71 protein-coding genes and 3 pseudogenes are annotated in these 80,939 nt (G+C 63.5%); 43 read left to right on the top strand and 31 right to left on the bottom strand.

Annotated features, from left to right (window positions below):
- Window positions 1–344 (bottom strand): anti-sigma factor family protein (locus tag H3V53_RS20395; protein WP_419539523.1); only part of this gene is annotated, 344 nt, incomplete at its 3' end.
- The gene (locus tag H3V53_RS20390) at window positions 341–889 is read right to left on the bottom strand and encodes an RNA polymerase sigma factor (RefSeq protein WP_336599497.1); all 549 of its coding nucleotides are present in this window, start codon (window positions 887–889) and stop codon (window positions 341–343) included. The genes H3V53_RS20395 and H3V53_RS20390, both read right to left, overlap by 4 nt.
- Window positions 890–1,203: 314 nt before the next feature.
- Between H3V53_RS20390 and H3V53_RS20385 the strand changes: the two genes are divergently transcribed.
- The gene (locus H3V53_RS20385; protein WP_336599496.1) at window positions 1,204–1,536 is read left to right on the top strand and encodes a DUF2322 family protein; all 333 of its coding nucleotides are present in this window, start codon (window positions 1,204–1,206) and stop codon (window positions 1,534–1,536) included.
- A gap of 61 nt (window positions 1,537–1,597) precedes the next feature.
- Here the strand turns inward: H3V53_RS20385 and H3V53_RS20380 are convergent, their stop codons facing one another.
- Window positions 1,598–3,079 (bottom strand): HD domain-containing phosphohydrolase, encoded by a 1,482-nt coding sequence (locus H3V53_RS20380; RefSeq protein WP_336599503.1) that lies wholly within the window; start codon window positions 3,077–3,079, stop codon window positions 1,598–1,600.
- Between the two features lie 231 nt (window positions 3,080–3,310).
- Here H3V53_RS20380 and H3V53_RS20375 point away from each other — a divergent pair.
- From H3V53_RS20375 to H3V53_RS20355, 5 genes and pseudogenes are all read left to right on the top strand, one after another.
- Window positions 3,311–4,090 (top strand): annotated as a pseudogene (locus H3V53_RS20375) (alpha/beta fold hydrolase).
- A 311-nt stretch (window positions 4,091–4,401) separates the two neighbouring features.
- Window positions 4,402–5,397 (top strand): 2-keto-3-deoxygluconate permease, encoded by a 996-nt coding sequence (locus H3V53_RS20370; protein WP_336599495.1) that lies wholly within the window; start codon window positions 4,402–4,404, stop codon window positions 5,395–5,397.
- Window positions 5,397–6,656: a four-carbon acid sugar kinase family protein gene (locus H3V53_RS20365; RefSeq protein ID WP_336599502.1), complete on the top strand. Its 1,260-nt coding sequence runs from the start codon at window positions 5,397–5,399 to the stop codon at window positions 6,654–6,656. Before H3V53_RS20370 ends, H3V53_RS20365 begins: the two co-directional genes overlap by 1 nt.
- A gap of 57 nt (window positions 6,657–6,713) precedes the next feature.
- Window positions 6,714–7,712, top strand: a complete 999-nt coding sequence (gene pdxA / locus H3V53_RS20360) for a 4-hydroxythreonine-4-phosphate dehydrogenase PdxA (protein ID WP_054921458.1) — start codon at window positions 6,714–6,716, stop codon at window positions 7,710–7,712.
- Window positions 7,713–7,791: 79 nt separating this feature from the next.
- On the top strand, window positions 7,792–8,562 hold the full coding sequence (locus tag H3V53_RS20355) for a DeoR/GlpR family DNA-binding transcription regulator (protein WP_336599494.1): 771 nt from the start codon (window positions 7,792–7,794) through the stop codon (window positions 8,560–8,562).
- Window positions 8,563–8,592: 30 nt separating this feature from the next.
- Here H3V53_RS20355 and H3V53_RS20350 read toward each other — a convergent pair whose 3' ends face one another.
- Together H3V53_RS20350 and H3V53_RS20345 are read right to left on the bottom strand one after the other, a co-directional pair.
- Window positions 8,593–9,378: an aldolase gene (locus H3V53_RS20350; RefSeq protein ID WP_336599493.1), complete on the bottom strand. Its 786-nt coding sequence runs from the start codon at window positions 9,376–9,378 to the stop codon at window positions 8,593–8,595.
- A gap of 19 nt (window positions 9,379–9,397) precedes the next feature.
- Entirely contained in the window at window positions 9,398–10,102 is a 705-nt protein-coding gene (locus H3V53_RS20345; protein ID WP_336599492.1) for a haloacid dehalogenase type II, read from the bottom strand.
- 116 nt (window positions 10,103–10,218) lie between these two features.
- Here H3V53_RS20345 and H3V53_RS20340 point away from each other — a divergent pair, with 116 nt between their 5' ends.
- Window positions 10,219–11,067 (top strand): LysR substrate-binding domain-containing protein, encoded by an 849-nt coding sequence (locus tag H3V53_RS20340; protein ID WP_054921541.1) that lies wholly within the window; start codon window positions 10,219–10,221, stop codon window positions 11,065–11,067.
- A 36-nt stretch (window positions 11,068–11,103) separates the two neighbouring features.
- Here the strand turns inward: H3V53_RS20340 and H3V53_RS20335 are convergent, their stop codons facing one another.
- Entirely contained in the window at window positions 11,104–12,441 is a 1,338-nt protein-coding gene (locus H3V53_RS20335) for an NtaA/DmoA family FMN-dependent monooxygenase (protein ID WP_054921464.1), read from the bottom strand.
- Between the two features lie 261 nt (window positions 12,442–12,702).
- Here H3V53_RS20335 and H3V53_RS20330 point away from each other — a divergent pair, with 261 nt between their 5' ends.
- On the top strand, window positions 12,703–13,713 hold the full coding sequence (locus H3V53_RS20330; RefSeq protein WP_336599491.1) for a LysR family transcriptional regulator: 1,011 nt from the start codon (window positions 12,703–12,705) through the stop codon (window positions 13,711–13,713).
- 29 nt (window positions 13,714–13,742) lie between these two features.
- Window positions 13,743–14,654: a LysR family transcriptional regulator gene (locus tag H3V53_RS20325; protein WP_336599490.1), complete on the top strand. Its 912-nt coding sequence runs from the start codon at window positions 13,743–13,745 to the stop codon at window positions 14,652–14,654.
- 25 nt (window positions 14,655–14,679) lie between these two features.
- Here H3V53_RS20325 and H3V53_RS20320 read toward each other — a convergent pair whose 3' ends face one another.
- From H3V53_RS20320 to H3V53_RS20280, 9 genes and pseudogenes are all read right to left on the bottom strand, one after another.
- Window positions 14,680–16,065, bottom strand: coding sequence for an MFS transporter (locus H3V53_RS20320; protein WP_336599501.1), 1,386 nt, complete (start codon window positions 16,063–16,065; stop codon window positions 14,680–14,682).
- A 160-nt stretch (window positions 16,066–16,225) separates the two neighbouring features.
- The gene (locus tag H3V53_RS20315) at window positions 16,226–17,950 is read right to left on the bottom strand and encodes a GMC family oxidoreductase (RefSeq protein ID WP_336599489.1); all 1,725 of its coding nucleotides are present in this window, start codon (window positions 17,948–17,950) and stop codon (window positions 16,226–16,228) included.
- A gap of 33 nt (window positions 17,951–17,983) precedes the next feature.
- Window positions 17,984–18,790 (bottom strand): enoyl-CoA hydratase/isomerase family protein, encoded by an 807-nt coding sequence (locus H3V53_RS20310; RefSeq protein WP_336599488.1) that lies wholly within the window; start codon window positions 18,788–18,790, stop codon window positions 17,984–17,986.
- Between the two features lie 5 nt (window positions 18,791–18,795).
- A complete protein-coding gene (locus tag H3V53_RS20305) occupies window positions 18,796–20,385 on the bottom strand; it encodes an AMP-binding protein (protein ID WP_336599487.1) in 1,590 nt (529 codons plus the stop codon).
- Window positions 20,378–20,914: a (2Fe-2S)-binding protein gene (locus tag H3V53_RS20300; protein WP_336599486.1), complete on the bottom strand. Its 537-nt coding sequence runs from the start codon at window positions 20,912–20,914 to the stop codon at window positions 20,378–20,380. Before H3V53_RS20300 ends, H3V53_RS20305 begins: the two co-directional genes overlap by 8 nt.
- A complete protein-coding gene (locus H3V53_RS20295) occupies window positions 20,911–21,732 on the bottom strand; it encodes an FAD binding domain-containing protein (RefSeq protein WP_336599485.1) in 822 nt (273 codons plus the stop codon). Before H3V53_RS20295 ends, H3V53_RS20300 begins: the two co-directional genes overlap by 4 nt.
- Window positions 21,729–24,787 (bottom strand): annotated as a pseudogene (locus H3V53_RS20290) (xanthine dehydrogenase family protein molybdopterin-binding subunit). Before H3V53_RS20290 ends, H3V53_RS20295 begins: the two are co-directional and overlap by 4 nt.
- Window positions 24,784–25,416, bottom strand: coding sequence for a UbiX family flavin prenyltransferase (locus H3V53_RS20285; RefSeq protein ID WP_336599484.1), 633 nt, complete (start codon window positions 25,414–25,416; stop codon window positions 24,784–24,786). Before H3V53_RS20285 ends, H3V53_RS20290 begins: the two are co-directional and overlap by 4 nt.
- Window positions 25,409–26,914, bottom strand: a complete 1,506-nt coding sequence (locus H3V53_RS20280; protein ID WP_336599483.1) for a UbiD family decarboxylase — start codon at window positions 26,912–26,914, stop codon at window positions 25,409–25,411. The genes H3V53_RS20285 and H3V53_RS20280 overlap by 8 nt, the downstream gene beginning before the upstream one ends.
- Before the next feature lie 312 nt (window positions 26,915–27,226).
- Between H3V53_RS20280 and H3V53_RS20275 the strand changes: the two genes are divergently transcribed.
- The 9 genes from H3V53_RS20275 to tkt all read left to right on the top strand — a co-directional run bounded on the left by H3V53_RS20275 (window position 27,227) and on the right by tkt (window position 36,640).
- Window positions 27,227–28,168 (top strand): LysR family transcriptional regulator, encoded by a 942-nt coding sequence (locus H3V53_RS20275; RefSeq protein ID WP_336599482.1) that lies wholly within the window; start codon window positions 27,227–27,229, stop codon window positions 28,166–28,168.
- Window positions 28,169–28,234: 66 nt separating this feature from the next.
- A complete protein-coding gene (locus H3V53_RS20270) occupies window positions 28,235–29,140 on the top strand; it encodes a LysR family transcriptional regulator (RefSeq protein WP_336599481.1) in 906 nt (301 codons plus the stop codon).
- 164 nt (window positions 29,141–29,304) lie between these two features.
- Window positions 29,305–30,627, top strand: coding sequence for an MFS transporter (locus H3V53_RS20265; RefSeq protein ID WP_336599480.1), 1,323 nt, complete (start codon window positions 29,305–29,307; stop codon window positions 30,625–30,627).
- A 36-nt stretch (window positions 30,628–30,663) separates the two neighbouring features.
- Complete coding sequence (locus H3V53_RS20260) at window positions 30,664–31,704, top strand: amidohydrolase family protein (RefSeq protein ID WP_336599479.1); 1,041 nt, start codon at window positions 30,664–30,666, stop codon at window positions 31,702–31,704.
- Window positions 31,701–32,369 (top strand): RraA family protein, encoded by a 669-nt coding sequence (locus tag H3V53_RS20255; RefSeq protein ID WP_336599478.1) that lies wholly within the window; start codon window positions 31,701–31,703, stop codon window positions 32,367–32,369. Before H3V53_RS20260 ends, H3V53_RS20255 begins: the two co-directional genes overlap by 4 nt.
- Window positions 32,370–32,462: 93 nt before the next feature.
- On the top strand, window positions 32,463–32,870 hold the full coding sequence (locus tag H3V53_RS20250; protein ID WP_336599477.1) for a hypothetical protein: 408 nt from the start codon (window positions 32,463–32,465) through the stop codon (window positions 32,868–32,870).
- Between the two features lie 148 nt (window positions 32,871–33,018).
- Complete coding sequence (locus H3V53_RS20245; protein ID WP_336599476.1) at window positions 33,019–33,621, top strand: DUF1326 domain-containing protein; 603 nt, start codon at window positions 33,019–33,021, stop codon at window positions 33,619–33,621.
- Between the two features lie 2 nt (window positions 33,622–33,623).
- Window positions 33,624–34,415: a DUF2182 domain-containing protein gene (locus H3V53_RS20240; protein ID WP_336599500.1), complete on the top strand. Its 792-nt coding sequence runs from the start codon at window positions 33,624–33,626 to the stop codon at window positions 34,413–34,415.
- A gap of 170 nt (window positions 34,416–34,585) precedes the next feature.
- Window positions 34,586–36,640 carry a transketolase gene (gene tkt, locus H3V53_RS20235; protein WP_336599475.1) on the top strand — a complete coding sequence of 685 codons (2,055 nt, stop codon included), beginning with the start codon at window positions 34,586–34,588 and terminating at the stop codon, window positions 36,638–36,640.
- Window positions 36,641–36,903: 263 nt separating this feature from the next.
- Here the strand turns inward: tkt and H3V53_RS20230 are convergent, their stop codons facing one another.
- From H3V53_RS20230 to H3V53_RS20210, 5 genes are all read right to left on the bottom strand, one after another.
- On the bottom strand, window positions 36,904–37,203 hold the full coding sequence (locus H3V53_RS20230; protein ID WP_336599474.1) for a hypothetical protein: 300 nt from the start codon (window positions 37,201–37,203) through the stop codon (window positions 36,904–36,906).
- A 37-nt stretch (window positions 37,204–37,240) separates the two neighbouring features.
- Window positions 37,241–37,489, bottom strand: coding sequence for a hypothetical protein (locus tag H3V53_RS20225; RefSeq protein WP_082426768.1), 249 nt, complete (start codon window positions 37,487–37,489; stop codon window positions 37,241–37,243).
- Between the two features lie 521 nt (window positions 37,490–38,010).
- Window positions 38,011–38,298, bottom strand: coding sequence for a hypothetical protein (locus H3V53_RS20220; protein ID WP_336599473.1), 288 nt, complete (start codon window positions 38,296–38,298; stop codon window positions 38,011–38,013).
- Window positions 38,299–38,763: 465 nt separating this feature from the next.
- Window positions 38,764–38,967, bottom strand: a complete 204-nt coding sequence (locus H3V53_RS20215) for a DUF2970 domain-containing protein (protein ID WP_054921495.1) — start codon at window positions 38,965–38,967, stop codon at window positions 38,764–38,766.
- A gap of 142 nt (window positions 38,968–39,109) precedes the next feature.
- Entirely contained in the window at window positions 39,110–41,845 is a 2,736-nt protein-coding gene (locus H3V53_RS20210; protein ID WP_336599472.1) for a UPF0182 family membrane protein, read from the bottom strand.
- Between the two features lie 312 nt (window positions 41,846–42,157).
- Between H3V53_RS20210 and pdhA the strand changes: the two genes are divergently transcribed.
- The 6 genes from pdhA to H3V53_RS20180 all read left to right on the top strand — a co-directional run bounded on the left by pdhA (window position 42,158) and on the right by H3V53_RS20180 (window position 50,163).
- Complete coding sequence (gene pdhA, locus H3V53_RS20205) at window positions 42,158–43,246, top strand: pyruvate dehydrogenase (acetyl-transferring) E1 component subunit alpha (protein WP_336599471.1); 1,089 nt, start codon at window positions 42,158–42,160, stop codon at window positions 43,244–43,246.
- Entirely contained in the window at window positions 43,239–44,219 is a 981-nt protein-coding gene (locus H3V53_RS20200) for an alpha-ketoacid dehydrogenase subunit beta (protein ID WP_336599470.1), read from the top strand. Before pdhA ends, H3V53_RS20200 begins: the two co-directional genes overlap by 8 nt.
- Before the next feature lie 4 nt (window positions 44,220–44,223).
- Entirely contained in the window at window positions 44,224–45,339 is a 1,116-nt protein-coding gene (locus H3V53_RS20195) for a dihydrolipoamide acetyltransferase family protein (protein ID WP_336599469.1), read from the top strand.
- 207 nt (window positions 45,340–45,546) lie between these two features.
- On the top strand, window positions 45,547–46,989 hold the full coding sequence (locus H3V53_RS20190; protein WP_336599468.1) for an ATP-binding protein: 1,443 nt from the start codon (window positions 45,547–45,549) through the stop codon (window positions 46,987–46,989).
- A 112-nt stretch (window positions 46,990–47,101) separates the two neighbouring features.
- Window positions 47,102–48,763 (top strand): FAD-dependent oxidoreductase, encoded by a 1,662-nt coding sequence (locus H3V53_RS20185; protein ID WP_336599467.1) that lies wholly within the window; start codon window positions 47,102–47,104, stop codon window positions 48,761–48,763.
- Entirely contained in the window at window positions 48,760–50,163 is a 1,404-nt protein-coding gene (locus H3V53_RS20180; RefSeq protein ID WP_336599466.1) for an ATP-binding protein, read from the top strand. Before H3V53_RS20185 ends, H3V53_RS20180 begins: the two co-directional genes overlap by 4 nt.
- A gap of 172 nt (window positions 50,164–50,335) precedes the next feature.
- On the opposite strand, the gene H3V53_RS20175 is transcribed toward H3V53_RS20180, so the two are convergent.
- From H3V53_RS20175 to H3V53_RS20155, 5 genes are all read right to left on the bottom strand, one after another.
- The gene (locus H3V53_RS20175; protein ID WP_336599465.1) at window positions 50,336–51,232 is read right to left on the bottom strand and encodes a hypothetical protein; all 897 of its coding nucleotides are present in this window, start codon (window positions 51,230–51,232) and stop codon (window positions 50,336–50,338) included.
- A gap of 522 nt (window positions 51,233–51,754) precedes the next feature.
- Window positions 51,755–51,958 carry a cold-shock protein gene (locus H3V53_RS20170; RefSeq protein WP_035988139.1) on the bottom strand — a complete coding sequence of 68 codons (204 nt, stop codon included), beginning with the start codon at window positions 51,956–51,958 and terminating at the stop codon, window positions 51,755–51,757.
- Window positions 51,959–52,257: 299 nt separating this feature from the next.
- Window positions 52,258–53,694: an aminotransferase-like domain-containing protein gene (locus tag H3V53_RS20165; protein WP_336599464.1), complete on the bottom strand. Its 1,437-nt coding sequence runs from the start codon at window positions 53,692–53,694 to the stop codon at window positions 52,258–52,260.
- 151 nt (window positions 53,695–53,845) lie between these two features.
- Window positions 53,846–55,453 (bottom strand): PAS domain-containing hybrid sensor histidine kinase/response regulator, encoded by a 1,608-nt coding sequence (locus H3V53_RS20160; RefSeq protein ID WP_336599463.1) that lies wholly within the window; start codon window positions 55,451–55,453, stop codon window positions 53,846–53,848.
- A 158-nt stretch (window positions 55,454–55,611) separates the two neighbouring features.
- The gene (locus H3V53_RS20155; RefSeq protein ID WP_336599462.1) at window positions 55,612–56,829 is read right to left on the bottom strand and encodes an NAD(P)/FAD-dependent oxidoreductase; all 1,218 of its coding nucleotides are present in this window, start codon (window positions 56,827–56,829) and stop codon (window positions 55,612–55,614) included.
- Between the two features lie 403 nt (window positions 56,830–57,232).
- On the opposite strand from H3V53_RS20155, the gene H3V53_RS20150 reads away from it, so the two are divergent.
- From H3V53_RS20150 to H3V53_RS20125, 6 genes are all read left to right on the top strand, one after another.
- Window positions 57,233–57,622: a VOC family protein gene (locus tag H3V53_RS20150; RefSeq protein ID WP_336599461.1), complete on the top strand. Its 390-nt coding sequence runs from the start codon at window positions 57,233–57,235 to the stop codon at window positions 57,620–57,622.
- 160 nt (window positions 57,623–57,782) lie between these two features.
- Entirely contained in the window at window positions 57,783–58,754 is a 972-nt protein-coding gene (locus H3V53_RS20145) for a PDR/VanB family oxidoreductase (RefSeq protein ID WP_336599460.1), read from the top strand.
- 179 nt (window positions 58,755–58,933) lie between these two features.
- Entirely contained in the window at window positions 58,934–59,989 is a 1,056-nt protein-coding gene (locus H3V53_RS20140; protein WP_336599459.1) for an aromatic ring-hydroxylating dioxygenase subunit alpha, read from the top strand.
- 215 nt (window positions 59,990–60,204) lie between these two features.
- Entirely contained in the window at window positions 60,205–61,284 is a 1,080-nt protein-coding gene (locus tag H3V53_RS20135) for an aromatic ring-hydroxylating dioxygenase subunit alpha (RefSeq protein WP_336599458.1), read from the top strand.
- A gap of 21 nt (window positions 61,285–61,305) precedes the next feature.
- Window positions 61,306–61,515 (top strand): 4Fe-4S domain-containing protein, encoded by a 210-nt coding sequence (locus H3V53_RS20130; protein WP_054921520.1) that lies wholly within the window; start codon window positions 61,306–61,308, stop codon window positions 61,513–61,515.
- Window positions 61,454–62,800: an NAD(P)/FAD-dependent oxidoreductase gene (locus tag H3V53_RS20125; protein WP_336599457.1), complete on the top strand. Its 1,347-nt coding sequence runs from the start codon at window positions 61,454–61,456 to the stop codon at window positions 62,798–62,800. Before H3V53_RS20130 ends, H3V53_RS20125 begins: the two co-directional genes overlap by 62 nt.
- Window positions 62,801–62,965: 165 nt before the next feature.
- On the opposite strand, the gene H3V53_RS20120 is transcribed toward H3V53_RS20125, so the two are convergent.
- From H3V53_RS20120 to H3V53_RS20095, 6 genes are all read right to left on the bottom strand, one after another.
- Window positions 62,966–63,943, bottom strand: a complete 978-nt coding sequence (locus H3V53_RS20120; protein ID WP_336599456.1) for a BMP family ABC transporter substrate-binding protein — start codon at window positions 63,941–63,943, stop codon at window positions 62,966–62,968.
- Between the two features lie 276 nt (window positions 63,944–64,219).
- Entirely contained in the window at window positions 64,220–65,146 is a 927-nt protein-coding gene (locus H3V53_RS20115) for an ABC transporter permease (protein WP_336599455.1), read from the bottom strand.
- Window positions 65,143–66,333, bottom strand: a complete 1,191-nt coding sequence (locus H3V53_RS20110; RefSeq protein WP_336599454.1) for an ABC transporter permease — start codon at window positions 66,331–66,333, stop codon at window positions 65,143–65,145. Before H3V53_RS20110 ends, H3V53_RS20115 begins: the two co-directional genes overlap by 4 nt.
- Window positions 66,334–66,356: 23 nt before the next feature.
- A complete protein-coding gene (locus tag H3V53_RS20105; RefSeq protein WP_336599453.1) occupies window positions 66,357–67,898 on the bottom strand; it encodes an ABC transporter ATP-binding protein in 1,542 nt (513 codons plus the stop codon).
- A 328-nt stretch (window positions 67,899–68,226) separates the two neighbouring features.
- Entirely contained in the window at window positions 68,227–68,565 is a 339-nt protein-coding gene (locus H3V53_RS20100; RefSeq protein ID WP_336599452.1) for a TetR family transcriptional regulator C-terminal domain-containing protein, read from the bottom strand.
- Window positions 68,492–69,994: an aminotransferase-like domain-containing protein gene (locus tag H3V53_RS20095; protein WP_336599451.1), complete on the bottom strand. Its 1,503-nt coding sequence runs from the start codon at window positions 69,992–69,994 to the stop codon at window positions 68,492–68,494. Before H3V53_RS20095 ends, H3V53_RS20100 begins: the two co-directional genes overlap by 74 nt.
- A gap of 402 nt (window positions 69,995–70,396) precedes the next feature.
- On the opposite strand from H3V53_RS20095, the gene ald reads away from it, so the two are divergent.
- The 13 genes and pseudogenes from ald to H3V53_RS20030 all read left to right on the top strand — a co-directional run.
- A complete protein-coding gene (gene ald, locus H3V53_RS20090; RefSeq protein WP_336599499.1) occupies window positions 70,397–71,512 on the top strand; it encodes an alanine dehydrogenase in 1,116 nt (371 codons plus the stop codon).
- 158 nt (window positions 71,513–71,670) lie between these two features.
- Window positions 71,671–72,393: a 7,8-didemethyl-8-hydroxy-5-deazariboflavin synthase CofG gene (cofG, locus tag H3V53_RS20085; protein ID WP_336599450.1), complete on the top strand. Its 723-nt coding sequence runs from the start codon at window positions 71,671–71,673 to the stop codon at window positions 72,391–72,393.
- A 60-nt stretch (window positions 72,394–72,453) separates the two neighbouring features.
- Window positions 72,454–72,834, top strand: coding sequence for a hypothetical protein (locus H3V53_RS20080; RefSeq protein WP_336599449.1), 381 nt, complete (start codon window positions 72,454–72,456; stop codon window positions 72,832–72,834).
- Window positions 72,834–73,559 (top strand): annotated as a pseudogene (locus H3V53_RS43670) (radical SAM protein); the annotation flags it as partial. The gene H3V53_RS20080 and the pseudogene H3V53_RS43670, both read left to right, overlap by 1 nt.
- A 118-nt stretch (window positions 73,560–73,677) precedes the next feature.
- The gene (locus tag H3V53_RS20070) at window positions 73,678–74,154 is read left to right on the top strand and encodes a hypothetical protein (protein WP_336599447.1); all 477 of its coding nucleotides are present in this window, start codon (window positions 73,678–73,680) and stop codon (window positions 74,152–74,154) included.
- The gene (gene cofD, locus H3V53_RS20065) at window positions 74,147–75,148 is read left to right on the top strand and encodes a 2-phospho-L-lactate transferase (protein WP_336599446.1); all 1,002 of its coding nucleotides are present in this window, start codon (window positions 74,147–74,149) and stop codon (window positions 75,146–75,148) included. Before H3V53_RS20070 ends, cofD begins: the two co-directional genes overlap by 8 nt.
- Entirely contained in the window at window positions 75,145–75,783 is a 639-nt protein-coding gene (gene cofC, locus H3V53_RS20060; RefSeq protein WP_054921536.1) for a 2-phospho-L-lactate guanylyltransferase, read from the top strand. The genes cofD and cofC overlap by 4 nt, the downstream gene beginning before the upstream one ends.
- Complete coding sequence (gene cofE, locus H3V53_RS20055) at window positions 75,776–76,555, top strand: coenzyme F420-0:L-glutamate ligase (RefSeq protein WP_336599445.1); 780 nt, start codon at window positions 75,776–75,778, stop codon at window positions 76,553–76,555. Before cofC ends, cofE begins: the two co-directional genes overlap by 8 nt.
- Window positions 76,552–77,232, top strand: coding sequence for an NADPH-dependent F420 reductase (gene npdG, locus H3V53_RS20050; RefSeq protein ID WP_336599444.1), 681 nt, complete (start codon window positions 76,552–76,554; stop codon window positions 77,230–77,232). Before cofE ends, npdG begins: the two co-directional genes overlap by 4 nt.
- Window positions 77,233–77,263: 31 nt before the next feature.
- Window positions 77,264–78,265 carry a TIGR03842 family LLM class F420-dependent oxidoreductase gene (locus tag H3V53_RS20045; RefSeq protein WP_336599443.1) on the top strand — a complete coding sequence of 334 codons (1,002 nt, stop codon included), beginning with the start codon at window positions 77,264–77,266 and terminating at the stop codon, window positions 78,263–78,265.
- Window positions 78,266–78,337: 72 nt separating this feature from the next.
- A complete protein-coding gene (locus tag H3V53_RS20040) occupies window positions 78,338–79,570 on the top strand; it encodes a Zn-dependent hydrolase (RefSeq protein WP_336599442.1) in 1,233 nt (410 codons plus the stop codon).
- A 107-nt stretch (window positions 79,571–79,677) separates the two neighbouring features.
- Window positions 79,678–80,808 carry a Re/Si-specific NAD(P)(+) transhydrogenase subunit alpha gene (locus H3V53_RS20035; RefSeq protein WP_336599441.1) on the top strand — a complete coding sequence of 377 codons (1,131 nt, stop codon included), beginning with the start codon at window positions 79,678–79,680 and terminating at the stop codon, window positions 80,806–80,808.
- 11 nt (window positions 80,809–80,819) lie between these two features.
- Window positions 80,820–80,939 (top strand): proton-translocating transhydrogenase family protein (locus H3V53_RS20030; protein ID WP_336599498.1); only part of this gene is annotated, 120 nt, incomplete at its 3' end.

Here is an 80,939-nt window from a genome sequence, read left to right as displayed (position 1 = left end):
GCACCGGCGCCGATGGCGGGAGCGCCGCGCCGGATGGCGCGCGGGCGTCGTTGGCGGCGGGATCGTGCAGAACGGGCGGGCCGGACTGAATGGGGGGGAACGGCAGTCGCGCTGCCCGCATGCGTGCGCGACAGGCCGGCAATCGCGCGCGTGAGCGCTTCGGGCACGGGCGGCAGCTTCTGCTGCGAGAAGGCGGCGTGATAGGGCAGGCTGGACGCGCGAAAGAGGGCGATGCGCTCCGCAAGTTCCGGCGAATCGTCGAGTTCGCGCTCGATTTCGCGGCGCTCGTCGATATCGAGTTCGCCGTCCACGTAGGCCATCAGCATGAGGTCGTCGACTTTCATGATGCCGAGTCCTTGCCGCCCGCGGCGACCTGCACCGGTTGCGTGGCCTTGCCCGCGAACAGGGCGCCGATTGCCTGACGCGCGCGCGACAGGCGGCTCATCACCGTGCCGATGGGCACGTTCAGCGCTTGCGCCGTTTCGCTGTAGCTGAGACCCTCGACGGCGACGAGCAGCATCACGACACGCTGCGCTTCGGGCAGGCGCTGCACGGCTTCGATGATCTGCGCGTTCATCGTGATCTGTTCGGGCGTGCGCGCATGCGGGTCTTCGATCGTCTCCAGGAAATCGTCGTCCCAATCGAGGCTAGAGCGGCTGCGCACGGACCGCGCGCGCAGCTCGTTGATCCACGTGGAATGAACGATCGAGAACATCCAGCTAAGAGGCGCGGTGTCGGCCTGCAACTGATGCGCGCGTTCCAGCCCGCGCACGCAGGCGCGCTGCACGAGATCCTCGGCGTCGTGCTGATCGCCGGAAATGCGCAATGCGAACGCCCATAACCGTGGAAGCATGGCGGGCAACATGCCGGACAAGTCTGCGCCTGTCATTGAAGTCTTTCCTTCCTGTTGACTCGTTGGTCTGCCTCCGATGAAGGCATGAGGCGGCGCGCAACGGTCCTCGGGCGCAGCCAAAACCACGGACGGAACTCAAGCTTGCAATCTTAGCGTCGATCCCGGAATGCTGCTCGCGAGCGGCTGAAGGCGCGTGCGCCCGAGCGAAGGCGAAAGGCCCGTGAAAGACACGCAGCGCTTGCGGCGGGTGAGAACGGTCGGAGCCGATGAGCTAATGATCGGATAACCATCAGATAACGATCAGATAAGATACGGCCCGCGATAAATTTTCCGACCGATGGAGTGTTTCAGTGATTCAGCCGAGCAACGTATTCAAGGACAACCTCGCGCAGCTGCCGGGCATCGAAGGCATCGAGCGTATCGATCTCGTCGACGGCCAGGGCGCCGTGGTCGCGACGATCGAGAACAAGCCAGGCAAGCAGGGGTCGCTTGCCGTGTACCACTATTTGCGCACGGCCTTCGGCACGCTCGACGCGAAAGCCGCGGAGCATGGCCTTGCCGTGTTCGCCGAGCACACTGCCGACGCGCGCAACCGTCCCGGCGCGCATCCGAACGTCGACCGTCTGCTGGCCATTGCCGCAGGCGGCGAGGCGCTGCGCATCGACGTGACCGCGGCGGCCTGAGCGTTTCAGGTAAAAGTCGACGTGCGGCTGATGTCGTAACAGCACGCGGCGGCAGCCGGCGTCACAGCAACCCCAGCGACAGCGCCTTGAGCGTCGCGGCCGCGCGCGTCGAACAGTCCAGTTTGCGGAACACGCTCTCGACATGCGTGCGCACCGTGCTCGGACTCAACGCGAGATCGCGGGCCACTTCCTTGTTGCTCGCGCCGCGCGAAATACCGCGCAGCACGTCGATCTCGCGCGCGGACAAACGCGCTGTCTGCGCACGCGGATTGACGACGCGCCGCTGCGCCGGTCCTGCATCGATCAACGCACCGACCACGTCGGCATCGAAGCGTCCTTGCGCGGCTTCTTCGTGCAACTGCCGTGCGGCGTGGTCGTCCGTCAGCGCCGCGCGCCACGGACGCGCCGCGCGCAGCGCGACCCACGCCGCGCTCGCCGCCAGAATGCGCGCGTCGAGCGACAGCGCGGCGCCCGCAGCGCCGCGAAAATAGCCGGAGCCGTCGAGGCGCTCGTACGCGTACGAGCCGAGTTCGGCGGCATCGGCGAGCGTGCCCGTCTGCCTGCCTGCGCGCGACGTCCAGTACGGCACGAGCCGCGCTTTTTCCCAGGCTGCCTGTGAGAGCCGCGCGGGCGTGTTCCAGACGGGATTGGGCACGGCCGCGCGCCCCATGCCGTGCACGAGGCCTGCGCAATAGAGACGTTGCTGCGCGCTCGCGTCGAGCGCGAAGTGCGCGGCGCACCCGGCGGCCGTGGCGGCGACGTTGCGCGAGTAGCCCGTCATCCACGGCAGCTTGAGATCGATGATGTCGGCGATCAACTCGACGGGGGCGGCCTCCGTCATCTGCGGCGTCAGCAGCGCGGCATCGACGGATGCGGCGTCCGCGCCTTCGAGTTCGGCGAGCCAGCTCGCCGCGTGGCCCGTCACGAGGCGCGCGAGCGTATCCGGATAGCGCGAACCCGCGCGCTGGCCGATCAGCGCATGCGCCCGTTCAAGGCCGTACGTGCGTGAGAAGATTTCCAGTTCGCCCGCCAGCGTGACGGCGAATACGGTGGCGGGCACGGCGCTTCCCGCCAGATGATCCGGCGTGCCGCTGCCGTCCCAGGCTTCGAATACATGCCGCAACGTCGCTTCCGTGTCCCCGCCGAGGCCGAGCATGCGCGCCGCTTCGCCCGACACCTCGCAGTGAATGCGCGCGAGCGGCGTGAGGACGGCGCCCACGTCGCCGTGCGGATCGATGGCATTCGCCCAGTCCGGCTTGAGCGCGAGCATCGCTTCGCGGCTGGCAACGTCGTCGCCGAGCGCTTCGGCGAATCCGGCCGCATTCGCCGTGCAGCCGGACCAGCGCAGCAGCGACGCCTCGGACACGGCGACCACGGCCGCCTCGCCGAGCCCGGCCGCGCGCGCGAGCTGGATGGCGAGCCACGCGGTGCGGATCGAATGATCGGTTGGCTGGCCCATGCTCAGATCGCCGATGAAGGCGAGCGCCTTGACGGCATCGAACACGCGAACGGCGGAGCCGGATGTGCCTGACGAAGTCTGCATGTACGGGAGGAGCGGGTGCGGGTGAGGAGTGTCGAAAACGGGTGTCGAAAAACGGGCACCGATGTCGAGCGTCACTATACCCCGCGCGGCTGCGCGCGCCAGGTCGGTCATTTGACCGATACCGGCGGACCGGGGCGTCTGCGAAGCTGTCGTCCCGTTCGACTCCTCCACCGACATAGAAAGGGCAAACCGCTCATGAATTCGCTTATCAGGAAGTGCCTCGCCTCCGTCATGGTGGCCGGGGCCGTGCTGTCGCTGCAATCCGCGCAGGCCGCACAGGCCGCACAGGCCGCACAGGCCGCGCAGGCCGCACAGCCGCAGGATCTGAAGGGCAAGAACGTCGTGCTGGTGCACGGCGCATTCGCCGACGGCTCCAGCTGGGAGAAGGTGATTCCCCTGCTCGAAGCGCGCGGCCTGCACGTGGTCGCCGTGCAGAATCCGCTGAGCTCGCTCGCCGACGATGCCGCCGCGACAAAGCGCGCGATCGACGCGCAGCAGGGGCCCGTCGTGCTCGTGGGCCATTCGTGAGGCGGCGTCGTCATCAGCCAGGCGGGCAACGACGACAAGGTGAAGGCGCTCGTCTACGTGGCCGCGTTCGCGCCTGACAGCGGCCAGTCGATCAACGACATGCTCAAGGGCAAGCCCGCGCCCGTTTGGGCCGGCGAGTTGCAGAAGGATTCGGGCAACTTCCTGACGCTGTCGCCGAAAGCCGTCACCGACGACTTCGCGCAGGACCTGAACCCGGCGCAAAAGCGCGTCGTGGCGGCGACTCAGGGGCCGTGGTTCGCCGGCTGCATCGACGACAAGGTGACGGACGCCGCGTGGCATTCGAAGCCTGCGTACTTCGTCGTCGCGAATTGCGACCGCATGATCGATCCGCGCCTGCAGGACGCGATGGCGGGCCAGATCAAGGCGAGGGTGACGCACGTCGACGCGAGCCACGTCGCGATGCTCAGCAAGCCCGAAGCGGTGGCGAACGCGATCATCGAGGCGGCTGCCAAGGCGCAGTGACTGTCCAGCTTCTGATGCAAGAACCGCGACGCGTCGCAAGACGCGCCGCGGTTTTTGTCATTGGATGCGCCGCCGCCCGGCGGACACCGAGCGCCGCGACCGCCGTCCCGGCACGACGGATGCACACACACGAGGGCGGCATGCGCGTGAGCCGTCCAATTTTCAGAATTGATCGATTCGCGCAGAATGACTGATCGATTTGCGCAATCACCGCAGAAAAGCTACACTCGGATCTGATCGATTTGATCGAATGGTGATTGTTCCAATCAAAATCGCGCCGGAACGCGATACCAAAAAGCCAGGAGACTCGCATGGTTCAGATTCCCATCAAACGCTCGATCGAGCGCATTCCCGGCGGCATGATGATCGTGCCGCTGCTTCTCGGCTCGCTGGTGGCGACGTTTTTGCCCGGCATGCCGAAGTTCTTCGGGTCGTTCACCAATGCGCTTTTCACGGGCGCGCTGCCGATTCTCGCCGTGTTCTACGTGTGCATGGGCGCGAGCATCGACGTGAAGGCCACGCCGTATCTGATGAAAAAGGGCGGCGCGCTGCTCGTCACGAAAGTGGGCGCGGCGGTGATCGTCGGCGTGATTCTCGGGCATCTGATAGGCGAGCGGCCGATTTCGTCGGGTCTGTTCGCGGGGATTTCGACACTCGCTGTCGTCGCCGCGATGAACGACACGAACGGCGGGCTCTATATGGCGCTGATGGGTCAGTACGGCCGCTCGGAAGACGTGGGCGCATACACGCTGATGTCGCTCGAATCGGGCCCGTTCCTGACCATGGTGACGCTTGGCGTGGCCGGTCTGTCGGCGTTTCCGTGGCAGACGCTGGTGGGCAGCATCCTGCCGCTCGCGCTCGGCATGCTGCTCGGCAATCTCGACCGCGACATGCGCGACTTTCTCTCGAAGGCCGTGCCCGTGATGATTCCGTTCTTCGCACTGGCGCTCGGCGCCGGGCTCGATCTGCATAAGGTGTGGCAGGCCGGGCTGCTGGGCATCGGGCTGGGCATCGCCGTCGTGATCGTGACGGGCATCCCGCTGTATTTCGCCGATCGCGTGACGGGCGGCACGGGCGTCGCCGGCGTCGCTGCGGCAAACACCGCGGGTAACGCGGCCGCCGTGCCTGCGCTGGTCGCGGCGGCGAACCCGGTATACAACGAAGCGGCGCAAAGCGCGACGCTGCTGGTGGCGGCGTGCGTCGTCGTGACGGCCATCGTGTCGCCCATCCTCACTGCGTCGGTGGCCAAGCGCTACCAGCAGCGGCAAGAACGCTCGCGCGCGAAGAGTCACAAAGAGCTTGCATGATGAAGATTCTGATCATCGCGGACGACCTGTCGGGCGCCGCGGACTGCGCGATCGGTTTCGCCAGCGCTGGGCATCGCACGGTCGTCACGCTCGATGCGGCGCGCACGCAGGCGCATGAAGGCGCCGACACGATCGCCGTCGATACCGACACGCGGCGCCTGACGCCGCAGGAAGCCGCGGCGCGCACGGCCGCGGCCTACGCGGAAATGAGCGTGCGCGGCCAGCGGCTTTACAAGAAAATCGATTCGACGTTGCGCGGCAACTGGGCCGCTGAAGTCGCGGGGCTGCAGGCGCTTGCGGGCATGGCGATCGTCGCGCCCGCGTTTCCCGCGACGGGCCGTGCAGTGCGCGGCGGCCGCGTATTCGTGCACGGCGAGCCGCTCGAACAGACGCCGACGTGGAAGCTCGAACACGCCGGCCTGTCCGCCGACATCGCCACGCAACTCGAAGCGGCGGGCCTGCCATCCGAGCGGCTCGACGCCGAGGCGCTGCGCGATGATCCGCAGGCGCTTGCCGCGCGCATCGAAGCGCTGGCGGCCAAGGGCGTGCGGGCGCTGATCGTCGATACGCAAACGGAACACGCGCTGCGCGCGCTCGCCCGCGCGACGCTGCACAGCGACGCAGCGTTTTTCTGGGTCGGCTCGGGCGGTCTCGCCCGCGAAATCGCAGCGCTCGATGTGCGCCGCAGCGACGCACAAGACAGCGAAGCGCGCGCCGTCTATCCGGGCGGCCCGATCCTGATTCTGGTCGGCAGCCTGTCGGCCGTGAGCGAGCGGCAATGCGCGATGCTGCGCGAGCGCGGCGGGGTCGAGGAATTGATCGTGCCGCCCGCGGTGCTGCGCGAAGGCACGCGTCATCGCGACTGGCGCGCGTGGCAGGAGCAGGTCGGCGTGTCGCTGAAGGGGGGAGCCGATCTGCTGCTGCGCATCGGCCGCGACGACGCATTCGATCCCGCCGAGGGCGCGCATCTGTCGGCGGCGCTCGCGGCGCTCGTCGAGCCGCACTTCACGAAAACGGGCGGCGTGATCGCCACGGGCGGCGAGACCGCGCGCGCCATGCTCGTCGCCGCGCGCATCGGCAATCTGCAACTGCTGGCGGAAGTCGAAGCGGGCGTGGCCGTGGGCCGGCCGCTCGACGCGGCGCGCGCGCATTGCCCCGGCGTCGTGACGAAGGCGGGCGCGTTCGGCACCGATCACGCGCTGTACGCCGCGTGGCTGACGCTGCGCAACGAAACCGAACGGGACGCCGCGTCGCGCTGATTGCGCCGGCGTCCCGCGAATGAATAGCGAACCCTGTAGCCAAAGAGATCACACACAATGAGCAACTACCTTCCCGTAATCGGCATCACGATGGGCGATGCGGCCGGCGTCGGCGCGGAAGTCGTCGTCAAGAGCCTCGCGCACGCATCCGTCTACGCGCAATGCCGTCCGCTCGTGATCGGCGACGCCAAGCGTCTTGCGCGGGCGAACGAGATCGTCGGCGGCGAGATGAAGATTCGCCGTATCGACGATGCCGCCGACGCGCGCTACGAGCAGGGCACGATCGACTGCATCGACCTCGGCCTGATACCTGACGATCTGCCGTTCGGCGAGCTGTCGGCTCTCGCGGGCGATGCGGCGTATCAGTACATCAAGCGCGCCGTCGAGCTCGCGCAGGCGGGCAAGATCGACGCGATCTGCACGGCGCCCCTGAACAAGGAAGCGCTGCACGCGGGCGGCCACAAATTTCCGGGCCATACGGAGATGCTTGCGCATCTGACGGGCGTCGACGAAGTGTCGATGATGCTCGTTGCGCCGCAACTGCGCGTGATTCACGTGACGACGCACATCGGCATCATCGACGCGATCCGCAAGATCGAGCCGGGTCTCGTGCAGCGGACCATCGAGCGCGGTCATGCGACGCTCGTGAAGGCGGGCATCGAACGTCCGCGCATCGGCGTGTGCGGGATCAATCCGCATGCGGGCGAAAACGGTCTGTTCGGTTACGGCGAAGAAGAAGAGAAGATCATTCCCGCTGTGAAGCTGCTGCAGGAACGCGGCCTCGACGTGACGGGCCCGCTGCCCGCCGATACGCTGTTTTTCCGCGCGGGCCGCGGCGACTTCGATCTGGTGGTCGCGATGTATCACGATCAGGGGCACGGTCCCGTCAAGGTGCTCGGTCTCGAAGCGGGTGTGAACGTGACGGTGGGGCTGGAGGTGATCCGCACATCCGTCGATCACGGCACGGCATTCGATATCGCGGGCAAGGGCGTGGTCGACGAAGGCAGCATGCTCGAAGCCCTGCGCCAGGGGGCGGAACTCGCGACGCGGCGGTGAGGGTTGCAGGCACGGCGGGCGCACGGAGCGTGGGACTCGCTGGTGTAATATCGAGCCCCCTTCACCCACTCCCGCAGACGTGAAAAAAACCACCGACCGTCATCAGGCGATACTCGACCTGGTCCGCACGCGCGATGCCAACGTCGAGGCATTGTGCGCCGCGCTGGGCGTGTCGGAAGCGACGATCCGCCGCGACCTGAACACGCTTGCGAAGCAGCGGCGTCTGGTGCGCACGTATGGTGGCGCGACGGCGCTCGTCGGCGTGCACGAGCCGGAAGCGTCGCTCGAAGAACGCAAGGCGGCGCAGCGCGAACAGAAGGATGCGATCGCGCTGGCGGCCGCCGGGCATGTGCGCGACGGCGACACGGTGCTGCTGGACGGCGGCACGACGTGCGCCGCGCTCGCATGGCATCTGTCGACGCGCGAATCACTGCACGTGGTCACCAACAATCTGCTCGCGGTGACGGCGCTCGCCAATGCGCCAGGCGTGCGGCTCACGCTGATCGGCGGCGAGTTGCGCGGGTCGAGCATGAGCACGCTCGGGCCGTTGGCCGAGCTGATCCTGAGCCGCCTGACCGTCGATTGCGCGTTTCTCGGCGCGGACGGCGTGGTGGCGGGATTCGGCCTGTGCGAAGCGTCGGCGCAGCAGGCGTATCTGAAGGAATGCATCGTCGCGCGGGCGGCCGAGATCATCGTGCTCGCCGATTCCGACAAGCTGGGCCGCGCGCGTCAGCAGCACTGGACGCCGCTGCAGCGCGACTGGCGGCTCATCACATCGTCTTCCGCAGATGAATCGCGGCTCGCGCCGTTTCGTGCGCTCGATGAAGTGACCGTCGAACTCGCGTCGTAATCCGCGCCGCGCGCGTCGGCCTCTACGTCATCACGTCTCGAAGCGGTTGCCCGCGTCGCGCAGCCGGCGCATGCCACTGTCGAGATGCGCCCGCGCGCTTTCCTTGTCGCCAAGCCGCATCTGCTCATACGCGCGCTGCGCGATCGCATGCGGCACCTGTTTGAGCGGCCGGTTAGCCTGCATCGCCTTGAGCTGCACTTCGGCGGCGCGCTCCAGATAGTACAGATCGTCCCACGCTTCGGCGATGCTCATGCCTGCCACCATCACGCCGTGATTCTTCAGAAACAGGATGTCCGCGTCGCCCATCGCCTGCGCGATGCGGTCACCCTCGGAGGCATCGAGCGCGAGCCCGTTGTAGTCCTCGTCGACAGCCGTGCGGCCGTAGAATTTCAGCGCCGTTTGTCCGAGCCACAAGAGGGGCGGCCCGTCGAGCAGGCACAGCGCCGTCGCGTTCGGCATGTGCGTGTGAAACGCGGCCTTCACGCGCGGCATCGCACGATGCACGCGCGCGTGGATATAGAACGCGGTCGCTTCGGGATGACCGGCGCCCTCGATCACATTGCCGTCGAAATCGCAGATCAGCAGACGCGATGCCGTGATCTCCGAAAACGCAAAGCCATACGGATTGACCAGGAACAGATCGTCATGCCCCGGCACGACAGCGGAGAAATGATTGCACACGCCTTCTTCGAAGCCGTGTTGCGCGGCGAGCTGAAAGCACGCAGCCAGTTCGATGCGGGCGGCGCGCACGGCGTCGGCATCGAGACCGGCGCGCGGCGACATAGACGTGGTCCTGACATTGAGCGTGTGAGCCATCACAGATCCTGTACGCAATTCACCAGCCGTTCGCCGCGAACAGCGGCGGCACCTGGTCGAGTGTCGAAAGCGTGGCGTCGGGCGTGTAGTCGGGCAGCAGCGTGCGCCCCGTGCCCCGATCGATCCACACGCAGCGAAAACCGATATCGCGCGCGGCCGCATGATCCAGATGCGGGCTCGCGCAGATATGCACGACATCGTCGCGCGATACGCGAAGCTGCTGATGAGCATAGTCGAAAAGCCGGCGATCGGGTTTATACGCGCCCGCCTGCTGCGCGGTGATCACGCGGTCGATGTAACCGCCCAGTTGCGCGACGTTGCCGGCAATCACGTCGTCGTCGGTGTTCGACACGATGCACAGCCGATAGCCCGCTTCCTTCAGCGCGCGCAACGTGCCCACCACTTCGGGAAAGGGCGGCATCGCCGAAATGCGGTCCGTGAGCAGGCGAATGTCGCCCGCGTCCGCATCCAGCTTGAATTCATGCAGCGCGATACGCAGCGCCTCGCCAGCGATGTCGCGAAACGAGCGATGCGGCGGCGTCTGTTCGAGGGCGTGCTCGTGCTTGTCATAGACGGCAAGGAACGCGCGCGGATCGATAGCGGCGGCGTGCTTGCTGGCGAGAATCGCCACGACGGCGTCGCGCAGTCCTTCGTCCCACTGAATCAGCGTGCCGTAGCAGTCGAACGTCAGCCATGACGGGCGCGGCGTGTTGTGGAGTGACATAGTCGTTCCTTTTTCGTGAGGCGTCGAGATGCAGCCCAGATTAGACAAGCCGCCGCATATTTGGAAATTAAATTAAAATGGCCTGCTCAGTGAAAATGCAAATATGGAGCGCCACCATGCTCGACCTCGACCTGCTGAAGACGCTCATTTGCGTCGTCGACGAAGGCAGCTTTACGCGAGCCGGCGACCGCGTGCATCGCACGCAGTCCACTGTCAGCCAGCAGGTGCGGCGGCTCGAGGAACTGGTCGGCCGCACGCTGCTCACGCGCGATCGCACGGGCAATCAGGTGACGGCGACCGAATATGGCGAACTGCTCGCGCAATATGCACGCCGGCTGATCGCGCTGTCGCAGGAAGCGCAGGACGCGCTCGCCAGCGACGTCTCGCGCACGCCCATCCGCATCGGCGTGCCGGAAGATTTCGACGCGCGGCGCATGGCCGCGATCCTGTCAGGCTTCGTCAAGGCGCGGCCCGACGCGCGGCTCGAAACGGTCGCGGGCATGAGCGCCGATCTGCATCGCAAGCTCGCGGGCGGCGAGATCGAGATTGCGCTCGTCAAGCGCGAGCCGGGCAGCGGGCCGTGTCTCGCGTCGTGGCCCGAGTCGCTCGTGTGGGTGCGCGGCCGTCAGGTCGAGGTGCCGCCCGAAGGCGGCGAGCCGATTCCCCTCGCGCTGTTTCCACAAGGCTGCGTGTATCGGAAGCGCGCGATCGGGAGCCTCGACCACACGCAGCGCAGCTGGCGTGTCGCGTTCGGCAGCCACAGCCTGACGGGCATCCAGGCGGCTGTCGCGAGCGGGCTCGGCATCACGGTGCTGCCCACGACCGCGGTGCTGCCGGAACACAGCGTGTGCTTCGATCTGCCGCGTCTGCCGCCGACGGAGCTGGCGCTCGTCAGCGGCGGCGGCGCGCTGAATGCGGTGCAAGCGGCGCTGGTGGACTTCCTGCGCGACGCCGTGGCCATCTAGTGCGCCTGTCCGCCTGGTTCGCCGCGCGGCGGCCCGCTACGTCGCGCGGCGCGGGAAGAAGCGGTTCTCCGGGCGCGGCAAGCCGAGATGATCGCGCAGCGTCGTGCCTTCGTACGCACGCCGGAAAATGCCGCGTCGTTGCAGTTCGGGCACGACCTTGTCGGCGAAATCGTCAAGACCGCCGGGCAGGTATGGAAACATCACATTGAAGCCGTCGGAGCCGCGCTCGGTCAGCCATTGCTCCATCTGATCGGCAATCGTCGCGGGCGTGCCGACCATCTCGAGGCCCGAGTAGCCGCCGATGCGCTGCGCGAGCTGGCGGATCGTCAGCTGCTCCGCGCGCGCCCAGTCGACCACGCGTTGCCGCGCGCTCTTGCTCGCGTTGCTTTCGGGAATCTCGGGCAGCGGCGAATCGGGATCGAGCTGCGACACGTCGTGGCCGAGCGCAATCGACAGCGAGGCGATGCCGCTGTCGTAGTGAACGAAGGTATCGAGCAGCGCGCGCTTTTCGCGCGCCTCGTCGAGCGTATCGCCGACCACGACGAACGCGCCCGGCAGAATCTTCAGATGGTCAGGGTCGCGGCCCGCGCGTTCGACTCGCGCTTTCACGTCCTCGTAGAACTGCTTGCCCACGGCGAGCGACGGCGGCGCGGCGAACACGGCGTCGGCCGTCTCCGCGGCGATCTGGCGTCCCGCTTCCGACGAGCCCGCCTGCACCACGACCGGCCAGCCCTGCACCGGGCGCGCGATGTTGAGCGGCCCGCGCACGGACAGGTGCTCGCCCTTGTGGCCGAGCACGTGCATGCGCTCAGGGTCGACGTAAATCCCGCTTTCGACGTCGCGGACAAAGGCGTCGTCGGCCCAGCTATCCCACAGGCCCGTGACGACCTCGTAGAACTCCCGCGCGCGGTGGTAGCGCTCGCCGTGCTCGACATGCTCGTCGAGCCCAAAATTGAGCGCCGCGTCGGGGTTCGACGTGGTCACGAGATTCCAGCCCGCGCGGCCGCCGCTCAGATGATCGAGCGACGCGAAACGCCGCGCGACGTGATAAGGCTCGTCGAATGTCGTCGACGACGTGGCGATCAGGCCGATGCGCTCCGTCACGGCCGACAGCGCGGACAGCAGCGTCAACGGCTCGAACGACGTGACGGTATGGCTGCGCTTGAGCGCGGCGGGCGGCATGTTGAGCACGGCCAGATGATCGGCCATGAAGAACGCGTCGAAGCACGCGCGTTCGAGTGTCTGCGCAAAACGCTTGAGGTGCGCGATGTTGAAGTTGGCATCGGGATAAGCGCCCGGATAGCGCCACGCGCCCGTATGCAAACTCACGGGACGCATGAACGCGCCAAGATGCAGCTGACGGGAACGGGTCATGGGGAAAGCCCTCGTCGAAGCGGTGAGCGAAATGCGGATCGAGCGAAACACGATACGACAAGCGCGTTTTTTCGGCAGGCGCGTTGCCATGCGCGATCGACGCGCCTGCACGGCTGCGCGGCGGGAATAAGCGTCATCTGCGCTGAAATCGATGCGAGACGTACCCAACTGTTCGCCAAATCCGCCTAATGACGGCGTCTGCTTGTTTTTGCACGTCCGCGCGTTTTATCCTGTCATGTTTGAAATTCGCAAGGGGATAGCATGGACCGCGTACAGGCAATGGAGGTGTTCACCCGTGTGGTCGATGCGAACAGCTTCACGCGCGCGGCCGAGCAGCTCGGCATGCCGCGCGCGACGGTGACCACGACCATCCAGAATCTCGAAGCGGTGCTGGGTGTGCGGCTGATGAACCGGACCACGCGGCGTCTGTCGCTCACGCCGGAGGGCGCGGCGTACTACGAGCACTGCATCCGCATCATTACCGACATCGCCGAAACGGACGCGAGTTTCCAGGCGGGCAACCGCAAGCCGAGCGGCGCGCTGCGCGTGCATATGCCGACCTCGCTCGGACGCCATCTGGTGATTCCGGCGTTGCAGAGCTTTCATCAGCGCTATCCCGACATCGCGCTCGATCTCGGCATGTCCGACCGGCCCGTGGACCCCGTCGAAGAGGGCATCGATTGCATGATCCGCGGCGGTCCGCTCGAAGACTCGTCGATGGTCGCGCGCAGGATCGGCATTCTCAAGCGCGTGACGTGCGCATCGCCCGACTATCTGCGGCGCTTTGGCGAACCGTCCAGCATCGACGACCTCGCTGCGCACCATGCGGTGAATTTTCGGGTCATGCATGGCGCGCGGCCAATGCCGTGGATCTTCCTCGTCGACGGCAAGGCGACCGAGGTGCGGATGGACGGCGTCGTCACCGTCAACGATTCGGAGGCGTACCTCACCTGCGGCCTCGAAGGCTTCGGGCTGATCCAGCCGATGCTGTTCATGGTCGCGCAGCAGCTGCGCGACGGCTCGCTGCGCGAAGTGCTGCCCGACTTCAAGCCGAAGCCCAAGCCGATTTCGATCGTCTATCCGAACAACCGGCATCTGTCGGCGAAGGTCCGCGTGTTCGCCGACTGGGTCGCGGAGCTGTTCGAATCGACGCCTTCGCTCGCGGGCGGCGAAGAGCGGCGCGCCGACGTGACGAAGCGCACAATGCAGCCGCAGATGCAACTGGATACCCCGCACGAAGCGCAGCCGAACCGCGGGCCGATCGCCGCGTAGCGTCGCGCGTGCGTCTGTCCTGTCGCCGCATGGACCTCAAGCAAATCCAGTACTTCATCGCGCTGTTCGAGGACGGCTCCGTGACGCGCGCGGCCAAGCGTCTGAACATCGTGCAACCCGCGCTCAGCATGCAGATCGCGAAGCTGGAAGCGGAAGTGGGGCGCCCGCTGTTCGAACGCGGTCCGCACGGCATGACACCCACCGACGCTGCGCGTCTGATGTATCGCCTCTACACGCCGATCATGCGCGACATCGAGCACGCGCGCGTGCAATTGAGCCGTCAGGACATGATCGTCACGGGCCGCGTGTCGCTCGGCATGGTGGCATCGGAGACGGAAAGCGTGCTCGCCGAGTCGCTCGCCCGGTTCAACGCGCTCTTTCCGCAAGTCGAGGTGTCGGTGGCCGACGGCTTCAGCGCGCAATTGATCGACGGCGTGCAGGCAGGGCGTCTCGATGCCGCAATCGTCAACAAGCCGCGCGGCCGGCTGTCGCTCGACATGCAGCCGCTGCTGGTCGAGGAGATGGTGTACACGATAGGCGCGAAATGCAACGTGCAATTGCCGCCGACCATCGACCTGTCGGCGCCGCCCGACGTGGAACTGGTGCTGCCGACGCGCCGCAACGGTCTGCGCGGCGCGCTCGATGCCGCGCTGCTGGCCGCCGACATCGTCATCAAGCCGACCTTCGAGATCGATCTGCTGAGCACCATCGTGCAGTTCGTCGAGCAGAGCTGCGTGGCGACGATCCTGCCGCGCGTCGTCGTGCAGCGCAAGGTCGACGAAGGCACGCTGCGCGCGCACCGCATCGCGAAGCCGCCCATTCTGCGGCACATCGTTCAGGTCTCGCACCCGAAGCGCCCCATTGGGCCCGTCGCGCAGGCGCTGATCGACATCATTGCCGACGAGATCCGGCAGGTCACGAAGAGCGCCGCCGACGCCTAGCGCGCGGCAGCGTTTTTTTCCCGCGTCAACCGTCGTTGCGCGCGGCGGGTTGATCGAGACGCCCGCGCGTCTCGGGCACGATGAACGCGCCGATCAGGAAGATCACGCTGATTGCGCCGACAAAGATCGCGAGCATGACGGGCAACTGGCTCGTTTCCTTCGCGACCAGCGACACGAACGTCGGCATCATGCCGCCGATCGCGAAGCCGATGTTCCATGACAGGCCCGTGCCTGTCGCGCGGATCGCCGTCGGGAAGCGTTCGTTGAGGAAGATCAGGATCGGCGCGTAGCCGGCGCTGCCCAGCGCGCTCAACAATACCGCGTAGATGCCGAGCGTCGTGAGGTTCTGCGCGGTCGGCAGCAGCAGGAACAGTCCCGGCAGCGCGACGAGGCGTATCAGCCCGAGCCACACGAAAGCCGTCTTGCGGCCGATGAATGTGCTCAGATGGCCCGCCGCCACCGACGCGATCACCACTGCGATGCTGCAGATCATCAGGATCGCAGCGGCCGCGCCGTTGGGCGCGTGGCTCACCACTTTCAGGAAGGTGGGCAGATAACCCGACGTCAGGTAATAGCCGCTGCCGCCGCCGATGGTGAGCAGCAGATTGACGAACAGGACCGAGCGGTAATCGCGCGAAAACAGCGTGCGCAGCGGCGAGCGGACGATCTCGACGGGCGCGTTGCGCTGCTCGACAGCGGCCTTGGCGGCTTTGGCGGCCTTCTCGGCAGCCAGCTTGCGCCACAACGGCGACTCTTCGAGGCTGTTGAAGACGAACAGGCCGAGCACCGAACTGATGATTCCCGTGAAGAACATGCAGCGCCAGCCCCACACCTCGAACGCATCGCCGGGAAAGAGCGACGACATCAACAGGAAGGTCAGCGATGCGAGCAGCGCGCCCATTCCCGCGCCGCCGCCGCCGATCAGACCCGACACCGCGCCGCGATATTTCGGCGCGACGGATTCGGTGCCGATGGTATGCGTCGACGCAACCACGCCGCCGACGAACACGCCCTGCACGAGCCGCAGCAGAAGAAACACGACGGGCGCGGCGAGGCCGATCTGATGCACGGTCGGCAGCAGGCCGAAAGTCGCCGTCGATATGCCGACGCCGACCACGGCGAAGATCATCGCGCCCTTGCGTCCGTGGCGGTCGGCATACGAGCCGAACAACGCGGAGCCTAGCGGGCGCATCAGCAGCGTGACCGCGAACGACGCGTAGACAGCCGCAAGCGACAGCATCGCGTGATCGGACGGAAAGAACAGCCGCCCGACGACTGGCGCGACGTACAACAGCACGAACAGGTCGAACAGATCGAGTGCCCAGCCGAGGCATGAAGCGAACACTGCGCCCATCACCTGCCGCTGATCGATAGCGGGCACGGCGGCGCCATTTTGCGCTGCTACGGACATCATTCATCTCCTTGAATGGATGCCGGTCTGCTCTCCCGACCAGTCCGGCAAGATTGGCACCTGTTGCTGGCGTGCTCTGATTGGCGTTAATAAAACGGTTCGTCGATATTCCTGATCTGTGCGCGCCCGCCGGCGGCAGGCGCGTCTTCATGCAGCGTCGCTACGTCGAGACAAGCGGCGCCGCGTGTGCTGCGCCGCTTGCGCGTCGCTGCGTCACCATCGCGTCGGCAATCTTCTCGGCGATCATGATGGTGGGAATGTTGGTGTTGGCCGACGGCAAGCGCGGCATCAGCGATGCGTCGACCACGCGCAGCCCGCGCGCGCCATGCACGCGGCCTTGCGTATCCGTCACGCTGTCGGGCAGGCAGGCGTCGCCCATCCGGCACGTGCCGCTCGCGTGCCACACGCCGAACACGTTCGCGCGGATAAACTCCGCGAGCGCGCGCTCGTCGGCGAGCAGCGCGGACATGCGCTGGCCGCGCGTGAAAAATCGCTGGATCAGCGCGCGCCGCAGCGGCGCGGGCGTATCGAGCAGCACGCCGAGCATCGACGTCAGCCACGCATTGCCGCGTCCGACGCGGCTCAATGCCTTCACGCGCGGTGAAAACGCGGCGGGAAAGAAGTCCCGCGCATCGCTGCCAAGCCCGGTCGAGCCGATCACGCGCGCCAGCATCCGCACGCCTGCCGCGAGCCGTTCGAGGTCGCGCGGATCGTCGAGCAGATTCAGTTCGACGCGCGGCGCAACCGCCGCATCGGGCGATGCGAGCTGCACGCGGCCTCGCGAATGAGGCCGGTTGCACCAGAGAAAGAACAGCCCCAGCCGGTTGCCGAGCGCGTGCCATGCGGCGCGCGTCGCGCTCGACAGATACAGGTCCGACGCTTCGCCGTCCACGCCCGAACTCATGCGCGCCGCGACCATGCTCGCGCGCCGCCGCGACAGCGGCATGCGAAAGCGCGGGGCGAGAAAATGGCAGAACGTGAGCGACGGATGATCCTGCAGATTGCGTCCGACGCCGGGCAGATCGATCCGGCACCCGATGCCGAGCGCTTCGAGTTCCTGCCGCGAACCGATGCCGGCACGCAGCAGCATCGCAGGCGATTGCAGCGCGCCCGCGCTCAGAATGACTTCATCGGCTTCGAACGTGACGCGCTCGCCGCTGGGCGCGATGGCCACGACGCCCTGCGCAGCCGCGCCGTCCATCACGATGCGCTCCACGCGCATGCCGGCGAAGATGCGCAAGTTGCCGCGCTTGCGGGTCGCTTCGTCGAGATAGGCGGCCGCGGTCGACACGCGCCTGTCGTCGAGATTCGAAAACGCGCCGGGAAAAAAGCCGTCGTCGAACTCGGCGTTCTGGTCGTGCAGCATCGCCAGCCCTTGCGCGCGCAAGCCTTGCGCAAACGCGTGGCAAAAGGGCGGCCAGTCTTCCGGCATGATCCGGCGAATCGGCACGAACCCGTCGCGCCCGTGCAGTTCGCTGTCGGGGAAATTCACATCGCGTTCGAGCTTGCGGAACCACGGCAGCACGTCGTTCCAGCTCCAGCCCGCCGCGCCGTTTTGCGCCCATTCGTCGTAGTCGCGCGGCAAGCCGCGATTGGCCGATTGCACGTTGATGCTCGACCCGCCGCCCATCACCTTGCCTTGCTCATAGACGCGCGCGGGCGCGCCGCGCGTCGCCTGCGCCTTCAGCTCGGGCCAGATGTACGCGTCGCCGCAGAACACGGGCATCGGATAGCTGTCGAGAATCTCGCTGGGCACGTCGCCCGGCGGCGTATCGACGCCCGCTTCGATCAACGCGACGCGCAGCGACGGCACGGCCGACAGCCGATGCGCAAGCACGCATCCCGCCGATCCGCCACCGACGATCACGTAATCGAAGCGTTCCATGAACGGTCTCCAGACCTTTGTCGTGTGTTTGTGTTAGCGACCGCGAAAGACGGGCTTGCGCTTGCCGTGAAACGCTTCGACGCCTTCGCGGAAATCGTCGGAGGTGCGCAGGCGGCTGTAGCAGTGGCCTTCGAGTTCGATCGCGATCGACAGCGGTGCATCTTCCGTGTCGTTGAGCAGCTTCTTCGCGGTGCGCTGCGCGAGCGGCGAGAACGCGCGCAACTCGTCGACGAGCGCATCCGTCGTCGCTTCCAGTTCGGCATCGGCGACGCATTCGACAGCGATGCCCCAGTCGTACGCCTGCTTGCCGGGAATGCGGCGCGAGCGCATCACGATATCTTTCGTGCGGCCGATGCCGACCATCTGCTGCAGGCGCGCAGAGCCGCCAGAGCCGGGAATCTGGCCGAGCTTCTGTTCGGGCAGCGCGTAGTACGTGGTCTCCGTGGCGATGCGGAAATCGCACGCGAGCGACAACTCGAAGCCCACGCCGAAGCAGAAGCCGCGGTTGGCGGCAATCACCGGCTTCGAGCAGCGCGCGGGCGCCGCGATGTTCCAGGCGAGCTTCGACACATGTTCCGGCGACGCTTCGAGAAAGCCCTTGATATCGCCGCCGCTCGAAAAGTGCTCGCCCTTGGCGCGCACGACGATCACGCGCACGCGATCGTCTTCGTCGAGCGCTTCGAATGCGGCGCGCAACTGGTCGCGCGCGTGCATCGAAATCACGTTGAACGGCGGGCGGTCCAGCACGATATCGGCGCGTTCGCGCTGCGAGTCGATCTCGACCGAAAAGCCGTCGAGCTTCTCAAGCAGCGTCTGGCCGCGATGGGTCAGGTCAGTCATGGGTGTTACTCCTTGGTGATTTCAATGTGTTGAGCCAACGGTTCGGTGCGTTCGAGCGGGCCGCGTTCGTCGCGCTGATAGTCGCCTGCCTGCAGCTTGCGGCGCAGAATCTTGCCGACGGGCGACTTCGGAATGTCGTCGACGAACACGTAGTCGCGCGGACGCTTGAAGTTGACGAGATCGGAGGCGCGGCACCACGCATCGAGCGTGTTGCCGTCGACGTACTCGCGCCGTTTGACGAACGCGACCACGCGCTGGCCCCAGCGGTCGTCCTTCACACCCGCAACGGCGACTTCGTCGACGCACGGATGCAGCGACAGCACCGACTCGATATCGACGGGTGAGATGTTTTCGCCGCCGCTGATGATCATGTCGTCGACGCGGCCCGATACGTAGAGGTCGCCGTCTTCGTCGAAGAAGCCGGTGTCGCCCGTGAAGTACCAGCCGTCGCGCAGCGATTTCGCGTTCGCATCGGGGCGGTTCCAGTAGCCTTCGAATGCCTCGTCGCCGAGCAGGTCCGCGATGATCTGGCCTTCTTCGTGGACGGCGGCGATGTCGTCGGGCGAACGGGCGTCGAGCTTTACGACGCGCAGCCGCGTGTTGATGCCCGCGCGTCCGGCGCTGCCGGGCTTTTTCGTCGCGTGCTGGTCGATGCTGAACGTGTAGACCTCAGATGAGCCGTAGTGATTGACGAACAACTCCGGCTCGAACGCCGCACTCAGCCGCTTGAGCAGGCCGTCGTTCATCGGCGCGCCCGCAAAGCCGAGCTTCGTGACGGAAGACGTATCCGTGTCGGCGAATGCGCGATCGGCGAGCAGATCGTGATAGAGCGTGGGCACGAGGTACAGGCAGCTCAGCTTGTATTGCGCGATGGCATCGAGTGCGATGCGCGTGCTCCAGCGGCGCACGCAGACGAACAGGCCATCGACGAGCGCCATCGACAGCAACGAGCGCACGCCCATCGTGTGATAGAGCGGCATCACGCCGAGCGTGCGTTCGCCGTGCCGGTAGAGGTTTTGCGCAACATGCGCGAGCGCCGCCGCACGTTCGTGTCGATGCCGGCGCGGCACGCCTTTCGCTTTGCCTGTCGTGCCCGACGTATAGAGGATCAGCGAGTAGTCGTCGGCGGTGGCTTGAGGCTGCGTTTGCACCGCTTGGTTGCCGGCGCGGCCTGTTAGCGCGTCGATGCTCGCGGTGCCCGCGGGCGCGTCGTCCAGCGCGATGCGCGGCACGTGTTGCGCAGCCGGGCTTTGCAGCACGGCCTCGGCGCTCACGGGCTCGTAGACGATCGCCTTCACGTTCGCGTCGCTCACGCAGTAATCGAGTTCGTCGGGCTTCGCGCGCCAGTTCAGCGGCACCATGACGATGCCCGCAAACTGGCAGGCCCAGTGCAGCGTCGCCATTTCCCAGCGGTTTTGCAGCACGACGAGGAGCCGGTCGCCGCGCGCGAGACCGAGTTCGCGCAGGCCGTCGGCCGTTTGCAGGATGAGCGTGTGCCATTGCGCGTAGGTGACGCGAAACTCGCCGTCGACGAGCGCGAGCGCGTGCGGACTGCGCTCGACGCTTTGCAGGAACGTGCGGCCGAGATCAAGCATGTTCGGCCTCCGCGTTCGTAAGCGGCTCGCGGCGCCGCGCGGCGCAGTCGAGCACGGCAGCGACGATGGGCGTATAGCCCGTACAGCGGCAGATGTGCCCCGACAGCATCTCGCGCACCTGTTCTTCCGTTGGGTCGGGCACGCGCTGCAGAAAGTCCGCGCACGACATCAGGATGCCCGCCGTGCAGAAGCCGCATTGCAGCGCGTGGTGACGCGCGAAAGCCTGTTGCAGATCGCCGAGCGTCTGCGCGGGCGCGAGCCCTTCGACGGTATCGACGCGGCGGCCGTCGGCCTGCACCGCGAGCATCAGGCACGAGCGCGCTGCGACGCCGTCGATCTGCACGGTGCAGGCACCGCAGACGCCATGCTCGCAGCCGACATGCGTGCCCGTCGCGCCGAGTTCGTGACGCAGGAAATCCGATAGCAGCTCGCGGGTTTCGCAATGGCCGCTGCGTTCGCGGCCATTGAGCGTCAGCGTGACGGCGTGCTGCTCGCCGTGCTGCATCAGATAGGGTGTGGACTTGCTCACTTCGCCTCCTCGATCACCCGCCATCCGAGTTCTCGCACCAGATGACGGCGGTACTTCGCGCTGATATGCACATCGTCTTGCGCGCCCAGTTTCCAGCTCAAATCGTTCAACGCGCCGCGCAGGTCGTCGCCTTGCAGGCGCGGCCAACTTTCGACCTTCGGCCTGTCCGCCACGCCGCCCACGGCGATGCGTATCGTGTCGTCCGTGACGACGGCCGCGCATGCGACCATCGCGAAGTCACCGTGACGCGCCGAGCATTCCGCGAAGCCGTAACGCTCGCCTTGCTGCTTCAGCGGGAAACGCACGGCTTCGACCAGTTCGTCGGGTGCGCGGGCCGTCATCAGCATTCCCTGAAAGAAGTCGCTGGCGGGCAGCACGCGCCGCTTCTTCTTCGAGCGCAGCAGCACGTCGCCGCCGAGCGCGGTCAGCACGAGCGGAATCTCCGCGCTTGGGTCGGCATGCGCGACCGATCCGCACACCGTGCCGCGATTGCGGATCTGGAAGTGCGAGATATGCGGAAAGGCGAGTGCGAGCAGCGGGACTTCGTCGCGCAGCGTCGCGCGCCATTCGACGCTGCCTTGCGTCGCCGCCGCGCCGACGACGAGACGCTGCGCGTCGCCATCAGTGCGCACCGTGTCCAGTCGTCGGTGCGCGAGATCGTCGACGAGCACGCGCGGCTGCGCGAGCCGCATGTTCAGCACGGCCACGAGCGACTGACCGCCCGCCAATACGCGTGCGTCCTCGCCCGCTTGCGCGAGCATGTCGAGCGCGTCTTGCGTGTGCATCGCGCGCACGTAATCGAATGCGGCGGGCTTCATGCGTGTCTCCTGAAATGCGCGAGCAGACGCTGGGCCAGGCGCGCGAGCCGCGAGCCGCCGCCCGTCGCGACGGATTCGCCCGCCGCCTGGCGTCCCAGCGATTCGAATAGTTGCCGCAGCACGACCTTCGCCGCGCCCTCGAGCATGCGTGCGCCGACGGCGGCAACCTTGCCCGACACCTGCGCTTCGTAGTCGTACGACAGACGCGTGCCTGTGCCCGTCGGCGTGAGTTCGACGAGGCCGTTGCCGCGCGCGCTGCCAAGCGGCGACATGCCCGCGCCGGCAAGACGCAGCCGGTGCGGCGCGTCGATATCCGACAAGCCGATGCGCGCCTCGAAGCGCGCCTTGATCATGCCCACGCCGACGGTCACGTCCGCGCGATACTGGTTCGGCCCCGTCGCTTCGAGCGCGTGGCAGCCGGGAATCACCTTGGCGAGCGCGGTCGGATCGAGCAGCACGGCGAACACGGCTTCGGGCGTCGCGGGCAGATCGACGGTGCCTTGCGCGGTGAGCGCGCGTCCGCCGCCGGGCGCCGCGGGCTTCGAGGCGGCGGCTTCGCGGTACTCGGGCCGCGACGGCTCGGGATCATCGATGCCGATCAGCGCCATCACTTTCGACGGTGTGAGCGGCAAGCGGATATCGTCGACACCGAGCGCATCGGCGACGGCATTTGCGATGCACGGGGGCGTGCTCATGTTGTTGCCTTCGCCGAGTCCCTTCGCGCCGAGCGGCGTGAAAGGCGAGGGCGTTTCCAGATGCACGATGACGGGATCGGGCACTTCGCAGGTGGTCGGCATCAGATAGTCGGCCAGCGTGCCCGACTGGAAGCTGCCGTCCGCGCCATAGCGAAATTCTTCGAGCAGCGCCGCGCCGAGCCCTTGTGCAAACGCGCCGCGAATCTGGCCGTCGGCGAGCGCGGGGTTCAGCAGCGTGCCCGCGTCGTGTGCCGTCACGTAGCGGTCGATCCGCACGTGGCCCGTCGCGCGATCGATTTCAACGCCGCACATGTCGAACGCAAAACCATAGGCCGCCGACGTGTTGATGCGATCCTGCTCGTCGGGCGCATCCATGTGCGGCGGCGACCAGAACACCGTTTCGCGCAAGCCTGGCTCTTCGCCTTCGGGCAACAGCGCGGGCGCCCAATGCGGCGCATTGCTCGCGGCGCGCGCGAATGGCAGCGCGCGTTCTTCTTCGCCTTTGCGGAAGATGCGCGCGCCTTCGAAGCGCACGTCGTCGGGCGCGCATTGCCATTGCGCGCGACGATGCGCGCGAGCTTGTCGCGCACGCGCACCGCGGCCAGATGCACGGTACCCGCGACCGCGCCTGCGAAACGGCTCGAATAGTTGCCTGACGCAACGGACCACGCATCTTTGTGCGTATCGAACTCGACGTTGACGACGATGTCTTTCGGATCGAGGCCGAGCACATCGGCGACCACTTGCGCGCACACGGTCATGTGACCTTGGCCTGCGGGCGTCGACGCGATCGTTACCACCACGCCGCCGAGCAGGTCGACGCTGACGGTCGCGCTGGCGATGGCGCCGTTCTTGGCGCCGGCTTTCTTGCGTGCTTCGGCGGGCATCACGGTGGTGATGTAGCCCATGTTCGACACGGACGGCTCGACGATGGCCGCGAAGCCGATCCCATAGAGCCGGCCCGCGCGGCGCGCGGCGTCGCGGCGCGCGACGAGTTCGTCGTAGCCGCCGTCGGCCAGCGAGCGCCGCAACGCTTCCTGATAGTTGCCCGAGTCAAGCAGCGCGCCGGCTGCCGCGCGATACGGAAACGCGTCGGCGGGGACGAAGTTGCGGCGGTACACGTCGAGCACGTCGAGCTTCAATTCGATGGCGATGCGCTGCACCAGCCGTTCCAGCGCGAAATACACCTGCGGGCCGCCGAAGCCGCGCACGAGTCCCGTCGGCGTCTTGTTGGTCAGCACGACGCGGTTGCGCACGAGCAGGTTGGGAATGGCGTAGGCCCCCGTGAGGCAGCCGTGCATCCGGTAGAACGTCGCGGGTTCCGGCGCGCGCAGATAGCCGCCGCAGTCTTCGAGCTGATCGTACGAAAGCGCGGTGATGCGGCCATCGTCTTCGACGGCGGCCTCGATTGTCGACAGGCGCGCCGTCGCCGACGTCGCCGCGCTCAGATGTTCGAGCCGGTCCTCGACCCATTTCACGGGCGCATTCGCCTTGCGCGACGCGAGGCACATCAGCACGACGTACGGAAACACGGCCTGCTTCACGCCGAAGCTGCCGCCCGAATCGCGCGGCGCCTTGTGACGCAGCCGGTTCGCGGGCACGTTCAGCGCCATGGCCATGACGGCGTGCAGCGAGAACGGGCCCATGAAATTCGACGTCACGTCGTAGCCTTCGTCGCCGGAAAGATATTCGGCGATCACCACGCCGCATTCGATCGGCGCACACGTGTTGCGCGGATAGTGCGCGACCAGCTTCACGCGATGCGGCGCGCGCTCGAATGCCTGCTCGGGCTCGCCGTAGCGGAAGTGCCGGTCGCTGATCACGTTGGTGCCGACGCGCTCGTGCAGCACGGGCGCATCGTCGCGCATCGACGCGTCAATCGACGTGACGGGATCGAGCAGCGTGTAGTCGACCTTGATCAGGTCGAGCGCGTCTTCGGCGAGCGCGCGCGACTCCGCCATTACGACGGCGACGGGTTCGCCGACATAACGCACGCGGTCCATCGCGAGCGCCCATTGCTCCATCGGCGATTTCACGCCGACCACGAATGGCCGCGACCATGGGCGCAGGTCGTCGCGGGTCAGCACGGCGCGCACGCCGGGCAGCTTCAGCGCGGCGCTCGCGTCGATCGAAACGAGTTCGGCGTGCGCGTGCGGCGAGCGCAGCACGGCAGCGTGCAGCGTACCCGGCTTCACGGCGATGTCGTCGCCATAACGGCCGCGCCCGGTGAGGATGGCGGGGTCTTCGAGCCGCTGCATCGGACGGCCGACGTGTTTCGCCGTGCGCGCCTGCGCGTGGTCGCTCGCGTCGGGGATAGCAGGCGCAACGGCCTCGACCAGATTCGTGTCGCGCTGGTTCATCGGCCTGCTCCCTCTTCGTCGCGGCGGCCTGCGAACGAGTCGGCGAGGCCGCTCCAGCGCTTCGCGATCTCGCGATGCTCGATGGCGAATAAATCGAGAATGCGGCCGACCGTGTGATCGACGACGTCTTCGATCGTCTGCGGATGCGCGTAGAACGCGGGCACGGGCGGCATCACGATCGCGCCCATTTCGGTGGCGAGCGTCATGTTGCGCAGATGCGCGAGGTTCAGGGGCGTTTCGCGCGCGACGAGCACGAGGCGGCGGCGTTCCTTCAGCATCACGTCGGCGGCGCGCGTGAGCAGGTTGTCGGCGAAACCGTTGGCGATGCCCGCCAGCGTTTTCATCGAGCACGGCACGACCACCATGCCCGCCGTGAGGAACGAGCCGCTCGCGACGGTCGCGCCGATATCGCGCACGTTGTGCGTCACATCGGCGAGTCCTTCGAGATCGCTGCGCGTGAGGCCGAGTTCCTGCGCGGCCGTGACGGCGCCCGACGCCGACACGATCAGATGGGTTTCGTGCGTGCCGAGCCGGCGCAGCGCAGCGAGCAGCCGCACGCCGATCATCGCGCCGCTTGCACCCGATATGCCGACGACGATGCGCGGCTTGCTGGCGGCGTGTTCAGTCATGGTTGCGTCCCAGCCACGCGTCGAAGGCCGCATTGTCGGCGGCGACGAGGGCGTTCAGATCGACCTTGTCTTCACCCGGAATGCGCACGCGCGTGAACACGTGCGCCGGATAGACGACAGGGCGCGTCGCGTCGAGGCCCATCTTCGTGCTGATACCTTGCAGATGAGGAGGCGCATCGTCGGGCTGGCCCACCGTCGTCGACGGATCGAGGGGCGAGCCTTGCGCGCCGCCGATCACGACGAGATCGCGATCGGCCTGGAAACGCGTGGCGATGGCCCATTCGATTTCGGCGGGATCATGCACGTCCACATCCGTATCGACGACGACCACCTGCTTGATGTCGTAGTGCGCGCCGAACGCGCACAGAATCACGTTTTTCGCTTCGCCTTCGCGCTTTTTGTCGAGTTGCACCCACAGGTGATAGCGGCACACGCCGCCCACGGACAGATGCACGTCCTTCACGCCGGGATGGCTGCGTTGCAGATGCGCGAGCAGCGTCGCTTCGCGGGGAATCGCGCCGAGCAGCAGATGCTCCATTTCGGCGGGAACGATCGTATGGAAGATGGGGTTGTGCCGATGCGTGACGGCCGTCACCTCGATCACTTCGCGTGCTTCCCGCGCGCTGTAGTACTTCGGAAATTCGCCGAACGGACCTTCGGGCTCGCGCACGTCGGGCAGAATGCGTCCTTCGATCACGATCTCCGCGAAGGCGGGCACGTGCACGCCATTCGTCACGCACTGCGCGACGGGCAGCGGCGCGCCGTGCAAGGCGCCCGCGATCTCCAGCTCGTCGTGATCGATGGGCGTGATGGCTTGCGACGCCAGCATCGTCAGCGGATCGACGCCGATCGCGACGGCAACGTCGAGCGCGTCACCAGCGGCTTCGGCCGCCTTCTGGAACGCATGCAGATGGCGCGGCAACAGCAGGATCGCCATGCGGTCGCGGCCGTGCACCTGAATGCGGTTGATCGACACGTTCTGCACGCCCGTTCGCGGGTTGCGCGCAATCACGAGTCCTGCCGTGATGTACGGGCCGTTGTCGTGCTCGCTGTGAGTGGGAATGGGCAGCAGGGCGTGCAGATCGATGCCGCTGGTGTGAACGACCTGCTGACAGGGCGCTTCGCTGCGCGCGACCAGCCGCGACGCGACGGGCGCATCGGCGGCATCGCGAAAGCGCGCGAGCAAGCCGTGTTCCTTGACACCCAGCGCTTCGGCAATCCACGCGCGCTTCGACATGAAGCCGCTGACTACGGGGACGTCGCGCCCGCCCGGTTGCGTGAAAAACGCGGCTTGCGTGCCGTCGAGCCGCTTCGCGACGGCGGCCAGCTCATGCTCCAGTGCGACGGGCTGCTCGATCGTCGCGAGGCGCCCGCTGCGCGCGAGATGCGCGAGCCATCCGCGCAGCGTCAGCGCACCCGAAGGCTCGGCCCATGCACGTTCCTGCGAAGAAAGGGAACGGGGAAAGGCGCCGTGTGTTGCGGCGTCGCGAGTATTCATTTGCGTCTCCATCCATGTGCTCCGGCGCTGCGTTCCCGAGAAACGGAATCGCGACGGTATGGATGCAAGCGTAGCGACAACACGGTATAAGTTCTAATACTGATTTTTGATGCTTTGAATCATCGTTGCTGATATCCGTGTTAGCCCCGATGACGTCCGCCTGACCGGGCGATATCAATACGCACGCAGGACTCGCCCTGTGCGCAAGGCGGTCACCTGCGCCCGTCTGCCCGGTCTGCCGGGCCTTGCCTGATGACGTCGGCAGTTGTCATTAGCCAGCGTGATAACCCCGTTATGCGTAACGTGTCAGTCATGGACCTCAAGCAAATCCAGTATTTCATCGCGTTGTTCGAAGACGGATCGGTGACGCGCGCGGCCAAGCGTCTGAACATCGTGCAGCCTGCGCTCAGCATGCAGATCGCCAAGCTGGAAGAGGAACTACATCAGCAGCTCTTCGAGCGGGGCGCGCATGGCATGGCGCCGACGGCAGCGGGGCGCCTGATGTACCGGCTCTTTCTGCCCATCATGCGCGACCTCGCGCACGCACGGCAGCAGCTGGTGCAGCGCGACGAAGTGGTGACGGGGCACGTCGGCATCGGACTGATCGCATCTGTGACGGAGAGCGTGCTCGCGGATTCGCTGTCGCGCTTTCACGCGCGCTATCCGCACGTCGAAGTGACGGTGGCGGACGGCTACAGCGCGACGTTCATCGACTGGGTGGCGGGCGGCCAGCTCGACGCCGCGCTGATCAACAAGCCGCGCGCGCGGCTTTCGCTCGATTCGCAGCCGCTGCTCGACGAAGAAATGGTGCTCGCGACGAGCGTCGCGCACGGGCCCGACCTGCCGCATTCGATCGAGCTCGCGCAACTGCCCGAACTCGAACTCGTGCTGCCGACCAAGCGTCACGGCCTGCGCGGCGTGCTCGATACGGCGGCGCAGCACGAGGATGTGATGCTCGCACCGCGCTTCGAGATCGATGTGCTGTCCACGATCGTGGCGCTCGTCGAGAAGACGCGCTTTGCGACGATCCTGCCGCGTATCGTCGTGGAGCGCGCGGTGCGCGAGGGCACGCTGCGCGCGTATCCGATCCTCGCGCCGCGCATCGTGCGGCATATCGTGTGCGTGAGCCATCCGCGACGGCCGCTCAGCGCGGCGGCGGAAGCACTGATCGCGATCATCGCCGACGAGTTGCGCCGGGTATCGGGCGCAATGGACATCAGTGCGCCCGTTGACGCGAAGGCGAGCACAGCGTGAACACGCGCGCGCCACTTCAGGCAAACTGATCGGCCCGACATAAGTCCGACGCATCGATAAGAACCGATGAACCTTAGAGCGCTTCAATGCTTCGTGACGCTCGCCGAAGAGCTGAACTTCAGCCGTGCCGCCGAGCGCCTGCATATCGCGCAACCCGCGCTCAGCCAGCAGATTCGCGCGCTGGAGGAGCGTCTCGGCACGCAGTTGATCGACCGCACGCGCCGGCCGCTTCGGCTCACGGAAGCAGGGCAGTACCTGCTCACCGAGGCGCGCCAGATACTCGGCTCGCTCGAACAGATGACGCTCGGCACCGTCGAAATCGGCAAGGGGCGGCGCGGCTGGCTGAGCGTCGGCTTTACGCGCTCGGCGATGTACAGCGTCTTGCCGCCCGCGCTCAAGGCTTTTCATCGCGAGTATCCGCAGGTCGAACTGAAGCTCTACGAAATGCTCACCGACGAACAAACCGACGCGCTGCGCGACATGCGTATTCATGTCGGCATTGGCCGGCAACCGCTCGCGATGGCGGGCTACACCACGCGCGTGCTGCTGCGCGAGCAACTGGTGGTCGTGATGGCACTCGATCATCCGCTCGCGAAGCGCAAGAAGCTGACGATCGCCGAACTGGCGGATACGCCGCTGATCCTCTATCCGAAGCATCAGAACGCGCAATACAAACGCTCGGTGCTGTCGCTGTATCGCGATGCAGGCGTGACGCCCTTCGTCGCGCACGAGGCCTACGAAATCCAGACTGCCATTGCGCTCGTCGCGGCGGGGCTGGGCGTGACCGTGGTCGGCGAATCCGTGGCGCGCCACGGACGCGCGGACGTTGTGTTCCGTCATCTGACGGGCCCCGGTTCCTCGCAGCGCTCGACCCTCGCCGCCACGTTCCGCTCCGACGACACGTCACCGCATCTGCTCGCGTTTCTGCACTGCCTGCCCGCCCCGCTCGCCGACAACAATGGCGCACTATAAGACGCGGCTTATACAAGCATAAGCATCCCGTCTTGGACTTCCTGTTCGCGCGTTCTTAACATCGGTGAATGCTGCGTGGCTTTAGCACACAGCACATATTCAGAGAACGCAGCGACAACCACGTCGCGCACATGCAACCAGGCTTGCATGGAACAGGAGACAGCATGATTCACGTCGACGAAGCAGCAACGATGCGCAAAGTGTATGGGCGGCTGATGCCCTTGCTCTTTGCGATGATGTTCTTCAACTACCTCGACCGCATCAATATCGGCTTCGCGGCCCTCGACATGAACAGCGACATGGGCTTCAGCCCCGCCGTGTTCGGCTTCGCGGGCAGTATTTTCTTCGTCGGGTACATGCTGCTCGAAGTGCCGAGCAATCTGCTGCTGCATCGCGTGGGCGCGCGACGCTGGATCGCGCGCATCCTGCTCACGTGGGGCGCCGTGGCCGCCGCGACGGCCTTCGTGTTCAACGACGCCAGCTTTTATGTGCTGCGCTTTTTGCTCGGCGTGATGGAAGCGGGCTTTTTGCCCGGCGTCGCCGTGTATCTGACCAAATGGTTTCCCGAACGCTACCGGGCGCGCGCCGTCGGCGGCTACATCATTGCAGGCTCGTTTTCGGCCGTGCTGGGCGGTCCCATCTCCACGTCGCTGATGACTTACGCGAACGGCGTGCTCGGTCTGCACGGATGGCAGTGGATGTTCATTCTCGAAGGCGTGCCGGCGATGCTGCTCGGCTTGTTGACGCTGCGCATCATGACCGAGCGTCCCGCCGACGCCGCATGGCTTTCCAACGATGAAAAGCATTGGCTCGAAACGACGCTCGCCGCGGAACGCGAAGCGCTCGGCGGTCACGCGCACGTGTCGTTTCTGCGCGTGGCGGCCGATGTCCGCGTCTGGAGTCTGGCGTGCCTGTTCGGCTGTGCGCTGGTTGGTATCTATGGGCTCTTCCTGTGGCTGCCGCAGATCGTGAAGAGCCTCGGCCATCTGAACAACATCCAAGTCGGATTTCTGTCGGCTGCGCCGCCGCTGCTCGGCGTGCTGGGTACGTTCGTCATCAGCCGCAGCTCGGACCGGTCGGGCGATCGCAAGAAACACCTTGCATTCGTTTACGGCGCGAGCGCGATCGCGATTGCGGGCAGCGCGTATGCGCCGAATCCGCTGCTTGCGTACGCGCTGCTGTGCGTGACGGGGCTTTTCATCTACGCGGGCAATCCGCTGTTCTGGAGCCTGGCGTCCTCGTTCAGGACGGGCGCGGCGGGCGCCGCGACCATCGCGCTGATCAACACGATTGCGCAGTTCGGCGGGCTGGTGGGGCCGTGGAGCATCGGACTCGTGCGCCACGCGACGGGCAATTTCTCGCTGGCGCTGCTGACCATCGCCGCCTTTCTCGTGATCGCGACGATCATCGCGCTCGTCATGCGCGTGACGCCGCCGGAAGACCACGCATCGGCGGCGCTCGCGGGCGGCGACGCGGCGGGCACCTAATCAAGGTTCATCGCACAGACTCAAGGGATTGGCCACATGATCATCGATTGTCACGGACATTACACGACCTCGCCGCGTTCGCACGAAGCATGGCGCGCGCAGCAGATCGCCGCGCTGAAGGATGGCACGCCCGTGCCGCCGCGCCCCGTCATCAGCGACGACGACATCCGCGAAAGCATCGAAAGCGGGCAGCGCCGCATTCAGCGCGAGCGCGGCACCGATCTCACGATTTTTTCGCCGCGTGCGGCAGGCATGGGCCACCACCTCGCGGGCGCCGAAGCGAACGCGATCTGGTCGCGCGAGTGCAACGACCTCGTGCATCGCGTCTGCTCGCTGTTTCCGCGCCATTTCATCGGTGTTTGCCAGTTGCCGCAGGCGCCGGGTGCGTCGCCTGCCGGCAGCGTCGCGGAGCTGCGCCGCTGCGTGCAGGAGCTGGGCTTCATCGGCTGCAATCTGAATCCGGACCCTTCGGGCGGACACTGGTCCGGTCCGCCGCTCACGGATCGCTCGTGGTATCCGCTGTACGAAGCGATGGTCGAACTCGATGTGCCCGCAATGATTCACGTGTCGTCGTCGTGCAATCCGAATTTTCACGCGACGGGCGCGCACTACATCAATGGCGATACGTCGGCGTTCATGCAACTGCTGACAGGCGATCTGTTCGCCGACTTCCCGACGCTGCGTTTCATCATTCCACATGGCGGCGGCGCCGTCCCTTATCACTGGGGACGCTATCGCGGACTGGCGCAGGACATGAAGCGTCCGCTGCTGCGCGATTATCTGCTGAAGAACGTGTTCTTTGACACCTGTGTCTATCATCAGCCGGGCACCGAATTGCTCGCGAAAGTGATTCCTGTCGAGAACATTCTGTTTGCTTCGGAAACGATCGGCGCGGTGCAGGGCATCGATCCTGAAACGGGGCACTACTACGACGACACGCGCCGCTATATCGATGCGATCGAATGGCTCAGCGCGGCGGACCGGCAACGCATCTACGAAGGCAACGCGCGCGCAGTGTATGCACGCCTGAGTGCGCAACTCGACAAACAACTCGCAATGGAAGGGGCGACGATATGAATCCCATCGGCTGGCGCGAATTCGAATCGGCAGCGCAGGCGAGCCCGGCGACGCTCGCTGCGTTGCGCGAGCTTGCCGTCTCGCTGCTCAGCGACAACATGGCGCGCGCGAGCGGAATCATGGGCCTGCAGCCGTATCATCAACCGCGGCCGATGGCGGGCACGGCCGTGACCGTGCGCACGCGAGCCGGCGACAATCTCGCGATCCATCGCGCGTTCGACTTCTGCCGGCCCGGCGACGTGCTCGTGATCGACGGCGGCGGTGAATTGAGCCAGGCGCTCATGGGCGACATCATGGCGAGCTACGCCGAAAGTCTCGGCGTGCAGGGGCTCGTGATCGACGGCGCGATCCGCGATGTCGGCGCGATACGGCAGCGCGATTTCCCCGTCTATGCGCGCGGCGTCACGCATCGCGGGCCGTACAAGAACGGGCCGGGCGAGATCAACGTGCCCGTGACGGTCGGCAGGATGGTGGTGAATCCGGGCGACATCGTGGTCGGCGACGAGGACGGGCTGCTCGCTATCGCACCGGGCGACGTGGACGGCGTGATTGCCGGCGCGCGCAAGCAGGGCGCGAAAGAAGCGGCGGCGCTGCAGTCGATTGCCGAAGGGCGTTTCGACAGGGCGTGGGTGAGGGCGCATCTGGACCGGATGATGAACGGGTGATTGCCGGCGACGGGTGCGGCCCGTCGCGATTGTCGAAACTGCGGTATAAACGACGCTCCCGCCATCGGCGCAACAAGAAGCAGGCACCACAACATGACTCGATATCTCGACGCAGCCGCGCTCGTGGAACTGGCACGACGCGCCGAAAAGAAAGCGGCTGCGCCTTGTTCGTGCACGAAGACGCCGCTCGATGGGTGGCAATCGCAGCCGCTGTCGCTCGATGAAACACAACTGGTCGAAGTGGCGACGCTCACGCGTGACGATGATCCCGAGCCGACGTTTGCGGAATACCGGCCGGACAACGTTCAATACTGGTCGCCGGATGCGCCGATCGCGCCGCGCTATTTTCCGTACAACCGGTGCGGCGTGTGGGAGTGCGCGCAATGCGGGCGCCTTTATTTGCGCTATACGGAAGGTGGCGGTTATTTCGTCGATCGGCGGATAAGGGCTTTGAAGTCGTGTCTGGTCGAGGACGTGAAGGAAGGAAGCGCGCCTGCCTGACTACCCACTGTATAAGCTGCTTCACTCATTTGCTGCTTTAATCATTCGAAGCGCTCGCATGCTTTGATTCCTGCGCGCTTAACGCCTACAACAATGAATGTCCGGCGATATTCTTCCCGGCCGGATTCAACGGGCAGAGGGGGCGCAAATGAGCTATCAACTGACGGGCAGCATCCTCGAAGTGTGCGAATGCAAGATCCTGTGTCCGTGCTGGGTTGGAGAAGATCCCGATAACGGCACGTGCCGCAGCGCGATTGCTTACCACTACGAGAAAGGGGCGATCGACGGCGTCGATGTGTCGGGCTTGACGGTCGCGTTCGCGGCGTTCATTCCGGGCAATGTGCTGCAAGGCGGCTGGCGCGTCGCGATGTTCGTCGACGAGCACGCGTCTGACGCGCAATTCGACGCGCTCGTGAGCGTGCATCGCGGCGAGCGCGGGGGACCGCTCGCGGATATCGTGAAGCTGATTGGCGAAGTGGTGTCGGTAGAACGCGCTTCGATCGAATACACCGTCGTCGACGGCAAGGGCAGGATGAAGGTCGGCGAAACAATCGAGGCCGACCTGGAGCCCTATCGCGGTCCGAGCGGCGAGCCGACCCGGCTGGTTGACAGCATCTTCTCGACGATACCGGGCTCGCCTGCCTTCGTCGGCAAGGCGAACGCGTTCCGGCTGCGGCACGACAAACTCGATCTCGATCTCTCGTTGACGGGACATAACGCCATCCAGGGATCGTTCAGCTTCGTGTCGTGAAGATGCGCGCGCGCTCGCGGCTCTTTGCGCCGCTCTTCGTCGCGTTGACGGCGAGCGCGTGGATCGTGTTATGGATGTGGGACGCAGGGCCGTATGCGCGTTATCTGCGTCACGCGAGCTGGGACGAACTGCCCGTCGTCGGCACGATATGCCGCGCGGTGCCGGGCGCGAGCCTCATGCTCGAGGCGTCGCTGCACAGCGTCGCATGGCTCCTGATGATCGCGGCGATGATGCTGCCGACCGCCTTTCCACTCTTCGACACCTTCAGGCGCATGACGATCGCGCGCGACAACCAGCGCGTGCTGACGGCATTGCTGATCGTCGGTTATGCAACGGCTTGGGCGCTGTTCGGCCTCGTCGCGCACGGCTTCGACGCCGCGCTCCATCGCCTTGCAGATCGATCGCCGACGTTGCTTGCGCACGGCTGGCTGATCGGCGCTGCCATCGTCGCGCTCGCTGGCGTCTATCAGGTCAGCAGCCTCAAACATCGATGTCTCGACAAATGCCGCTCGCCGCTGATGTTCATCACGGAGCATTGGCGCGGCGGCAGCGCGCGCCGCGAGAGCTTCTGGCTCGGCATGAGCCACGGCGCGTTCTGCATCGGCTGCTGCTGGGCGCTGATGTTGCTGATGTTCGCAGTCGGCACGGGCAGTGTCGGCTGGATGCTGGCGCTGGGCGCGATCATGGCCGCCGAGAAGAATCTCCGTTGGGGCAGGTCCATCGGCACGCCGCTCGCCGTCGCGTTGATGGCATGGTCGGCCTGGATTGTCGTGCAGCACGCGGGCATCGTGTGAAAGACGCTGTGGCTTGTCATGTGGGTCGACGCCGCCGCGAATCGTCAGAGGATAGCGCCCGTCGCGGCGTAAGCCGACCGCAGACGGGCGCACTCGGGCGTGCGCGCGTAGTATCGGCGGAATGCATCTTGCGCCGAGATGTCGATTCGAATCCGAAACAAGGAGCCGCGATGACCGACCCAAAGCCTGCCGCCGCCACGCCGCCGAAATCCGTTCCGGCACCCCGCGATCCTCATCTTCGCGAGATGGCGAACTGTATCCGCTTCCTGACGCTCGATGCCGTGCAGAAGGCAAACAGCGGTCACCCGGGCGCGCCGCTGGGGCTCGCCGACGTCGCGACCGTTCTGTACCGGGATTTCATGCAGTTCGATGCCGGCGACCCTCACTGGATCGACCGCGACCGCTTCGTGCTTTCCAACGGGCATGCATCGATGCTGCTGTACAGCCTGCTCTATTTGACGGGTTACGCCGACATGACGCTCGACCAGTTGAAACGCTTTCGTCAGGTAGGCAGCAAAACGCCGGGGCATCCGGAGTACAGGCACGCCGAAGGGATCGAGCTGACGACGGGGCCGCTCGGTCAGGGCATCGCCGAATCGGTGGGCATGGCGCTCGCCGAGCGCATCATGAATGCGCGGTTCGGCGACGATCTCATCAACCACTACACGTATGTGTTTCTCGGCGACGGCTGCCTGATGGAAGGCGTGAGCCAGGAAGCCATCTCGCTCGCCGGGCACCTCAAGCTGGGACGTCTGATCGCGTTCTGGGACAACAATTCGATTTCGATCGACGGCGCAACCAGCCTCGCGGTCTCCGACAACGAGATCGAGCGATTTCACGCGTCGGGCTGGCGTGTGCTGGAAATCGACGGCCACGACACGGATGCGATCCGCGACGCCATCTATAAGGCGCGGGCGACCGTCGACCGGCCAACGCTGATTGCCTGCAAGACGATCATCGGTTTCGGCATGCCGACCAAGGCGGGCACGCAGAAAGCGCACAGCGACGCACCGGGCGAGGAAGAAATCGCGGGCGCGCGCCAGATCCTGAACTGGTCTTCGCCGCCGTTCGAGATTCCCGACCAGCTGCTCAACGAATGGCGCGAAATCGGCGCGCGCGGCCGCGCCGCGCGGCTCGCGTGGGCCGATCGCGTGAAGCAGGCGCCGCAGGCGCTGCGCACCGAGTTCGAACGGCGCAACGAAGGCAAGCTGCCGGAAAACTGGAAGGCAGCCATCGCGGCCGCGCGGCAGGCGTTCGTCGCCGACGGCAAGGAGATCGCGACGCGCAAGGCCAGTGGAGACGTGCTGAACCATCTCTTCGATGCCATTCCGGAATTGCTGGGAGGCTCGGCCGATCTCACGCCATCGAACAACACGAAGACGAAGAATCAGGTCGAGATCAAGCCTGGACAATACAACGGCTCATATGTGCACTACGGCGTGCGCGAGCACGGCATGGCGGCCGCCATGAACGGCATCGCGTTGCATGGCGGGCTGATTCCTTATGGCGGCACGTTCCTGTGCTTCTCGGACTATTGCCGTCCCGCCATCCGGCTCGCCTCGATGATGCAGGTGCGCACGATCTTCGTGATGACACACGATTCGATCGGTCTGGGCGAAGACGGCCCCACGCATCAACCCGTCGAACATCTCGCCGCGCTGCGTGCCATTCCTCACCTCGCCGTGTACCGGCCGGGCGATCCTATCGAAACGGCGGAGTGCTGGGAGATGGTGCTCGAACATCCACGCAGGGCCGCGTTATTGGCGCTGTCGCGCCAGCCGATGCCGCTGCTGCGAAAGGACGCCGATGGCGAAAACAGGTCGGCGCGCGGCGCCTACGTGCTGCTGGACGCAGAGGGCGGCCCGCGTCGGATGACGCTGCTGGCGACGGGTTCGGAGCTTCATCTCGCCGTGCAGGCACGCGACATCCTGCAGAAAGACGGTGTGCCGACGGCCGTCGTGTCGATGCCATGCCGGCTGCTTTTCGAAGAGCAGGACGCGGACTACCGGCGCGCCGTGTTGGGCGAGTCGCCTGCGCGCGTGGCTGTGGAGGCGGCCGTCGAACTCGGCTGGGAGCGCTATATCGGACCTGAGGGGCGATTCGTCGGCATGCATGGCTTCGGCGAATCGGGAAAGATCGGCGACGTCTACGCCAAATTCGATATCACGGCCGATGCGGTCGTGCGTGCCGCGCGCGAAGTGCTCGGAAATATTAAGGGAAGTTGACGGGCGCTTGACCAGCGTTGCGATCCGTCAATAGCGAAGCCAGTTGAGTGGCGCCCGCTCGCCTCGAGCTGGCTCGCGCCCATGACGGCGATCGGTGCCAGCCGATGCTGCTCTTCGAAGCGGGCATGCGCGATTGCTCGCGGCGTGGGCTTCATCACGTGTCCGCGCAGATGCACGCGTCAACGCGAAGATCTGTAATGGCAACGATCGTCGGAACGGCGCGGATTGCGACGGCCCTTGATGCATTATGGGAGCAAGCGAATTTACGTGGGCGAAAAAACGATCGCGCTACGATCTTCGAAATGCGTGAAGCTCCGGACAAAGCGGTATTTCTGCCCGTCGACTTCGATCCGGTTAGGGCCGGAATGGGTCATCTTCAGAATGTCGCCCGCCACGAGCGCCGCTATCGCACCCACGTATTCCCAGTGCCCTTGGTCTTCCGTGGCGTCGCCGATGTACACGGCGCACACACCATCGCATCGTTGCATGATGATGATGCTGCCGCTGCTATCGAGAGAAAGTTCGAGGTATTGCGCGAGCGTGGAGAGCGCGTCGGTGCTCACCGGCTGCGTTCTCCGTGCGCTTCCAATGTCGTGCATGTCATTCCCGCGGATCGCCGGGTAGCCGCTGACGCGCGCCACAGTGCGTTGCGAGCCATTCGGTAGCCCATTCGGCGGCAAACCGGACGGCGTCTTCGCGTGCATCGAAGCCGCGCAAGTCGCCGCTCAGATGGACATCGTATTCAAGCCCGTCAGCGCTGCTGCAACTGATTCGCGCGTGGGCAATGTATTCGCCATCGGCCCGGCGCGGGGTAGGATCGATATGGAAACCTGCAGAATTCGCGTACACGTGTCTCTCCTCACGGCTTGCAACGGAGGTGGCTCTGCACCCAGGACAGTGGGTACGCGGCCGGTGCCGGCTTGCGCTTGTGCTTGTGCTCCCTCTCAACCGGGTGGCGCAGCGGGCGATGGCGAGACGCAGTCGTTCGCGTCTCACCTTGTACTGACGCAGTTGCGCCTCCAGAAACGCGAGCGTGTCGAGACGCGGGATGGCCGACGTACCGGTCGGCTCACTTTCATCGATAGATAATCGGCAAGTGTTCAGTTCCAGTTCACGGAGTGCGATTTCTGTCTCCACATGGCTATGCTGCATCATCAGATCGGCGAGTCGAGACATGACACCTCGTTAGATCAGTCATTCTGAAAGTAGTGGTTCACGAGCCGGCGCATCGCGCAGCGAGCGTGATGTGCATTCGACCGGAAGCGTGCCGCAAGCATCGGCAGATACGGTTCGAAACCGCGGCGCACGACTGCTGCTCGCGGATCATGTCGATAACGCGGGCATAGCCCGCTGGGGACGGACGCGCTGTGTTATTCGCCGTCCCAGATGGTGTCGACCGGCGTGCTTTTGTCGATCAGCAGCTTGCCGTAAGCGGTGCATGCGCGTCTTGCAGCACCCGCGCTCAGAAACGGCGTTTCGACCTGGAGCCGAAATACGCGGCTTCTCGCCTTGATGCCCTCGTCGCCGGGTTCCCTGATCCGAACGGCGGCATCGAAGCCTGCGTCGTAATCGTGGGCGAAGCCTGCGCGTGTGGGCGTGTGCGGGAAAACAAGTGGATGAACTTCCAGCCCCTTGTACAGGTAGATACCGTCTGCCATGGTTACCTCTGTTTCGCCGCGCAAACGCGGCACGATGTCAGGAGGCTAATGGCAATGGGTCGTTGTCATTCGACCATATTGGCGCACAAACCTGGAGCCGCCTTTGTGACGGAATCGGGCCGACCGTACCAGGCAATCCAAGGCGAGGCGACGATCAGTCAACGAGCCCATACTACGCGCAATGCGAACCCGCGTCGCGAATTTTTCTGCGCGAGAAACGATGTCGTGCCACTGCGCGTAAGTCTTGCTGATTCGCGTGCGTCTTCGGGCGGATTGACCGCATCCGGAGCCGGTCAATGCGCTTCGCCGATCAAGCCGCAGCGCGATGCTGCGTAGACAAACGCGCAGTCGTGTTCAGTGATGAGAGAGACTGGGGCGTGCGCCGAACCGGCCGAATCGCGAGCGATAGGGACGTGACGGGTCGATGCGGAGGGTTGCTCAGCACGCCACGATGCGCCGCCCTGATCAAAGGCCCTGCATCGTGCTCGTCGAATGCGCGATCAGATGTACGACGCCAAAAATGCATCCTCCAATACACAGTGCAAGAAAAACAGCCACGAAGGGGAGTGCGACGATGTTGATGTTCGCGAAGTCGGCTTCGTGCGATGCGCGCTTACGCACGCCGAAAAATGCTGACAGGACGATACGGACGAGACGAAGGATTTCCATGATGCTGCTCCGGTGATTGATGGACCCATCATCGGCGCATCCACGAATCGGAAACAGCAGCAGATTCGCGCGAAAACAGGTAAGCAGGGGTGTCAATTCGTCGCACCGGGAAGATCTGGAATCTCCCTGGTCGCTCCTGTCATCACTTGCGATTTTGCGTCCCGCTGCCGCCCATCGATTCAAGCAGTGGCCGCAGCGCATCGAATTCCGAGCCGAAAGCGCTCCAGTCGCCCGCTTTTAGCCGTTCGAGCGCGCGATTATAGTGTGCGAGCGCCTCGCGGGTACGCTCGTCCGCTGTGGCTGGCGAGCTGGGTGAGGCGGGCAGGGTGTCATCGAAGAGCGCTGCAAGGGCGTGCGGTAACGTATCCTGCATCACGACGCGATCGCCATACGCGGCGATAACCCGCTTCAACTCTGGCAATTGGCCGGATGCTGCGCGCAGGTAGAGCGGGGAAACGTAGAGAATCGAATTTTCGATCGGCAGTACCACGAGATGACCGCGGATCACACGCGAACCCATCTGATTCCACAGCGAAATCTGCTGAGAGATTTCGGTGTTTTGCTGGATGCGTGCCTCGATCTGGAACGGCCCATAGACGAGCTTGTCCTTCGGAAACGTGTACACGACCAGCTTGCCATACTCGGGCGGATCGCAACGCGCCGCGAGCCAGGCAATCATGTTTTCGCGCTGGCTGGGCACCATCGGCAGCAGTAGCACGAATTCGGCGCGCTTCTCGCCGGGTAATCGCATGATCATGTAGTACGGCGCCATTTGCGCGCCCGGCGCATTTGCGGCATCGATGCCGGCCAGTTCACGTGGGAACTGCCAGAGGTCCTCGCGGTTGTAGAAGACTTCTGGTGCATCCATATGGTAAGTGCGATAGAGCTGCGCCTGAATCAAAAAGAGATCTTCGGGATAGCGGATATGCTGCCGCAGATCGTGTGGCATTGCATCGAGAGGCTTAAAGAGGCCCGGGAAAATGCGCTGGTAGGTCCTCAGGATGGGTTCGTCAGGATCGGTGATAAAGAAATTGACGGTGCCGTTATACGCATCCACGACTACCTTCACCGAATTGCGGATGTAGTTCGTGTCGCCGCCCGTCACCGGTTGCGAATAGGGAAACCAGCGGCTCGTGGTGTAGGCATCGAGTATCCAGAACAGACCGCCGCCGCTTGCAACCAGATAGGGGTCCCTGTCGAGGACGAGGAACGGCGCGATCGAGCGCACCCTGTCCTCGATATTGCGATGAAGCAGAATCCGGCTCGCTGCCGTGATGTAGCCGGTGAACAGGATGTCGGGTGCGCCGAACTGCAAGGCGAAGAGGATACGTCGTGCTGCATTGCCAATGCCGATACCGTCGTGCCCGTCATAAGCCTTATAGACGTTTTCTTTCCCTTGGGGAAAGTCGAATTCCGGCATGCTTCCTTTCACGATGACGTAGCCTTGCGCCCCTTGGCCAAAATAGAGGCGCGGTTCGCGAATGACCGGCCCGCCATTCGAAACAGGCGGAATATCCTGCAGATAGAACGACGGCAAGCCCTCGGCCGATTTCTCGGTGACGGGCGACATGACGGCACCGTTGCCGTGCGTGAACAGTAGGTGCAGGTTCACCCACGTCTGCGCATTAGCAGGAAGCATTGACGAATCGAGTTCGCGCGCGGAGAGCATGACTTGCCGGTAGCCGGCGTTTAGACGGTAGCGGTCGATGTCCACGGAAAGAAACCGGTAGTACGTCCTGATCTCCTGCAACTGCGCGTAGGTGTCCATGAGCGGCTGCACATCCCACAAGCGGATGTTGTCGATGGTTGCGCGATTGCTTTGCAACTCCGCCAGATTCAGCCCTTGTCCGGCAGCGAATGGTCGGATCGCGATCTGCGAGAGGCCGTAGGCCTGCCGGGTCAGCGCGATGTTGTGCTTGATATACGGTGTCTCCAGCCTTAACTCGCTTGGCTTGACATAGAACCGCTGGTAAAGCGCCGGATAAATGACGGCGAATACCACTGCGCCGCCGAATAGCAGCAGCACAGCTGCAGCGGGAATCCGATAGCCGCGCCAGCGCACATTGGCCCATGACGCAAGGGCTGCCGCGACGGCGAGACCGATGAGCAGCCACAGTACCCGCAACACGACATGGATGTCGGTATAGCCCGCACCGACCACGACGCCGTTGTCGCCATATAACAGAAGAAAGCGATCGAGCCAGTAAGATCCCGCCTTCGTCAACAAGATGAAGCCGAGCAGAACTGACCCGTGAGTGGCAGCGGCTCGCGAGAGTTCGCGCGGCGGCTTCTCGATCTGTATGTCGCCGCGCACGCCGTAAATCACTGCTGCAATGATCGCGCTGCAAATGAGGACGCGTAGCAGCCAGTTCTTGAACGCCACATAGACGGGCAGTGAGAAAAGATAAAAGCCGATGTCGCGGCCGAAGATGGGATCGCGTTCTCCAAACGGAACCTGATGAATGAAGCGAAGGATCATGTCCCAGTTCGAATCTTCGCTGGCTGCGATCAATAGCCCCAGCACGACGGCAACGCCAGCGGTTGTCCAGCGCCACAGAACATGCGGCGCGACTTCGCGGCCTACGTCGACCACGACTTCGAACTTGGCCACAGAGGGAACAACGTGCCTGGCATAACGATGCGCAAGCAGGCCGGACGCCGCGATGACGAGCGCTGAGATCGCGAACACGGCAGTGAACAGCAGCACCCTGGCGTCGAGTATCGTCCAGAAAACGCCCGTATAGCCGATCGAAGAAAACCAGAGCCAGTCGACGAGCACACGCGTCATGCGTTCAATAACAATCAGCCCGACGATGACAGCAACAATCGCGATCGCGGCGCGTCTCCTACGCACACGGGATAACGCTTGCGATGGCATCGTTCCTCCCTTTCCGGTGCTGTAGCGAAACGGCACGGCTACGTCATGTCTGCATTGATTGTAGACCTGCGATCGGAGTGGCGTTCAACGCCGTGCGAATGCGTCTGAGGCGGTGCGCGCACTTCTGCTCATCCCGCCGTTGCGTTGCAACAAGTGCGCGTGTTCGGGGCATGTACTCGCGAAACTTTCCTGTCGACACTTTCATCGTCCAGAATAAGGTTTACACGCACTGCGAGATCGAGCACGCATGCGACGCTCAAGCGTGTGAACTCCCACACTTGTTCGATATCTGAATGAACAGGGAGGGCGGCCATGACTACCGCTGCCAGTTTTCATATCGGCTATACCCAATACCTCGGCCCCGACGGCGAGCCGGTTCAAGCGTTGCCTGCTTTTGCACGCGATCCGATGGCGTTGATTCCCCTCTATCGTGCAATGGTGCTGACACGGGTGTTCGATACGAAGGCCGTCGCGCTGCAGCGTACGGGCAAGCTGGGCACCTTCGCGTCTTCCGTCGGCCAGGAGGCGGTGGGTGTCGGCGTCGCCAGCGCAATGCAACCCGACGACGTGCTGTTTCCTTCGTACCGCGATCACGCTGCGCAATTGCTGCGCGGCGTCACGATGACGGAAAGTCTGCTGTATTGGGGCGGCGACGAGCGAGGCAGCGATTTCAGTGTGGCGCGCCACGATTTTCCGAACTGCGTGCCGATAGGCACACAGGTGTGCCATGCCGCAGGCGCGGCCTACGCGTTTGTGCTGCGTCACGAACCGCGCGTGGCGGTCGCGATGGTCGGAGACGGCGGCACGTCCAAGGGCGATTTCTACGAGGCGATGAACATGGCGGGCGTCTGGCAGGCGCCGCTTGTCCTCGTGGTCAATAACAACCAGTGGGCGATTTCGGTGCCGCGCAGCCAGCAGAGCGCCGCGCAAACGCTCGCGCAAAAGGCTTTGGCTGCGGGAATCGACGGGCTCCAGGTCGACGGCAACGACGTGATTGCCGTGCATCACGTGGTGCACGCGGCGCTCGCGAAGGCTCGTCGCGGCGATGGCCCGACGCTGATCGAAGCGCTCAGCTACCGCCTTGGCGACCATACGACAGCCGATGACGCCACGCGCTACCGCGACGCCGAGGTGCTCAGCAAGCAATGGGACTACGAGCCGCTGCTTCGTTTGCGCACTTACCTGATGCGGATGAATGTCTGGGACAAGTCGCAGGAAGAGGAACTCGGCAAGACCTGCCGTGCGCAGGTCGAAGAGGCCGTCAAGGCATATCTCACGATACCTGCGCCGCCGACTTCGGCGATGTTCGATCACCTGTATGCGGCATTGCCACAAGGGATGCGCGAGCAGTTCGAGATGGCGTTGCGCTTCGCACCGGCTGCGGGGAAAGATCATGGCTGACGTCAACATGGTCGAGGCGATCAATCTGGCGCTTTCCTACGAACTGTCGCACGACCCGGCCGTGGTGATGCTCGGCGAGGATATCGGCGTGAATGGCGGCGTGTTTCGCGCCACTCTCGGCCTGCAGGCCCGATTCGGAGCGCAACGGGTGATCGACACGCCTTTGGCAGAAACGGCGATCGCGGGCGCTGCGATCGGCATGGCTGCGATGGGCTTGAAGCCAGTCGCGGAGATTCAGTTTTCGGGCTTCGTCTATCCGACCATCGACCACGTGCTCAATCATGCGTCGCGCCTGCGGCATCGCACGCGCGGCCGGCTGACATGCCCGCTTGTGATCCGCACGCCGTGCGGCGCGGGCATTCACGCGCCGGAGCATCACTCCGAAAGCCCCGAGGCATTGTTCGCCCACATACCCGGACTGCGCGTCGTCACGCCGTCATCGCCTGCGCGCGCATACGGCCTGCTGCTTGCGGCGATCCGTGACCCCGACCCGGTCATTTTCTTCGAGCCGACGCGACTGTACCGGCTGTTCAGGCAGCCGGTGGAAGATAACGGCGAGGCGCTGCCGCTCGACAGCTGCTTTACGTGGCGTAGCGGCTCGGACGTGACGCTCGTGAGTTGGGGCGGCGCGTTGCAGGACGTGCAAGCCGCAGCCAGTCTGCTCGAGCAGGAGGGCGTGATGGCCGAAGTGATCGACGTAGCGACGCTCAAGCCGCTCGACATGAACACCATCCTCGCGTCGGTGGCGAAGACCGGGCGCTGTGTGATCGTTCATGAAGGGTCGCGCACGGGCGGTGTTGGCGCGGAGATCGCGGCCAACATCGCCGAGCGTGGCGTGTACTCGCTGCTCGCGCCGGTGCAGCGCGTCACGGGCTATGACGTGGTGGTGCCGCTATACAGGCTCGAGAATCAATATATGCCGGACACGCAGCGCATCGTTGCCGCGGTCAGGCAGGCGCTGGAGGCATCGTGAGGCCATGAAGACCTTCAAACTGCCCGATCTTGGCGAAGGCTTGCAGGAAGCGGAAATCGTCGAATGGCATGTCCACGGCGGCGATGACGTTCGTGCGGATCAACCGCTGTTGTCGGTCGAAACGGCGAAAGCGATTGTCGATATTCCGTCGCCTCAATCCGGGCGCATCGCGAAGCTGTTCGGCAAAGCGGGCGACATCGTCCATCTGGGCGCGCCACTCGTCGCGTTCGAAGGATCGGACGACGACGCGGATGCCGGCACAGTGGTTGGTCAAGTCACGGTCGGCCAGCATGTCGTCCAGCAGGCGCCGGCGGAGCCGGGCGGGTCAGCGGGCGCCGGTGCGGGCGTGATCAAGGCGATCCCGGCGGCCCGGGCGCTTGCGCGCAAGCTGGACGTCGATCTCGCGATGGTGACGGCAACGGGGCACGACGGTGTCATCACGGCGGCAGACGTGCAGCGCGACGCAAAGATACTCGCCGAACTCGGGCCGCCCGAAGTGCTGCGCGGCGTGCGGCGCGCGATGGCGCAGAACATGGCGCGCGCGCAGAGCGAAGTGGCGGCGGCGACGGTCATGGACGATGCCGATATTCACGCGTGGCCGCCGCATAGCGACGTCACGATCCGGCTGATCCGCGCGGTGGTGGCAGGGTGCCGTGCCGAACCGGGGCTCAACGCATGGTTCGACGGGCATGCGGGGCGACGCCACGTACACGCGAAGATCGATCTTGGCATCGCCGTGGATCTGCCCGATGGCCTCTTCGTGCCCGTGTTGCGCGACGTCGCGCACCGCGACGCCGCCGATCTGCGCGCCGGGCTCGACCGGATGCGCGCGGACATACGGGCGCGCAAGATTCCGCCCGAAGAACTGCGTGGCAATACGATCACGCTGTCGAACTTCGGCATGATCGCCGGCAAGTATGCGGCGCCTGTCGTGGTGCCGCCCACAGTCGCCATTCTCGGGGCGGGGCGCATTCACGCGCAGGTGGTGGCGGCAGACGACGTCCCCGCCGTGCATCGGATCTTGCCGCTGAGCCTGACATTCGACCATCGGGTGGTAACGGGCGGTGAAGCGGCGAGGTTTTTCGCCGCGGCGATTGCCGATCTGCAGTTGGCGCAATAGCCGGTCTTCGCGCAGAAGACGGAGCCGGAAACGCAGCATCCGCAGAGGCCCCGATTCCTATGACAAAAGACGAATCGCGCGAATTGACTAGACTGAATTGACGCGTTCGAACCAGACAACGAATGGAGCGATGCCTTCAAAGCGAGGCACGAACCCGCGAAGTTCCGTCGCCGGAATGCACTCCCGATATGCCGTTGGGAACGAACCATGATCGAACTCGAAAAGCTGGGCAGGATTCGGGTATTCGCGGACCTTCCGCGAGATCGGCTGGAGTGGCTGAGCGGCCGCGTTAGCGAGTATTCGATCGAAGCAGGCGACGTGCTGCTCCACGAGGGCGACATGGCCACGAGCCTGACGATCCTGTTCGAGGGCGAACTCACCGGGACGCGGCGTGACGACGGACAGCAATATGTCGAACGATTCTCAGCGCCCGAGGCCTTCGGCACGCCTTGCATGCTCGCATCGATCCCCTATCCGATGACGCTGACGGCCACCACCGACTGCAGGCTGGCGAGTTTGCCGGAGGCGGCCTTCAGGGAGTTGTTCGTTTCGTGCGGCCCTTTCAGCCAGGCTGTCGCCCGCGTGATGACCGACTGGCTCACCGCGCTCGAAACGGAATCCCTCAATCGAAGCAGGCTGGCCGCCCTGGGAAAGCTCGCGGCCGGTCTCGCGCATGAGATGAACAATCCCGCCGCAGCCTTGACGCGCGCGCTCGATTACATGCGCCGGGAACTCGTCGGGCTCGAAGCATCGGCGTTGGCGCTCGGCCTGCAAGCCGTGCCAGGCGAGGCACTCGACAAGCTCAGGGCTGTGGTGGCCAGCAAGGCATCGGGACGGGAAACGGAGGCGGCCGATCCGATCCGGCAGAGCGAGCGGGAGGCGCAACTCGTCGACTGGCTGGCCGTGCATGGCGTCATGAAGCCGTGGCTGGTTGCGCCCGTCTTCGCCGCTTGCGACATCGCGCCCGACGACCTCCGGCCCATCGCCGACGACCTGACGCCCGAGCAATTCAATGCAGCCATCGGTTGGATTGCCCGCCTCCTGGACCTTCGTTCCGTGATGGACGACGCGATGCAAGGCGCCAACCGGATCTCGGACATCGTCGCGGCGATGAAATCGTATTCGTTCATGGATCGGGGGCCGCAGCAGGAAATCGACCTTCATGAAGGCATCGACGACACCCTGACGGTGATGACGCACGAGATGAAGCACGGCATCACGGTCACGCGCGACTACGATCGCGGCCTGCCGCGCATTCAGGCGTTTGGCAGCGAGCTGAACCAGGTGTGGACACGGATCATCGAGAACGCGATCGAGGCCATGAACGGGCAGGGCAATATCGCCATTCGTACGCGATGCGACGGCGATTACGCCGTCATCGAGATCGCCGATAACGGGCCGGGCATTCCGCCCGATACGGTGACACACCTGTTCGAGCCGTTCTTCACGACAAAGCATGCTGACAGCGCGCAGGGGCAGAGCCTCGGACTGGGTTTGCATCTCGCGTACCGTATCGTCGTGAACCGGCACGGCGGAACGATCGGCGTCCGCTCCGATGCCGCCGGCACGGTTTTTCGCGTCACGCTGCCGCTCGTTGGCGCTCGCAGCAAAGGCGATGGGAGCGAACGTCGGGATGCCCTTGTTTTGTAGTCTGGAAAGGCCATGAACCTGAATACGGCAGCGTCTAGAATGTCTTGAATGACCGTCGATACCGTGCGTTGCCGGCATCGACGTACAACCCAGGCGTGGAGTCAGATTCGTCATGGAGAAGCCCGTCATCCTGGCAGTCGACGATGACCCGATCGTAGCCGGTGCGGTCGCGCGCGATCTGCAGGTCGCGTACGGCGAGCATTACCAGATCGTGCGCATGGAGTCGGGGACGTCGGCGCTGGAGGCAGCGAAGCAACTGCGTCTGCAAAACCGTTCCATTGCCCTCTTCATTGCGGACCAGCGCATGCCGAAGATGAGCGGCATCGAGTTCCTCGAACAGGCAATCGAACTGTTTCCGGAAGCCAAGCGCGTGCTGCTCACCGCGTACGCCGATACGGATGCCGCGATCCGTGCGATCAACACGGTGCATCTTGACCAGTATCTGCTGAAGCCCTGGCATCCTCCCGAGCAGAATTTCTATCCGGCGCTCGATGACCTGCTCGCCGACTGGCACGCGTCGTTCCGATCCGCATTTCAAGGTATCCGGATACTCGACCATCGCTGGTCGCCGCTTGGACATCAGCTGCGCGACTTCATGACGCGCAATCACATTCCGTTTCGCTGGTTCGACGTCGAGCGCCACGGCGACGCCGATCCGCTCCTGAACGCGCTGGCGTCAGGGCAGCGGCAGTTGCCCGTCGTGGTATTCGAGGACGCCACAGTGCTGAGCCGCCCGACGATCGCGCAAATCGCCGAGAAGGTCGGGCTGCACACACGCTCGACGACGCCGTTCTACGACCTGGTGATCGTGGGCGGCGGGCCCGCCGGATTGGCTGCAGCCGTGTATGGCGCCTCGGAAGGATTGCGCGTGGCGATCATCGAATGCGATGCGCCAGGCGGCCAGGCGGGCACCAGTTCGCATATCGACAACTATCTCGGCTTTCCGTCTGGCGTGAGCGGAGCCGACCTGTCGCGGCGTGCGCTGATGCAGGCGCGACGCTTCGGCGCTGAAATGATCTTGACGCAGCACGCGGTGGGGCTTCGCGTGGAGCCGCCCTACAAGTTCGTCAAACTCTCGGATGGATCGGAAGTCAGCTGTCTCGCGCTGATGGTCGCGAGCGGCGTGTCCTATCGCAAGCTGGAAGCACGCGGCATCCAGGAACTCACGGGAGCCGGCGTTTATTACGGCGCCGCGCTGGTAGAGGCCGTCGCGTGCGCGAACCAGGACGTATATGTCGTGGGCGGGGCCAATTCGGCGGGACAGGGCGCCATGTTCCTCTCCAAATACGCGCGTTCCGTGACGCTCCTGTGCCGGGGCGCATCGCTGAGCGCCAGCATGTCGCACTATCTGATCGAGCAGATTCACGAGACCGAGAACATTCACGTGCGGCCCAACACGGAAGTCGAGAGCGTGAGCGGTCAGGGGCACCTGGCGGAAATCACCTTGCGCGACACGCAGACGGGACGCTCGGACACGGTTGCGGCCAGCGGACTGTTCGTCTTCATCGGCGCGGCACCGTGCACGGAATGGCTGCGCGGTGTGGTCGAGCGCGACGAGCACGGCTTCCTGTTGACGGGCCGCGCGCTCTTCAAGGGAGGACGCGCGAGCGCGGGATGGCAGCCGGAACGCGATCCTTACCTGCTCGAAACCAGTGTGCCCGGCATCTTCGCGGCGGGCGACGTGCGCGCCGATTCTGTCAAGCGCGTGGCGGCGGCCGTCGGCGAAGGTTCGATTGCCGTGCATTTCATTCACCAGTACCTTGCGAATCCATGAGCGACTTGTCCAGGCTGTTCGAAATGCCGCTACTCGCGGGACTTCCGGCGGAGCGCAAACAGTGGCTCAGCGCGAACCTGACCGAGCATCGGCTGAAGAAGGGCGAGATCCTGTTGCGCGAAGGGGAGACCGTCACGCACCAGTTCATTCTGCTCGAAGGCGAACTCGTGACGGAAAAGCGGATCGCGGGCCGGCAAGTGATCGACGACACACGTGCCGCGCCCGTGTCCATTGCAGAGGCATCCCTGCTCTCGGGCATGCCGCTGCCATTGACCTTCGTCGCCAACACGGACTGCTTTCTGGTCGCGCTATCCGAGCAGGTCGTCCGCACACTCCTTAACGAATGTGAATCCTTTAGCCGGCAGATCTTCCGCTCGATGTACGGACGAATCTCCGCTTACGACAGGTTCATTCTCAGCGGAGAGAAGCTCGCCGCACTGGGCCGTCTGTCCGCCGGGCTCGCGCATGAACTGAACAATCCGGCGGCCGCCGTGGCGCGCGCCGCAGAAGGGCTACGCGATTCGCTCGACAGCCTGCATCAGGCAACCCGGGCGCTCGTCTCGAGCGCGATGCGTGCCGACGTCATGGCGACGCTCGACGAATGGGCCAGTCGGACGCCGCCACCGCTGGATGCAACGCCTCAAGGCGCATTGCGGCGAAGCGAAGCCGAAGACGCAGTCGCGCAGTGGCTTTCGGCGCACGGTATAGCGAAATCCTGGCTGATCGCGCCGCGGCTTGTGGCAGCGGGCTTTTCTCCGCAAGAGCTGGCGCCTGTTGCATCGAGCGTCACGCCCGAACAATTCGACGCCGGCATCCGCTGGCTGGCCGCCACATTCGACATGCGCTTTCTGTCCGAGCAGGCATGGATTGGCGCCGGCCGCATCTCCGAGATCGTCAAGGCCATGAAGTCGTACTCGTATATGGACCAGGCGCCGTTGCAGGAGGTGGACATACACACCGGAATCGAAGACACGTTGACGATCATGCAGCACCGGCTCAAGCATGGAATCGTCGTCAAGCGGGACTTCGATCTCGCGTTGCCGCCTGTCCCTGTCTATGGCAGCGAGCTCAACCAGGTGTGGACCAACCTGATCGACAACGCGATCGACGCGATGGATCAGCATGGCGAACTCACGATCCGCTCGCGCCTGGAGGGCAATTGTGCGTTGATCGAGATTGGGGATACGGGGCACGGCATTCCAGCCGATGTGCTTCCACGGCTGTTCGAACCGTTCTTCACGACCAAGCCGCCGGGCAAAGGCAACGGTCTGGGTTTGCACATCGCGTACCGGACCGTGGTGCATCGACACGACGGAAGAATCAATGTGGAGTCGCACGCAGACGGGACCACGTTTCAAGTGCGGCTGCCGCTGGTCCAGGGTCACGCGGCAACCGGGTGAAACTGAAACAAGTGGGACTTCGGCGTGGTATCGGCGCCTGGACCCATGCCGAGATGCCATCCATTCGAGGGCCCGCTACGCGATTTCATTGCCTCGCAATCGCGCCTCGTCGCCAATCACGCCCACAACTGGCAGCGTGATTGAGTGCATCCCTGTTAGACCGGCAGACACACTAAGGCCCAACGGTAATCAGGAGCGTGATGTCCACTACGTAATCCGGCGGCGTGGCTGCCTGCCCGAAGTCTCCCGGCAGATAGTGGAAGCGGCCGCCATAGTGAATCGTGTGCGAACCCGCCGGCAGCGGTTTCAGAAGCAGGTAATAGCCGTCAGCTACGGCCGTGCCGGTTCCGTATATGAATTCCGGCATGCCGAAAACCCAACGCAGCGGTGTTGAAAATGTGAACTGGTTGGTCGCGACGCGATACGCCGTGACGTCGGTGACGGGCACGTTGTCGATAGTGACGAACAGGTCCTCGATTCGATCAGCAAAACGGTTGGCGATCTCCTGTTCGCCTGCCGCCGTGGTTGGCGTGTAGACGCCGGGCGGCAGCAGTGTGGAAGAAAACGTATCGAGCGTCGCCAGCAAGATGGATGTGTTCGCGGGGATCACGTTCGCCGACTGGTCGCAAGTCTGCGGCGCATTGGGGACGTCGAGCGCGTGAAAGTAGGAGCTGGGCGTAGCCCAATACCAGACGTTACCGCTTTGTCCCGCTGAGATAGGACGCGTGCAGTTGATTAGCGGGTTTGGCAGAAAGGGGCCGTTATCTATCGCATTCACCCATTGCCAAAACGACGTCACCCATTGACGGTACGTTTTCCCGTCGAAGCGTGCATGGCGAGGAACGATTGCGCTATTGTCGGTCCCTGGCTGCGCGGCGGGACGTTTGGTGGCGGGATCGGCGGCGCTCATCACGGCAGCGTCGGCGACCGCCGCACCGGCTGGACGGTCGCTGCTGCCGCCACCGCATCCGGCCACGACGACTGCAATTGTTGCGGCCGTAGCCGAAGATCGCAATGCCCTCTTGAATTGAGAAACAAGGGCAGTGGGTTCTTGATCTATATCGTTCATCACGCTCTCCTAACCGGGCTTTGTTTGATTTGCTGCCAGCCGAACGCGTTGTGTGATCTTTTATAGACGGCCATCGAGCGCTTCGTCGGACAAAAGATGGCGGTTATCGCCAGCCGCTCAGATTGGTGGCCTCGACAAGGAGATGGGAGCGGTATTGGCCGCCGGTCTTGCATCGGCTGCTCGGTTCGGCCGATGCCGCAAGAGCGCGGTCGCCAGAAGCCGACGCAGTGAAGAACGATTCAGTAGAAATATAAGCAATGCAGATCAAATTGATCTCATCGCGTGGACTTTCGTCGGGACGGGTAGATCGCGGCGACACAAGTCTTATGACGCGTTAGCGACGATGTGTGAATCGCCGCGCCGCGAGTAGAGGGCGCCAGGACATCGGGCTGCACAAACCTCGACCGACACGCGGCTCGAATTGCGCGTGTGTCGAATGTTCGCGGCGACCAACGACGTCCTGAACTCAACCAGAGTTGATCGGTGCAGAGCGCGTCACGTATCAGGAAGACGCGCGTGCCTTCAGACAGGTTTGATATTCGCCGCTTGTTTGCCCTTCGGGCCCATCTTGACATCGAAGCTTACTTTCTGGTTTTCCTGCAACGACTTGAAGCCTTCAGTCTTGATCTCCGAGAAATGGGCGAACAGATCTTCACCGCCTTCGTCCGGAGTAATGAAACCAAACCCCTTCGCATCGTTGAACCATTTCACTGTACCAGTTGCCATTTTTGAACCTGTAAATGTTGAAAAGTCGCTTTTGCGCCTGCGAGCACATACGATGCAATCGCCTGGGACGCAGGACTTTGTACCACGCTGGATGACACCTGCCAATCTTCAATGGGAGGAAACCAGATGGGGTTTTCGGGGTCGGACCCGTGTGGGCATTTTAACCGGGCGACGCAGCGTGCGATGCGGTAATCATTGCCGCAAACAGAACTCTTCGACCAACGCCGCCTCGAAAACGCTTGATGAACACAGTCGTTATGCGACGGCGCGCGGGCAGCGCCAGCTTTGTTCGCATTTCCCTAAAGCGAGCGCATGCGTTGCGAGACATCGCAAAGGAATGCATGCAGCTGCGGCGAGTTGCAATAGGCGACATTGAACCGAAACCAAACGGATTCCAAAACGGGTTTCAGGCTGAATAGTTCGCCGCGCGCAAGCGCAATCCCTGCTTCGAGACCAGCGGCGCTAATCAGTTCAGTGTTGAAACGGTCCGACGGCTCCGCATTCCAGCCGGCGCTCACAAACAGCCCGCCGCGCGGTGTGGCTAAGGCGGTCATGCCGACATCCGCCAGCACCGTGAGGAATTGCTCTCGTTCGTTCGCGAGTCGCATACGCAAGCGGTCGATATAGCGTCGTAAGCCGGGATCGGACATCACTTCCATGATGTATCGTTCATTGAGTTCGGACGTCGTCAGTCCGCTAGCCATCTTGACGCTTACCAACTCGTGAACCAGGCGCATTGGGCATGCGATGTAACCGGTGCGCAACGACGGAGCAATTGTTTTTGAAAATCCGCCGACGCATATCACTCTGTTCAGTCCATCCAAAGAGGTCATCGACGGGTCGGATGGCGACGCGAGATCCCGAAAGATGTCGTCCTCGATGATCAGTAGATCATACTGTTCGGCCAGAGCAATCACTCGATAGGCATGCGCTGGCGAAAGCGTGGTGGACAACGGGTTCTGCAATACCGTGTTGACAAACATCGCCTTGGGTCGGTGAGTTGCAGCGAGCACGGCCAGCTGGTCGACGTCTAGTCCTTCCTGAGTCCGGGGAACACCCACCATATTCACACCGTGGCTACGCAACAAGGAATGGAGATTGAAATAGCCGGGGTCCTCCACCAACACAGTATCACCGGCTTTGAGGAGACTTCGTACAATCAGATCCAGTCCATGTGACACGCCGTTGGTCAGTATGATCTGGTCAGGCGAGACGGCGCAAAATCGCTCGGTCAGTTCCCGCGCCAGCAATTGGCGCAGGCGAGGAAATCCGAGCGGGTGTCCGTAGCCTACAAGACGCTCAGCAGGCATCTTGATCGCCTGCCTGACGCCCTGAAGTATCATGCTTTCGCTGCACCACTCAGGCGGAAGCACACCCGAACCGACTGGCAGCAGATCGGGGTTTTGATCCCATACGAGCACGGGAAGCCAGGAGTCGGCGGCTGCCTCCATCGCCTTCGGGGGCATGTCGGAGAGCGTCGAGAGTTGCCCCGCGCGAGACGTGACGAAATAGCCGGACCCCGGTCGCGAAATTAGTACTCGCCTCGATACTAAAACTTCATAGGCCTCGGCAACGGTGAAAGTGCTGACCTCGAGCAGTCGCGCGAGTTCTCTGACCGAGGGTGTCTTCGTGCCCGCTCTCAACACGGCGGAGTCGACCAGCTGCTCCAGTTTCGCGACGATCTGATCGACCAGACTCACCCCTCTGTGGCGTTCGACGCGAAGCTCTTCGACCAATGTGGATTCACGACATGGCGAGGCTGCATCCGGCGGTGACGGAGGGCCAGAATGACTGTTTGGCATTTTGTTCCCTCGTAGAGGCGGTTTCGTAAGCCCAGTAAGTTGGTTGGCAAGCGTGAGCACAATGCAGAGTCAAAGCGTCGACTCGTCATGCGTTTTTGGGTGCCGCATTTCGTCTGTGCTCCAGCGCGAAGCTGACTGCCTCCGTCAACTGGCCTGCGTCGATTGGCTTGGGCAGATAGCGGACGAATCCCGCCTTCAGGCCGCGTTGGATATCGTCTGCCGTTGCATTCGCGCTAAGAGCGATCACGGGGGTATGCGCCGTGACCGGATTGTTGCGGAAAATTTTCAGTGCTTCGTCGCCGCTGACATCCGGCAGATGAACATCGATCACGATGACATCCGGCGCAGCGGCGAAGGCGCGCGCGAGACCCAGTTGTCCGGTGACCGCAGTCAGCAAGCGGATATCGGTACGGCCGCTAATGGCTTGTCGTACGCGCTCCTGGTTGGCTGGATTGTCGTCGACACAAAGCAACGTATGGAACGGCGCAGCTGCCGCTTCGTCGGGCGATCGTGCCGCGGACGAGGCGGGCGGGACGGGGCCAGTCTCCGTGATATCTGGCGGCTGTGCCGCGGCTAGCTCGATCCAGAACGTGCTGCCGCTCCCGACCTGACTGTCGACGCCGATGACGCCGCTCATCAACTCGACCAGCTTCTTGGCCACCGCGAGACCGATACGCGCGCCTTCATCGGGCCCGCTCTGTTGGCCGAGGCGCTTGAATGGCTGGAAAAGTTGCGCTAGCTGCTCCGGGGACAATCCCATGCCAGTGTCGCGAATGCTGACGCGAACGCGGCCCGGCGCGGGAGTCTTGCAACTCACTTCGACCTTACCGTTCGCGTGGTTGTATGTAACGGCGTGGGTCAGCAGGTTAGTGAGAATCTGCTTCAGGCGCATCGGATCGGCACGCACGAAGCACGAGGTATCGCGCGCGGGAAAACCCAGACGAATACCGCGCCGTTGCGCCAGTGGCTCGATTTTGGCCCTGCATTCACGCAGCACGTCGTCGAGCAGCACGGGCTCGGCCGAAACCATCACCTGGCCGGATTCCACTTTCGCGAGATCGAGGATTTCGTCAATCAGTTTCGACAGATGCCGGCAGGCCGCGCCAAGCTGTTCTATGCGGGCTTGCTGGGAAGGTGTGGCTTCCGGAAACTCGGCCGCCATCGACTCCGCGTAATCAAGAATCGCTTTGAGCGGACTGCGCAATTCGTCGCTGGCGCTGCAGAGAAATTCCGTTCCCGTGCGTGCTGCGCGTTCGGCTACGGCTTGCATCTGCTTCTGGTCCTCGATGTCGGTCACGGTGCCGAACCATTCGACAACATTCCCATTCGCATCCTTGACGGGCAGCGCACGACCTAGTTGCCATCGATACGCACCGTCGGAGGCCCTTTTCCAACGGTATTCGATTTCGTAAGCCTCACCCTTTTCGACGGCTGCTGACCAGGCTTCAAAGCAACGCTGCAGATCGTCCGGATGGACCGCTCGTGTCCAGCCCCAGCCTTTGCTTTGCTCAAAGGTAAGCCCTGTATAGCTCACCCATTGTGCGTTGCAATAGTTATTTCTGCCGTCCAGCCCAGCGGCCCATACCATTTGCGGGATCGCATCCGCCAGTAGCCTGAAGCGTCGATCGCTGTCGTCAGCTTCTGTTAGTGAAGAGACGAGTCCTGCCAGTCTGTCCGTGCGGTGCTTTCGCATGATCTACCCCAACAATTCGTCGCGCTATACCTGGAAAACCTCTTTGCCCATCGTTGCCGTCGCCGACTTCACCAGCCGTCTTTTGCGATACGGTCGTTCAGTGCCAGGTGAATGTCGGTCGCCCGGAAAGCAGTTCAGTAGCGGGGGCGATTAGCGAATTACTCGGCAGCGGCAAGATGCTTGCTGACGCTTTCTATCGCGGTGTCGAAATGACGATGCTGCTGCAACGTACTTCTTAGCATTGCGAACGCCCTTGGCGCATTGATTGCGAATATGCCGGTGATCCGATCGTCGTGCCTGAACGCGCACAGGAAGGGACGTTCCGTCTCCTCACCGACGAGCGGGACAAGTTCTCCCAGGTCTGTCCGGCCGGCAACCTGAATGCGGCATCCGTACTGGTCAGTCCAGAAGTACGGTATTGTCGAAAAGGGGCGTGCTTGCGCACGGCCGGTCAACAGGTTTTTCGCGGCGTGCATCCCTTGCTCGGCGGCAACAAGCCATTGCTCTCCGCGCATGACGCCACCCCACCATTCATTCGGCCAGGCCATTACATCCCCGGCAGCGTATACCGCATCTGGTCCGGCGTTGAGCGTTTCGTCACACAGCAGGCCATCGCCGAGTTTCAATCCGGAGTCGGCCAGCCATTCCGTATTCGGTAAAACACCGATACCGATCACCACGATGTCGGCAGGCAGCTCCCAACCATCTTCGAGCCGCACCGATTCGACGCGATCGTCTCCACCAAAACCAGCCACGCGTGCGTTGCATACCAGGTTGACGCCGAACTCGCCATGCAGTTGGCCCAACGCGTGACCCAGTCGTGCGCCCACTGCGCGAGACATCGCATGCTTGCCGCTTTCCAGTATGGTTACCTGTGCACCACTTGCCGCGGCGCTCGAAGCCACCTCGGAACCGATAAAACCCGCGCCGATGATGACCACCCTGATACCCGGCAGGATCTTCTCCTTTATAGCCAAGGCATCGTCAATTGTGCGCAGCGTATAGATCTCCGCCAGCGACCGGCCCATTTCCAGTTGCTGCGCGCGTGCGCCTGTGGCGATGACCAGTCCGTCGTATTGCATCCACTGTTCGCCGATCCGGACCTGCGATCTGTTGATGTCGAGCCCGCTCGCAGGGGTGCCCAGAAGCAGTTCCACCCGTTGTTCCGCGAACCAGCTGATATCACGGTACAGCAGTTGCTCCGGGCGAATCTCACCGGTCAGGATCTGCTTGGACAGCGGCGGTCGGTCATACGGCGCGTGCGGCTCTGCGCTTACCAGCGTGATGTTGCCTCCGAAGCCCTCACGGCGAAGCGTCTCTACCGCTCGCAGTCCAGCGACGCTTGCACCAACGACAACGACGTTGCTCAAAGACATGGTTGACCTCAGACGCCTGGGTTTTCCGGAATCCCATTCTTCTTGATTACCCCGTTGTGGCGATGAGCCGATCGCGCGTGTGTCATCGAAGAGCGTTCGATGAACATCTGCCATTCGAGCTCATTTGCAAACGTCTCTATGTTAGCACCCGGTCAATGCATTTCGGCGGCCATAAGCGCATCGAATCGCGCATGACGCACGCTCTTTACGCATGTATCGACGGTAGCCAACTGTACTGATTTCGCGACCTGCACGGTTTGTCATCGAATCCGCTGCGTTTGAGAAAAGCAACGTGTACTGCACATGTCCAGAGCACGCATGAAGGGGCACTATGCCAGAAAGCGTACGAAAGAAAAGCCGTCGTCGTGCGCAGAGACCCAAACGGTAGAACGAGGAATAGTCAATGGCATACCTCTCTTACGTCAATGTCTTTGCCGAAGATATCGTAGCGCTCAGTTCCTTTTATCAGCAGGTATTTGACTTCCCGGAGATCGAGTCGATCCGGTCTCCGATTTTCCGGGGACTCGATGCCGGCAAGAGCAACATAGGGTTCAACGCGCGCGACGCTTATACCTTGCTCGGACTCGCCGAATTCAATGACGTCAAGGGCGTCAGGTTTTTGCTGAACTTCGATCTGGAAACGAAAGAAGCAGTGGACAGGCTGGTGCCGCTGGCGGTCAAGGCGGGCGCCACGCTCATCAAAGCGCCGTACGAGACCTACTATCACTGGTATCAGGCTGTCATGCTCGATCCAGAAGGCAATGTATTCCGTATCAATCACGTCCTGCCATGAACATGCTTTGCTGCGCTTCGTATGCAGACGCATCGACGTCACGCAGCACTTTGTCGAGGGTGCGATACGTTGCATTTCCATGAAGGCAAATCGCGAGAAACGGAAAATCGACGTGTACTTCAGATAGAAGACGACGGACTGGCCGAGACGTGGAGAGAGAATGAAAGCGGCAACGGAGACATTTGAGGTCGAGGTGCGCGGCATCCGGCTCGAGGCTGAGACTGTGCGCTCGTTTGAACTGTGGCCAATTGCTGGCGAATTGCCGGCATTTGCACCGGGAGCGCATCTCGACGTGCATGTTTCCGCCGGCTTGATACGGCAGTACTCCCTGACGAATCCCCACGAACGTTATCGATACGTGGTGGCCGTCCATCGTGACCCTGCCGGCAATGGCGGGTCGATGCGGATGCACGATTCCGTAGCGGTCGGCGACCGCCTGATTGTGAGCGCACCGCGCAATCACTTCCCGTTGAACGAGACGGCGGCGCATTCGGTCTTCGTCGCGGGCGGCATTGGTGTGACGCCGTTGCTCGCCATGGTTCGGCGCTTGTGCGAGCTGGGTAGAAGCTGGGACTTCTACTACTGTGCCCGTACGCCGGCCAAGGCTGCATTTCTGCGTGAATTAAGCGAATTGTCGTCGAACTCCACTGACGGCGCGCTTCATTGTGTGTTCGATGGGGAGCCCGGCGCGGCATCCCTGAATCTCGACGATGTGCGGGCGGCGCACGGAACGCAGGCCGATTTCTATTGCTGCGGTCCGACGCCGTTGATGGACGCGTTTTCGAAGGCGCTCGCCGACGTTGCTCCTGAGCGGGTCCACCTTGAATACTTCAAGGCCCCGGCGACCGAATTGAAGCCGCATGGCGAGGCCTTCACGATCACGCTGCTGAGACGGGGTCAAACCTTCGTGGTGCCACGCGAGCGTTCAATCCTCGAGGTGCTCCATGAGAACGGCGTGCCTGTGTTGACGTCATGTCAGCGAGGGATATGTGGCACATGCGAAACCACTGTGATCGAAGGCGAGCCGGACCACCGGGACTGCGTATTGACTCGGGAAGAGCGTGCGTCGAACCGGACCATGATGATCTGTGTATCGCGATGCAAGGGAGAGCGATTGGTTCTGGATATCTAGGACACAGTACACGCCAGGGAAGAACCAGTCGCTTGTCACGCAATCCCCGCGACACACCATGCGCATGGGATGGCTCGCCAAATATCGGTTCAAGCGAGTCGATTTAGAGGGCTAGTACAAGGGCAATGCCAATCGGTCGAGGGCGGCGTCCATCACTATTGACGGAGGGAGTATCCGACATGACGAATCTTGCAGACATTCCGGCTAACCTCGAGAAGGCCCCAAAGCCTGACCTCTTTATCGCGATGCGCAAGTATTGGCACGCGGTCGCATATTCGGGGGAATTGACGGATAAGCCGCTTGGAGTCACCCTGTTGGGCGAGTCCGTGGTTGTGGCGCGTCTTAACGGGCAGGTCCGTGCGATGCATGGGCGGTGTCCGCACAAGGGAACGGCATTGGCGTTGGGCGACGTTGTCGACGGAACGATCGAGTGCCCCTATCACGGCTGGCGCTTCGACGGTGGCGGTCAATGCGTTCGCATTCCCGCGCGCGAGGAGATGACGCAATCGATGAGCGTTTCCGTCGATTGCTACCATGCCGCGGAACACGCAGGGCTGATCTGGGTCGCGCTCGACAATCCAGTCGCGCCACTGCCGGACTTTCCGGAACTGGACGATCCGAATTTCCGGATCTTGCAGGGGCCGATCTACGAGTGGGCGACGAGTGCTCCGCGCCGGCTGGAGAACTTTGTCGACTTCAGCCATTTTCCTTACGTACACGACGGTACGATCGGCGCACGCGACAACCCGGTCGTCGAGACAGTGACGGTCTGGCGCGAAGGTCACGTGCTGCGTTTTGACCGCAGCGGCGACAAGCCGCCCGGCCCCGATCTCTACAAGACGCTGTTCCCGGTGAGGGACGACAAGGTCACCCCCGTCAATCAGTACCACGTCTATTTGCCGGCAACCGTTCACGTGAATTTCCAGTTTCCGAACGGCAAGCACTATGTCCTGTTCATGACGGCCTCTCCCGCTACCGAGAACTTGACGCGCAGTTTCTGGTGGCAGGCGCGCGACTTTCGCACGGACCCGATGTCCGATCGGTATTTCATGGACCTTGAAGCGACGATTCTGTCGGAGGACAAGCAGATTATCGAGTCTCAACGGCCGATCTGGTTCAGTTTCACAGGAGACGGCAGGGACGAGCGGGAGATTCCCGTGCGCGGGTCGGACGCCGTTTCAATCGAATACCGGCGGTGGTTGTTCGAAAGGTTCAATGAGTCGAGGGACGCCTGACCATGGAACCCGTTGGATGACGTGCGCTCGCGCCGGAAACGAGGCGTGTTCCAAAGCTTTTCAGATGGCAACAAAAAAGTACCGCAGAAATTCAGGCCACTTTCGTGAAGTGCGCCGAATGCGGATCAAAAAGGAGACGAACGTTTTGGACTTCAAGCCTTAGCTAAGAGAGTCACTTGCTGGTTCAATGCGCTCAAGTAAATGAGGAGTACGAGATGTCGACAGTCCCCAAGCTCAAGCAGGTTGTGACAAGAGGTAATGAGTTGAATGTGGAGGGTGAAGCGAAAGTCTATCGTTCGCTGCGACACTTCTGGCATGTTGTCGCCTATTCGCATGAGGTCACCGACCAGCCAGTTGGCTTCACGCTGTGTGAGCAGGATATCGTTATCGTTCGATTGAACGGCGAAATCTCGGTCTTCGACGATCTGTGCCCGCATCGCGGAACACGGTTGTCCATCGGGACCGTGCGCGACGGTTGCCGTCTGGAATGTCCATATCACGGCTGGCAATTCGATCAGGAGGGACACCTGGCGCTCGCTCCGCAGCGGCCCGACCTGGCGGGGCATCTGCGCGCGCAGACAAGGCGTTACCAGTCCGTTGAAAAGTACGGAATGGTTTGGGTCTGTCTCGAAGACAAGCCGCATTTTCCGCTTCCCGAATATCCCGTCTGGGACGATCCGGAGTTTCATTATGTAGCCGTTCCTCCCGATGACTGGAAGTGCAGCGCCCCTCGCCGGGTGGAGAACTACACCGACTACTCGCATTTCGCGATCCTCCACGATGGTTACCTTGCCGATCGCACGGTTCCTCAGGTTCCTCCGCATGACGTCTGGCGCAACGACAACAAACTCGAAAACCTTCAGGGACAGGATGCATGGGTTCGGGTGCCGATCGATTCGGCAGCATGGGGTGGCAAGGACAAGCCGGAAGACCCCTATCTCCGCCTGCGTTTCAACTGGCGCGTGTTCATGCCGTTGACCTGCGTGTACGACATCACGTTTCAGGACGGCAACCGGTACCACCTGCTGTTCCACCCTACACCAATGGGGCCGAAGAAGATCCGCAACTTCACCGTGTCGTCTCGCGACTTTGGCGATCGGAATAATGCAAAGCAGGAGCTGAGTGACTTCGTCAAGCTGATCTACGATCAGGACAAGTATGTCGTCGAGTCGCAACGCCCGGAGGAATTGCCGGAAGACTTGACGAAAGAGATGCATCTGAAGGGTGTCGACAAATTCTCTGTCGAGTACAGGCTTTGGCTGCTGGAACTCGCAAAACAGTTGACTCGTGAATGAACCATCGGGAGGTGGAGCGAAATGAAGATCGAAGTGGATATGAATAAGTGCGTCTGCGCGGGAATGTGCATTTCTCTCGCGCCAACGTTGTTCGACCTTGACGGGAATGCGCGATTGATCGTGATCAAGAGCGAATGCACCACCCCCAAGGAGGTCAAGGAAGCAGAGGATGCGATCGCGTGCTGTCCCGTCGAGGCGATCCGGCTCAACGAAACAGCTTGCTCGAAATAACCTGCAAGCAGGGAGGGGCTTCGTGAATCAATCGAACAGGTCAGGGAGCCGCCGGCGATCGGTGATCGTCGGCGGCGGTCTAGCTGGATTACGCGCGACTGAGGAGCTGCGCAAGCGGGGCTACGACGGCAAGATCGCGATCGTATCTTCGGAGTCGCGCTTGCCGTACGACAAGCCGCCGCTTTCGAAGGCATTGCTTCTCGGCGCAACGACGCCAGAGCAGATCGCATACCGTAGCGAGAGCTTTTATCGCGACCATGACGTGGACTTGTACCTTTCGCATCGCGCAAGCGAGTTGCGCGTTCGCGAGCGCGTGCTGGTCGCGGGCGGTGCGTCGATAGGATTTGATGACTTGCTGATCTGTACGGGCTCGACGCCTCGTCCTCTTCCGCTCAAATCAAACTTGAGCGGCATCCATACGGTTGGCACTATCGACGACTCACTGAAGCTTCGCGCGGCCCTTGCAAAGGGCAGTCCGCGCGTGGTGATACTGGGTGCCGGCTTCATCGGCGCGGAGGTAGCCTCCAGTGCGCGCTCCTTGGGACTGGAGACCACCATCGTGAACCTGGCGGCAACACCGCTTGAGCGGGCAGTCGGTCCGCAGATGGGCGCACAGCTGTCTGCACTGCATTCGGACCATGGCGTCGCGCTGCTCTGTGGCCTGACCATCGCCGAACTCTACGGCACGGAGCGCGTCGAAGAAATCCTGCTGAGCGACGGACAGCGGATTGCTTGCGACGTGCTGGTCGTCGGTGTTGGCTCGACGCCCAACATTGACTGGCTGGCGGGCTCTGACCTCACGCTGACAGGCGGCATTGCGTGCGACGCCGCGTTAGCGGCGGGGCCGCCCGGTATCTATGCAGCGGGCGACGTTGCGTATTGGCCCAACGCAATGTTTGGCCGATCGATGCGTTGCGAGCAATGGACGAATGCCGCGGAGCAAGGGCGACATGTCGCGAGAAACATCATGGCCGGTTACGAGGCGAGAACGCCGTTCGTCGGAAGCAACTATTTCTGGTCCGATCAATATGGTCACCGCATCCAGTTTGCGGGGTCGGAGATGGCGGACGAGGTCAGGGTAGTCAAGGGCTCGTTCGAGAGCCGGCGCTTTCTTGCGTGTTACAGGAAGGGTGATGTTCTGTGCGGTGCTCTTGCGCTCGACGAATCGAAGGACCTGATGCTGGCCAAGGTTCTCATCGAAAGGCAAACGCGCTGGGATCACGCGTGCGCAGCTTTGACCAAAGGCGTTGGCAAGGTCGCGAACGATTGCCTCGACGAGGTGTGAGGTCGGCAGAGTCAGCCTCACACTGCGTTCACCGCGCCGGATCCACGCACGTGCCGCACGGTGCATATGCGTCGAAGCCTTTTGAACTTTGAAACGGGAAGAACCTGCCACGATGCTGCGCAGGTTCTTCCCTGAAGCCGTTTAAGGCGAACGGCTGGCTACGTGCTATTTCTGGGTGATGACGCCCTTGACGAACCAGTTCATTTTCCAGAGATCCTGATCGGGAAGTACCTGGTCCGCTAACACACGCGGCTTGCCATCGTTATCGCTGAGCGGGCCGGCATAGATCTGCTTGCCTTTGATGATCGCGTCGCGCTCAGCCAGGATGAGCGCCTGCTTGTCTGCGGGAACGGCGCTGCCGAAGCCGGCGATATCGGTGCCGCCGTCCTTCATTTCGATCAGCACGCCGTTCGGTGCCGGTTGCCAGGAGCCCGCGGCGATCTTGCGCACTTCGGGAATGAGAAATCTGTCCCACACCCAGACGGACGAGCAGACGGTGGCTTTGGGCGCGAAGGACCGCATGTCGCGATGGTGCCCGGTGCCATGTATGCCGCGCTCCTGCGCAACGAGCTGGATGGTCGGGGAATCGACGTGCTGGCCGATCACGTCGATCCCGTGATCGGCGAGGGCGGTGGCCGCTGCGCGCTCCTTGACGGGGTCGTCCCACGAGCCCGTGAACACGACGGTGAGCTGCGCGTTGGGATTGACCTTTCGCGCGCCGAGTTCGTAAGCATTGATGGTCCAGTTGACGACCCCGAAAGGGTTGGCGGCGACGAAACCGAGCTTGCCGGTTTTGGAGGCCGCTGCTGCTGCCATGCCGCAGAGGTACTGACTTTCGTAGGTGCGGCCGTAAAACGATTCGAGATTCGGACCGTTGGCGGTGCCCGCTGCATTGAGAAAGGCGACATCAGGGTGACGCTTCGCGAGATCCTTGAACGCGTCGGCGTAGCCGAATGCCGTGCCGATGATGATGTTGTTGCCACGCTTGATCAGCTGCTCGACGGTGGATTCGACCACACTTGTCACTTCGGGAACGTTCTCCACATAGGCAATCTTCTCGCCAAACGCCGTCTCCATCTTCGCTCTCGCTTCATCGAACGATTGAGACCAGCCACCGTCGGTTTTCGAGCTGAAGTACACCATCGCGATCCTGGGTTTGGCTTTGAGAGCAAAGCCGTCCGCATGCGCTGTGGTGATGCCGCTTAAAGCCATCGATATTGCCACTGCCAGAAAACGACGACGCATAAGTCACCTCTGAAGGAAGTTGGGGATGCGACCAGTTGCCTGAACCAAAGCCTGGTGACGAGCGTGCCCGTCACTGCTTTTTCCAGGGGCGGAAATGCAGGCATCGCGCTTCGCCGATCGACGAGCGTGCGTAGCGCGGGCGCAGCGGGACCGGTTGCTCGGTACGCGGACGGCTTATCGCCGCTCCTCGCGGATGTAGGGTTCGCCGAGTGCGCATGGCGTGTCGTCGGCGCCGCGGCTTGCGATTGCAACCCGAATCATCACGGCGAGCGTGATCACGTACGGTGTCGAGAGCACGTAGTACTGCGGCAGGCTGATGCCGGCCGCGGCCATTTGCGGAATCAGTGCCTCGATCGCGCCGAACAGCAGTGCGCCAATCAGCGCGCGGCCCGGCGACCAGCGCGCAAAGATGACGAGGGCCACCGCGATCCATCCTCGTCCGTTGGTGATGTCGGCGACCCAGATATGGGTGCTGACCACCGCGATGTATCCTCCCGCCAACCCCACCAGCATCGAACCGGCGATGATGGCGAGAAACCGGAGTCGCAACACGGGCAAGCCGGCGGCGTCGGCGGCCTGGGGGTTCTCTCCGACTGAGCGCAAACGCAGCCCACTGACGGTACGTTCGAGATACCAGGCGACGCCCGCAAAAATCAGCGGTGTCAGATAGACGACGAGGTTCTGCCTGAACAGAGGCCCAAGCAACGGAAGCTGCGTGAGAGGCGTCAGCGCAATGACGGGCAGGCCGCTGACGGGCTGGTTGACCCAACCCGTCAAGGTGCCCACCAGGCTGGTCAGTCCCTGGCAAAAGAACACCAGCGCCAGCCCCGAAATGACCTGATTGACGCGCAACCACACGACCATCACAGCGAACAGGATCGACACGATGCCACCCGCCAGCATGGAGACGATCAACGCGATACCCGCGTGCTGGGCAGTGAGCTGTGCACCGATGCCGGCCAGCGCTCCGACTAGCATCAAACCTTCGGCGCCCAGGGAGAGGACGCCCGCCCGCTCGCTGACGATCAAACCAAGAGAGGCAAGCGCGAAAGGCACGGCAAAGTCCGGCACATTGCCGATCCAACTCGAGATCAGGTTCATGCGGTCTTCCCCACAGGCGACAGGCGGTAACGGATGAAGAAGTCAGATGCGGCAACCGTGATGACGAGAATCGCCTGGATCAGTTGCACCATTGAGAACGGAATCTGATAGAGCACTTGCAGGCTGCGGCCGGTGACGAATAATGCGGCCACCAGATGCGCGACGACGCTGGCGGCGATCGGATTGTTGCGGGCGAGGAAGGCGATCAGGATGCCGGAGAAGCCGTATCCCGCGTAAAAGTCCTGCGTGAGCCGTGCTTCCTGGCCCGCGACCACGATGAATCCGGCAAACCCCGCCAGCGCACCTGACAGCAGGACGGCGCCGGCGACCACATTGCGCACGGGTACACCGAGGGCGTGCGCCGCGCGTGCGTTGATGCTGACAAATCGCATGTAGACGCCCGCACGGCTACGCTGCAGAAACCACCAGGCGGCGAGCGCAAATAATGCGGCTAGCAGGATCGCGCTGCTGCATCCGTTCCAAAGGTCCGGCAGGCGCTCGGTGACGAGGAAGACACGCGAATGAGGAAATGAATCTTTCGGGTCCTTCCATTGGCCATAGACAAGGTTGAGCAGGAAATTGCCCGCCACGTAGTTGAGCATCAGCGTCGAGATGATTTCGCTGATGCCCAGGCGCATCCTGAGCACGAGCGGTAGTACTGCCCACAGTGCGCCACCCGCCAGCGCAGCGGCGCCCATCAGCCATAACCTCGCGCCGGATGAGCCGACATCGCCGAGCACGACGGCCGTCGCGGCGATGGCGCCCCATACCATCTGACCTTCGAGGCCGAGATTCCAGAAGCGCACGCGAAATGCCATTGCTGCGGCGAGTCCAATCATGACCAACGGTGCGGCCTGGATGAGGACAGTGCGGATGCTCTCGGCATTGCCCAGTGTCTCGACGACGAACTCATTGAACAGGTCGCGGCCGGAAATGCCCGCTGCCATCAGGATCACGGCGCAGATAGCGAGGCCCACCACGATCGACGATGCGAGCACGATGCCCTGCTTGTGCCACGCCATGTCCTGGCGTAACTCCAGCGCGTAATGCCGCGCTGGCGAAAAGCGGCGTGGAGGATCTGCAACGGCGCCCGCGGGGTGCGGTCCGAAGGAAGCGGCAGGTTCGTCGTTGCGCGCGCGGTCCTGCACGCACGCTTCGGCCTGACCGGACGGTACGGTGTCTGTCATGGATGTTCCTGTTAAGGTGGGCGTCAGGCGTGGGCGACCATCGCTTGACCGATGGCCAGTCTGTCCATTGGCGTGCTGAAATCGCCGACGATGCGCCCGCGCACCATGACGCCGGCCCGGTCTGCAAGCGCCAGAATTTCATCGAGGTCCTCGCTGATCAGCAGCACGGCGGCTCCTGCATCGCGAGCCGCGCGAAGCCGTGCATGAACCTGGGCGCTTGCGCGCACATCGAGCCCGCGACCGGGGCTGTGCGCAAGCACCAGTCGAGGCCGTCGGTCGAATTCCCGCGCGATCACCAGCTTCTGCGCGTTGCCGCCGGAGAGGAGGGACACTTTCTGGCGCAGCGAACGTACGCCGAGCACGTCGAAGTGGCGGACGGCTTCGGCGGCATCCGCTTCCATGCGCCGATAGTTGAGCCACAACGGGTTGCCGTATCGACCCGCATGGATCTGCCCGATCGCGAAGTTCTCGCCTACCGATAGCGATCCGGCAAGCGCGAGAGCCTGGCGATCGGCGGGGATGCAGGCGATGCCCATGTTGCGTCGATCGACGGTGCTCGCGCGTCGCAGATCGCCAGCGCCTTCGATCAACATTGCGCCATCGTCCACCGGCAGCAAGCCCATGATCGCCTGCATCAATTCGCCCTGACCGTTCCCGCCTACGCCAGCCAGCCCGTAAATCTCGCCCGCGTGCACAGTCAGGTCGACGCCATCGAGCGCGGGCTGTCCCTGCCGTGTGCCGCTACGCAATGCCGTGCTGCGCACGCCCTGCAGCAGCAGCCGAGGTTGGGCACGCATCCGCTTCACATTGGGCAGGGGAGCTTCGTGCGCCACGCTCTCGCCCACCGCCTGCCTGACCAGTTCGGCTTCAGGCACATCGCACGGCGCGAGCGTGCTGATGGTGCGGCCCGAGCGCATCACCGTGACACGGTCGGCATAGCGGCGCACGTCGGCCATCTTGTGCGTGACCAGTACCACTGCCGAGCCGCGCGACGCGAGCAGCCTGATCGTTTCGAGCAACTTCGCGGCTTCCCGGTCGGTGAGCACGGCCGTCGGTTCGTCGAGCACGAGAATGCGCGCACCGGCCAGCAACACCTTGAGGATCTCGACGCGCTGCTGTTCGCCCACCGACAGCTGGGCAATGCGCCGGTCCGGATCGATCTCGAATCCGAGTGTCTGGCACTGCGCGTGGATGGCCTCGCGCATCTGCGCGAGACGCTTGCGGTAGCGTGTGCGCGCCTTCGTGTCCGCTGGCATGCCCAGCAGGATGTTTTCAGCGACCGTGAAGCGGGATACCAGTTTGAAATGCTGATGAACCATGCCGATACCGAGGCGAGCCGCGTCGCGAGGGCCATCTAGTCGCACCGCGCGACCGTCGACGGAAATGGTGCCCGATTCCGGCGCATAGAGGCCTGCGGCGACATTCATCAGCGTGGACTTGCCCGCGCCGTTTTCACCGAGCAGCGCATGCACTTCGCCCCAGTGGACACGAAAGTGCGCGTTGTTCAGTGCGACGAATGTATCGAATGACTTGTGAATTCCGACCAGTTCGAGTGCCATCGACATACGAGTCCCTCAGCTTGGTTTGTATGGGAATCCGTCGCGGGACACGCCTTGCAGCACGGCTGGCGGATCGCGCCTGCAAGCGCGTCGGCGCGGGTCAGCTGCATGTTTGTGAGGATTCCATATCTGACTGATGCTTCGATGGCAGGATCACCAGTCAAAATAGGTTCGAACATAGGCAGTCGAGGTCGTATTCGGATTAGCGTAGTGGGATCAAAGAGAAGCCGTTTGTCGATCCGATCTGTACAGTTGCCAAGAGGCAGCGCCCGATTCGGGTTGCGGAAAAAAATGGAGCATCGGCTTAAAGCACCGCGCGGCCGCGTTCGAATCGCTAGCCGCCGGCGTGGGCCGGTGGGAGCACCGCCGCGCGACGTGCATCGGGGCGAACGGCGGCCAGCACGAGGCCGGTAATCAGCTTCTCGGCTGTGTTGCAATTGCTGCTGCTGAGCTTCGCGCTGTCGATGAAGAACGATACCTGCGCGCTAAAGTCCGCATATGACTGAGTCATCGCCCAGATCGCGAATAAGAGGTGCGTCGCGTTAGTCGGCCCGATTGCTCCGCTTTCGATCCAGTGCTTGATGAGGGAGCGGCACCCGTCAGCTGTGCTGGGCGCGTCGGGAAACTGCTCGAAGAAACTTTTGGAGCTCCGGCGAACCACAATAGGCGACATTGAAGCGAAACCAGACGCTTCGCGTCGGGCGTTCGAGCGAGAATAATTCGCCGCCTGCGAGTGCGATACCTGCCGTATGGGCTTCTTTGGTGATCTGCCCGGTATTGAATTGGGCGGAAGGCTCGACGTCCCAACCGGCGCTGACGAAGAGTCCTCCTTTGGGCGTGGCGAGCGGCGCGATGCCAATCTCAGCCAGCAGCGACAGAAATTGTTCACGTTCGTTCGCGAGCCGCATGCGCAGCCGGTCGATGTAGCGGCGGTGGCCAGGGTCCGACAGCACTTCCAGAACGCACCGCTCGTTGAATTCCGACGTCGTCAGGCCGCACGTCATCTTCACGCTGACGATGTCGGGCACGAGACGCGCTGGACACAGAATGAAACCGGCGCGAAGCGATGGGGCAATCGTCTTCGAGAAGCCGCCCAGACAGATCACCCGGTTCAATCCGTCGAGGGACGTCAGCGACGGGTCTGACGGCGACGCGAGATCGCGAAAAGCATCGTCTTCGATAATCAGAAAGTCATGTTGTTCAGCGAGTGCAACCACCCGGTAGGCCTGGGCTGCCGGCAACGTGGTCGACAGTGGGTTCTGCAGAACGGAACTCAGGAAGATCGCCTTGGGCCGATGGTTCGCGGCCAGCGCCGCCAGCTTGTCGAGGTCCAGACCGTCTTGCCCGCGTGGGACGGCGAGCAGATGAACGCCGTAATTGCGCAGAAGATGACGAAGGTTGAAGTAGCCGGGATCTTCGACGAGTACCGTGTCGCCCGGTTTCAGGATGCTGCGTGCCACGAGGTCGAGACCGTGCGACACGCCGTTCGTCAGAATGATCTGCTCAGGCGAGACATTGCAGAATCGTTCGGTGAATCCGCGCGCGAGCAGTTGGCGCAGCCGTTGGAAGCCGAGGGGATGACCGTAACCGACCAGGCTCTCGGCAGGCATCTTGATGGCCTGTCTGACCGCCTGAAGAATCATGCTCTCGCTATACCACTCTGGCGGCAGAACGCCCGAGCCAACAGGAAGCAGGTTGGGCGCCTGGTTCCAGACCAGCACGGGCAACCATGAACTGTCGGCGTCCTCGGCCTCTTTGGGCGACGCTTCGCGCGGCGGGGGAACTTGCGTCGTGCGCGACGTGATGAAGTATCCCGATCCGGGACGTGAATTCAGTACCCGCTTCGAAACCAGTTCGTCGTATGCTTCGGCGACCGTAAAGGTGCTGACGCCAAGTGCCTTTGCGAGCTCCCGCACGGATGGCGTCTTCGTTCCCGCGCGCAGGCGACCGGATTCGACCATCTCATCGAGTTTGGCAACGATTTGATCTACCAGACTGATGCCTCGTTGGCGCTCAACGCGCAACTCTTCCAGAAGCGTCGATTCACGCATACGTGACGAAGCTCCTCGAGCCGTCGTGGCACCAAACTGACTGTCCGACATCGTGTTCCTCGTTAGAGATAACCGTTCATGCGGCGTCGAATCTTTATATGTCGCATCGAGTCGTGCTGTCGTGCGCTCTTGCCGTGAGCAGGCGTCCAGCATTCCAGCTTCATGTCTCCGACTAGCAGCGTTTTGTCGCGCCATCTTGTCCAGACGGTCAAATACCTGTCAATCGGTAAATTCCTTTGAATCGCAAGCGGTCCATCGGTTTTTATTGCCAACTCGGTGCCGACAGCTGTGCAGGTGGCGAGACCTACACGGCAGGAGCGGCGTTCATTGACGGTAGGACGAGTATCTGGATGCTGTGCATGTCCCGTTGCTGTTTGCGCTCCTAACATGCGATTCATGTTTTACCGCACGGTCAAAATCCGTTCGACACAACTGCATCGCGAGGAGACGAATATGCTGATTGGTGTTCCAAAGGAAATCAAGAACCACGAATACCGCGTTGGCCTGACGCCCGCGAATGTACGCGAACTGTGCGCGCGTGGTCACGACGTGCTCGTGCAGAAAGACGCGGGTGTCGAGATCGGCCTGCGAAACGAGCTCTATATCGCAGCAGGCGCCACCATTGTCGACTCCGCGCAGACGATATTCGCGAGTGCCGACATGATCATCAAGGTCAAAGAGCCTCAGCCATCCGAATGCGTCATGCTGCGCGAGGGGCAAATCCTGTACACGTATCTGCACCTTGCTGCCGACCCGGAGCAAACTGCTGCGCTTGTCAAGTCGGGGGCCGTGTGCATCGCGTACGAGACCATCACCGGCCCGAAGGGCGACTTGCCGCTGCTCGCGCCGATGAGCGAGGTGGCGGGTCGCATGTCGGTACAGGCTGCCGCCTCGTACCTGGAAAAGGCGAAGGGAGGGATGGGCACGTTGCTTGGCGGGGTGCCCGGCGTCCCGCCCGCTCATATCGCCATCATTGGCGCGGGCGTCGTCGGAACGAATGCGTTGCAGATGGCGATGGGACTCGGTGCTCGTGTGACCGTGCTGGACAAGAACGTTGACCGTTTGCGTCAACTGGACCTGATCCATGGCAATCGCATCAGCACGCTCTACTCGAATGAGCAGGCGATCGAAGATGTCGTCAGCACGGCCGACGCGGTGATCGGCGGCGTACTCGTGCCGGGTGCCGCGGCACCGAAGCTCGTCACACGCTCCATGATTTCACGGATGACCCCAGGCGCCGTCGTCGTCGACGTCGCCATTGATCAGGGCGGCTGCTTCGAGACATCGCATGCGACGACTCACGCCGATCCGACGTTCGTTGTTGACGGCGTCGTGCACTACTGCGTGGCGAACATGCCTGGTGCGGTTGCGCGCACGTCGACCCTGGCGCTCAACAACGCGACGATCGGGCATGCAATCGCCATCGCCGATAAGGGCTGGATGAGGGCGATCACGGACTCCGTGCACCTGAAACATGGCCTTAACGTCTGTTTTGGGCACGTCACCTATGAAGCGGTGGCGCGCGACCTTGGCTATTCGTACGTTTCTGCCGATTCGCTGATTTTATGAAGACCGGGCTCGCTGAACAGCGAATCAAGCCATGCATATTGTGATTCGCGGCGGTACGGCTCTCGCCGCCGGCGCCAAGGCCTGACGGTGACACAGCGAATCTGATGCAGTGTCGCGCGAAAAGCCTCTTTTTCCATCCCATCTGATCAGGATCACTTATGTTATCGAGGGATACCGCACTAAGCATCGGGGACGCGGATGCCGTCGAGCTCGGCGGCTGGATGGCGGTGGCACGGGGCATTCGCGCTGCTGAATGGGGCAATACCATCACCTATTCGCGCAAGGTCTTCATTCCGCTTACCAATCTCTGCCGTGACCAATGCGGCTACTGTACGTTCGCGCGCCAACCGGGCGAGCCTTCCGCCGGATACCTGAATCCGGATCAGGTCATGGAGATTGCCCGGCACGGCGAGCGGCTCGGTTGCAAGGAGGTGCTGTTTTCGCTCGGCGAAAAACCCGAACTGCGTTATGTGGAGGCGAGAAACATGCTGGCGCGGCTCGGCTATGCGACGACGATGGACTATGTCGTCGCCATGTGCGAGCGCGTGCTCAGCGAGACGACGCTGATTCCGCACGTCAACGCCGGGACGCTGAGTGTCGACGAAATCGCGAGACTGAAGCATGTGTGCGGCAGCGTGGGCCTGATGCTGGAGAACGTCAGCCGCAGGCTCACGAAGCCGGGCATGGCGCATCACGCGTGTCCGGACAAGGTGCCCGTGCAGCGGCTGCGCGCGCTCGAGCGCATGGGGCTGGCAAAGCTGCCGACGACGACAGGCATTCTGATTGGAATCGGGGAGACGTGGGAGGAAACGATAGACAGCCTGGTCGCGATCGCCGGGCTTCATGAGCAACACGGTCACATCCAGGAAGTAATCGTGTAGAACTTCCGGGCAAAGCCTGGCACCCCGATGGCGCAATGGCAGGAACCGGATCTCTCGGCGATGTTGAGAACCTTGACGGCCGCGCGTCTGTTACTTCCTGCCGGAATCTCGCTGCAGGCGCCGCCCAATCTCAGCGACGAATTCGAGTGCTACCTCGACGCGGGCATCAATGACTGGGGCGGCATTTCGCCGCTGACGGCCGATTTCATCAATCCCGAGCGCGCGTGGCCGGCCGTCGCGGAAGTAGCCAGACGCAGCCGGCAGCGCGGTTTCGAGCTTGCCGAACGCCTGACGGTTTATCCGCGATACATCGACGCTGACAGCGGTTTCGTCTCGCCCAGCCTGTTTGCAACGCTCGGCCGGGCCGCACGCGCCGACGGTCTGGCGCGTGCCCAGTTCCATCAGGTCGCGACGAACGCATCGATAAAGGAGTGCGCGTGATGACGGCAACCGCTGATCAGGCATGGCTCGACTACCTGCGAGCTCAGGCTGGAATCGATGATCCGACGCACGCATTGGGGCGTGCCGCGCCCCCGATCCGCTCGATGCTGGAGCAGACCATCGCCGGCCGCGAGTTGTTGCGCAGCGAGGCGGAGGTGCTCTTCGCGACGGATGGCGACGACCTGAAGGCCGTCATCGCGGCGGCGGACCATGTGCGGCGCGCACGGGTGGGCGATGCGGTGAGTTTCGTCGTGACGCGCAACATCAACTTCACCAATGTCTGCTACATGGGCTGCCGTTTTTGCGGTTTCGCCAGGCGTCGTGAAGAGGCGGGCGCGACGTTGATGGGTTTCGACGAAGTCGCACACCGGGCTGAAATTGCGCGGCAGCGTGGTGCCACCGAGGTATGCGTGCAAGGCGGGCTGCATCCCGACATACCTGGCACGTACTACCGGGATCTGGTCGCTGCGATCAAGGCGCAGGTGCCGCAGATCCACGTGCATGCGTTCTCGCCGTTCGAGGTCTGGTATGGCTCGAAGAAACGTCACATGCCCGTCATCGAGTTTCTTCGCGAGCTCAAGGACGCCGGTCTCGGTTCGATCCCGGGGACGGCTGCCGAAATCCTCGACACCGAGGTGCGTCAGAAACTCACGCGCGACAAGCTCTCGGCCAAAGCGTGGATCGAGGTGATCCGTGCGGCGCATCAGGCGGGACTGCGCAGCACGTCGACGATCATGTATGGACATATCGACGAGCCGCGCCATTGGGCCGCGCACCTCGATCTGCTCCGGTCGATTCAAAAGGAGACGGGGGGGATTCACCGAGTTCGTCCCGCTGGGCTTCGTGCACAGCGAGGCGCCGCTCTATATCGAGCGGGAGATACCTGGCGTTCGCGCCGGTGCGACGCTCGTCGAGCACCTGAAAATGCACGCCATCGCGCGCCTGATGCTGGCGGGATGGATCGACAACATCCAGGTGTCGTGGGTCAAGCTCGGTCCGCAGACGGGGCAAGCGCTGCTTTCGGCGGGCGCGAACGATTTCGGCGGGACGCTGATGGACGAATCGATCTCGCGTTCGGCCGGTGCGTCGTTCGGCGAGGAGATCACCGCTGCCGAGATGGTGCAGATCATTCGCGATGCCGGGCGCCAGCCGGTCCGGCGCAGCACGCTCTACGGGACGCTCGAACACTACGACGACCACGACCCCGTGACGATCGCGCCGTTGAAACCTCGCGACTACGATCCCGTGTCGTTCATCCGGAAGCGTCCCGCCCCTCCCGCCCCTGTTGGTGTCGAGCTTGTCGAGGCCAGCCATGGCTAGGCCCGGCGCATATCCGGAAGTCGTGCTGCTCGCGGGCGGCGTGGGCGGCGCGCGGATGGCGGCCGGCCTCGAGAAGGCGCTCCCCGCTGGTGCGCTGACCGTGGTGGCCAACGTCGGCGACGACGACCGCTTCCACGGGCTGCAGGTATGCCCGGACCTCGACACGATTCTCTACACGCTGGCGGGCGTTGTCGATCGGGGGCAGGGCTGGGGCGTCGAACGCGACGGCACTCGCGTGCTCGAACAGCTCGGCACGCTAGGCGCGCCCACGTGGATGAAACTCGGGGACCGCGACATGGCGCTGCACATCTATCGCACATGGCGGCTCTCGCTGGGCTGGCGGCTCACGCAGGTGATGGGCGAGGTCTCGCGAAGGATGGGCGTCGAGTCGATCCTGCTGCCGGCGAGCGACGATCGGGTTCCAACGCAGGTGCTCACGGATTCGGGCATGTACCCGTTCCAGGAGTGGTTCGTCGCGCATCGCACGGTGCCGCAAGTGCGTGCGCTGCGCTATCTGAACGCCGACAGGGCCAGCATCACGGCGGAGGTGATCGAGGCGATCGCGCACGCGGGGCTGGTCGTCATCGCGCCGTCCAACCCTTTCCTGTCGATCGAGCCGATGCTTGCTTTGCGCGGGATGCGCGACGCGTTGCGCGCTCGGCGCGCCCCATGCGTGGCCGTCTCGCCCTTGATCGGCGGGAAGGCCGTGAAGGGCCCCCTCGACAGGATGATGGCCGCGATCGGTCTTCCCGCTGGAAACGGAGGCATCGCGCAGCGATATGGCGATCTGATCGACGGCATCGTGATCGACCAGCAGGATGCCGACGATCGCGCCGCGTTGCGCGATGGCGGGCTGCCGGTGTTCGCCACCCGAACGTTGATCGGAGAACGGGAGCGTGCCGCGATCCTCGCGCGGCAGATCATCGCGTGGGCACACGGGCTGACTGTGCGCGCCGCAGGCGAGCGGTGTGCGTCGCACGGAGCAACATCATGAAGACGATCATCACGGTTGCAATGAAGGACCCGGCGCACGCGAAGACGAGACTGTCATCGACGTTCAACCCGGCTAGCCGTCGCAAGCTCGCGTTGGGGCTGTTCGACCGCGCGTTGTCATTCTTCTCCCGGGCCTATCCGGAACACGAGCTTGCCGTCGTCACCGCGTCGACGCTGATCGCGCAACACGCGCGCCTGTACGGGGCGCTTGTCATTCGCGAGCACGCCGAGGCCGGACTGAACGAGGCGGCTGGGCTCGCCGTCGACTATGCGATCCGCCATGGCTACGAACGTGTCGCGATCGTGCCCGGCGATATTCCGATCTGGCTGCGCGAAGAAGTGGATCAATTGCTGGCGCGCGCGCGGCGATTCGAGTGCGTGGTCGCTCAAGCGCATGACGGCGGGACCAACATGCTGATCCTGTCTCCTCCGCGGCGCCTCGACTTCTGCTACGGCGCGCAATCGGCGAGCCGGTACGAAGCGCTCGCGAAATCGCTCGGCATGTCGTGCACGCGCGGCCTGTTGCCTTTCATCAGCCGCGACATCGATACGGTCGAGGACTGTCTGCTGCTGGGCAGGCGGGACGACGCAGCGAGAGATCACATCGAGGCGAAGACGGAGGAAGGTCATGCGTGAGGCGGCGCCTTCCCTGCAGATGTTCACGCTACAGGGCATCCCTGATGTTCGGGCGGGAGACGACGTCGGACGTTTCTTGCACGACGCGATGGTCAGGTCGAACGAACAGTGGCGGACGGGCGATGTGGTTGTGGTCGCGCAAAAAATCGTCTCGAAAGCGGAGAACCGCTTTCGAAGAATCCGCGATATCACGCCATCCGATCGCGCCGGCGAGTACGCGAACCAGACAGGCAAGGACCCGCGCAAGGTCCAGGCGATTCTCGACGAATCGACGGAAGTCATTCGCGTCGCCGCGGCACCGCCTGACGGCGTCATCATCACGCGCCACCGCAGCGGATGGGTTTGCGCGAACGCTGCGATCGACGAGTCCAACGTCGGGGAGGACGGCACGCTGCTGCTGTTGCCCGTCGATCCCGACGCCAGTGCACATCGCATTGCGCAGACGATCGGACAGCACGCCGGGGTTCGCCCCGGCGTGATCATCAGCGACACGTTCGGCCGCCCGTGGCGGCGCGGACTCGTCAACATCGCGATCGGACTCGCCCAGGTGCCGCCCGTCCACGACTGGATCGGTCGCGGCGATGCCTACGGCAGGCCGCTTCGCGTGTCGCAACCCGCGTTCGCCGACGAGATCGCCGCGGCGGCCGGACTCCTGATGGGAAAGGACAGCTTTACACCCGCTGTGGTCGTGCGAGGTCTGTCGTGGCAAGCCGATCCCGCTGCCAGTGCCAGACAGTTCGTACGCCCGTTCGATGAGGATCTATTCAAATGAAGATCGCGATACTAGGTGGAACCGGACCGCAGGGGCAAGGCCTTGCGCTGCGCTTTGCCAGGGCTGGCGTGGACGTGGCATTGGGGTCGCGCGAGCGCGCGCGCAGCGAGGAGATCGCCGCGTCGCTGAACGGCAAGCTCGACGGCCATCCGGGCCGTGGCTCGATCGACGGCTATGCGAACGATGAGGCCGTGCGCGAGGCGCATGAAATCGTGATGCTGGCCGTGCCGTATGCCGGTCACGGCGCAACGCTCGATTCGATTCGCAAGGATCTGCACGGAAAGATTCTCGTCGACCTGGTCGTACCGCTCGCGCAGAACGATCCGAAGCTGTATAGCCCTCCTCCCGAGGGGTCGGCGACGGAGGCAGCGCAGGCCCTGCTCGGAGACAGCACGCGAGTGGTCGGCGCCTTGCACAACGTGTCGGCGCATACGCTCAACCACCTCGAGCAGCGGATCAACTGTGACGTTCTGGTGTGCGGTAACGACTCGCTTGCCGCGCAGACCGTCATGGATCTGATCGGGAAACTCGACGTATCCGCCTATTACGCGGGACCGGCAAGCAGTGCGCGCTGCATCGAGGCGATCACGCCGATATTGATCCGGCTCAACATCAGCAAGAAAGTGCCATTCAGTCATGCCGGAATCCGGATATGGGCGCCGGACGCATCGGTGTGAGATCAACCAACCTCCATAGGGGACACTCGTCATGCAATTCGGTATCTGCTTCAAGGGCTTCGTCTCTCCCGACCGCGCGCGCGCCTTGGTGCGTCTCGCGGAGGCTCACGGCTTCGAATACTGCTGGTTCTACGACTCGCACATCTTGTGGCGTGAGTCGTTCGTCGCGATGGCCATGTGCATGGAACACACGCGCAACATGCGCTTCGGGCCCTGCGTGACGAACCCGGAGGTTCGGGAATGGTCACTGGCCGCATCGCTGTACGGCAGCCTCGCGCGTCAGTCGAACGGACGCTTCGACATCGGTCTGGGCCGTGGCGACAGTTCGCGGCGCGTGATGGGCAAGAAGCCGACGACGATGGATCGTGTCGCCGATTTCACCCGAAGCGTGAAGGCGATGGTACGGGGCGAGGAGGTGACATACGAGGATGCCGCCGCGCCCGTCAAGTTTCCGTGGGCAACCGGCTACGAACTGCCCGTGTGGATTGCCGCATACGGTCCCATCGCGCTCAAATGCGCAGGCGAGCACGGCGACGGCCTGATCCTGCAGATCGCCGAGCCAGGACTGTGCAAGTGGTTCACGGACCAGGCCGTGGAAGCCGGCAAAGCAGCCGGCCGCGACATGTCGGGTTTCAAGGTGCAGGCCGCGGCGCCGGCGCACTTCGGCACGCTCGACGAATGCATCGAAGCGACCAGGTGGTTTCCGGCGATGGTCGGTAACCATGTCGCCGACATCGTCGACAAGTATGGCAAAGACTCCGGACTCGTGCCGAAGAGCCTGACTGCGTACATCGAAAAGCGGCGTGGTTACGATTACTCGAAACACGGTCAAAGCGACAACCCATTCCTCGATTTCATCACGCCTGACGTCGTGGACAGCTTCTGCGTGCTCGGAACGCCGGAGCGTCACATCCAGAAGATCCGGCACCTTCAGGAAGCGGGCGTGACGCAGTACAACATTTACCTCGATAACGGCCACGAAGCCGAGATCATCGAAACCTATGGCGAGAAAGTGATCCCTGCCTTCCGGTGATAACGGGCAACGGGCAGCCGCCGCGTGCGCGGCTGCCCCCTGGCGAGAAGAACAACGTGGAGGAGAAGAAACGTGAGCGAGCTGAGAATCGACGGCGAACGTTTGTGGCGTTCGCTCATGGAGCTTGCACGGATCGGTGCGACAGAAAAGGGCGGTGTGAAACGCCTGGCATTGACGGATCTCGACAGGCAAGGGCGCGATCAGGTGGTCGCATGGGGCCGCGACGCAGGGCTGGATATCACGGTCGACCAGATAGGCAACATCTTCATGCGCCGCCCTGGCCTCGACCCCAGCCGGGCACCCGTGGTGTCCGGCAGCCACATCGATACGCAGCCGACGGGAGGAAAGTTCGATGGCAACTATGGCGTCCTTGCCGCACTGGAGGTTGTCCGCACCTTGAACGCCGAGGGCATCGAGACGCAGGCGCCGATCGAGGTGGCGATCTGGACCAACGAAGAGGGCTCCCGCTTCGTTCCCGTGATGATGGGGTCAGGCGTGTTTTGCGGCGCGTTCACGCTGGATCATGCGTATGCAGCGGCCGACATCGACGGTAGAACGGTGCGTGAAGAGCTGCAACGCATCGGCTATCTCGGCAGCGAGGTGCCCGGCCGGCATCCGATGAGCGCCTATTTCGAGGCCCATATCGAGCAGGGACCGGTCCTCGAGGATGCGGGCAAGGTCATTGGCGTGGTGCCTGCCGTGCTGGGTCTTGCGTGGTACGACTGCGAGGTCACGGGCATGGAGGCGCACGCCGGGCCCACGCCGATGGACCTGCGCAAGGACGCGCTGCAGGTCGCGACGCGGATCATGCAGGAAGCCGTCGCGATCGCCAACCGGTATCCGCCGTATGGGCGCGGCACGGTTGGCTTCGTGCAGGCTTTCCCGAACAGCCGCAACGTGATACCGGGCAAAGTGAAATTCAGCATCGATCTGCGCAATGTCAGCGACGATCTGCTGAACCGGATGCATGACGAACTCGTGCGATATATCGACCGCGTGCGGAACGAAAGCGGCATGCCGATCCGTATCGAGCGGGTCTCCTATTACCCTCCCTGCGACTTTCACCGGGATTGCGTCGGCGCCGTGCGGGCGGCGGCGGACGCACTGGGTTATGCGTCGATGGATGTCGTCTCGGGAGCAGGGCACGACGCAATCTACGCGGGCCGTGTCGCGCCTGCGGGAATGATCTTCGTTCCATGCAAGGACGGTATCAGTCACAACGAAATTGAAGACGCGCGTGCCGAACACATCGAAGCAGGTTGCAACGTGCTGTTGCACGCGATGTTGCTGGTCGCGGGGACTTGACTAACAGGCATCGCCCATCGCGCGTTGACGCATTGGCGGCAATGTCGAGGATGCCGATCTGGCGGGCGCCGGCAATCCGTCGTCCACCGCTTAACTTTGGAACGACTATGTTGATAGGGGTACCGCTCGAAACAGCAACGGGCGAGACGCGCGTGGCGGCGACGGCGGAAACCGTCGGAAGGCTGGTCGCGCGAGGGCATCAGGTCATCGTGCAACGCGGGGCGGGTTGGGCCGCCAGTCAGCTGGACGCGGCGTATGTATCCGCCGGTGCGCAGCTTGGCGACGCGAGTGACGTGCTGCGCGCGCAAATCGTGCTGAAAGTACGTGCCCCGAGCGAAATCGAACTGAAGAAAATGAAGCACGGTTCGGTCGTCATCGGGATGCTCGATCCGTTCAATGCGCAAAGCACGTCGGCGATGGCGGCGGCGGGGTTGACGGCGTTTGCGCTGGAAGCGGCGCCGCGCACCACGCGCGCGCAGAGTATGGATGTCCTCTCGTCTCAGGCCAATATCGCAGGGTATCGGGCGGTGATCGAGGCGACGCGTCTTTATCAGCGTTTCATGCCGATGTTGATGACGGCAGCGGGGACGGTCAAGGCTGCACGGCTGCTCGTGATCGGCGCCGGCGTCGCCGGGTTGCAGGCGATCGCGACGGCAAGACGCCTGGGGGCGGTCATCGAGGCGTCGGACGTGCGTCCCGCCGCAAAAGAACAGATCGAATCGTTGGGCGCGAAATTTCTCGACGTTCCCTATCTGACCGACGAAGAGCGCGAGATCGCGCAGGGCACGGGCGGCTATGCCCGCCAGATGCCTGCGGACTGGCTGCGACGCCAGGCAGAACGGGTCGACGAACGAGCGGCGGCCGCCGACATCGTCATCACGACGGCGCTGATACCGGGTCGTCCGGCGCCCGTGCTTCTGCACGAAAGCACGGTCAGAAAAATGAGGCCCGGCTCTGTCGTGATCGACCTCGCTGCGGGACGCGGCGCGAACGGGGCCGGGAACTGTCCGTTGACGCAGCCCGACCGCGTCGTCGAATGTCACGGTGTGGTGATCGCGGGTTACACGAATCTTCCGTCGATGGTGGCCGCCGATGCATCCGCGCTCTACGCGCGCAATGTCCTCGATTTCCTCAATCTCGTCATCGACAACACGGGCCGCCTCGCGGTCAATGTCGAAGATGAAATCGTCGCGGCCTGTCTGATGTGCCGCGACGGCGAACTTGCCCGAAAAGCGTAAGGAGAGTCCGCATGGAACTCGTCAACCATACGGTGATCAACCTGATCATTTTCGTGCTGGCGATCTACGTCGGCTACCACGTCGTCTGGAACGTGACGCCGGCGCTGCATACGCCGCTGATGGCCGTGACC

It is taken from the genome of Paraburkholderia bengalensis (assembly GCF_037126505.1).
Taxonomy (GTDB): Bacteria; Pseudomonadota; Gammaproteobacteria; order Burkholderiales; family Burkholderiaceae; genus Paraburkholderia; species Paraburkholderia bengalensis.
The sequence above is the reverse complement of the archived record's forward strand: the minus strand, read 5'-3'. Positions and strand labels throughout refer to the sequence as shown.

What these genes read in the sequence shown, in the direction of transcription:
- tkt (WP_336599475.1), top strand. Translation starts at nt 34,586, where the DNA reads ATGACCGACCCAAAGCCTGCCGCCGCCACGCCGCCGAAATCCGTTCCG.
- H3V53_RS20120 (WP_336599456.1), bottom strand. Translation starts at nt 63,943, where the DNA reads ATGGTGTACTTCAGCTCGAAAACCGACGGTGGCTGGTCTCAATCGTTC.
- H3V53_RS20380 (WP_336599503.1), bottom strand. Translation starts at nt 3,079, where the DNA reads ATGCAGACTTCGTCAGGCACATCCGGCTCCGCCGTTCGCGTGTTCGAT.
- cofE (WP_336599445.1), top strand. Translation starts at nt 75,776, where the DNA reads ATGCGTGAGGCGGCGCCTTCCCTGCAGATGTTCACGCTACAGGGCATC.
- H3V53_RS20130 (WP_054921520.1), top strand. Translation starts at nt 61,306, where the DNA reads ATGAAGATCGAAGTGGATATGAATAAGTGCGTCTGCGCGGGAATGTGC.
- H3V53_RS20190 (WP_336599468.1), top strand. Translation starts at nt 45,547, where the DNA reads ATGATCGAACTCGAAAAGCTGGGCAGGATTCGGGTATTCGCGGACCTT.
- H3V53_RS20185 (WP_336599467.1), top strand. Translation starts at nt 47,102, where the DNA reads ATGGAGAAGCCCGTCATCCTGGCAGTCGACGATGACCCGATCGTAGCC.
- cofG (WP_336599450.1), top strand. Translation starts at nt 71,671, where the DNA reads ATGTTATCGAGGGATACCGCACTAAGCATCGGGGACGCGGATGCCGTC.
- H3V53_RS20295 (WP_336599485.1), bottom strand. Translation starts at nt 21,732, where the DNA reads ATGAAGCCCGCCGCATTCGATTACGTGCGCGCGATGCACACGCAAGAC.
- H3V53_RS20340 (WP_054921541.1), top strand. Translation starts at nt 10,219, where the DNA reads ATGCTCGACCTCGACCTGCTGAAGACGCTCATTTGCGTCGTCGACGAA.
- H3V53_RS20125 (WP_336599457.1), top strand. Translation starts at nt 61,454, where the DNA reads ATGCGATCGCGTGCTGTCCCGTCGAGGCGATCCGGCTCAACGAAACAG.
- H3V53_RS20245 (WP_336599476.1), top strand. Translation starts at nt 33,019, where the DNA reads ATGAGCTATCAACTGACGGGCAGCATCCTCGAAGTGTGCGAATGCAAG.
- H3V53_RS20175 (WP_336599465.1), bottom strand. Translation starts at nt 51,232, where the DNA reads ATGAACGATATAGATCAAGAACCCACTGCCCTTGTTTCTCAATTCAAG.
- H3V53_RS20105 (WP_336599453.1), bottom strand. Translation starts at nt 67,898, where the DNA reads ATGTCGATGGCACTCGAACTGGTCGGAATTCACAAGTCATTCGATACA.
- H3V53_RS20315 (WP_336599489.1), bottom strand. Translation starts at nt 17,950, where the DNA reads ATGGAACGCTTCGATTACGTGATCGTCGGTGGCGGATCGGCGGGATGC.
- H3V53_RS20100 (WP_336599452.1), bottom strand. Translation starts at nt 68,565, where the DNA reads ATGTCGCCTATTGTGGTTCGCCGGAGCTCCAAAAGTTTCTTCGAGCAG.
- H3V53_RS20325 (WP_336599490.1), top strand. Translation starts at nt 13,743, where the DNA reads ATGGACCTCAAGCAAATCCAGTACTTCATCGCGCTGTTCGAGGACGGC.
- H3V53_RS20080 (WP_336599449.1), top strand. Translation starts at nt 72,454, where the DNA reads ATGTTGAGAACCTTGACGGCCGCGCGTCTGTTACTTCCTGCCGGAATC.
- H3V53_RS20170 (WP_035988139.1), bottom strand. Translation starts at nt 51,958, where the DNA reads ATGGCAACTGGTACAGTGAAATGGTTCAACGATGCGAAGGGGTTTGGT.
- H3V53_RS20365 (WP_336599502.1), top strand. Translation starts at nt 5,397, where the DNA reads ATGAAGATTCTGATCATCGCGGACGACCTGTCGGGCGCCGCGGACTGC.
- H3V53_RS20265 (WP_336599480.1), top strand. Translation starts at nt 29,305, where the DNA reads ATGATTCACGTCGACGAAGCAGCAACGATGCGCAAAGTGTATGGGCGG.
- cofD (WP_336599446.1), top strand. Translation starts at nt 74,147, where the DNA reads ATGGCTAGGCCCGGCGCATATCCGGAAGTCGTGCTGCTCGCGGGCGGC.
- H3V53_RS20150 (WP_336599461.1), top strand. Translation starts at nt 57,233, where the DNA reads ATGGCATACCTCTCTTACGTCAATGTCTTTGCCGAAGATATCGTAGCG.
- H3V53_RS20155 (WP_336599462.1), bottom strand. Translation starts at nt 56,829, where the DNA reads ATGTCTTTGAGCAACGTCGTTGTCGTTGGTGCAAGCGTCGCTGGACTG.
- cofC (WP_054921536.1), top strand. Translation starts at nt 75,145, where the DNA reads ATGAAGACGATCATCACGGTTGCAATGAAGGACCCGGCGCACGCGAAG.
- ald (WP_336599499.1), top strand. Translation starts at nt 70,397, where the DNA reads ATGCTGATTGGTGTTCCAAAGGAAATCAAGAACCACGAATACCGCGTT.
- H3V53_RS20310 (WP_336599488.1), bottom strand. Translation starts at nt 18,790, where the DNA reads ATGACTGACCTGACCCATCGCGGCCAGACGCTGCTTGAGAAGCTCGAC.
- H3V53_RS20270 (WP_336599481.1), top strand. Translation starts at nt 28,235, where the DNA reads ATGAACCTTAGAGCGCTTCAATGCTTCGTGACGCTCGCCGAAGAGCTG.
- H3V53_RS20280 (WP_336599483.1), bottom strand. Translation starts at nt 26,914, where the DNA reads ATGAATACTCGCGACGCCGCAACACACGGCGCCTTTCCCCGTTCCCTT.
- H3V53_RS20345 (WP_336599492.1), bottom strand. Translation starts at nt 10,102, where the DNA reads ATGTCACTCCACAACACGCCGCGCCCGTCATGGCTGACGTTCGACTGC.
- H3V53_RS20350 (WP_336599493.1), bottom strand. Translation starts at nt 9,378, where the DNA reads ATGGCTCACACGCTCAATGTCAGGACCACGTCTATGTCGCCGCGCGCC.
- H3V53_RS20335 (WP_054921464.1), bottom strand. Translation starts at nt 12,441, where the DNA reads ATGACCCGTTCCCGTCAGCTGCATCTTGGCGCGTTCATGCGTCCCGTG.
- pdxA (WP_054921458.1), top strand. Translation starts at nt 6,714, where the DNA reads ATGAGCAACTACCTTCCCGTAATCGGCATCACGATGGGCGATGCGGCC.
- H3V53_RS20145 (WP_336599460.1), top strand. Translation starts at nt 57,783, where the DNA reads ATGAAAGCGGCAACGGAGACATTTGAGGTCGAGGTGCGCGGCATCCGG.
- H3V53_RS20305 (WP_336599487.1), bottom strand. Translation starts at nt 20,385, where the DNA reads ATGCTTGATCTCGGCCGCACGTTCCTGCAAAGCGTCGAGCGCAGTCCG.
- H3V53_RS20195 (WP_336599469.1), top strand. Translation starts at nt 44,224, where the DNA reads ATGAAGACCTTCAAACTGCCCGATCTTGGCGAAGGCTTGCAGGAAGCG.
- H3V53_RS20135 (WP_336599458.1), top strand. Translation starts at nt 60,205, where the DNA reads ATGTCGACAGTCCCCAAGCTCAAGCAGGTTGTGACAAGAGGTAATGAG.
- npdG (WP_336599444.1), top strand. Translation starts at nt 76,552, where the DNA reads ATGAAGATCGCGATACTAGGTGGAACCGGACCGCAGGGGCAAGGCCTT.
- H3V53_RS20215 (WP_054921495.1), bottom strand. Translation starts at nt 38,967, where the DNA reads ATGGAAATCCTTCGTCTCGTCCGTATCGTCCTGTCAGCATTTTTCGGC.
- H3V53_RS20255 (WP_336599478.1), top strand. Translation starts at nt 31,701, where the DNA reads ATGAATCCCATCGGCTGGCGCGAATTCGAATCGGCAGCGCAGGCGAGC.
- H3V53_RS20035 (WP_336599441.1), top strand. Translation starts at nt 79,678, where the DNA reads ATGTTGATAGGGGTACCGCTCGAAACAGCAACGGGCGAGACGCGCGTG.
- H3V53_RS20180 (WP_336599466.1), top strand. Translation starts at nt 48,760, where the DNA reads ATGAGCGACTTGTCCAGGCTGTTCGAAATGCCGCTACTCGCGGGACTT.
- H3V53_RS20210 (WP_336599472.1), bottom strand. Translation starts at nt 41,845, where the DNA reads ATGCCATCGCAAGCGTTATCCCGTGTGCGTAGGAGACGCGCCGCGATC.
- H3V53_RS20115 (WP_336599455.1), bottom strand. Translation starts at nt 65,146, where the DNA reads ATGAACCTGATCTCGAGTTGGATCGGCAATGTGCCGGACTTTGCCGTG.
- H3V53_RS20200 (WP_336599470.1), top strand. Translation starts at nt 43,239, where the DNA reads ATGGCTGACGTCAACATGGTCGAGGCGATCAATCTGGCGCTTTCCTAC.
- H3V53_RS20045 (WP_336599443.1), top strand. Translation starts at nt 77,264, where the DNA reads ATGCAATTCGGTATCTGCTTCAAGGGCTTCGTCTCTCCCGACCGCGCG.
- H3V53_RS20250 (WP_336599477.1), top strand. Translation starts at nt 32,463, where the DNA reads ATGACTCGATATCTCGACGCAGCCGCGCTCGTGGAACTGGCACGACGC.
- H3V53_RS20220 (WP_336599473.1), bottom strand. Translation starts at nt 38,298, where the DNA reads ATGGCAGACGGTATCTACCTGTACAAGGGGCTGGAAGTTCATCCACTT.
- H3V53_RS20330 (WP_336599491.1), top strand. Translation starts at nt 12,703, where the DNA reads ATGGACCGCGTACAGGCAATGGAGGTGTTCACCCGTGTGGTCGATGCG.
- pdhA (WP_336599471.1), top strand. Translation starts at nt 42,158, where the DNA reads ATGACTACCGCTGCCAGTTTTCATATCGGCTATACCCAATACCTCGGC.
- H3V53_RS20160 (WP_336599463.1), bottom strand. Translation starts at nt 55,453, where the DNA reads ATGCGAAAGCACCGCACGGACAGACTGGCAGGACTCGTCTCTTCACTA.
- H3V53_RS20320 (WP_336599501.1), bottom strand. Translation starts at nt 16,065, where the DNA reads ATGTCCGTAGCAGCGCAAAATGGCGCCGCCGTGCCCGCTATCGATCAG.
- H3V53_RS20390 (WP_336599497.1), bottom strand. Translation starts at nt 889, where the DNA reads ATGACAGGCGCAGACTTGTCCGGCATGTTGCCCGCCATGCTTCCACGG.
- H3V53_RS20140 (WP_336599459.1), top strand. Translation starts at nt 58,934, where the DNA reads ATGACGAATCTTGCAGACATTCCGGCTAACCTCGAGAAGGCCCCAAAG.
- H3V53_RS20275 (WP_336599482.1), top strand. Translation starts at nt 27,227, where the DNA reads ATGGACCTCAAGCAAATCCAGTATTTCATCGCGTTGTTCGAAGACGGA.
- H3V53_RS20260 (WP_336599479.1), top strand. Translation starts at nt 30,664, where the DNA reads ATGATCATCGATTGTCACGGACATTACACGACCTCGCCGCGTTCGCAC.
- H3V53_RS20095 (WP_336599451.1), bottom strand. Translation starts at nt 69,994, where the DNA reads ATGTCGGACAGTCAGTTTGGTGCCACGACGGCTCGAGGAGCTTCGTCA.
- H3V53_RS20370 (WP_336599495.1), top strand. Translation starts at nt 4,402, where the DNA reads ATGGTTCAGATTCCCATCAAACGCTCGATCGAGCGCATTCCCGGCGGC.
- H3V53_RS20285 (WP_336599484.1), bottom strand. Translation starts at nt 25,416, where the DNA reads ATGACTGAACACGCCGCCAGCAAGCCGCGCATCGTCGTCGGCATATCG.
- H3V53_RS20110 (WP_336599454.1), bottom strand. Translation starts at nt 66,333, where the DNA reads ATGACAGACACCGTACCGTCCGGTCAGGCCGAAGCGTGCGTGCAGGAC.
- H3V53_RS20240 (WP_336599500.1), top strand. Translation starts at nt 33,624, where the DNA reads ATGCGCGCGCGCTCGCGGCTCTTTGCGCCGCTCTTCGTCGCGTTGACG.